This window comes from Flavisolibacter tropicus (assembly GCF_001644645.1).
In the GTDB taxonomy this organism is placed as follows: domain Bacteria; phylum Bacteroidota; class Bacteroidia; order Chitinophagales; family Chitinophagaceae; genus Flavisolibacter; species Flavisolibacter tropicus.
The window spans coordinates 1,960,830-2,076,172 of sequence record NZ_CP011390.1; the positions used below are offsets into that span (position 1 = coordinate 1,960,830).

The 115,343-nt window shown below is 40.9% G+C and carries 94 protein-coding genes (2 of these 94 cut by a window edge); 46 read left to right on the forward strand and 48 right to left on the reverse strand.

Features of this window, described 5'->3' with window-relative positions:
* Both mqnB and SY85_RS08265 read left to right on the forward strand, forming a co-directional pair.
* A protein-coding gene (gene mqnB, locus SY85_RS08260; protein ID WP_066403404.1) for a futalosine hydrolase crosses the window boundary here: on the forward strand, window positions 1–194 show its 3' portion. The gene continues 457 nt to the left of window position 1, outside the view; only the last 194 of its 651 coding nucleotides appear in the window; its start codon lies off the left edge, out of view; its stop codon occupies window positions 192–194.
* A gap of 118 nt (window positions 195–312) precedes the next feature.
* Window positions 313–1,011, forward strand: coding sequence for a 1,4-dihydroxy-6-naphthoate synthase (locus tag SY85_RS08265; RefSeq protein WP_236938273.1), 699 nt, complete (start codon window positions 313–315; stop codon window positions 1,009–1,011).
* A 170-nt stretch (window positions 1,012–1,181) separates the two neighbouring features.
* Here the strand turns inward: SY85_RS08265 and SY85_RS08270 are convergent, their stop codons facing one another.
* The 4 genes from SY85_RS08270 to SY85_RS08285 form a co-directional block, all read right to left on the reverse strand.
* Window positions 1,182–1,997, reverse strand: a complete 816-nt coding sequence (locus SY85_RS08270) for an aminotransferase class IV (protein WP_148661138.1) — start codon at window positions 1,995–1,997, stop codon at window positions 1,182–1,184.
* A gap of 63 nt (window positions 1,998–2,060) precedes the next feature.
* A complete protein-coding gene (locus tag SY85_RS08275; protein WP_066403410.1) occupies window positions 2,061–2,729 on the reverse strand; it encodes a response regulator transcription factor in 669 nt (222 codons plus the stop codon).
* Window positions 2,730–2,855: 126 nt separating this feature from the next.
* Window positions 2,856–3,614 (reverse strand): class I SAM-dependent methyltransferase, encoded by a 759-nt coding sequence (locus tag SY85_RS08280; protein ID WP_066403413.1) that lies wholly within the window; start codon window positions 3,612–3,614, stop codon window positions 2,856–2,858.
* A gap of 21 nt (window positions 3,615–3,635) precedes the next feature.
* Window positions 3,636–4,292: a response regulator transcription factor gene (locus tag SY85_RS08285; RefSeq protein ID WP_066403415.1), complete on the reverse strand. Its 657-nt coding sequence runs from the start codon at window positions 4,290–4,292 to the stop codon at window positions 3,636–3,638.
* Between the two features lie 656 nt (window positions 4,293–4,948).
* Here SY85_RS08285 and SY85_RS08290 point away from each other — a divergent pair.
* From SY85_RS08290 to SY85_RS08310, 5 genes are all read left to right on the forward strand, one after another.
* Window positions 4,949–5,626, forward strand: coding sequence for a hypothetical protein (locus tag SY85_RS08290; RefSeq protein ID WP_066403417.1), 678 nt, complete (start codon window positions 4,949–4,951; stop codon window positions 5,624–5,626).
* A 22-nt stretch (window positions 5,627–5,648) separates the two neighbouring features.
* Complete coding sequence (locus tag SY85_RS08295; protein WP_066403419.1) at window positions 5,649–6,482, forward strand: sensor histidine kinase; 834 nt, start codon at window positions 5,649–5,651, stop codon at window positions 6,480–6,482.
* 35 nt (window positions 6,483–6,517) lie between these two features.
* Window positions 6,518–7,168, forward strand: coding sequence for a response regulator transcription factor (locus SY85_RS08300; protein WP_066403421.1), 651 nt, complete (start codon window positions 6,518–6,520; stop codon window positions 7,166–7,168).
* 62 nt (window positions 7,169–7,230) lie between these two features.
* The gene (yihA, locus tag SY85_RS08305) at window positions 7,231–7,842 is read left to right on the forward strand and encodes a ribosome biogenesis GTP-binding protein YihA/YsxC (protein WP_066403423.1); all 612 of its coding nucleotides are present in this window, start codon (window positions 7,231–7,233) and stop codon (window positions 7,840–7,842) included.
* A 50-nt stretch (window positions 7,843–7,892) separates the two neighbouring features.
* Entirely contained in the window at window positions 7,893–8,072 is a 180-nt protein-coding gene (locus tag SY85_RS08310; RefSeq protein ID WP_066403431.1) for a hypothetical protein, read from the forward strand.
* A 3-nt stretch (window positions 8,073–8,075) separates the two neighbouring features.
* Here SY85_RS08310 and SY85_RS08315 read toward each other — a convergent pair whose 3' ends face one another.
* The 8 genes from SY85_RS08315 to SY85_RS08350 all read right to left on the reverse strand — a co-directional run bounded on the left by SY85_RS08315 (window position 8,076) and on the right by SY85_RS08350 (window position 15,140).
* Complete coding sequence (locus SY85_RS08315; RefSeq protein WP_066403437.1) at window positions 8,076–8,549, reverse strand: ribonuclease H-like YkuK family protein; 474 nt, start codon at window positions 8,547–8,549, stop codon at window positions 8,076–8,078.
* 66 nt (window positions 8,550–8,615) lie between these two features.
* Entirely contained in the window at window positions 8,616–10,220 is a 1,605-nt protein-coding gene (locus tag SY85_RS08320; RefSeq protein WP_066403439.1) for a T9SS type A sorting domain-containing protein, read from the reverse strand.
* 67 nt (window positions 10,221–10,287) lie between these two features.
* Window positions 10,288–10,752, reverse strand: a complete 465-nt coding sequence (locus SY85_RS08325; protein ID WP_148661139.1) for a hypothetical protein — start codon at window positions 10,750–10,752, stop codon at window positions 10,288–10,290.
* 189 nt (window positions 10,753–10,941) lie between these two features.
* A complete protein-coding gene (locus SY85_RS08330; RefSeq protein WP_066403443.1) occupies window positions 10,942–11,310 on the reverse strand; it encodes a CoA-binding protein in 369 nt (122 codons plus the stop codon).
* Between the two features lie 42 nt (window positions 11,311–11,352).
* Window positions 11,353–12,510 carry an NAD(P)/FAD-dependent oxidoreductase gene (locus SY85_RS08335; protein ID WP_066403447.1) on the reverse strand — a complete coding sequence of 386 codons (1,158 nt, stop codon included), beginning with the start codon at window positions 12,508–12,510 and terminating at the stop codon, window positions 11,353–11,355.
* On the reverse strand, window positions 12,510–13,208 hold the full coding sequence (locus SY85_RS08340) for a methyltransferase domain-containing protein (protein WP_066403449.1): 699 nt from the start codon (window positions 13,206–13,208) through the stop codon (window positions 12,510–12,512). The genes SY85_RS08335 and SY85_RS08340 overlap by 1 nt, the downstream gene beginning before the upstream one ends.
* Window positions 13,208–14,284, reverse strand: a complete 1,077-nt coding sequence (locus SY85_RS08345) for a type III polyketide synthase (protein ID WP_066403452.1) — start codon at window positions 14,282–14,284, stop codon at window positions 13,208–13,210. Before SY85_RS08345 ends, SY85_RS08340 begins: the two co-directional genes overlap by 1 nt.
* Window positions 14,277–15,140: a UbiA family prenyltransferase gene (locus SY85_RS08350; protein WP_066403454.1), complete on the reverse strand. Its 864-nt coding sequence runs from the start codon at window positions 15,138–15,140 to the stop codon at window positions 14,277–14,279. The genes SY85_RS08345 and SY85_RS08350 overlap by 8 nt, the downstream gene beginning before the upstream one ends.
* A gap of 516 nt (window positions 15,141–15,656) precedes the next feature.
* On the opposite strand from SY85_RS08350, the gene SY85_RS08360 reads away from it, so the two are divergent.
* Window positions 15,657–17,534 (forward strand): outer membrane protein assembly factor BamB family protein, encoded by a 1,878-nt coding sequence (locus SY85_RS08360; protein ID WP_066403458.1) that lies wholly within the window; start codon window positions 15,657–15,659, stop codon window positions 17,532–17,534.
* Here the strand turns inward: SY85_RS08360 and SY85_RS25785 are convergent.
* Window positions 17,503–17,670 (reverse strand): hypothetical protein, encoded by a 168-nt coding sequence (locus SY85_RS25785; RefSeq protein WP_193408751.1) that lies wholly within the window; start codon window positions 17,668–17,670, stop codon window positions 17,503–17,505. The genes SY85_RS08360 and SY85_RS25785 overlap by 32 nt on opposite strands.
* Window positions 17,671–17,933: 263 nt before the next feature.
* On the opposite strand from SY85_RS25785, the gene guaB reads away from it, so the two are divergent.
* Window positions 17,934–19,415: an IMP dehydrogenase gene (guaB, locus tag SY85_RS08365; RefSeq protein WP_066403459.1), complete on the forward strand. Its 1,482-nt coding sequence runs from the start codon at window positions 17,934–17,936 to the stop codon at window positions 19,413–19,415.
* A 147-nt stretch (window positions 19,416–19,562) separates the two neighbouring features.
* Here the strand turns inward: guaB and SY85_RS08370 are convergent, their stop codons facing one another.
* The gene (locus tag SY85_RS08370) at window positions 19,563–20,912 is read right to left on the reverse strand and encodes a DUF2339 domain-containing protein (protein ID WP_066403460.1); all 1,350 of its coding nucleotides are present in this window, start codon (window positions 20,910–20,912) and stop codon (window positions 19,563–19,565) included.
* 107 nt (window positions 20,913–21,019) lie between these two features.
* Between SY85_RS08370 and SY85_RS08375 the strand changes: the two genes are divergently transcribed.
* From SY85_RS08375 to SY85_RS08395, 5 genes are all read left to right on the forward strand, one after another.
* Complete coding sequence (locus SY85_RS08375; protein ID WP_066403462.1) at window positions 21,020–22,189, forward strand: Lnb N-terminal periplasmic domain-containing protein; 1,170 nt, start codon at window positions 21,020–21,022, stop codon at window positions 22,187–22,189.
* 3 nt (window positions 22,190–22,192) lie between these two features.
* Window positions 22,193–22,981, forward strand: coding sequence for an alpha/beta fold hydrolase (locus tag SY85_RS08380; RefSeq protein ID WP_066403463.1), 789 nt, complete (start codon window positions 22,193–22,195; stop codon window positions 22,979–22,981).
* An 8-nt stretch (window positions 22,982–22,989) separates the two neighbouring features.
* The gene (locus SY85_RS08385; RefSeq protein WP_066403466.1) at window positions 22,990–25,620 is read left to right on the forward strand and encodes a PKD domain-containing protein; all 2,631 of its coding nucleotides are present in this window, start codon (window positions 22,990–22,992) and stop codon (window positions 25,618–25,620) included.
* Window positions 25,621–25,658: 38 nt separating this feature from the next.
* Entirely contained in the window at window positions 25,659–26,417 is a 759-nt protein-coding gene (locus SY85_RS08390) for an SDR family NAD(P)-dependent oxidoreductase (RefSeq protein ID WP_066403469.1), read from the forward strand.
* 220 nt (window positions 26,418–26,637) lie between these two features.
* Entirely contained in the window at window positions 26,638–27,138 is a 501-nt protein-coding gene (locus SY85_RS08395; RefSeq protein WP_066403472.1) for a hypothetical protein, read from the forward strand.
* A 63-nt stretch (window positions 27,139–27,201) separates the two neighbouring features.
* Here the strand turns inward: SY85_RS08395 and SY85_RS08400 are convergent, their stop codons facing one another.
* The 5 genes from SY85_RS08400 to ruvA all read right to left on the reverse strand — a co-directional run bounded on the left by SY85_RS08400 (window position 27,202) and on the right by ruvA (window position 37,689).
* The gene (locus SY85_RS08400) at window positions 27,202–27,969 is read right to left on the reverse strand and encodes a sensor histidine kinase (RefSeq protein ID WP_066403474.1); all 768 of its coding nucleotides are present in this window, start codon (window positions 27,967–27,969) and stop codon (window positions 27,202–27,204) included.
* 108 nt (window positions 27,970–28,077) lie between these two features.
* Window positions 28,078–28,812 carry a hypothetical protein gene (locus SY85_RS08405; protein ID WP_066403480.1) on the reverse strand — a complete coding sequence of 245 codons (735 nt, stop codon included), beginning with the start codon at window positions 28,810–28,812 and terminating at the stop codon, window positions 28,078–28,080.
* A 107-nt stretch (window positions 28,813–28,919) separates the two neighbouring features.
* Window positions 28,920–29,600 carry a hypothetical protein gene (locus tag SY85_RS08410; RefSeq protein WP_066403482.1) on the reverse strand — a complete coding sequence of 227 codons (681 nt, stop codon included), beginning with the start codon at window positions 29,598–29,600 and terminating at the stop codon, window positions 28,920–28,922.
* 326 nt (window positions 29,601–29,926) lie between these two features.
* Window positions 29,927–37,084 (reverse strand): T9SS outer membrane translocon Sov/SprA, encoded by a 7,158-nt coding sequence (sov, locus tag SY85_RS08415; protein WP_066403484.1) that lies wholly within the window; start codon window positions 37,082–37,084, stop codon window positions 29,927–29,929.
* A 23-nt stretch (window positions 37,085–37,107) separates the two neighbouring features.
* Window positions 37,108–37,689 (reverse strand): Holliday junction branch migration protein RuvA, encoded by a 582-nt coding sequence (ruvA, locus tag SY85_RS08420; RefSeq protein ID WP_066403488.1) that lies wholly within the window; start codon window positions 37,687–37,689, stop codon window positions 37,108–37,110.
* Window positions 37,690–38,436: 747 nt separating this feature from the next.
* Here ruvA and SY85_RS08425 point away from each other — a divergent pair.
* The 4 genes from SY85_RS08425 to SY85_RS08440 all read left to right on the forward strand — a co-directional run bounded on the left by SY85_RS08425 (window position 38,437) and on the right by SY85_RS08440 (window position 41,359).
* Window positions 38,437–39,429, forward strand: coding sequence for a beta-ketoacyl-ACP synthase III (locus tag SY85_RS08425; RefSeq protein ID WP_066403490.1), 993 nt, complete (start codon window positions 38,437–38,439; stop codon window positions 39,427–39,429).
* Window positions 39,430–39,560: 131 nt separating this feature from the next.
* Complete coding sequence (locus SY85_RS08430) at window positions 39,561–40,280, forward strand: TIGR02117 family protein (RefSeq protein WP_066403493.1); 720 nt, start codon at window positions 39,561–39,563, stop codon at window positions 40,278–40,280.
* 3 nt (window positions 40,281–40,283) lie between these two features.
* Window positions 40,284–40,694: an inner membrane protein YiaA gene (gene yiaA, locus SY85_RS08435; protein ID WP_066403495.1), complete on the forward strand. Its 411-nt coding sequence runs from the start codon at window positions 40,284–40,286 to the stop codon at window positions 40,692–40,694.
* 215 nt (window positions 40,695–40,909) lie between these two features.
* Complete coding sequence (locus SY85_RS08440) at window positions 40,910–41,359, forward strand: GNAT family N-acetyltransferase (protein ID WP_066403497.1); 450 nt, start codon at window positions 40,910–40,912, stop codon at window positions 41,357–41,359.
* 120 nt (window positions 41,360–41,479) lie between these two features.
* Here the strand turns inward: SY85_RS08440 and SY85_RS08445 are convergent, their stop codons facing one another.
* The 5 genes from SY85_RS08445 to SY85_RS08465 form a co-directional block, all read right to left on the reverse strand.
* Window positions 41,480–43,438, reverse strand: a complete 1,959-nt coding sequence (locus tag SY85_RS08445; protein WP_066403499.1) for a protein-disulfide reductase DsbD family protein — start codon at window positions 43,436–43,438, stop codon at window positions 41,480–41,482.
* A 70-nt stretch (window positions 43,439–43,508) separates the two neighbouring features.
* Window positions 43,509–43,961: a protein-disulfide reductase DsbD domain-containing protein gene (locus SY85_RS08450; RefSeq protein ID WP_066403502.1), complete on the reverse strand. Its 453-nt coding sequence runs from the start codon at window positions 43,959–43,961 to the stop codon at window positions 43,509–43,511.
* Window positions 43,962–44,080: 119 nt separating this feature from the next.
* Complete coding sequence (gene purQ, locus SY85_RS08455) at window positions 44,081–44,767, reverse strand: phosphoribosylformylglycinamidine synthase subunit PurQ (RefSeq protein ID WP_066403505.1); 687 nt, start codon at window positions 44,765–44,767, stop codon at window positions 44,081–44,083.
* A gap of 48 nt (window positions 44,768–44,815) precedes the next feature.
* The gene (locus SY85_RS08460; RefSeq protein ID WP_158512952.1) at window positions 44,816–45,718 is read right to left on the reverse strand and encodes a hypothetical protein; all 903 of its coding nucleotides are present in this window, start codon (window positions 45,716–45,718) and stop codon (window positions 44,816–44,818) included.
* 93 nt (window positions 45,719–45,811) lie between these two features.
* Entirely contained in the window at window positions 45,812–47,335 is a 1,524-nt protein-coding gene (locus SY85_RS08465; protein WP_066403511.1) for a hypothetical protein, read from the reverse strand.
* A gap of 197 nt (window positions 47,336–47,532) precedes the next feature.
* Here SY85_RS08465 and SY85_RS08470 point away from each other — a divergent pair, with 197 nt between their 5' ends.
* From SY85_RS08470 to SY85_RS08485, 4 genes are all read left to right on the forward strand, one after another.
* Window positions 47,533–49,500, forward strand: coding sequence for a KUP/HAK/KT family potassium transporter (locus tag SY85_RS08470; protein ID WP_066403513.1), 1,968 nt, complete (start codon window positions 47,533–47,535; stop codon window positions 49,498–49,500).
* A 51-nt stretch (window positions 49,501–49,551) separates the two neighbouring features.
* Window positions 49,552–50,340: an alpha/beta hydrolase gene (locus tag SY85_RS08475; RefSeq protein WP_066403515.1), complete on the forward strand. Its 789-nt coding sequence runs from the start codon at window positions 49,552–49,554 to the stop codon at window positions 50,338–50,340.
* Window positions 50,341–50,596: 256 nt separating this feature from the next.
* On the forward strand, window positions 50,597–52,276 hold the full coding sequence (locus SY85_RS08480) for a tetratricopeptide repeat protein (RefSeq protein WP_066403517.1): 1,680 nt from the start codon (window positions 50,597–50,599) through the stop codon (window positions 52,274–52,276).
* Between the two features lie 127 nt (window positions 52,277–52,403).
* The gene (locus tag SY85_RS08485; protein ID WP_066403522.1) at window positions 52,404–52,763 is read left to right on the forward strand and encodes a hypothetical protein; all 360 of its coding nucleotides are present in this window, start codon (window positions 52,404–52,406) and stop codon (window positions 52,761–52,763) included.
* A gap of 117 nt (window positions 52,764–52,880) precedes the next feature.
* Here the strand turns inward: SY85_RS08485 and SY85_RS08490 are convergent, their stop codons facing one another.
* Together SY85_RS08490 and SY85_RS08495 are read right to left on the reverse strand one after the other, a co-directional pair.
* Window positions 52,881–53,927 (reverse strand): M61 family metallopeptidase, encoded by a 1,047-nt coding sequence (locus tag SY85_RS08490; RefSeq protein WP_066403523.1) that lies wholly within the window; start codon window positions 53,925–53,927, stop codon window positions 52,881–52,883.
* Complete coding sequence (locus SY85_RS08495) at window positions 53,924–54,529, reverse strand: M61 family metallopeptidase (RefSeq protein ID WP_066403524.1); 606 nt, start codon at window positions 54,527–54,529, stop codon at window positions 53,924–53,926. Before SY85_RS08495 ends, SY85_RS08490 begins: the two co-directional genes overlap by 4 nt.
* Before the next feature lie 260 nt (window positions 54,530–54,789).
* On the opposite strand from SY85_RS08495, the gene SY85_RS08500 reads away from it, so the two are divergent.
* From SY85_RS08500 to SY85_RS08510, 3 genes are all read left to right on the forward strand, one after another.
* Window positions 54,790–55,983: an acyltransferase family protein gene (locus SY85_RS08500; protein ID WP_066403526.1), complete on the forward strand. Its 1,194-nt coding sequence runs from the start codon at window positions 54,790–54,792 to the stop codon at window positions 55,981–55,983.
* A gap of 198 nt (window positions 55,984–56,181) precedes the next feature.
* Window positions 56,182–57,321, forward strand: a complete 1,140-nt coding sequence (locus tag SY85_RS08505) for an acyltransferase family protein (protein WP_066403529.1) — start codon at window positions 56,182–56,184, stop codon at window positions 57,319–57,321.
* 107 nt (window positions 57,322–57,428) lie between these two features.
* Entirely contained in the window at window positions 57,429–58,190 is a 762-nt protein-coding gene (locus tag SY85_RS08510; protein WP_066403531.1) for an oxygen-binding di-iron domain-containing protein, read from the forward strand.
* 12 nt (window positions 58,191–58,202) lie between these two features.
* Here SY85_RS08510 and SY85_RS08515 read toward each other — a convergent pair whose 3' ends face one another.
* The gene (locus tag SY85_RS08515) at window positions 58,203–58,730 is read right to left on the reverse strand and encodes a hypothetical protein (RefSeq protein WP_066403534.1); all 528 of its coding nucleotides are present in this window, start codon (window positions 58,728–58,730) and stop codon (window positions 58,203–58,205) included.
* Window positions 58,731–59,198: 468 nt separating this feature from the next.
* Here SY85_RS08515 and SY85_RS08520 point away from each other — a divergent pair, with 468 nt between their 5' ends.
* A complete protein-coding gene (locus SY85_RS08520) occupies window positions 59,199–60,350 on the forward strand; it encodes a hypothetical protein (protein ID WP_066403536.1) in 1,152 nt (383 codons plus the stop codon).
* A 287-nt stretch (window positions 60,351–60,637) separates the two neighbouring features.
* The gene (locus SY85_RS08530) at window positions 60,638–61,447 is read left to right on the forward strand and encodes an alpha/beta hydrolase (protein WP_066403541.1); all 810 of its coding nucleotides are present in this window, start codon (window positions 60,638–60,640) and stop codon (window positions 61,445–61,447) included.
* Here the strand turns inward: SY85_RS08530 and SY85_RS08535 are convergent.
* Window positions 61,437–62,360, reverse strand: coding sequence for a S66 peptidase family protein (locus SY85_RS08535; protein WP_066403543.1), 924 nt, complete (start codon window positions 62,358–62,360; stop codon window positions 61,437–61,439). The genes SY85_RS08530 and SY85_RS08535 overlap by 11 nt on opposite strands.
* Window positions 62,361–62,617: 257 nt before the next feature.
* On the opposite strand from SY85_RS08535, the gene metG reads away from it, so the two are divergent.
* From metG to SY85_RS08570, 7 genes are all read left to right on the forward strand, one after another.
* Window positions 62,618–64,828, forward strand: coding sequence for a methionine--tRNA ligase (gene metG / locus SY85_RS08540; protein WP_066403545.1), 2,211 nt, complete (start codon window positions 62,618–62,620; stop codon window positions 64,826–64,828).
* A gap of 179 nt (window positions 64,829–65,007) precedes the next feature.
* Window positions 65,008–65,433, forward strand: coding sequence for an OB-fold protein (locus tag SY85_RS08545; RefSeq protein WP_066403548.1), 426 nt, complete (start codon window positions 65,008–65,010; stop codon window positions 65,431–65,433).
* A gap of 21 nt (window positions 65,434–65,454) precedes the next feature.
* The gene (locus SY85_RS08550) at window positions 65,455–66,009 is read left to right on the forward strand and encodes a YceI family protein (protein ID WP_066403550.1); all 555 of its coding nucleotides are present in this window, start codon (window positions 65,455–65,457) and stop codon (window positions 66,007–66,009) included.
* A gap of 174 nt (window positions 66,010–66,183) precedes the next feature.
* The gene (locus SY85_RS08555) at window positions 66,184–68,565 is read left to right on the forward strand and encodes a 3-hydroxyacyl-CoA dehydrogenase/enoyl-CoA hydratase family protein (protein ID WP_066403552.1); all 2,382 of its coding nucleotides are present in this window, start codon (window positions 66,184–66,186) and stop codon (window positions 68,563–68,565) included.
* 190 nt (window positions 68,566–68,755) lie between these two features.
* The gene (locus SY85_RS08560) at window positions 68,756–69,424 is read left to right on the forward strand and encodes a M10 family metallopeptidase domain-containing protein (protein ID WP_066403554.1); all 669 of its coding nucleotides are present in this window, start codon (window positions 68,756–68,758) and stop codon (window positions 69,422–69,424) included.
* 61 nt (window positions 69,425–69,485) lie between these two features.
* On the forward strand, window positions 69,486–70,856 hold the full coding sequence (locus tag SY85_RS08565) for a M16 family metallopeptidase (RefSeq protein ID WP_066403557.1): 1,371 nt from the start codon (window positions 69,486–69,488) through the stop codon (window positions 70,854–70,856).
* 1 nt (window position 70,857) lies between these two features.
* Complete coding sequence (locus SY85_RS08570; RefSeq protein ID WP_066403558.1) at window positions 70,858–72,195, forward strand: M16 family metallopeptidase; 1,338 nt, start codon at window positions 70,858–70,860, stop codon at window positions 72,193–72,195.
* A 17-nt stretch (window positions 72,196–72,212) separates the two neighbouring features.
* Here SY85_RS08570 and SY85_RS08575 read toward each other — a convergent pair whose 3' ends face one another.
* The gene (locus SY85_RS08575) at window positions 72,213–73,148 is read right to left on the reverse strand and encodes a TIGR01777 family oxidoreductase (protein WP_066403560.1); all 936 of its coding nucleotides are present in this window, start codon (window positions 73,146–73,148) and stop codon (window positions 72,213–72,215) included.
* 241 nt (window positions 73,149–73,389) lie between these two features.
* On the opposite strand from SY85_RS08575, the gene SY85_RS08580 reads away from it, so the two are divergent.
* Complete coding sequence (locus tag SY85_RS08580; protein WP_066403562.1) at window positions 73,390–73,953, forward strand: LVIVD repeat-containing protein; 564 nt, start codon at window positions 73,390–73,392, stop codon at window positions 73,951–73,953.
* A 9-nt stretch (window positions 73,954–73,962) separates the two neighbouring features.
* The gene (locus SY85_RS08585) at window positions 73,963–74,709 is read left to right on the forward strand and encodes an LVIVD repeat-containing protein (RefSeq protein ID WP_066403565.1); all 747 of its coding nucleotides are present in this window, start codon (window positions 73,963–73,965) and stop codon (window positions 74,707–74,709) included.
* A gap of 192 nt (window positions 74,710–74,901) precedes the next feature.
* Here SY85_RS08585 and ftsZ read toward each other — a convergent pair whose 3' ends face one another.
* From ftsZ to mraZ, 13 genes are all read right to left on the reverse strand, one after another.
* Entirely contained in the window at window positions 74,902–76,773 is a 1,872-nt protein-coding gene (ftsZ, locus tag SY85_RS08590; RefSeq protein ID WP_066403567.1) for a cell division protein FtsZ, read from the reverse strand.
* Window positions 76,774–76,900: 127 nt separating this feature from the next.
* Window positions 76,901–78,271: a cell division protein FtsA gene (gene ftsA, locus SY85_RS08595; protein ID WP_066403574.1), complete on the reverse strand. Its 1,371-nt coding sequence runs from the start codon at window positions 78,269–78,271 to the stop codon at window positions 76,901–76,903.
* A 111-nt stretch (window positions 78,272–78,382) separates the two neighbouring features.
* Window positions 78,383–79,477 carry a cell division protein FtsQ/DivIB gene (locus SY85_RS08600; protein ID WP_066403575.1) on the reverse strand — a complete coding sequence of 365 codons (1,095 nt, stop codon included), beginning with the start codon at window positions 79,475–79,477 and terminating at the stop codon, window positions 78,383–78,385.
* Window positions 79,477–80,919: a UDP-N-acetylmuramate--L-alanine ligase gene (gene murC / locus SY85_RS08605; RefSeq protein WP_066403576.1), complete on the reverse strand. Its 1,443-nt coding sequence runs from the start codon at window positions 80,917–80,919 to the stop codon at window positions 79,477–79,479. The genes SY85_RS08600 and murC overlap by 1 nt, the downstream gene beginning before the upstream one ends.
* A 13-nt stretch (window positions 80,920–80,932) precedes the next feature.
* Window positions 80,933–82,024 carry an undecaprenyldiphospho-muramoylpentapeptide beta-N-acetylglucosaminyltransferase gene (gene murG / locus SY85_RS08610; protein ID WP_066403577.1) on the reverse strand — a complete coding sequence of 364 codons (1,092 nt, stop codon included), beginning with the start codon at window positions 82,022–82,024 and terminating at the stop codon, window positions 80,933–80,935.
* 10 nt (window positions 82,025–82,034) lie between these two features.
* Entirely contained in the window at window positions 82,035–83,348 is a 1,314-nt protein-coding gene (locus SY85_RS08615) for an FtsW/RodA/SpoVE family cell cycle protein (protein ID WP_193408752.1), read from the reverse strand.
* A 51-nt stretch (window positions 83,349–83,399) separates the two neighbouring features.
* Window positions 83,400–84,737: a UDP-N-acetylmuramoyl-L-alanine--D-glutamate ligase gene (gene murD / locus SY85_RS08620; protein ID WP_066403578.1), complete on the reverse strand. Its 1,338-nt coding sequence runs from the start codon at window positions 84,735–84,737 to the stop codon at window positions 83,400–83,402.
* A gap of 73 nt (window positions 84,738–84,810) precedes the next feature.
* Complete coding sequence (mraY, locus tag SY85_RS08625) at window positions 84,811–86,088, reverse strand: phospho-N-acetylmuramoyl-pentapeptide-transferase (RefSeq protein WP_066403579.1); 1,278 nt, start codon at window positions 86,086–86,088, stop codon at window positions 84,811–84,813.
* 92 nt (window positions 86,089–86,180) lie between these two features.
* On the reverse strand, window positions 86,181–87,647 hold the full coding sequence (locus SY85_RS08630; RefSeq protein ID WP_066403580.1) for a UDP-N-acetylmuramoyl-L-alanyl-D-glutamate--2,6-diaminopimelate ligase: 1,467 nt from the start codon (window positions 87,645–87,647) through the stop codon (window positions 86,181–86,183).
* Complete coding sequence (locus SY85_RS08635; RefSeq protein ID WP_226999047.1) at window positions 87,647–89,683, reverse strand: penicillin-binding protein; 2,037 nt, start codon at window positions 89,681–89,683, stop codon at window positions 87,647–87,649. Before SY85_RS08635 ends, SY85_RS08630 begins: the two co-directional genes overlap by 1 nt.
* 90 nt (window positions 89,684–89,773) lie before the next feature.
* The gene (locus SY85_RS08640) at window positions 89,774–90,106 is read right to left on the reverse strand and encodes an FtsL-like putative cell division protein (protein WP_066403584.1); all 333 of its coding nucleotides are present in this window, start codon (window positions 90,104–90,106) and stop codon (window positions 89,774–89,776) included.
* An 81-nt stretch (window positions 90,107–90,187) separates the two neighbouring features.
* Window positions 90,188–91,141, reverse strand: a complete 954-nt coding sequence (gene rsmH / locus SY85_RS08645; RefSeq protein WP_066403586.1) for a 16S rRNA (cytosine(1402)-N(4))-methyltransferase RsmH — start codon at window positions 91,139–91,141, stop codon at window positions 90,188–90,190.
* Window positions 91,142–91,143: 2 nt separating this feature from the next.
* Window positions 91,144–91,608, reverse strand: coding sequence for a division/cell wall cluster transcriptional repressor MraZ (mraZ, locus tag SY85_RS08650; protein ID WP_066403588.1), 465 nt, complete (start codon window positions 91,606–91,608; stop codon window positions 91,144–91,146).
* A gap of 200 nt (window positions 91,609–91,808) precedes the next feature.
* Here mraZ and SY85_RS08655 point away from each other — a divergent pair, with 200 nt between their 5' ends.
* Window positions 91,809–93,116 carry an S-adenosylmethionine:tRNA ribosyltransferase-isomerase gene (locus SY85_RS08655; protein ID WP_226999048.1) on the forward strand — a complete coding sequence of 436 codons (1,308 nt, stop codon included), beginning with the start codon at window positions 91,809–91,811 and terminating at the stop codon, window positions 93,114–93,116.
* 142 nt (window positions 93,117–93,258) lie between these two features.
* Here SY85_RS08655 and SY85_RS08660 read toward each other — a convergent pair whose 3' ends face one another.
* Window positions 93,259–94,590, reverse strand: a complete 1,332-nt coding sequence (locus tag SY85_RS08660) for a sensor histidine kinase (protein WP_066403593.1) — start codon at window positions 94,588–94,590, stop codon at window positions 93,259–93,261.
* A gap of 124 nt (window positions 94,591–94,714) precedes the next feature.
* Between SY85_RS08660 and SY85_RS08665 the strand changes: the two genes are divergently transcribed.
* Window positions 94,715–95,266: a YqgE/AlgH family protein gene (locus SY85_RS08665; RefSeq protein WP_066403595.1), complete on the forward strand. Its 552-nt coding sequence runs from the start codon at window positions 94,715–94,717 to the stop codon at window positions 95,264–95,266.
* A gap of 112 nt (window positions 95,267–95,378) precedes the next feature.
* Here SY85_RS08665 and atpC read toward each other — a convergent pair whose 3' ends face one another.
* Both atpC and atpD read right to left on the reverse strand, forming a co-directional pair.
* Window positions 95,379–95,636 (reverse strand): ATP synthase F1 subunit epsilon, encoded by a 258-nt coding sequence (atpC, locus tag SY85_RS08670; RefSeq protein WP_066403598.1) that lies wholly within the window; start codon window positions 95,634–95,636, stop codon window positions 95,379–95,381.
* Window positions 95,637–95,698: 62 nt separating this feature from the next.
* A complete protein-coding gene (gene atpD, locus SY85_RS08675) occupies window positions 95,699–97,198 on the reverse strand; it encodes a F0F1 ATP synthase subunit beta (RefSeq protein ID WP_066403600.1) in 1,500 nt (499 codons plus the stop codon).
* Between the two features lie 863 nt (window positions 97,199–98,061).
* Here atpD and SY85_RS08685 point away from each other — a divergent pair.
* The 4 genes from SY85_RS08685 (at window position 98,062) to SY85_RS08700 (ending at window position 106,193) form a co-directional block, all read left to right on the forward strand.
* Complete coding sequence (locus SY85_RS08685; RefSeq protein WP_066403604.1) at window positions 98,062–99,933, forward strand: tetratricopeptide repeat-containing sensor histidine kinase; 1,872 nt, start codon at window positions 98,062–98,064, stop codon at window positions 99,931–99,933.
* 203 nt (window positions 99,934–100,136) lie between these two features.
* Entirely contained in the window at window positions 100,137–102,005 is a 1,869-nt protein-coding gene (locus SY85_RS08690) for a tetratricopeptide repeat-containing sensor histidine kinase (RefSeq protein WP_082886338.1), read from the forward strand.
* A 209-nt stretch (window positions 102,006–102,214) separates the two neighbouring features.
* Window positions 102,215–104,092 carry a tetratricopeptide repeat-containing sensor histidine kinase gene (locus SY85_RS08695; RefSeq protein WP_066403607.1) on the forward strand — a complete coding sequence of 626 codons (1,878 nt, stop codon included), beginning with the start codon at window positions 102,215–102,217 and terminating at the stop codon, window positions 104,090–104,092.
* Window positions 104,093–104,330: 238 nt separating this feature from the next.
* On the forward strand, window positions 104,331–106,193 hold the full coding sequence (locus SY85_RS08700; RefSeq protein WP_158512953.1) for a tetratricopeptide repeat-containing sensor histidine kinase: 1,863 nt from the start codon (window positions 104,331–104,333) through the stop codon (window positions 106,191–106,193).
* 109 nt (window positions 106,194–106,302) lie between these two features.
* On the opposite strand, the gene uvsE is transcribed toward SY85_RS08700, so the two are convergent.
* Window positions 106,303–107,190: a UV DNA damage repair endonuclease UvsE gene (gene uvsE, locus SY85_RS08705; protein ID WP_066403614.1), complete on the reverse strand. Its 888-nt coding sequence runs from the start codon at window positions 107,188–107,190 to the stop codon at window positions 106,303–106,305.
* 46 nt (window positions 107,191–107,236) lie between these two features.
* Window positions 107,237–107,785, reverse strand: coding sequence for a DUF4385 domain-containing protein (locus SY85_RS08710; protein WP_226999049.1), 549 nt, complete (start codon window positions 107,783–107,785; stop codon window positions 107,237–107,239).
* A gap of 145 nt (window positions 107,786–107,930) precedes the next feature.
* Here SY85_RS08710 and SY85_RS08715 point away from each other — a divergent pair, with 145 nt between their 5' ends.
* The 3 genes from SY85_RS08715 to SY85_RS08725 all read left to right on the forward strand — a co-directional run bounded on the left by SY85_RS08715 (window position 107,931) and on the right by SY85_RS08725 (window position 113,057).
* Window positions 107,931–109,607, forward strand: coding sequence for a L,D-transpeptidase family protein (locus tag SY85_RS08715; protein ID WP_082886339.1), 1,677 nt, complete (start codon window positions 107,931–107,933; stop codon window positions 109,605–109,607).
* A gap of 181 nt (window positions 109,608–109,788) precedes the next feature.
* The gene (locus tag SY85_RS08720) at window positions 109,789–110,961 is read left to right on the forward strand and encodes a hypothetical protein (RefSeq protein ID WP_066403620.1); all 1,173 of its coding nucleotides are present in this window, start codon (window positions 109,789–109,791) and stop codon (window positions 110,959–110,961) included.
* Window positions 110,962–111,179: 218 nt separating this feature from the next.
* Window positions 111,180–113,057: a gamma-glutamyltransferase family protein gene (locus tag SY85_RS08725; RefSeq protein WP_066403625.1), complete on the forward strand. Its 1,878-nt coding sequence runs from the start codon at window positions 111,180–111,182 to the stop codon at window positions 113,055–113,057.
* Window positions 113,058–113,691: 634 nt separating this feature from the next.
* Here SY85_RS08725 and SY85_RS08730 read toward each other — a convergent pair.
* Window positions 113,692–114,264, reverse strand: a complete 573-nt coding sequence (locus SY85_RS08730) for a Holliday junction resolvase-like protein (RefSeq protein ID WP_082886340.1) — start codon at window positions 114,262–114,264, stop codon at window positions 113,692–113,694.
* A 194-nt stretch (window positions 114,265–114,458) separates the two neighbouring features.
* On the opposite strand from SY85_RS08730, the gene SY85_RS08735 reads away from it, so the two are divergent.
* On the forward strand, window positions 114,459–115,343 hold the beginning of the coding sequence (locus SY85_RS08735; RefSeq protein WP_066403627.1) for a DNA polymerase III subunit gamma/tau. It continues 936 nt past the right edge of the window; 885 of the gene's 1,821 nt are visible here — the first part of the coding sequence; it begins with the start codon at window positions 114,459–114,461; its stop codon lies beyond the right edge, outside the window.

The window sequence follows — 115,343 nt, forward strand, 5'->3', positions numbered from 1 at the left end:
GCGCTCAAGTAGAAAGTATGGAGGGTGCCGCCCTTCATTTTGTAGCTTTGCAGGAAGGGATTCCCTTTTTACAGCTTCGCTCTATATCTAATTATATAGGAGAACGAAACAAGCAGGCCTGGAAACTGCAGGAGGCTATTGACACATTGAATATAAAACTACAAGAGCTAATCATTAAACAGATAGGATCATGAAACTGACACTTGGTTTTTCACCTTGCCCCAATGACACATTTATTTTTGACGCATTAGTTAATAAAAGATCGACACGCAAGGATTTGACTTTGATGTGGTGCTGGAAGACGTACAAACCTTGAACAATTGGGCGAATGAAGGCCGCCTGGATATATCTAAACTAAGCTTCCCGGCTTTTTTCAATAACGCAGAACAATATGCTTGCTTATCTGCAGGGTCAGCATTAGGTAAAGGCGTAGGACCGCTGCTGATTGCAAAAACGATGGTCAGTGTTCCCGATGTGGCGCATTGTAAAATTGCCATTCCAGGAGAAAACACTACGGCCAATTTCTTGTTGAACTTTGCTTTCCCAACAGCGCAGAACCGAATACCTATGCTTTTCTCTTCAATAGAGGATGCTGTTCTGAAAGGAGAAGTGGACCTTGGCGTCATCATTCATGAAAACCGGTTTACCTACCACCAAAAGGGCTTGGTAAAAGTGCTTGACTTGGGGGAGTATTGGGAAACCAAAACAGAAAAAGCCATTCCATTGGGCTGTATTGCTATAAAGCGATCACTTTCACAAGACGTCATTCAAAAGGTAGACGCTCTTATTAAAGCAAGTCTGCAATATTCATATACACACTACCCTACCCTTAGTCCTTATATAACGGAACATGCCCAGGAAATGGACGAAGCGGTAATGCGCCAACATATAGAATTGTATGTGAATGAATTCTCGCTAGAGTTGGGTGAAACTGGCAAGGAAGCCATTGAGCAGTTTTACCAGCTTTATCAGCAGCAGAAAGGGACTAAATCCATTGATTTATTTGCCTAGCATACTGGTCAAAGCCTGTTTGTAAAATTGTATTAAGCGAGGTAAGGCCTCCTTGTGATTAATAGGCTTTAGATATGCCCTTATAAATGACTGCGTCACAGGCGCAGTCTACTATCCTCTACCAGGTATTGTGCTCGCAATTTCACCTCGTCACGCTTAAAGTAACAATATCAGCACCAATGAGGCGCCAAAACGGTATCAAAGATTTGTTTAGTACACTGGGAATCAAATACTTTATCGCGATATTTTCCTACCCAACGGATACCTTGAATAGCATTGGTCAAAAAGCATTCATCCGCTTTTAGTAACATATTCTCAGGAAGTTCACCCTGCCCCACTTTCCATCCTTTTTCTTTTAATTCTTGTAAAAGGAAACGTCGCATAACGCCGTTTATACATCCCTGGTCTAAAGCTGGAGTAAACAATTCGCCGTCTTTTATAATAAAAACATTAGCCTTTGAGGCATCGGAAATATGATTATAAGTATTCAATACCAGGCTTTCCTGAAGTCCTTTTTCTTCGGCATATCTACCAGCCATAACATAGGGTAAATAATTGGCTGTTTTTAGGTTAGCCCATACATCACAAGCCTTACGTGCATAAGGATAAGTATCAATGACAAGGCCTTTTTCGTTCCACTGCATCACACGTTGATCCATTGGAATAGCCTCAATTGTATAACCGGTTGTATTTTCCTCATCCCGATAAACAGCCAACCGAACACGCGCCAGGTCTATGCAACCATTTTCAGTACAAAGCGCTAATATGCTTTGCTCCAATTCGTTTGGAGTGAAAGACTGATGTATTTGAAGCAGTTTTATACTTGTAAGTAAGCGGTCAAAGTGAAAAGTTTTTAATAATAATCGGCCACGGTAAACTTTCATCGTTTCAAAAATACCTTCTCCCCATTTATAACTACGGTTGCTTACAAATAAGACTGGTTGATTATCTGGAAAGAAGACACCATTATGACAAACAAAAGGCATGAGCACAAAATAAAAAATGCCCGGCAAACACCGGGCAATATATTTAAAAGTAAAAACTTGCCTCTACTCTTGTGTAATGATTCCAGCTTTTACAGCATACATTACAAGGCCAGCCATTGATTTAGCACCTGTTTTTGATTTCAGCTTGTCCCGAATAGCTTCTACCGTTCGGGGACTAATATCTACCAAGTCAGCAATCTCTCTTGTACTTTTCTCCTCACACATATACCGAAGTATCTTTTTTTCTTTATCAGTCAACACTACTTCGTTTACGACTTGCTCTGGCTCTCGTTTTGTGCGGAGACCTGTAAGCATTGCTTTATTGGTAAGGTCATTAAAAAAGAACTCGTCTTCATAACAGGTCTTTATCGCCTGATAAATAACCTCTGCGTCCGACTCCTTAGTTAAGTAAGAATTAGCCCCTATCTCCATCATCTTCGTAATCATTGAGTGATCGTTATGCATAGATAGCATGATCACTTTTACATCTGGATGTAGTTTTTTGATTTCGGGGAGTGTAGATAGCCCGTCCATGATAGGCATTTGTATGTCTAGTAGGATAACATCGGGCTTTATATGTTTTAGTAAATTCAGAAGCTGCATTCCATTTTCAGCCTCTGCCACTATATGAATGTCCTTTCGGGCAGATAAAGAAGTTCTAACCCCGGTACGGAATAAGTGATGATCGTCGGCAATGGCTACTTTAATAACGCCAACCTCGGTAGTTCTCATAAAAGCATTTTAATTCAGTGTATCCAACTGCAATGTTAGTGAATGTCCTTGTATTAGAAAAAGTACAAAGATGAATTCACTCTCGGTAAAATACGGTTATATTTATTGTTATACAAATCAAGGGAGTTACTTCTTATAAGCGGTTATATATGCCCGGGTGTCGCCCATTTTGAAAGGCTTTTTCCGGGGCGTGCTATAAATACCGTCAATAAGTAATCCAGCACCACTTAGCAATTCTCCTAATTCAGGCAACGTAAAAATGTAATCAACACCCTTAAAAGATTCTGCGCGGCCGTCTGGAGTTACTATTGTATGCTCTGATTCTATGCGAGAAGGGTTAAACAAGTAACGGCAATCATGCAGGTACTTATACTCGCCTGCATAAAACCATTCTTTTTCTTTAAAATGACGGATAGCAATTTCACCCAACATCCAGGTGTTAATGATAAAACACCCACCAGAACGCAAATGCGCCGATATATTGGCAAGTATTTGCTGTGCTTCCTCCTTGCTAAAAAATGAAAAGCTATTGCCCATGCAAATAGCAGCATCATATGATTCTGACAATTGCATATTCATGAGACTATTCAACTGTGTCTTTACTGAAAAGTTCTCAGCTATTGCTTTCTCTTGAATTTCTTGAATATAATCGGAAAGGTTATCAACGGAGGTAACGGTATGACCTCTTTTAGCCAGCTCCAATGTATGCCTACCATATCCACACATAAGATCTAATACGGCAGCACCAGGCTGTAACATAGCCGCTTGTTCAATAAAATCGGCTTCAGCTTCGGTTAGTCCATCCGGTACTAACCGGCGCCATACATCTTTATATATACCGAAAAAAAAGGTATCGTTAATGTTGTCTGAAATTGAGGAGCTCATTTAGCGAAGGTAGTCAGGTTTCTATTCTAGAAGTTTATTACGCATTGCATACATTACTAAACCCGCTATTGTTTTGGCGCCCACTTTCTCTTTCATTTTCTGGCGGATTGTTTCTATGGTACGGGGACTTAAGAATACAACCTTTGAAATTTCTTCTGTAGTCTTGTCTTCAGCAATGCACTTCAGTATGCGTATTTCTTTCTCAGAGAACTTTACAGGATTAGGATAGAATTGACGTACTGTTTTACGATGCTGGAGCTTTAACAAAACGGCTTTATTGACAAGATCGTTGAAATAAAAGTCGTCATTCATGCACGTTAGAATAGCCTGGTAGATTTCATCAGGATCAGTTGTCTTCGTCAAATAAGCGTTGGCTCCCAACTCCATCATTTTAGTGATCATTTCCTGATCATCGTACATAGTAAGAACAATGATCTTTATCTCCTCATACTCTTTACGAATTAAACTAATGGCATTGATACCATCTAATTCTGGCATGCGGATGTCCATCAGCAATACATCTGGTTCTTTGATCTTCAGCTTATGAATCAGGTCTTTGCCATCTTCAGCCTCCCATAATATCTTAAGATACTCCCGATCTTTTAGAGCCATACGGATACCATCTCTAAAGATTTTGTGATCATCGGCAATTGCCACCTTGATTTGTTGTGCAGTCATTTTGTAAATGCAGTTTAATCGATTGAGTACGAATCCACTATGTAAGTAACAAAACTAATAGATTTTGATATGAATCATAATTAATCCAAATTAACTTCTTATTTAATGGCTATACTTCCTTGATACTATTCGTAAAAATACGAACTAACACTTAGCTATTTTACGATAAACCCCAAACACAAGTAGTAAGAAAAAACACTACACTTCTTATAATCAGCCGCAGATTTTAGCTTTAAGTACTGGTTCTACTCATTTTGGCCAACAAAAGCTACGTTTTTAGCTAACGCTAAAAGTATTGTTGAAAGAAAGAAGTAGATAAAACCCCTTTGCCGAAAATTAGCCATAGTATTTTTACTATGCACACATCGGATATTTACCTAATTTCAACTAGTGCCATTACGAGCTTTTTTACTTTAAAAGTCAGCACAGACAAGCATTTGAGGTAAAAAGCACAATCTCCTATCCCAAATACCCTATTGAAAACGGTCATGAGAGCCCTCATTTTTACACCCTAAACCGAAAAAACAAGCAAATTATGACACCGAAAGTATACAGACTAGCTCCTCCGCCCGATACTGATGTTATTTTAGGAAACTGGTGGGAAGATTAATAATCCTTATTACTAAATAATTATAAAGGTTTTCTATATTTGGCTAATGGCCAAAACTATAGAGAACCTTTTTTATTGGCTTTCTTTTGCGACAGACGCCCTTTTAATATTCTGGATACTGTTAACTTACAGTCAGAGTAAACGCCTTGGCCCTACATGGCTGTTACTAATTTATACAATAGTAAACCTCGCTATTAACGCTTCGGTTGAATTCTTGCCCCCTAAATCAGTATATCCTATTTATGCAAGTTTTACCTTAATAGAGTACTTGCTATTTTCCATATTTATTATAAGTTTTACAAAAAACACACTTTTTAGAAAAGTTGCCATTGCACTTAGTACACTATTTAGCTTGGCGTTACCTATCTATTATATAACTACAGGTCAACATTTTCTCGACTCAGTTCCAATTGGCATAGAAACGATACTAATCATACTTTTCTCCTTTTATTATTTTTATGAACAGATGAACGATATAGAAAATCATTACATCTACAATCGCTATCACTTTTGGATTGTTACAGGAATGATTATATATCTATCAGGATCATTTTTCATCTACATCTTTGCCAACCATGTTGAAAGGGTATTATTATATAAATATTGGTTTTTAACCTATATTTTCTATGTAATTAAAAATATTCTCTTTATAATAGGTGTCACAATCTATGGTAATCAATCCAAGCAAAAGACCTTTAAAAACCTTAAACCTTATTTAAACTAACTGCATTCCGTAACCCGACGTTATGTTTTTACTTCAAGCTACTAAAACAACCGACTCTTCCCTTATCCTTTTATTGGGCACAATCGGCATGTTAATACTTGTTATTGGCTTGGTAGTTTTCATAATCCTTCACCAACGCAAGGTTAGCCGATACCAACTTCAATTGCAACGACTGGAACAAGAACAACAAAAAGTTTTAATTAATGCTTCTGTGCGCCTGCAAGAAGAAGAACGCCAACGCATAGCTGCAGATTTACACGACGACGCAGGCCCCTTACTGGCAACAGCTCGTTTATATTTAAGCGAAAATCTGGTTAACCAGGATAAAGCCACACAGTTACAATCCATTTTTCAAGCCCGTCAGATTTTAGACGATACCATCCAACTAGTACGGAATATTAGCCATAGCCTTATGCCGCCAACGTTGAAAAACTTTGGACTGGAATCAGCAATAAACGACCTGACTCAAAAAATAAGCGGAGCTGGAAGTATTAACGCTAGTAGCAGATTTCACGAGTATAAGGAGCGCCTAAAACCTGAAAAAGAGTTATTGGTATTCCGGATCATTCAAGAATTAGTCAACAATATCTTGAAACATAGCAATAGCAGCTTTATTCATATAACACAAAATCGCCAAAATAACCACTTTGTATTACGTGTTCATCATGATGGGCGGGGCATAATACAATCAGACTTTGAAAAACTAAACAAGAGCAATATAGGGCTGGGATTAAAAAATATAAGCAGCCGCTTACGTGTAGCACATGGTAAAATTTACTTTGAAAAGGACGCTTCACAAACGTATTACAAGGTAACAATTGAAATACCTTTAGATGATCCCTTTGAGTCTAATTGATAATCAGTAATTTAACGCCTTTTAGTGCGCATTTTATGAAAACAATTAAAGTGGCGATTGCCGATGATCATAAGATTTTCCGCAAAGGGGTAATTCTCTCCTTACGGCCGTTTACCAATATAAAGTTTGTTCAGGAAGCTGGTAATGGCGAGGAACTACTTGAACAATTGCCCTCCACTGAACCCGATGTTGTTCTCATGGACCTACGGATGCCGTTGAAAGATGGTATCGAAACTACTAAAGTATTAAGCAAGCAATACCCCAATATCCATGTTATCGTTTTAAGCATGTATGAGGACGAACGGTTTGTTTATCATATGATGGAAAATGGCGCACATGGCTATTTACTCAAAAACGCGGAGCCACAGGAAATACGAAAAGCTATAATGGATGTTCATGAAAAGGGATATTACCTGAACAATTTTGTAAATCGTATTTTATTAAAGCGGTCTCACTCCCGCCAAAAAACCGTCCCTTCTATTCTTAATGAGATCACACTAACAGACAAGGAAAAAGAGGTACTTCAGCTAATCTGCATGGAGTTTACAGCCCAGGAAATTGCTCAAAAGATGGAAATCAGCCCGCGGACCGTAGAAGCTATTAAGGACCGCTTGATGGAACGTTTTGGCAGTAAGAACACAGCCGGATTAGTATTTTTTGCTGTTAAAAACAACTTGGTTGATTAATTTCTAAGCGTATATCGCCCTAAATTCTCCTTTTGGCATAAACATTTCCTTTCTTTGCAGCAATGGATATCATAGACGCTTCTTACTTGATCAGTAGTCCTTCTGTAGATAAATGCCCAAAACCTGATAAGCCGGAGTATGCGTTTATTGGTCGTAGCAATGTGGGCAAAAGTTCTCTTATAAATGCCCTGACAAGTAAAAAAGAACTGGCTAAGGTATCTTCATCTCCCGGTAAAACACAGCTTATCAATCACTTTGTTGTTACAGCAGGCAATGACCGAAAGGAATGGTACTTAGTAGACTTGCCGGGTTACGGTTATGCTAAGCGTTCAATGTCGCAGCGTAAGACGTGGGAAAAGATGATTGAAAATTACATCCGCCAACGCGAGAACCTTATAACGCTTTTCGTTTTAATTGATAGCCGACATGAACCACAGGCCCTTGATTTAAAGTTTGTCAATCAATTGGGCGAATGGGGCATACCCTTTACACTAATATTTACAAAGGCCGACAAAACGACTCAGCGTGAAACAGCTGCCAATGTAAAGCGATTTTTAGAAGCATTGAAAGAAACCTGGGAAGAGCTACCTGCGCATTTTGTAACATCGGCAGTAAAACACACGGGTATCCGGCAAATCCTATCTTATATAAACGAATTAAACGTTACTAACTAAGTGTTTACTTTATTCTTAATAAAGCACTATCTTGTCATCCCGTAACCTGTATGACTAAATCTCAATTAGAAAAATATATTGCAGCGTTTTTGTTTATAGCCGTAGTGATTGCATTTTCTTATGCCGAAAAAGAAAGCAAGAAGATCCAGGTATTATATACTGCAACTAAACTCCATAACAACACGCCGTTGGCAATAAAGCCCAATGCTGTTTCACAAACTATTAAATAAGCTTTAGCTAACTATCTTATTGGCACAACTGCTACTGGCAAATGCTTCTGGCTTTGCCTTGAAAGCAAAACCCATCCCTAAGATATATCCCATTGCTTCCCGCAAGGCATCATTGCTCTTAAAGTTTGGGTTCGTATTTATATCGGCATGCACCTCCATATCTATATTATAAATAGTAAAGAGATTACATAGCTCATAGGCTATTTCAATACTCTTGGCCACCTCTACAAGCATCCGTTCTTTAATAGAGTATTGCTGGTAAGTACGTTCATTATGAATGAACATAAAGCCTCCATGACCCTCCCTGAGAAAAACAATAACAGTAGCAAATTCCGTTTCTTGTCCCTTAACCTGGGAGTCTGTACCAATACAAACCTTAAGGTGATAACCCGCAGCTGTTTCTCGGGTTATAACTTGTTCAACAGCGTCATAAATAGGTAGGTGTATAGTTTCCCCGTTGAATTTTCTCCAGCGCATAAAAAAGGGTTTTCCTAATTTACTGAAAAACCCTTAATGCACCAAAGCTTATAAACGACGCTACTATTAACGTTTTATGAATTTTTCAACGGCAGAAGCGCTTCCATTTGTAAAACGAATCAAATAGCCACCCATGCTTAAAGTCGGTATCCCAATGGTTGTTCGTCCTTCTTTCCCTTTTCCCTGTAAGAGTACTTTTCCATTAAAGTCTGTGATCAAATACTCGAAACGGGTAGGGCTATTCACCTGTAAATCGCTACCAGACACCCATGTACTCAACAATCGGGGCATTTCGGTTGCATCAGTATAATGCAGGGTGATGATATTGGAAAACGACTGCTTTCCATTGTCAAAATGAATATTTAATCGGTATTGAATAGCCCCTGTAGCGGTTGGAGTATATTGATAGGCTCTATCGTTTACTCCTAAGCTAGCCAACGTTTGGAAAATATGCCCATTTAAAGAATATTCCAATTGCTGACTTTCAATAGCCTCATCAGCATCTATTATCCAACTCAAATTGTGTTTATTTTTCTGGGAAATGCCTTTTAATTCCAATTTCCGCAAGGGCAAAGGGGTTACATCAATCAAATTGCCTTGTAATGAATAAGAACCCAAGCTACCATATTCACTTGTATTTGCATTTCCGGTACCATCAATTCTTAGGTAGTAAGTGCCTTCACTCAACAAAGTATCAACGATTGAATTAAGCAGTGTAGATGGGTTATATGAATTCAAAAGATTCTGTGAACCATCTAGCAAGTCCACTTGCATATCTAAGTTAGAACCAGAATTCTGACTAGCTACGTGATAAGGCGTGGCATTTAATCGGAAAATCGACTTTTTACTCATTTTAAATTTGAATACATCGACATCGTCAGATTTACCTATAATGCCATCAAGAATAAATTGATTATTAGTAAACGTAGTATAGGTAGCGTCTACAAATGTATTGGAATGATCATCAGTCCGGTAACCAAAACCATTTTTAGCACTGGCAATAGTCTCCAGATCATTTTGAACAGTAGAGCAGGAAGTAGGCGTAGGCCCTAGATTCCATACGGTGAAATTCTGGTAATACCCTACGCCCATGATAGGCGCCCAGCCTGTTTCTCCTTCCCCTATTCCTGCATTATATTCTGCAGTTCGTGCGCAACTGGCGTTATAGCTTGATTGATGACGCAGCCCCAGTGTATGTCCTGCTTCATGAGAAGCAGCCTCAGCTACTGCTTTTGCATTATATCCAAGTAATGCCGTAAAAATGAAGCTAGGCGTATTATCTCCCCAGGTAAAAGAGTTTACAAATGAAACCCCGCCTGCGCCATTGCCATACCATTCATTAGAAGTAGTAATAATTACCCGCATGCGCTTTGCTTGCGGCGCCTGCCAATATCGGGTAGAATCTGTTGTTATATTGATATTAAAGGGCCGAAAATCTTCAGCCACACGGTTAAATACTTCAGTAACCTGGCTAGTATTCAAACCTGCAGTACCACAAACAATAGGACCAGTTGAATTCCAGTAGGTGCCATTTATAGTTTGTCCATCAAAATCCAGGAAGATAACTGCTTGCGCGGCAGGATAACTATTATACACAGGCAGTTGAGCTGATGCAATAAAGCCAAACACTGCAAAGAAAACCAATAGCACGGATTGGTAAACACTTTTCATAAGGAGGAACGCCTAAAGGCTGTTTTAAAAGGATTGGATTAAGAAGGGTACGAACTAAAAACGGGCACTATTCACTTAGAAGATCATATAACTTTGTCTTTGACAAGACATAAAGACCATTTTCTATTTGCAATTCAAAAGCATCGCCATGCTTAAAACTCACAATACGTCCTTGATAGGAAAAGCCCCCATTCTCATTGTGCATACGCGTCAATGTAAAGGTGGCACCTAAACGGTTGGTAGATTTTATAACGATGCTCTTTAAGTTAGGATCAGTATTATCAGACTTTGATACTACTTTCCCTTGAAAACGCAGAGTCTTAGTTAATGGAATGGAAATCGAATGTTCTTCAGGGCTATCTAACAATTCATCTACTACATTAATATCAAAAGGAAGTTTTGATGGTAAATCATCAAATAACGCCGGCTTATTATAATCCGGCTCTCTGAGCGGAAACTTGTTTTGAGCCGCAGCGCTCAATGCAAATGCATGAAGGAGCATGCAGAGCGTGCCAATCTTAATGGTTCTCATAGTATTGGTTTTCAAAGTCAGGATAAAAACGTTCGTGACTCCTTTCAGAGCCAAGGTTTTCATTTAAGGCACGAGAACACAAATGTTTTAAAAAACTTTGTAATATGGAAAGGGTTTCTGTATAAACTGAGGAAATTAAGTATAAACTCTCACAATCTAACGATAACACTACATAGTAAAACTACGTAGCTAATAATTACCAATACTTAGCATCACTAACGTACAGCCTATAACCGGTTCTATACCGTTCTCTTTAGCCTTTGTAATCAGTTGTTCATTTTCCGTACCGGGATTAAAAATGATCCGTTTGGGCTTTAAGTCCAATATATAATCAATATACTCTCGCTGATTCATTGGGTTCAAATACAGCGTTACAGTATCTACACCGGTAACCGGCAAATGGTCTTTTTCAATTTGAACATCCCCTACCTTACCAAGTTTCTTTCCAATAGCCACAACGGGGTGACCATGGGAGGCCAGCTTATTAATAGCCAAATAGCTATAGCGGGCAGGATTATCAGACGCACCTAATACCAATGTTTTCTTTGCCTGTGCCATGTGCTAATTCTAGTTTGTGCTTAAAAATACAAAGGGCGTGCCTTAAAACGGCTGACCATGCGTTTTTCGAATGACAGGGCGGGCTAGCAAAGGGAACAAGCGGAAGAGTCCAACAAAAAAATTGCTGAGTATGGGTTTGCCAAAAAAGCGCTGCAATCCTCTTCCCATTTGCATACGGCCACCAAATGCTTTTAGCCACTGTTCCTTATACAACGAAACCAACTGATCAAAGCCTATCACCCCCTTTAAATACTGCTCTACAAATAGAGCAAGCATTTTGCTACTGTGCAGTGCCATACTCATCCCATTGCCGCAAAGTGGTGTTATCATCCCTGCCGCATCGCCAAGCATCAGCACCCCATTTTCCACCCAAGTTTTTCGGCTAAAGCTGATCTGCGCAATGGTTACTGGAAAATCATTCTCATGGGTACTCTGCTTTAATACAGACGCCAAAACGGGGTTTTTGCTCAATACGTTTTGTTCCAACTCGCGGATCTGACCGCCAGCCTTTTTCAACATAGCTGCAGTGGTTAAATAACACAGGCAATATTTTCCGTTTTCAATCTCAGACACGCCGCAATACCCATTTTCAAAATTATGCAAGCCTATTATTGAAGGCTGCTTGATACCTGCTACATGATATTTCACGGCAATGTAGTTATTCAACCTTCGTTCCTTACTATTGATAAAGGATCGCTTCCACTTCACATCCAGGTTGCTTCGCTTGCCATATGCTCCTAAACAAAGGCGCGCTTCTATTTCACTACGAGTTGAAGAGCCATCTGAATAATGAACGTGATATTGGTTGTTATCCAATACCACATCTTCTACTTTTGAACCTTCCTTTATAACAACCCCTTCCCTTTTGGCAATCTTATATAATTCATAATCCAGAGTATAGCGACTAATACCAAAACCACCCAATAGCAGTTTTGTTTTAAAGGCCGTGCCGTTAGGAGCTGTTAATAAAAGACTGTCAATGATAGGCAACCGCATTTCTGACAAAGGCACCCCTAATGCTTCTAAGAAAGGCCAGGCTTCTTTACTAACATACTCACCACACACCTTATGAAAGGGATAAACTTCTTTTTCAAACAATATGACCCGAAAGCCTTTTCGTACTAACTGAATTGCTAGCGAAAGCCCAGCCAGCCCGCCTCCAATAATTACTACATCATATTGTTGTACTTGCTTTTGCATTAAATGCTACAAATTATTAACCACCGGAATGCCCACTCCCATCGACATAAAACATTATGCAGCCCTGCTTTCTTCAAAAGCCGTCTCCACTCCTCTTTATGAAAACCGCGCATTACAGAAATGGGCGCATCATTTTTAACAAGGTAACTTTTTGAAAAGAGCTGTGTTAATAGTTTAATGGAATAGTAAGCTACCGGGTGGCGCTGCAGATCATTTATAAAAAATCCTTTTTGACTATTCGCATTCATCCACTTTAATTGATCTACCAACTCATCATCTTTAAAATGGTGTGAAAACAAAGAAGAGAAAATAATGTCAGGTTTCTGATCAAACTGCACATCTCTGTAATCCGACACTAAGAATTGAATGCCTTGATTAGCTACATTTTGCTTTGCATATTCAACACACTCCTTATTAATATCTATACCGGCAAGAGTTACGTCAATATGATTTTTGGCTGCCCACTTTTTAATTACACGCAAATTATCACCACCTCCACAACCAATTTCCACGATATTCCAGTTTTGCTTTGTATGATTTGCAACTAGTAGTTGCACCCCCTTAAGCGTAATGCGATGCCCTCCCAACAAATGATTAATGGTATCCAGCTCAGCCATATTCTGCCGGATAGCTTCAAATGGAATAGCATTGCCATCCAATAATTCTTGTTGGTATGATCGGTATTTAAATGAAGGCATTAATAATGGGCCGTAAAAGTTTCTACTGTTAAGCCAGGACCAAGAGCCACACCTACCATTTTCCGTATTGCATTTTTATCAGCCAGCATTCTCTTTAACACAAACAAGATAGTGGCAGAAGATAAATTGCCGTGCTGTTTCAAAACATCATATGAGTGTAGCAGTGCTGGTGGATTAATTCCAGTGCTTTTTTGCATGGCTTCTAAAATTCGTTTTCCGCCAGGATGCAGGCACCAATGGGAAACATCGTTTCGTGAAGCCCCATCTAATACTTTATCCATCACCTCAGAAAAATCTTCTTCAATCAGATCAGGCACATAACTGGTTAAGGTCATCAGGAATCCAGTAGAAGATATCTCCCAGGCCATGTCCCGCTTGCCTTTCACTATCACCTCACTATGAAAAGAATCAATTGTTAAGCCTTCTAATGGCACGTCATCGCTTACCACAAGAGCAGCAGCACTGCCATCGCCAAAAAGCATGGAGGAAATAATATTATCGAGTGTAGCCTCCCGTTGAAAATGTAGTGTACATAGCTCAGTGCAAACAATTAGCACTTTAGCATTACGCTCCGCTTTACATAAGGCATCTGCCAACCGCAAAGCATGAATAGCCGCATAGCATCCCATAAAGTTGACGGATGTACGGAAGATGCTTTTACCCAAATCCATCATATCCATCACTTGCAGATCCAGCCCGGGTGCACTCATGCCCGTACAGCTTACTGTTATAAAATGAGTAACCTCATGGTCATGTAGCACATTGTGCAGGCAATCGCGTATGGCATCTACAGAAAGCAATGGTGCTTGTTTATGATAAATAGCCATCCGCTGTTCCAAAGTAGGGAACGGCTCCAGTCCCTCGCTTTGCGGATAAAACTTCCATTCAGACAAAGGACGCCCGTAATCTGATACTACGGAAAAACGCTTCTCTATCCCACTTTGATTATACAGGTACCGCATCTTACGACGATCAGCTTCAGTAGGTGCATAAACCATTTGCATAAACTGTAAAATATCTGCTTGTTTGTGGCAAAAAGCTGGCACCGCCGTTCCTATAGAAACTATCTTACTCAAAATGGTTCAGTATTATAAGGGTTAAGAAATAGCCGGTGGTTCCTAAAGTAGAAATGACATTCATCCGCAGGCTGTTCTTAAAATTAGCCTCTTTTTCATCTTTCCAGACCTTCCTAAACCAATGTAGAAAAAATCCGACCACAGGCATCGTAAATAACAGGAACAAGTAAAAAAGCTTCAACTTATTTTGCTCTTTAAAAAATACGAATAGAGCAAAAGCGGCGCCCCCAAACAAAAGGGCACTGAACAGAAATGTACCGCGTTTACCTAGCAAATAACTGATAGTGATAACCCCATCCTTCTTATCATCTTCATGTTGATAAATCTGCGTTAGTGGATATAAAGCCCCAATTAGCAAACTGGCAATCAAACACGGAAGCAAAAGATGAAAAGTGGCTGTATTCGAATCAATTGATTTATAGGTACTATAAAAAATAACGGCCCCCTGAAATATAAAAACGGTAAGGAAGCCAATAAAAGGATATTGTTTCAATCGAATGCCCCGATAGCTATAGGCGCGTGATGCCAGTATATAAAGCACTACCCCTACCCCCAAAACCGAGCTCACATAAAAGGAAAGCATCAACGCCACTAAATCCATGACAATACTAACCAGGAAGAGCTCCTTTGTTGGTTGCAGAGGTTTAGATAAACCACCTATTGGCGACTCATCCCTATCCATATAAGAATTATAGCCATTACTGGATGGATAAACCAGGAAGTGGAGAATAATGAAAATAACCAGAGCTTTACCCCATGACACATCAGGTACCTGGCTTATAGCAAAAAGATAAACCGGCAACAGGAACAGTGAGAAATGGAACCGCAATAGTTGAAGGGTGGAGCGTTGAAACATAATTGCCAACGATGATCTTCTATAAATATAGGTGGAATTATAGGTAATTAGTAAGTAAAGACGGGAACTGATAATTCATTTACACTCCCTGCCTGTTCAATGCTCTTCAAGAACCTTTGATGCCTCTCACTCTCCGCAGCCTGGAAGGGTATTTAATAACCCTAAATTTTACACTATATCTTTATATATACAATGGATGGCACAAAATAAGGGTGTGCGCCAGCAGCTAACCACTTGTACTCTTTTATGTTGCTGAAAGCAGACGTTAGAGGCTGCTCTATCTCTCCCTTACCTTTTGCTGCACCTATCGTCGTGACCGCTTCGGGACTTCTTCGAAGCGTCCCGAAGAAGTCTAGAAGAAGCCTCGAAGAAAGTACGAAGGTGGGCGCAACAAATCCCCCACAAAACGTAAAAAAGAGTGAAGAAAGGAGAAAGAAACCAGAAGCGGCTAATCTTTAATACAGAACTAATGGCTGCTTGCACTTCCTTTAATATGAGAATCAGTAATTTAGGACCATGAAAACAACCGTCTCCTTACTATCATTTTTGTTACTCCTAGCTAATGTAGTAACGGCTCAATCTACACCTTTTCGTTTTGCCTTTATTTCTGATACCCATATTGGCTCACCCAATGGCGGCGCGGAAGAAGATCTACGCCGAACGGTAAAGGCTATTAATGATAGAAATGATGTTGATTTTGTCGTTCTTACTGGCGACATCACAGAACTGGGAACCAATAAGCAGCTGGCATTGGCTAAAGCAATTCTGGATAGCCTGAAACTGAAATACTATATCATCCCGGGCAACCATGATACCGGCTGGAGTGAATCTGGTGGCTTAGGCTTTACCAGAACCTTTGGCGACGACAAATTTCATTTCGTTCATAATGGTATTCACTTTATTGGCTGCGCTTCTGGTCCTTATGTACGCATGAGCGATGGCCATATACCTCGCCACAACATGAACTGGCTGACAAAAGAAATCAATAAGATCGGAAAAGATGAACCCATCGTTTTCCTGAATCACTATCCTTTGGATAATGGGCTGGACAACTGGTATGAAGTGATCAACCTACTGAAAACAAAAAATACAGTGCTGGCCTTATGTGGTCATGGACATAATAACCGCCCGGTAAACGCGGAAGCTATTCCTGCAGTAATGGGTCGCTCTAACCTGAGAGCCAAGCAAGATGAAGGCGGCTATAACCTGGTAGATGTTACTAAAGATTCTTTCCTGTTTACAGAGCAGAAGCCATTATCCAGAATAGAAAAAAAATGGAAAGCGGTAGCTTTTGCCAGACAAGATTATAAAAGCAATACTTCTTTTCCTCGCCCGGATTTTTCTATCAATGAAAAATATGCAAACGTAAAGCCTACGTGGACATTCTCTTCTGACGCCAATGTAATTTCTACACCGGCTGTATCCAATGGCCTGGTTGTATTTGGCAATCAAAATGGTGAAATGCAAGCTCTACAACTGGCTTCAGGTAAAAAAGCCTGGGCGTATAAAACAGCTGGTCCTATCTTTTCTTCTCCTGCTATCAGCAATGACCGAATTGTTTTTGGCTCTGCTGATGGTTCTGTTTATTGCCTGACTACAAAAGGTAAGCTGGCTTGGAAAGTTTCAACTAAAGCAGCCGTTCTGGGTTCGCCTTTCATTGAAAATGGCACTGTGTATATTGGTGGTAGCGATAGTTGTTTCCAGGCTATTGACTTAGCTACAGGAAAAGAAAAATGGCGCTTTCATGGTCTTACCGCAGCAGTTACCAGTCAGCCAGTTGTTTATAATAACACACTGTTCTTTGGTGCGTGGGATACACATTTGTATGCCTTGAACAAAACAAATGGACAGTTATTGTGGAAATGGAATAATGGATCGCCTGTTCCCAACTATTCACCAGCAGCTTGTATTCCGGTTATTAAAGACGACGTAGTATATGTAGTGGCCCCCGATCGCTGCTTATCTGCTATTGATGTGCAGTCGGGTAATACCTTATGGCGCACCAAGGAAGCTACCGTTCGGGAATCGCTTGGCTTATCTACCGATGGCAAACTGATCTATGGAAAAACCATGCAGGACACTATTGTAGCGTTTACTACAAATAAAGAAAAGCCGCAGCTGGCTTGGGCATTTAATGCTGGCTTTGGTTATGAGCATACACCCTCTATGTTAATTGAAAAAGATGGGATTGTATTCTTTGGCACCCGTAGTGGAGTAGTTTATGCCATTAACCCTTCAAATCAAACGATCAATTGGGCTTATAAAATCGATAACTCCATGGTAAACACAGTGAATGTGTTGAACGGAAAACAAGTGATTGCGTCTACCATGGATGGGAAAGTAGTATTGTTGGAAGCAAAAACTAACGACGCATACGGGTTAACAACCAAATAATGAGTCCTACAACCAGCACTACAACAAAAATACCCACGGCCATACCGGCCCGGAAAATATCGCCAATCACTTCACAAGAAGAGAGCGAAATAGCCACTGCTATAAGCCAAACTCCAATGTACTTAAACTGTTTCATTTCCTGTCTTTTGTAGTTAGTACTACAAAAGACAGGCCGATTGGGAGGAGGGCTTTGCGCAGGGCTTATTCGTGAGACGTGAAACGTCAAATGTGAAAGGATTCCTAAGATCAATCTTACTTTACATGAACAAAAGCACTCCTTAAGGGAGTGCTTTTGTTTTTATTGCCATATTTCCAATCTATCAGCTCATTAACTATGTTTTCCTCCTAATCCCTAAAATCTACCCAAATCGTGGTTCTGACATTTCCCTATCTTTGCACATGGCTGCAAACAACAACAACTTCTCCAGGAATTTCATTGAGGGCTTAACGTTTGACGACGTATTGCTGGTTCCAGCTTACTCAGAAGTCCTTCCCCGTGATGTAAATATTAAGACACAATTAACCAAGGACATTACCTTGAACATACCCATGCTGTCAGCAGCAATGGATACAGTTACCGAGGCATCTCTGGCTATAGCACTAGCACGGGAGGGAGGTATTGGCATTCTGCATAAAAACATGAGTATTGAAAAGCAGGCCGATCAGGTGCGCAAGGTAAAGCGTAGTGAAAGCGGAATGATCATTGACCCGATAACGCTTACCCACGATGCTACAATTGGCGACGCTCAGCGCCTGATGCGTGAAAACAGAATTGGTGGTATTCCCATTGTAGACAACAACGGTCATTTAGCCGGTATCCTAACCAATAGAGATTTGCGTTTTGAAGAAGATTTCCAACGAAAAGTGAGTGAAGTAATGACCAAAGAGGGTCTTATCACCGCACCAGATGGAACGGATCTGAAAAAAGCAGAAACCATTTTCCGTCAGAACCGTATTGAAAAGCTTCCTGTAGTTGATAAAAATGGTAAGCTCATCGGTTTAATTACATACCGTGATATTTTACAAGTAACCTCTTACCCCAATGCTGTAAAAGATAATTTTGGCCGTTTGTTAGTAGGTGCTGCAATAGGTGTTACCCGCGACATATTGGACCGCGTATCTGTATTACAGCAGGTTGGTGTAGATGTGGTTTGTTTGGATAGCGCACATGGACATACAAAAGGTATTATTGATGCGCTGAAGAGCGTTAAGAAGAATTTCAAAAACCTGAACGTTATAGCAGGCAATATTGCCACAGCTGCAGGAGCAGAAGCGCTGGCAGAAGCAGGTGCCGATGCAGTGAAAGTTGGTATTGGCCCAGGCTCTATTTGTACAACCCGTATTGTAGCAGGAGCTGGTGTACCACAATTAACAGCAATCATGCAAGCTCGTGAAGGATTGAAAAATAAAAATGTTCCATTAATCGCCGATGGTGGTATCCGCTATACTGGCGATATGGTAAAAGCCTTGGCAGCTGGTGCTGACTGCGTAATGATGGGTAGCATCTTTGCCGGTACAGAAGAAAGCCCTGGTGAAACCATCATTTACGAAGGTCGTAAGTTCAAGGAATACCGTGGTATGGGTTCATTAGGAGCGATGGCAACAGGTAGCAGCGATCGCTATTTCCAGGATCCAGAAGCCGATGTAAAGAAATATGTACCAGAAGGTATTGAAGGCCGTGTAGCTTATAAAGGTCAATTAAAAGAGATCGTTTACCAGTATGTTGGCGGCTTAAGAGCCGGTATGGGATACTGCGGTGCAAATACAATTACTGAATTGAAGAACAGCACGTTTGTAAAAATCACGAATGCAGGCATGCGCGAAAGCCATGCTCACGACGTAGAGATTACTCGTGAAGCGCCGAATTATAGTAGGAAGTAATTTACATGTCGACAGGTTATTAAGTTGACAGGTTGACCTAATAAAAAAGAAACACCCTCAATTGAGGGTGTTTCTTTTTTATATAACTCATTTTATCCTTATCATACTTCCTTGTCAACTTTTCAACCTGTAAACTTATCAACTTTATTACTGAGCCCCATCATTATCCACAAACAGCTTTTGCTTGAACTTTTGATAGAAGAAAGAAATGATCAACAGCAAAGCGCCTAATGTTAAATAGGCTATTACTTTTTGAACTGTTGAAAAGCGGGAACTATCTAAAGCAATCAACTTTAGAAGTGTTAATCCCATCAACCCAATACCTCCTAAACGCAGCACTACCATTTTCTGCCAAGCCCCCCATACAAATAATAATACAGCCATTAACAACCAGATAAATGTGACCGATACCCCATCCCACTCCATGGCTACAAATAATATGATCAGAACAAAGGAAGCAACAAGATGAGCATGATTTAAAAGCTCCTCGTTTTTGAATTGCAAATGATAAATCCAGGCTTGCACACCTAGAAACAAACCAAAGCAACCTGTAACAACTGCCAGTGGCTGATCCTCCATAGTGCTAGCCAGTACAAAAATAGCTCCCAGGTAAAGTGCAATGTTATTTACTAACTGCCGGTAAGACTCTTCGCGCGTAAGTGGTTCCTCGCTTTGTATACGTCGGAGTAAAATACTAACGGTGAACAATGCAAAAAACACAGTGCCGAAAACTACGCCTATCCATGTTTGTGAAGAATTAAAGCGCATCATGCTCCACCCAATAAACAACATCCAAGTTAGTGTAAGTGCTATGCGGCCCACCGTTTTCCACAACTTTTTGTAACTCAGGTAAAGTACACCTATATCTATAATAAGGATATATAGAAAGAACAGGTCTGCCCTGTCGGCGTTGCGGCTAATCAAAAAAGGGATACCATATGCACCAACCATACCCAACAAGGCAATTTCCTGGCGGTTATAAGAACTAGCTTGTATAACCGTAAACGCTGTAAAGGCAGCCATTATTAAAAAAGCAGCTGTGTTTGGTAACATCTGGTAGTAGACTGCGGCTGCATAGGTTGTAAAATAAACCGAAGCCATGGCGCCACTAAAAAGGATAGCACTGAATAGCAGGTAGTCCTTTTTTAGCTTTAGAGATAATATAAATAGCAGTATACCAGCCCCATACGCTAAGGCTATGCGTGTGAGAGGAGAAATCAACTCTTGATCAATAGCGTATTTAACACCAATAGATAGTCCGATCACTAATACAACAATACCCACAAGATGGATCAACCGTAGGCCAATGAAGTTTTCCCATACTAACCTAGGCGTCCTATTGCGTGTTTGGTTTTGTATGGTTGGTATTTTATAGGAGGGATCTAACCGTTGTAATTGACGTTGCAGTTCTTGTATTTTATGATATTGCTCTACAACCTGATGTTGCAAATCAGCCAGTTCTGCTTTGATCGTTTCAATAGAGTGCTTGTCGTCCATGCATACACTTTGAAGCAAAGTAAGCAGATTAACCGATTGTTTTTAACATTTAACACAGCCCAGCACTACCCATTTTAACTATCTTTCCGCTGAAAAGAGACTTTACGTTGAGACGCATATTTACCCTGCTTATTTCTGTACTTATTAGCTTCACTGGATTTTCTCAAACTGACTCATGCCATTTACGCATTAGCCTGCTTACCTGTAGTCCAGGTGATGAGCTCTACTCTACTTTTGGCCACAGTGCCATGAGAGTACAGGATATATATACAGGTGCTGATCTCATTTATAATTATGGCACCTTTGAATTTGGTCCTGACTTTTATACAAAATTCATACAGGGTAAACTGTTATATTTCTTATCTATTCAGGACTATTCGGATTTCGTAGCCTCCTATGCCTGGGAGAAGAGAGGCATACAAGAACAGGTGTTACAACTCTCCTGCGCTGAAAGTCAACAGTTAGCAGAAGCTTTACAAGTAAACTCTTTGGAGGCTAACCGTTACTACCGGTACGACTTCTTATTTGATAACTGTACCACTCGCTTACGGGATATTGTGGCTAAAAACAGCGGTCAGCCCGTTATCTATGATACAGTCATTCCTCAAAAAGCTCCCACTTTCCGCAATCTTATACATAGTTATTTAAATGCCGGGGAACAATACTGGAGCAAACTAGGAATTGATATCTTATTAGGTAGAGACTTGGACAAGCCCGTTACTAACCAGCAGGCCATGTTCCTACCAGATTATTTGATGAAAGGGTTTGACAGTGCTACTTCCAGTGGGCGACTATTAGCTGCACCAAGACAGATTCTCCTACCCCGGCCTGTTTTAGCAAAACAAAATTCGCCCTTTACACCAATGGTTGTTTTTAGCAGCCTGTTAGCAATAATCATTGTTTTATCCTTTATTCCAAAGGAAGGTGTACAAAAGCTATTGTCTGTATTTGACTTTTTGTTTTTCTTTAGCCTTGGATTAACGGGCCTACTGTTATTGTTTATGTGGTTTGGCACCAATCATACGGTTTGCCAGGATAATTATAACTTGATGTGGGCTTTACCAACGCATACTATTGCCGCATTCTTTTTATGGAAAAAGGCAAAATGGGTACAGTATTATTTGTTGGCTACAATCATCGTACAGTCACTTTTACTTTTAGGCTGGATATTCTTACCCCAACAACTAAATATTTCACTCATACCTATCGTTTTATTGATTTTGTTACGCTCCTGGCTGCTTATTCAAAAACCATTTGACAAAACTCAAATAGCATAACGCATGATCTATCAGCAAAAGCGACTGCATTATGAGGTAATCGGCAAGGGACCGGCGGTACTACTAGTGCATGGATTTGGAGAAGACAGTTCGGTGTGGCGAAATCAGAGAGATGCATTACCTGGGTTTCAACTGATTTTACCCGATCTGCCAGGAAGTGGTTCTTCTGAAATGATAGATGATATGAGTATGGAGGGCTTAGCAGACAGCCTGCTGGCCATATTAGATCAGGAACAAATAGACCAGTGTATACTGATTGGGCATAGTATGGGTGGTTATGTGTCCTTGGCCTTTGCTGAAAAATATGCTGATCGGTTAAACGGACTGGGATTGTTTCATTCTACAGCATTTGCAGATTCAGAGGCCAAGATTGAAACAAGGAGAAAAGGGATTCAATTTATTCAGGAGTATGGAGCCTTTGCTTTTTTAAAAACCAGCACTCCTAACCTGTTTAGTCCTATGACAAAAGCGAACCAGAATCACTTGGTGGAAGAGCAGGTACAACGATCCGCTTCATTTACAGATGCAGCACTCATCAGTTATTATGAGTCTATGATCAAGCGTCCGGACCGAACTGCCCTATTGAAATTAATGACATTGCCTGTATTGTTTATTATGGGAAAGCATGATACAGCTGTACCGTTACAAGACAGCTTACAACAATGTCATTTGCCAGCCTTATCCTATGTGCACATTCTGAAAGAATCTGGACATATGGGCATGCTTGAGCAGGTTACAGAAAGTAACAAGTATTTACTTGACTATATATTGGATACATCCAAAATAAGCTAACATCCAGCATGCGCAAAGCATTTTTTATACTAATCCTGCTCTGCTCTTCAAGCATGGCATTTGCCGACCATTTAAAGGGTGGGTTCTTTACGTATCAATATCTTGGTCCCGGTGCATCTGCCGGAGGCAGCCGCTTTAGTATCACACTAACCTTATATATGGATTGTAATGCCAGAGATGGCGGACAAGGCAGCCAGGTTGACCCCACCTTAAACTTTAGCTTTTTTGATGCTACTAGTTATGCATTGATCAAAACAATTAATGTTCCAGTAAGTAATAAAGGCAATCTGATAAGAGGCACTGATGACCAATGTATTTCCGGCAATCAAGCAGGTTGCTATTACAAGGTTATTACCTACGTACTTGGAGAAATTGATCTTCCTGCCAGAGCTGGAGGTTACACGGTTTCTTATCAGCGTTGTTGCCGGATTAGTGGAGTAGATAATATTATCAGCTCTAATACGGTTGGAAACACTTATTCTATTACAATCCCAAGTACGGCGGCTTTAGTCAGCACTAATAGCAGTGCTACCTTTCAGGTAAATGACACAGCCGTTGTTTGTGCCAACACCCCATTCACCATTCCCTTTTCAGCAATGGATCCTGATGGTGACCAGCTACGTTATGAATTTTGTAGCGCCAATAGCGGAGGTAGTACCTCTGTACCTGCTCCTGATCCTGCAGCCCCACCACCCTATAGTGATGTAAATTATTCAAGTGGCTTTAGTGGTAGCCAGCCCATGGGGCCTGATGTTACAATTGATCCAGTAACAGGCGTTATTACTGGTATTGCGCCAAGCATCAGAAACTCAGGAGAATTCGTAGTAACCGTTTGCGTAACAGAACTTAGAAATGGCGTACCGGTAGGAAAAACGCGTAAAGAGCTACACGTGAAAGTTGGAAACTGTAATTCAACTAAGCCTACACTGGAAAAAGAATATGTCAATTGCGATAACCCTACGCTGACTTTTGAGAACAAAACACCTAGCAGTGAGATCAAAACTTATGATTGGGATTTTGGAGTTGATGGTATTACAACAGACGTTTCCAACCAGACAAAACCAACCTATACCTATCCTACCCCAGGAACATATACCGTTACGGTGGTAACGAATAAAGGCCAACTTTGCTCTGAAACGACTACAGCACAGGTAAAAGTTTACCCTGGCTTTTCTGCCGACTTTAAAGTAGACGGTATTTGTATTCAAAAGCCAACCCAATTTACAGATCAAACAGTAGCACAGCATGGTGTAGTGAATAAATGGTCATGGGATTTTGGAGAAACAACTTCACAAACAGATATTTCAACAGCACCAAGCCCTTCTTACCAATATCCATTAGCTGGAATTAAATCTGTTCGGCTAATTGCAGGCAGTAGTGTTGGTTGCTTGGATACAGCCATAAAACAAATTGAAATATTTGAAAAGCCACCTTTACGAGTGCTTACTAAGGACACATTAATGTGTAAAGGCGATACTACGCAACTAGGCGCATTCGGAAATGGAAACTTTACGTGGACACCTCTTTCAAACATACAAAACGCCAGTACGGCCACCCCTTCCGTATGGCCAATAACAACAACAACCTATCAAGTAGAGTTGAACGACAATGGCTGTATCAATACGGACTCTATAAGAGTAAGAGTGGTCAACTTCGTAACGCTGCAAGCCATGAACGATACCACTATTTGTCTGAAAGATTCTGTGCAACTTAATGCCAATACGAATGGCTTACGTATGCTATGGACACCTTCCGGCGAGATAGATGATCCAACCATAGTAAATCCAAAAGCTAAACCAACGTCATCAAGTACTACTTATACTATTACTGCGCGTATAGGTCGCTGTGTAGATACTGATGATGTGATCGTAAAAACAGTTCCTTATCCTTTAGTAGATGCAGGTGAAGATGCAACCATCTGCTACGACACACCTATTCAACTATCTGGCACAACAAATGGTGCACAGTATAGTTGGTCGCCGGCTAATGCGCTCTCTAACCCTACAGTTTTAAACCCTATAGCACGACCACTTAGTTCTATAGAATATGTGCTAACTGCACAGAACCCAACGAGTGGCTGCCCTAAACCTAACTACGACACCGTATTAATTAATGTATTGCCTCAGATCATTCCCAGCGCAGGAAACGATACAGCTGTTGTAGTTGGCCAATCATTACAACTTTTGGCTAGCGGCGGAGAATCCTATGTTTGGTCGCCTGCTACCAATCTCAGCAGTACTACCATTCCCAATCCGGTTGGTGTATATGACGGCAGCTTTGAAAGCATTCGCTATAAAGTGATTGCACGTGTTGGGCCATGCGAAGATTCGGCCTATGTAAGGGTTCGCATTTTTAAAACACCTCCACAAATTTTTGTACCTACAGCCTTCACTCCAAATAATGACGGCAAAAACGATGTTATTAGACCCGTTGCTGTCGGTATGACCCAAATGGAATACTTCCGCATTTTCAATCGCTGGGGCCAGTTGGTATACAGCTCGTCCGTTCCTAATGAAGGATGGGATGGTAAGCTTAATGGCAAAGAACAAGGATCAGGTGTTTATGTCTGGATGGTGAAAGGAGTTGACTTTGCAGGCAAAGAATTTTTCGCCAAGGGCACTGTTACACTTATACGATAGTCCGCCGAATTCAATCAGGTGTTATCTTCGGCCCTTATATGAAAAAGATAGTCTTTATAACTGGTGCCACTTCAGGATTTGGAGAAGCTTGTGCTCACACATTTGCAGCCAATGGATATAACCTTATCTTAAATGGCAGACGCGAGGAACGTTTAAAGACATTACAACAAACGCTTCAACAACAATATAATACACAAAGCTATCTTTTACCATTTGATGTTCAGCAACAATCCTCCGTCTTTGAAAGTATAAATCAATTGCCCGATGAATGGAGGGCTATTGATATTTTGATCAATAATGCAGGTCTTGCTTTAGGTCGCGACCTATTTCAAGATGCGTCACTTGACGACTGGAACCAAATGATAGATACCAATGTTAAGGGGGTGCTTTATGTGTCAAAGGCTGTTCTTCCTTTTATGATCAATAACAAAAAAGGACATATCATTAATGTAGGATCTATTGCGGGTAAAGAAGTATATGAAAGAGGAAATGTGTATTGTGCCAGCAAACATGCTGTAGATGCTATCAGTAAGGCTATGCGTATTGACCTGCTCCAACACGGCATAAAGGTTACGGCCATACACCCAGGCGCTGCTGAAACAGAATTCTCTATTGTGCGCTTTAAAGGCAACGAGGATACAGCAAAAACTGTTTATCAGGGCTACCAACCGTTAAGCGCTCAGGATGTAGCTGACATAATCTATTATACAGCCTCTCTTCCTCCACATGTTTGTATTAACGATTTGGTAGTTACATGCACTCAACAGGCCAACTCATATCATTTTAACAAGAAATAAGACACAAGTTTGCACAACTTCACAACCGATCCAAAGGAAAGGCATGTTTTGTGCTGCTTACAGTGTTTTCTAGCTTGGCTTTCTTTTGGAGCAAAGTTTATTTAGTAGATATACTAGGGGCTTTTACGTACAGTAAAAAATATGTGTATCATACACATACTCAGCATCTTAATTAACTACTATTTTTATTAAACGTCACCAATTCCTATTTGAAAACCTCATGAGAAAGTTATCTTTCCTTCTAGCCTGTATTATCGGAATAAGTGTTTCTGGTTTCTCCCAAGATATTATTCGTCAAAAAGTTTGTAATGACCCTGGAATAAAGCATCAGGCTGATAGTCTGAAACAATTATATGCAAAAGATGGCTTTGTTGTTTTGAAAGAAGCTTCTATTACCATGGAAAGCGAATATGAGATGCCAGTAGTTGTTCCATTGCAAGAGGGCACATGGTATCAATTCGTATTTATTGGAGATCCTACTTCCCGTTTATACGAAGTGCGGATGTATGACTGGAGTGAAAAACAAGTTATCTACCAGAAAAAGATGTGGGGCGATGTTGACGGCAATATCATTTCGTATTCTTATATCCCTCGCGTAACAGAATACCACATGATGAAGCCTGTACAAGTAAACAAGAAGAAGAAAAAAGAACTTTGTGGATATGTTATGTTGCTAAAGAAAACCAAGCAAGATCAATCAGCTCCATCCCCAACTAAATAAGATAAAACCCGCAAATGCGGGTTTTATCTTAGGTATCAGTTTCTTTTATTTACATGCCATACGTTATTCAATAACATCACCTTCCGCTAAAGGAATTTGAATCATGTAAAGCGTACCTTTCTCAGTTTCACTTAAAACGTCAACAGTACCGCTCAATAACAATATCCGGTTTGCCAGATTATGAAGACCTATTCCTTTTTGACGTTCTAATTCTTTTCTATAATTGAACCCTACCCCATTATCTTGAGTGGTTAATAAAATACGTTTGTCATCATGCCTGATGTTGATTAGAAGTGTAGTAGCTCTGGCATGTTTAATGGTATTGTAAACAATTTCCTGAACAATACGGTATAGGTTAATGGTTTTGTACTCGCTTAATTCAGGTAGATCATCTGCCTCTAAAATAATTTGTATGGCGGGTTGTTCTTTTTGAACAGTATGAACAAACTCTCGCAGTGCAGCAACTAACCATTTTTGTTGGATGGTGCCTGGCAAAAAATCAGTTGCAATTGTCCTGATCTTGGTAATTATATCATCAATAAAAACTTTGAACTGTTCCTGGCGGAGACGGTCATCAGGTCGTTGTAATTGAAAGGTGCTAATCCCCATTCGTATTGCAGAAAGCGTTGCTCCAAAATCTTCATGCAATTGATATGTTATACGTGCACGATCTTTTTCTTGAGCGGTTACTTCGGCCAATAAATTAAGACGGTTATATTCTGCTTTTTTACGTTGTTGTGCTTTACTCAACAATACAATAAACGAAATCAATACCGTTCCCAAAATCACCGTAATCCCTATAAAAACGGCATAAAATTGTAGCTGTTGCATGCAAGTTCGTTATTCTCCTCAGGACTTTAAAAGTACTATTTCTACCTTAAACTCAGCATAAAGTTAGGCTACAATAATAAAGTAAAACTGTGTTGTATACAGAAAAAATTAAGGTTGCGCACTAACATCTTTAGCTGGATTTGAAGGTAGCCTCTGCCACCAATTTTCATCCGCTCCAAAAAGCTCAAAGGGAGGACGAGCTGATTTACCTATCCGGTAAATCCCTATAGCTAATAGTAAATTTTTAATAATATAATTGATGTTATGGATATTCCACAGTGCTTGAGCAGTAGCGGGCTCTAGCTCTGTGAAAATATGATTTACAATAGCAAACAATCCTATACTGTAAATAAAATAGCTTACAAACGCAATGTTGATCCAAAACTTACCATCACGTAAAACTGAGTAGTCGTGACCTACTTCCTTCAGCGAGTGAAAGAAATAAGCGATACAATAAGCGATAACAATAACACTTTCAATAACTAATGGATAATCCTGGATAGTGTGAATGCTTTCTAGCCAGTAACAGTTAGCAATAAAGAAAGCCACGAATAATAAGACAGTTCCATAGATCAGTTTCTTCAAATGCGGCAGTAATAATGCATAAACGATACTTATTCCTGTGAACTCAAACAAAGTATACACATTTAGGCATAACAAAGATGTTTCACTACCCATTTGAATATAATACTCGGTTAAGCCACTAGTTAGAATACTTGTACAAAGCAGCACAAATAAAGCAATAATGAACTTTTCTTTTTTCCTTATCGCTTGCAGGCACAAAAGAAAAGGAATAAAGACAGTAAGTGTTGATATATAGGAAAGCAATTCTGCGAAACTCATGTGTAAGGGTTAGATACTGTAAGCAAATCTGGTATCGAGCAATCATAGAAACCGCGAATTACATTTTGCTTTTGCAATGCGCGGTTTCTAATTATCGGATCGAATAATTATAATAGATCTGAAGGGCAGAATGGCGGACAAGATCTTGTTCTATCGCCATATTCTACAGGTTCATCAATTGCGGCATCACTAAACATCATTTGTTGTACGCCTTCATCACTTAAGCCCAACTCAACCCGAACTGTTTCAGTATTATTCTCCAGTAAACGATTGATGGCTACACTACCCCAGAAATGCCCCCAAATGCTGCCGGGATGCTGTTGTTTAAAGTCTAGTCTCCAATTCTTGGCTACCTCCCAAGTTACCGTTCCATTACTTGTCGCAACAGAAGCAGCGGTAATAACATTTCCTTTATTATCAACGGCAACAGGCACAACGTGCACACTGCCATTAGCGTCATTACCGAAATAAAAACAAATCCCCGCTACTTTATTGTTAGCAATTAATGAGCTCAATGCTTGTGCAGGCAAATAAAATGCCCGGGTAGAATTAACGGAAGGTGCTTTTTTGGCTAATGTTAGAGCCCGGTTACGCTTCCAGCGATTGGCAGTAGCACTATCAACAGGCCCTCCAACTTCTTTATTAAAAAAAGAATTTGCTTCTGTAATACTTGTTTGCTCTTTTAAAAGAGAAGCTTCTTTCTTTTTCTGACAAGCCAGATTCACTGAAAAAATTGATAATGCACAAAACAAATTAAAATAAAAGCCAGTCGTAGATCTAAACCTCATAAGGGAACGAATTATTGGGACTAATTTAGACTGAAGTCTAAAACTACACACGCGTACTTTTACCCGACTTTGAAGTGAAATTTCCCATCCTGCTGAACTAAGATCATCAAGTAAGAAAAAACACGTAATAAATATTTAGCTTAAATATCTAAGGCTTTCCAGTACTTCCTAACAGACCATGTTAAAAAAGTAGCAACTTTTGCTTTTTCCTTATCAAATTAGAAGCCTGTGTACTAGGGCTGGGGGATTAAATAGACCTCTTATACATAAAAAAAGCGGCCTGAAATCATAATGAGACTTCAGGCCGCTTAAACTAGAATAAGAATTTATTGTGTTAAGGCTACCCGCACTTGTAAACCACCCCTGGTAGTTGTTACTGGTGCCGTAGTGGCAATCTTTGGTATCACCTTATTTTGCTCAAAGTAGAATTTAATATTCACCTTATTGTTTACCACATAATCGATCGTTGGTGACAGCCGCACTACCTTTTGCCCGGCGGTTCCAAAAGCTATATTCTGATCTAATCGGCTGTTGGCCGTCGCATCATCTCGCAGGCTAAAGTCAAAACGGAAGGTGACATCATTTTCAAGTTTCTTACCATTCTTACCAATTTTTACATTTTGCAGGAATGGCACACCGCGCTTGCGCCAATTCATACTGAAACCATATTCCGTAGAACGATTCTCTGCCAGTTGGTAATCAACCAGGCTTAAACTTAGCTGACGACTCTTCTTATATTCTACCCTGGCAGACAATTGATTTACTAGCGTAACATCCACTTCTATTAATGGGCTGAATTGTTCACTTACAGTTACGTTAGGCACTAAGAAGTAAGGTACATAGTTTCCTGTTTGTGTATCACGGAAGTAGGGATACCCAGCATGGAATGGATCTTGAAACAACAAGGCTGTATTAAAGCTATTCATGCTTAAAGTACTACTGTAGCCATGGCGTAAGGTTACGTTGGAAAACACCTTTTCCAATCCACTTATCCGCGACAAACCGTTGTAGGTAATATTCCAATTGGGTCGCGGCAGCAGCCCACCAAATGGATTTGATTTCACATTTGGCTTGGAATTCTTCATCAATCGCACTTTAGTAGGATCCTGATCAGTATAGGCCGCTAAAAACGCTGGGATCAATACATCCTGCGCATATCGGCCGTAACCTTCATAATAACCGTCTGGGTTCTGTGAAGCACCTTGAGCATAAATATTAGCATCCTTTAACCTATTCGATAAAATCAATCTGTTTGCCTCAAACTGTTTAAAGGTTTCAGATACCTCATTGGGATCAAACTTTGTAAACAATGTTTGATAAGCGATATAGCTAATACTAAAGCTTCCTAATGCATATGGATTGTAACGCTTCAATCCACTGTTCATACCAGTATCCTTATACAATTCAGAATACTGCAAATCAAAAGTCTTATCAAAGTTTACATCAATATTAAAATCTCTAAACGGTGTGATCTGGGCTGTAATATTCAGCTTCTGATTGTAACGCTGCTGGATCAATTGGTTAAATAACGAATCCCTCGTTAATAATCCCAAAGCCCCCAAGTGGTTGATATCGCTGGTGTCAGGCTGGTAACCAAATGCATACTTCCAACCTGGTGATGGATTTCTAAAGTTAATACCTACGGCTTGGACACTATCCAGGTAACCTGGCAACAAAGTACCCATGTCCTGTGTATACTGCACTCCTATCCGCTTTAAGCTGGTAACCAGTTGCATTAAAGCTTTTGGCACTTTGCCAATTTCAGGTAAAGCATTAGGATCTTTTACTTTTGCTTTTTTACCAGCACTATCTTTTGGTGCCTGAGAAGCTGGAGCTGCCGGATTCTCATTATAAACACCTCTAAGGAAACGTGACTTTGTATACAGCTGATCGAAGTTGAACTCACCAGTCACATTACGAACTTGTCCATTTACAATGGTGTTTCCTAAACTTCTTGTCAGCAAAGATGCCGCTACCCAATCATACTTACCCGTAACACTAGCACGGATCGTTGTCCAATCTACTATTGGAAGTTTATTGGTTGGCAATGTATATGATAATGTTGCATCGTGATGGTACCTGGTAGCACGACCTCCTCTTAAGAAGTTATTCTTAACCGTATCCTTTTTCTCTTTCGTATCGATGTAACCATATGGTTCATCAACACGTGCATTGTTTACGGCATTAAAGTCCAAAGTCAATGACCGTGTTAAATCCCAACGTAGAGTATAATAGCGATCAAAGTAGAAGAACTTATTGAATGTTTCTGGCAGCTTAAACTTCACATCCATCACATTGCGGTTCCGCAAAGAACCAAACTGGCGGAACACATCGGCCTTAAAGGAGAAGGATGGTTTGTAATTAAAGTTGAAATCTCTCACCAGCGCCAGCCATGGTGAGTTAGATTTAATCAACCGTTTCAGGGGTTCAATGAAATGTTGCTGTGGCGCATACGTATAACCTAAGGCAGCCCTTGTACGGCGTATATCTTCACTTTCAATGATTGGGTTGCTGTGCTCCTGGTGTGTAAAGGAGTAGTTTAGGTCAATGTTTGAAATATCCCATGGCTGCACCGGCTTGCCATTGGTCTTATTCTTCTTAACATTGGTAAAGTTGACAGTCTTTATTGTCTGCTGGTCAACAGCTGCGGATTGAATAGAATCCCGCTCCTTACCCGATACCTCACTCAACTTATCCTTCAATTTGATATCCAGATCATATGGATCGTATTCCGGTGTACTACTGGTTCTGCTAATTCCTGCATAAACAGGAATCTGAATGGCGGCTTTCTTTGGAACCAGTTTACCTAAGTCCAGATTACTGCTTACGTCAAACTGATAGAAGTCATCACGACTCCGCTCGTTTACACGTTGCTCCAAAGTACCAAAGCCACTACTACGCACATTGCCTGCAACACTAATATTACCCAAATCTGCCAGGCGCAAGTCTACGCGGCCTACACCAGCCCATCCACCATGTTCGTCTAAGCGCGACAAACGCAATTCATTAAACCACACTTCTGCACTAGTAGAGCCGGTCGTTGAATTTTGTATACCCAGCATCATTCCTCTTACCTCACCCAGGTTAGGATTACCAATAATGGCAAACGTGCGTCCATTTAATTGTTCTGAATAATAAAGTGATGGAGAAACGCCATTCCGGTTTCTACGTAACTTTAATGAAGTAAGCTCGTTTAGGTCAAAATCAAGGTTATTGCTGGCTGGCCAGATCTCATCTGGATTGGAGGTTCCCCATTTTGTTACGTCCAATGGTATCCTTACCTCATAGTAGTTACCAGCGAAATCATTACCTATACGAATTACAGCATTCAGATCACCTTTGCTCACATCGGTAGAACTGCGTACTGCTTCAGCATGCACAAACATCGATAGGCGTCCGTATTGACGTAAGTCTAAGTTCATGGTCTTAAACACACCACGTGCCTGCCCACCGGCTAAGTCTGTAATCTTTAAACTAAGCGATTGTTCGTTTTGTAATAATTGTACATTATTATTACTCAATTGCTGCTGACGCTCAATGCCTGGTGGTTGACGGTAAGGAATAGGCATACGTGAGTCATTCTCTTCAATATTTACCGCCAGCACTTCAAGCTGTGTAGGGTCATTTGCCGGCAAAGGTTTATAGTTGCCAGAAGTATCGGCTTCATAGTTAAACTTCCGCCATTGGTTGCGTATCAACTCCAACTTAGCAAAGCGAAGAACAGCTGTGTCTTCAAAATCAGTAAGGAACATCCGGATAAAGCGGATAGATTTAAAATCAGGGATGTTACCCACTTTAGCCTGGAAGTCTTTTATAGGTATACGAAACAGATACCATTTTTCTTTTCGTGTACTTCCATCTGCCAATACGGGTGTTACCTCACGCACATCGGTTATGTAATTAGATCCTGCTGTCATCCTTGGCGTCAGCTCTACACGATACTGGAAGTATTCCTCAATCTCGTTCATCGTGTTATCACGATTAAATTCTTCCTGGTCTGGGTATAAAGTAAAAGCACTGGTAAACTGATCGCTTGTATTAGCTATCGGGGAGTTGCCATGAGGGTTATTAATATCTTTATAACGCTCCAATATGCCAGCTTTCTTCTGATCATAAAAAGCATCACGATACCCCTTAAAGTTATCAGCAGACGGGTCTGTTTCCGCCTTTGTTGCAACTGGAGCTGTTGGCCCAAAATTGCTTTTCAGTTGATCAATATAAGGTTTGAACTTGGTCTTTTCATCCGCATCGGTTAACCCATCAAAACCTACATCCTGTAAAGGTCTATCGTTAGGATCATTGCTGAACGCATTGGTTACCTGTATTGGATTGCGTGGTACTTTACCCCAAACAGTTTCATCGGTCAATGCATTTGGCGTGGTGGGTGTAGGCAATCCATTCTCGTATCCTCTTTTACCATCGCGTAACACATCTTCTGAAATATTACCTAAGTCAAAATAGAGCTCGCCACCTTTACTTAAAGGCTTATTAACAAAAGGATCTTGCAGCCAGAATTCGATGAACTCAACATTACCAGTTTCAAAATCTGTTTGATCAATATTACGCATTACACCACCCCAGGCTTTCTTTGGCTGCACAAAACGACCATTGGCATCAATAGCTCCGGGTTGGGCCTGGAAATTATAAGGCCCTTTCTCTCTTGGATAAAAAGCCATATCAAATGTGGTTAGAATGCTCTGTCCTACATCTGTTGTACGTTGAGGAAATAACTCATTTTGAAATACCTGGCGGGTTTCAGGCTTTGACAATTCTGCCAGATCACCATGCAATGGGTTATTATTATTACGAGGCTCCTGTAAGGTAGGCTCAATATTATACCAGGCTAGCTTTGCCCTATTGTAACCATATTCCAGGTTGTTACTTAGTTCTGCTTCTGGGAATAAGATATTACCATTTTTATCTGGCGACTGTTGTGGCGCAGATGCCAGCGCCCAACTGTTTATAGGAAAACGCAAGTCTAATCCACTACGTGTACCTTCAAAATCATCTACATAAATAACACCTTCATTACCTTTTCCAATTTGAGGGGAGTGACCGGGCTGCAACATAGCTGCTTCACCATAGGCGGTAACGGAAGAAACTGCTTTGGTAGAATAAAATGGTAATTTATCTAACCACTTAGACAGGCGCGGCACATCTTTTCTATAGTCAAAATCCATCCCATACATGGTATTCCGTATCGGATCCTCGCCATATGCCTGCTTGGTAAAGAAGGGACGCTCACCCAGGCGCACGATGGTACCACCAACCGTCAAATTCTTATTGGCCAGGTAATCCAATCGCAAGCCCATATAGTTCTTTTGCTGTAACCCAAAGGATGCACTGTTTTCATACTGCACCTGTACGGGTACGCCAGAATTAATAATGGCTGAATTAATCACTTTTAAGGTACCAAGGTCATAGTTGATCTCATAGTCAACATTCTCCTGCAGCACCTGTCCACCGGCTGTAACAGTTACAGAACCCCGTGGAATATTAAAACCTAATTGGTAATCTGAATTGTTAGCCGATTTAGAACGTCCTACTAATTCAAAGCGATTCAGGTTGGCAAAGGTCTGTGCTATTGCTTTGATTGTATCGTAAAGCGGATAGTACAGATACTTTTGGCGAGCAGCATCATTTTCATAAATATATTCCAGGTCACGGCCAAAGGGTTCCAGTACCGGGAAAATGATCCGGCTTTGTGAAGGAATAACTGTAAACCCATCAACATAGTCAAACACACCATCGGGCTGCGGGTCATTCTGATTATTCAGGCGATCCAGGTTTACCAGATTCAAAATAGGCACACCACGGTATTCTTGCTTTAAGCTATCAAATGGCAAATAGCGCTTCTTACCCAAACTAGGTTCCTCGTACACTACATCCAGCTTAAAGTCCTCACGTTGCAACTGACCAAAGCCAACGCTGTACACGTTTTTCATCATCAGGTCCCAAATAGGAAGACCAGGGCGTTGAGATGTAGCTTTTAATAATTTTAAAAACAGCACTTTTTGAGTGTTACCACTGCTGTCGGGTGGTACATCCTGTGAAAAATCACCCACCTGGTAGATCTGACCATTATAGGTATACTGGAAAGCTACCCCCAGCACTTCATCAGGATTAAGCGCTTGGTTCAGTGACAGAAAACCAATACGCTCATTAAAATAATAATCCGTAGGCTGAAGCTTACGGGCAAATGTTTTTTCGAAATCCTGCACTGGCCTCAGCCCCATGGTGGTCAGTACATTTTGTATTTCTGATGAATTCCGGCCATTGGGCTGTTTTAAAATGGCGGTGTAAAGGTCATTGGAATTATTAGAAGGTAGCGATCCCGGCCTGCCGTTCCATGGACCATAGGTTGAATCTTCTCCTAAGTCCATCAGGGCAACAATGTCCCGGGTGTCAGTTGTTGCACCGGTACGATTGGTTACCCACACTTCCATACGAAGTATCTGGATGTTAGAACGCACCAGTGGCAGGTCTTTCATCGCCTTATTATAATTACGGCGGAAGTATTGACCTAATAAGAAGTGACGGTTCTCCTCGTATTCATCAGCCTTTATACTAAAGGATTGTGCGGCGGCACCACCTGTTAAACCCAACGATTGACGCTGAGAGCGCTGATTGGCCAACACACCTGTAACATACATTTTACCAAACTGCAATTGGGTCTTTACCCCAAACAACGATTGCGCACCAGGAATCAAGGTACCCTTTGATTGAAAACTAATATTACCTGCCTGGAATACCTTCAATACCTCATCTTCCTTACCCTGGTAATCCAGTTTCAGTTGGTTTTCAAAATCAAAGTTGGCCAGTGTATTATAGTTGATCGGCAGTTTGATCTTATCACCAATATTGGCATCTACCTGCAGCTGGGCGTTCATATTAAAATCGAAGCCCCCTGTTTTACGCGCCCGCTCTGGAAGGGTTGGGTTCTTTATATTTTGGCCCTGGTAGCCGGCAGCAATGTCTACATATCCCGACGGCTTTATGTCAATCTTGCCATTTCCCGTAATGCGGTTCATCCAGTCTTTGTTGAAACCAAAGTTGGGTTTTGCTGTACGGCGGTTCAGGTCAAACATTGTATTAGCCCGCTGACGGAAATAATCCGATTCATCCTTCCTACCCTGCAAGCGAATGAATTCATCCATAGAAAAGGTCATGGGAGTACGGTAATACTTATTGCCGACCTTTTCAATAACATAGTACTGCTTGGTTACCGGATCATATTCTACATTGCGCTTAATGAAGGAGGTATCTTTTAGATCAAAGCTATTTTGACGGGGATAGGTATAGGGGTCTCCTCTGCGATCTTGAAGTGGGTATTTAGTTGTATCTGAAGTATTTATAGGAAACTTTCCTTCACCCGCAAAGCGTGCATGCGCACTTGCTCCGCAGATAAAAGCAGATAATATGATAGCAGCTACCCGCTTCCGCAAGCTCTTGGAAGAATGGAAATTCAATGCGATCTTCTCCACAATTAGTAAATGAATGACGTTTTCTAAAGGGTTTGCAATGCTTTTTTGATCACTGCCTCTACACCGAGTTCCGGATTTTGGTCCAAAACCTTCTGAATCGCACTATCAGCCGCTTGCCGGTTTATTCCTAGTGCTATCAATGCATTTAACGCATCAGTACCAATGGTATTGCCTTTCCAAGGGGAAATATTTGCGTCGAGAGATTGTTTAGTCAGTTTATCCCTGAGTTCCAACACGATGCGTTCAGCTGTTTTTTTACCTATACCTTTTATAGCTTCCAGCATTTTAGCATTGCCTTGAACAATGGCGCGACTTAGTTCATCGGGTTTCATATAAGAAAGCATAACGCGGGCTGTGGAGGCACCCACGCCAGAAACTCCAAGTAACATCAAGAACATCTCCTTTTCTGCTACATCAAAAAAGCCGTAAAGAATATGGGCATCTTCGCGGACAATAAGGTGAGTAAGTAAGGTACCATTTTCCAAATCCTGGATTTTGGAATAGGTATTCAGACTAATATTGATTTCATAGCCAACGCCGGCTACGTCTACATGTACAGTTGCGGGTGATTTATGGGCAAAATGGCCTCTAACAAAAGCGATCATACGACGAAAATAAGCGAATAAAAACACTGTTCACAGCCTATAAATTCTTATACCACCTTAAAAGTTGGGCTTGTGAAATGTCAAATTAGAGGCGTTAAAGAAAGCTGCAAGCTACTAGCTGCACGCTTCAAGCGGCCCCTCCCGGCCTCCCAAAAGGGGATAAGTACCTCGCAAATAACCATAAGATGGAACAGCAATAAAATTGAAAAGAACTCCTTTAAGGAGAATGCTTTTGTGTTTTATGGTCTACGCCTTCGTAAGTTATCGATGACTACTTATTAAAGATTATAGCAATATCAGGCTGGGTCCTTATCGGGTTTTCTTCGATCTTGCTTCGATTCTTCTTCGATATTCGTTCGATACATAGAATCGAACAACTATCGAATCAGATAGGAACAAAATAGGATGTACCCCATCTCTTGGGCCTTGTTTTTTTGATTATTCCCTCCGCTACTCTCCTCCTTGAACATGGAATGTTGATTATTGAGCATTCAACATTTCCTCTCTGCCCCTCCAAATTCCAAAACCCTAATTCCCAATTCCTCCCATCATCCTTCATTATTCCTTGTTCCTTGTTCAATATTCTTCACCTTTCCTCCTTACCCTCTTTTCAACTCTTAGCGCTCTGCCATTACCCTTTAAATAAGAGAAATAACCTAAATCTGGCACCCTTTTGCCGACAATTCTCGTTAAACTCTGGACTGTGTACTATCTTAGCCCTCCTTTTTAAACTTCAGAATTGTAGCGATGACTTCAAAGATTACTGCAGCCATTACCGCCGTTGGTGGTTATGTGCCAGAAACAAAATTGACAAATGCCGACTTAGAAAAAATGGTAGACACCAACGATGAATGGATCCGGACACGCACCGGGGTATCCGAACGTCGTATTTTGAAAGGTGAAGGATTGGGATCTTCTGATTTGGCTGTACCAGCCATTAAACAGCTTTTAGAAAAAAGAGGGATCAGCGCTGAAGAAATTGAGTGTATCATTTGTTGCACGGTAACACCCGATATGGTGTTCCCGGCCACAGCTAATATCATTTCCGATAAACTAGGTGCTAAACATGCATTTGGCTTTGACTTGGGTGCTGCCTGCTCTGGTTTCCTATATGGCTTAACTATGGGCGCTTCCCTGATCGAGAGCCGCCGTTATAAAAAAGTAGTGGTAGTAGGTGTAGATAAAATGAGCGCTATAATTGATTATAGCGATCGTACTACCTGTATTCTATTTGGCGATGGCGCTGGAGCCGTATTACTGGAGCCTAATACAGAAGGCTTTGGCGTATTGGATTCTATTTTGAAAAGCGATGGTAGCGGCCGTCAGTTCCTGCATATGAAAGCAGGTGGTTCGGTTCGTCCGGCTACAGCTGAAACCGTTGCCAATAAAGAGCACTTTGTGTTCCAGGATGGTCAGCCAGTATTCAAAGCAGCCGTTAAGGGCATGGCCGATGTAAGCGCTGAATTGTTAGATCGTAACAACCTAACCGGTAATGACATTGCTTGGTTGGTGCCTCACCAAGCTAACAAACGTATCATTGATGCTACTGCCGACCGTATGGGTCTTTCTCATGATAAGGTGATGTTGAACATTCATAAATATGGTAATACCACAGCGGCTACTATTCCGCTTTGTTTGTGGGAATGGCGCCATGAATTAAACAAAGGCGACAACATTGTGTTAGCTGCCTTTGGTGGTGGTTTTACCTGGGGTGCTACCCTGGTAAAATGGGCGTATTAATTAGCCTGATTACAAGATACTTTCAAAGAGCCCTGTCTTTTGACAGGGCTTTTCCATTGACATTAATTAATATATGATTTTCAAGCCTGCCCTTTCACTTATCTTCACCCCCTTTCTATTAGAATCCGACTATGATCAACCAAACTAAACTGCTTATTGCCAAAAGACTGCTTCGTTTTTTAAAGTATATTGGTATCGCTGTTCTGTCCTTTGTCACATTTGTCCTTCTTTATTTACTAGCAGCCTATGTTTTATCAAGAATAAGTACAGAAAAGGAAGCTTCCTCTTCAAATGATGTGTCCATTTATATTCTTTCCAATGGTGTGCATACAGACCTGGTAATGCCTTTGAAAACAGAGATTGTGGATTGGAGTAAAGAAATTCAGTTTGCACATACTACTGGCAAGGATACCGTCATGCAGTTTGTAGCATTGGGTTGGGGCGATAAAGGCTTTTACCTGGAAACGCCTACATGGGCCGACTTGAAGTTTAGCACGGCGTTCAAAGCTGCTTTTGCCTTAAGCACTTCTGCCCTACATGCTACCTTTTATAAATCAATGAAAGAGGGAAAGGAATGTGTAAAGATTCCCATCTCCAAAGACCAATATACTCGCTTGGTAGCTTATATCCAGAACAGTTTTGACAAAGATGCCAATGGGCATTACATAAATATTCCAACCAAGGCTGTATATGGAGCCAACGATGCTTTTTATGAAGCCAAGGGCAGTTATAGTTTATTTCAAACGTGTAATACCTGGGCTAATAAAGGATTGAAAAGTTGTGGTCAGAAAGCTGCTTTATGGACACCATTTGATACAGGTATATTTTATCATTATAACCAAAACAAATAGTTTATGACTCAAAAACCATCTGCTGCCTTTATTGGTGCTTCATGGGTAGCACTAGGTGCAGGCATGCTTGGCTACCTTGTTGGCCTTTGGCGTGCTGAGATGCAACTCAATGAAAAAGGCTATTACTTTACCATTCTCATGTTTGGCCTCTTTGCCGTTGTTTCACTTCAAAAAACAGTACGTGACCGATTAGATGGTATTCCAGTTACGGATATCTATTATGGTCTTAGCTGGTTTTCTACTCTCCTTTCTATTATTTTATTGGTAATAGGATTATGGAATGCCACTATACTGCCTAGTGAGAAGGGCTTCTACGCCTTTGCCTTCTTGTTGGCATTATTTGGAGCTATCACCGTTCAAAAGAATACAAGAGACAGCCTGGGTAGTGTTAAAAAAGAGCAGCCCACAACCTAATCCTTCTTGCTAGGGTTCATAAATTTTCATATAAAACAGCAGTGTCATTTCCTTTAGGAAGACACTGCTGTTTTATTTATTATAAATGCTTCGATCTACTTAAAGGTGCTTGCTATTGTAAAGGAAAATCCAATCAAAAGCGTATGCCCTTGCTTTGGCGTTTTATAAACAATAATTGAAGTAGCAGCATAATGAATTTGTTACTATTTTAAATCATGACTTACCGAGAAGCCCACTTAGAAGATATTGAACAATTATCTGTCATTCGATTGGCTGTTAAAGAAAACAGGTTATCCAATCCTGCCTTAATTACGTACCATGATTATGAAACCTTCCTAACCATACGAGGCAAGGGATGGGTATGTGAAATCAATGGACAATTAGTGGGGTTTGCTATCGTCGACTTAAACGACCATAATGTATGGGCCTTATTTATGGATCCTGCGTTTGAAGGCCAAGGCATTGGAAGGCGGCTGCATCAGCTAATGCTAGACTGGTACTTTAAACAAACCGAACATACGCTTTGGTTAAGCACTGATCCTCAGTCAAGAGCAGCTGCTTTTTATAGAAAGGCTGGTTGGACAGAGGCTGGTCCTTATGGGAAAGGAGAATTAAAGTTTGAAATGACCCACTCAAATTGGCTAAATACACAACTATCCAAATAATAGTATACTGGTATACAAAAGATGTCAAGCAACTGATCGTATACATTTTAAACATATACAGCTACAAACAACAAGTCCCAGTCATATGACTGGGACTTGTTGTTTAATTACTTAGTAAATCTATCGTTTACTAACACCACTATTTGCCTTTTTATACGCCTCAAGGCCTTTTTCTAACCACTCGCGGAACGCACTTGGACTAGGTGTATACGCCTTGGTTTTGGTTAAGGCTTTTTCATCCGGACTAATGATCGCATATTGCGGTTGAGAAACAGCGTTGAAGTTTTCCGATTGGAAAGTGGCCCACTTATCACCAACGGTAATGATAGGCTTCTTATCGCCACTTTTAGTTGTGTATTCAATTTGCTGGGCCGCAGGTAATTTCTGGCGCTCATCTACATAGAGTGAAACTACCACAAACTCATTTTTCATTAATTGTTCCACCTCTGGATCAATCCATACATTTTCCTCCATACGGCGGCAGTTTACACATGCCCAACCGGTGAAGTCGATCAATACCGGCTTACCTTGTTTACGCGCTAATTCCAACGCACCTTCATAATCATTATGAATAGGCTTAATAGCAATCTTACGTTCATATAGGCTATACGATAAAGGCGGAGGGAATCCACTAATCAGGCTAAGGTTTGCCGCCTTTGTATTAGTAACACCAGGGATCAAATAGAGTGTAGCGGCACCAAACAGCACTACAAACGCCCAACGCGTCTTTGTCATTTTAGGCTTACTGTCATGGGCAAACCGGATAATACCTAATAGATATAAAACAATAGCGATTCCAATACCAATCCAAATGGCGATGAAAACCTCTCGCTTCAGCAGCCCCCATTGCTTTACCAGGTCAGCATTTGACAAGAACTTAATAGCCATAGCCAACTCCAGGAAACCTAACACCACTTTTACACTGGTAAGCCATCCACCTGATTTAGGCAATGATTGTAACCAATGCGGGAATAGGGCGAACAATGCAAACGGTAGTGCTAGGCCTAGTCCAAATCCCGACATACCGGCTGTTAATTGCCATGCACCACCATTATTTGTTAAGGCGCCAGCTAACAAAGAGCCTAAAATAGGACCTGTACAAGAGAAAGAAACAATGGCCAGCGTCAACGCCATAAAGAAGATACCGGCAAAATCGCCAATGCCTGATTTCTCGTCCACCTTATTAGCAAAAGAACTAGGCAGGCCAATTTCATAGAACCCAAAGAACGATAAGGCAAAAACGATGAAGACCACAAAAAAGGTCAGGTTTAACCATACGTTCGTAGAGATATTATTCAGAATCTCAGGATCGGTTGTATCCAATAAGTGGAAAGGAGTGCTAAGGAAAGCGTAGATCGCAAAAATGCATAAACCGTATCCCAAGGCATTACGAATCCCCTTTTTACGTGTGCCCGAGCGCTTGGTAAAGAATGAAACAGTCAATGGAATTAACGGAAACACACAGGGTGTAACCAGGGCAATGAGTCCACCAACAAAGCCTAATAGGAAGATGGCCCATAAACTTTTATCTGCCGCTTCATCATCGCCATAAGGGGTAACAGGATTTTTAATATCAATGGTATTGATCTTTATACGCGTACTGGCACTGACACCACCTTCCAACGGAACAGAAAAAGAGAAAGGGGTAGCAGGGTAAAACTCATCGTTTTTACCATAGGTATAAGACAAGACACCCTGTAAGGTAGCTGGCACATCGCCTGTTATATGCACTCGCTGTGTCCAGGCAGTAGCACCTTCATATACTTTTACTTGTGTGCCTTCAAAAATGATACTCTTCTCTGTTTTAACAGCACCAGAATCTTTAAATGCTCCAGTAGATTGGATAGCAGAGTCTGAGAATTGAAGTTCTGTAGTAGCCACTTCACTTAATACCTGGTTGGGCGCATACAGCTGCCAACCATTTGGACCATTGGTAACAAACTTTAGCTCGTACTCTTTATCACTGATCTTTTTACTAGTTACCTGCCACTGCACAGCAGCACTATCCTGACTAAAAGCATTCAGACCAACCGATAGTAGTATTCCAAGGGCTAAGAAGAAACGTAAAAGAGGGCGCATAAACAGTATTTGAAAAAACAAACGGATTCCCTCAAGAATCCGTTTGCAAAAGAAATGAAAAAAGTATCGTCTATTTTAAAGCAATTGTGAAATTCGTTGTCTTGGGAGGTAAACATTTCTGATCATCACAGGTTTGAAACTCCAACTTCCCGGTTACAGCTGTCTTAGCGTTACCTTTCAGCTTCACCACTTGTACAAAATTTACTTTATTACTGTATTGGTTAGCAGAAACATCCAGCTTGTCATCGCGGTATCTTTCCAGCTTACCTACTTCTTTTACTTTACCATCAAACACCAATAAAGGATTATTATTAAATGCAAAGCTGGTAGGCTGAGCAATAGCATCATCCGGTTGTGTTTGCGAATAAAGGTGCCAACCAGATTGTATAGTGGCGGTCATATGGATCTCATAAACCTTATCGCTGATCTTTTTGCTTGTAAATGCCCAGCTAACGGGATTTTGCGCAAAGGCTGCTATACTACCTACAAAGAACAAAGCCAGAACAAAAGCAAGCTTCTTCATACAAATGGATTTAGAAAGCAAATTTCCTTGTTTAATTATTGCCGAGATGTTAAAAGATGAGTGAGCAGTAATGAGTGATGAGGAAAACTTACTCATTACTCATCATTCATTATTCATACTTACACTGCTGCAACCGCTTCTTCCAGCACTAACTGGAATAACAGTTTGAACACCTTGCGGCCGTCAGTATTGCCCAGCACAGAAGAGCAAGCTCTTTCTGGGTGCGGCATCATACCAAATACGTTACGGCCTTCATTGCAAATACCTGCAATATTGCGGGTAGAGCCATTATGATTGCTTTCAGGAGTAACATTACCTTCAGCATCGCAGTAATGTAATAATACCTGCCCATTAGCTTCCAGCTTATTCAAGGTAGCATCATCTGCATAATAGCGGCCCTCTCCATGTGCAATAGGAATATTATAAACGTTCTCATCGGCATCTTTAACAAACACATTCTTGCAGATGTACTTTTGGTTGTTATTCCGTAGCAACACACCTGGAAGCAGATGAGATTCACATAAAATCTGGAAACCGTTACAAACGCCTAATACTTTACCACCACGCTTAGCAAAATCGATTACGCTTTGCATGATAGGGCTAAAGCGGGCAATGGCACCTGTACGCAGGTAGTCGCCATAAGAAAAACCACCAGGTAGTACAATACAATCCTCCGTAGTAAACTGCGACAGATCGCTATCCTTATGCCACAGCATTACACATTCCTGCTTTAGGTCATGCACTAAGGCATCATACATATCTCTATCGCAATTGGAACCGGGGAAAACAACAACACCGAATTTCATAATGGAAAATTGAAATGCAAAGATACTTTGCTAAAAACTGTTTTTATCTTAAAAAACCCACGTTTTAGTCACAAATTGTTGAGCCAGTACAAAAGCCAGCATTAAATAGAAAATAACAACCGGCAACCAACGCTTGTTTGGATAATAATAAGCACAGGCATGAAACGCCGCAAAAGGTGCAGCCGTTACTATCCAGGAAGTATAGGTAAATGTATTATTGGTAAAAGGGATCAAAATGGCCAGTAACAAGTACAACAATACAATACTCCAGGTTTTACGGGCCTGGATCAGCATTTTCCGTAAATAGGTTTGGATATAGAATCCGCCCATTAAGAAAGGAATTCCTAAGAGCAAGGTGCTTCCTACCTGCCAGATAGAGTTTTTTAGAGTAGGTACATTGAAGGTTATTCTTGGAAACAATTGCTGTAAAGAAAGGCGGTCGTTCAAAAACAAATAAACCCCATAGAAATAAAACGGTGTGGCTATACCAAATAACAATAAAATGATTTCATTCAACCGGAAGGGCCGTAATATCATCAACCCAATTAAAACAGATACAGCAAACAGAAATGAGGGAAAAAAGAAAAAGGAAGCAATACCCAACAATAGGCCAATATTAAAGATCCGTCCATTGGCTCCCTGTAAGTTATAAAGCTCAAAAAGCTTTATAAAGGCCCATATGATAAAGGTATTGGCAACTAAAGCCGCAGATAAATAACTCCATTCTGGCAATAAGGATGTTACCAACAAATAAGCCATGCCGGGTAAAAACGTAGGCTTGGCAATCATCCGGAACTCATTAACCATAGTGGTGACCTGAAGCGCCTGAATGTAGAGTAGCAGAAAAGCCACCAATGAGCTTACTATCGGCACCAGCCCTTGCAGTGACATCGATACCCACTGATACATTTTTCCATCCAAAGGGGTGGATACAGCTGCCCTAGGTGCCAAAAAGAGGGGTAACTTGATCAATAGCCCAAAAATGAACAACAGGGCAATGTTTCCTGGGGCTTTTTGTTTAAATATGCCAATCACAGCGCAATGCTAAGAAGAATAGTCAATTTTAGCAAAGCAAATGTAATTTCTATAATAACAAGGAACGATCATCTGCCGTGCGCTTACCTGTTTACCAAACTTGGGAAGGAACTCATAACCGCGATCCAAGTTCTTTAAGGTTGGGTTACGGCTGATCTGGCCATCTGCAGACAGCATGTAGTCATTTAAGAGCTGCTGGCGCTTTTCTTCCTGGTTAAATACAAAATGGAGCTGACCACCTGTATTCATTATTTGATAGGAGATATTATCACCAGACTCATCATCAAACTGCTCCTTGTGAATAACATTACTCCATTGTAGTTTACCTGTATTATCAAAGGACAAAATAGTCAGATTATCGGCATGGTGGCGGGTATTCTGGTTATTCATGCGGTTCCGCCAGTACCAGCTATTATACATAGGCGAATAGTAGGTATAATAGTCCATACGGCTGACATAAGGTGAGCCATATAAGTAATCCCAACGGTTCCAGCTGCCGAAACGGGAGGTAGTATAATAGGCCTCACTGCCGATGATAAAGCCACCATCTCTTTTGACAATAATATTTCTAATAAAATAGTCGTCAAAAGCAGATTTGGTATTTGACTCTCCGCGAGCTTCTTTGCGTAGCTCCTCTCCCAGTACTACTGTATTAACCATAGAAGGCTGTTTAGTAGCTTTATCCCACACATAAAAATAGAAACCTTCTACATTACCGCGCTTCTGCTTATAATAGAATGAAGTAAGGAAGTAACGCTTGTTAACATTATCAATCTTTATATGCGGCTCATCCAGAAAAATCTTATCCAGCGTCAAGTCCATAAGGCTGAAGGTGTCTGCCTGGGCTTGCTTCCAAATCAATTGAGCGCTGGTAATATTATCACTATTGTTCCGTGTAAACTTTGTAAACACAAAGTCACCATCGTTATCTACACTAAACTCATCTAGGTAATCGTGATCCTCATCCATAGGAATGGTCAAGGAAGATCGTTTTTGTAAAGCCAGTTTATTATCAAATAATAAAGTAGTGACCTGATAGCGTTGCTTATTGCGGGAATTGATCTTAAAGATCATGATCTGGTTCCTATCCTCACTATTTACAGCCGAATAGATCTTGTTGCTATTGGAAAGTCCAATGTGGGTCGTATCCAATTGCATCACTTCACCAACGGCTTTACCCATACCATCTATTCTAGCGGCATTACAATACACAACATTCTTTTTCTGGTATTGGTAAATCATGTAGGCCTGGTCCTGGAAAGAGAAGAAGTCGACATTGATAAGGCGGTCATCGGGCATGAACTTATGCTCCTCTTTCGTCAACTGTTTCATCTCATTATCATAGGCTGAGATAAAGCTTTTGCCGCGAAGTTCTTTATAGACAAGGAAGTTGCCACCTACTTTTCCAATGATTTCAAAGTCCATACGGCGGGTTTCATCATCATCGGGTTGAGAGTACACAATTTTCTGGGCCGATACGGGAAGGGTAGAGAAAACAAATGGCGCAAATAGCAAAGTCAAAAGAAACTTCATGATTGCTGTATGATTTAGCTGCTTAAAATTAATGTAACCTATTGATTAAGACGGTTAAAATTCCACTTAGCTGCATTAACGTCCAAACTAACGGTATAAAGTATCCACACCATAGCGAATTTGCTGTTTTGACCTTATTTTTAACATCGCGTTTACCTTAACAATACGTAAGAGTAAGGCTTTAAATAAGATTTACGGTGAAAGTTTCTTTAAACAGAGTTAGTACAGCCGGGTTATTGATTGCATTGGGGATTATTTATGGCGACATTGGCACTTCTCCTCTCTATGTTTATAATGCGATAATAAATGGCCGTACCATTGATGAGCATTTGATCATTGGTAGCCTTTCTTGTATCATTTGGACCCTAACCCTTCAAACCACAATTAAGTATGTATTACTGGTCCTAAGGGCCGACAACCGGGGGGAAGGAGGCATTTTTGCCTTATATGCATTGGTCCGACGGCATCGAAAATGGCTTGTTCTACCTGCCATGATTGGTGGTGCAGCCTTGTTATCCGATGGTATTATCACCCCTCCTATCTCTATCACCTCTGCAGTAGAAGGTCTGCAAAAGCTGCCTGCTTTTAGTAATATAGATGAAAACATCGTCTACATTGTACTTGTCATACTGGGCCTTTTCTTCTTTATGCAACAGTTCGGAACTGCCTCCATTGGTAAGTTCTTTGGACCCGTGATGCTGGTTTGGTTTACGATGCTTGCCGTTTTAGGAGCAACCCATATGGCCGACGATTGGAGTATCCTTCGCGCATTTAGTCCTCATTATGCCTTTCACTTTATCAAATCGTACCCCAATTCCTTATGGTTGTTAGGTGCCGTTTTCTTATGTACTACCGGCGCGGAAGCTCTCTACAGTGATTTAGGCCACTGTGGCAAGGGAAACATCCGGATCTCCTGGATCTTTGTAAAGATTTGTTTGCTTATACATTACCTGGGCCAAGGCGCTTCTTTGCTAGGGCATCACTACGGACTGACGGTAACCCGTGAAGTAAAAGAAACCATGGGCATTAATGCCTTTTATGATCTTATGCCCCAGTGGTTTATTATTCCGGGAGTAATTATAGCTACCAGTGCGGCTATTATTGCCAGCCAGGCTATGATCACCGGGTCATTTACCCTAATAAGTGAAGCTATGCGGCTGAATCTTTGGCCGAAGTTAAAGATTCGCTACCCCTCTGAGGAGAAAGGCCAACTCTTTATTCCTTCGCTGAACTTAATGATGTTTGTCGGCTGCGTGATCGTAGTACTCTACTTCCGCACATCTGAACGAATGGAGGCCGCGTATGGTTTGGCCATTATTACTACGATGATGATGACCACCATCCTCTTTTCCAACTTCATGGTTTCCCGCCGCATTAAGCCAGCCTATATTTGGCTGTTCCTGGCCGTCTATATCACCATAGAGTCGCTATTTATGTTTGCTTTACTGCAAAAGTTTACCCATGGTGGCTATATCACCGTTATGATTGGCGGCCTTATGTTTATGGTAATGTATGTTTGGTATAAGGCGCGTAAGATCAAAAACCGTTATGTAGAGTTTGTACGACTGGATCACTATATACCTAAAATACAGGAACTCAGTAACGACCGCTCCATAGTCAAGTATGCCACCCACTTAGTATACCTGACCAGTGCCGACAACCCCAAGGAAATTGAACATAAGATCATCTACTCCATTCTTAACAAAAAGCCTAAACGCGCCGATATCTATTGGTTTATACACGTGGATACGCTGGACGATCCGTACACCATGGAGTACAAAGTAGACCATATTATCCCTAACGATATCATACGTGTAGAGTTCCGCTTGGGCTTTAGAGTGGAACCACGCATTAACCTGATGTTCCGTAAAGTAGTAGAAGACCTGGTTAAAAACCGAGAGGTAAATATTACCAGCCGCTACGAAAGCCTTGAACGCAGTAATGTAGTTGGCGACTTCCAGTTTATAGTAATGGAAAAATATCTCAGCCAGGATAACGAACTGCCTATTTTGGAACGCATGATGATGAAGTTCCATTTCTGGCTAAAAGAAATAAGCCTTTCAGAGGAACGAGGCTTTGGACTTGACCCCAGTAATGTGGTTATTGAAAAATTCCCATTGATTGTAGCCCCGGTTTCCAACTTGCGCTTGAAACGAGTAGATTAAACGATTAGCAAACTGTTTTGTAGTTTTCCGTTGAAATAACTACAAAATAGTTTGCCCTCTGTTATCTACTATACCCTTGGCAGCATTGCGCTGATTTCCCTACTGACCTACCTTTTGCAGGAGCGCTTCATCTTTCGTCCGGAAAAGCTCCACCCCAACTTCCAGTTTAAGTATGATGTTCCGTTTAAGGAGATCAATTTTGATACTGACCCTGGTGTACGCATCAATGGACTTCACTTCTTTCGAGAGAAACCCAAAGGCCTAATTCTCTATTTCCACGGCAATACCCGTAGCATTAAAGGCTGGGCCAAGTATGCCCGCGACTTTTATCGCTATGACTATGACGTGGTATTGGTAGACTACCGTGGGTTTGGCAAAAGCACGGGCAAACGTAACGAGCAAGAGATGTTAGAAGATATGCAGTATGTGTACGAGAGCTTAGCCAAGGAATACGGAGAACAGCATCTTATAGTTTATGGCCGCAGCTTAGGTAGTGGCTTTGCTGCCAAGGTAGCTTCAGACAACAAGCCACGCTATCTTATTCTGGATGCACCTTATTATAATTTTCGCCAGGTAGTAGAGCGCTTTCTTCCCTTCATCCCGCTTAATTATGTATTACGCTATCACTTGCGTATTGATAAATGGATAAAGAGAGTAAACTGCCATGTGTATATTCTTCATGGCACAAAGGATTGGCTGATCCCTATCCGCCATAGCGAAGACCTGCAACGTCTGATGCCTCGCCGCATTACACTAATCCGCATTCATGGTGGCGGGCATAACAACCTTCCAAAGTTTCCAGAATACCACAATTTCATCAGGGATATTTTGAAGGAATGAGGAGGGTGAGTAGTGAATGGTGAGTGGTGAGTATTCGTGAGACGTTAAAGGTAAGGCTACGAGCTATGAGCCATGAGCCGAGAGAAATAATACAGGAGAAACGAACTTCGATCTAGATAACACGAGAATGTTATTCTACCGCCCACCTTGCAGAGCGATAAGGACAAACGTATCTTAGCCTTACTTCCAATCCTGGCAAACAACTCCACAACCCTTATAAAAACAGAACATGCTTTAATACGAATGCTGTTTTGTGATGATAAAAATAGGGAGACCCATACATCTTGTTTTATTTACACTCATAACTCTTACAGGTTTTTCATGCAGTGAAAAGAAACAAAGTCTATTACAAGCCGATATTAATGAACTGAACCTGAAAAGAGGTGCTTTAATTTCCTGTGGACCTAAAGACAAGCAATTTGGAACCGTTCAATTTGATATCTCCTGCAGTAGGAAAGTAAAAGATGAATTTAATCTTGCTCTATCGCTTTTGCATTCATTTGAATACGATGAAGCTGAAAAAGCGTTTACTAAAATAGTTGACGTGCAACCTGAATGCGCTATGTCGTACTGGGGTATAGCCATGTCTAACTTTCATCCTTTATGGACACCACCGTCTGTGGCTGAGCTTAAGAAAGGCGCTAAAGCTATTGACATAGCGCAGGCCCTAACAGAAAAAACAGAAAGAGAAACAGATTATATCAATGCTATTGCTTCATTCTACGATCATTGGGAAAATATAGATCACCGCACCCGATGCCAAAGTTTTGAGAGGGCAATGGAAAAATTACAGGCCAAATACCCTAATGACAAAGAAGCTTCAATTTTCTATGCACTGGCATTAGACGCAGCAGCAGACCCAGCCGATAAGACGTATAAAAAACAAAAGAAGGCTGGCTCCATTTTAAGCAGCATCTATCCGAACGAGCCTAATCACCCTGGAATCATTCATTATTTGATACATACTTATGACTATCCGGAATTAGCCTATTTGGCTCTGCCAGCCGCCAGAAAGTATGCCAGTGTAGCACCGTCTTCAGCACATGCCCTGCATATGCCTTCACACATCTTTACCCGATTAGGACTTTGGGATGAATGCATCGCATCGAATCAAGCCTCAATAGCCGCCGCCCAATGCTATGCAAAATCAGCTGGGATGAATGGACACTGGGATGAAGAATTACATGGTCTGGATTATCTTGAATATGCATATCTGCAAAAGAAAGAGAACGACCTTGCAAAAAGACAATGGGACTATCTGAATACTATTACCAAAGTCTTTCCTGACAACTTCAAAGTAGCCTATGCTTTTGCTGCTGTCCCATCGCGTTATGTACTTGAAAACAAATTATGGATAGAGGCGGCAACACTGAAAATACATCCGGTTGATTTCCCTTGGCAAGATTATCCCTGGCAGAAAGCTATTCTCCATTTTACACGATTACTAGGAAATGTTCATTTAGGAAAGCTTGACTCCGCCAATACTGAATTAAAATCGCTTTATCAACTTCACAGTGACCTGTTAGCGCAAAAAGATGCCTATAAAGCCAATCAAGTACAAATACAAATAACCATTGCTGAAGCCTGGATAAAACTACAGGAAGCAAATATCAAAGAAGCTATACGACTAATGAGTCTTGCAGCCAATATGGAAGACAGCACTGAAAAGCACCCGGTTACTCCTGGCGAAGTACTTCCAGCCAGAGAATTATTAGGAGACATGTGGCTACAACTTAACAAACCACAAAAAGCATTGGAAGCCTATGAAGCCGACTTACAGAAACACCCTAATCGGTATAATGGGCTGTATGGCGCGTATTTGTCAGCCACAAAAACAGGGGATCAGCAGAAGGCTAACTACTATTACCAACAATTAGCTCAAGTGGCAGACCTTACCAAACCTGTCAGACTAGAACAAACCACAATGAGATATTAACTTAACGGCCAGCCATCCATAAATAAAAATCTCTTACACGCTTTTACCGTTTCATACACTATCTCACTTTACAATTCCAACTACCCAGTATTTTAGCCAGCATAATCAAAATGATAATCCAGCTACAATGAAAGCCTCAATCCTTACATGCCTACTGATCTTCACAACCATTATAACACAAGCCCAAAAGCCAAGAGATGGCTCCTATACCTTCGCCATAGCATTCGCTGAATGGGGTGGCAAGTCGCAGGGAAATACCTGTACGGTTATTGTTAAGGGTAGCCAGGTTAAAGTGATCAACAACGGTACGGGAACACTGAAACAATTTAAAGGTGAAGTAATGGATGAAGGCATACTGATGATACATCGTACGGGAAGATGGATCATTGGACACGATGCTAAAGACAAATATGCCAAACAGATCGGTGGCTGTAGTGATGGCCCCGCAGAGATCGACTTTAAAAACAAAAGGTTTTGGATCTGCTAGATAGAGGGCAGTTGACAGTTAACAGTTGGCCGTTGACAGTACGCCACTGTCCTCTATCAACTATCCTCCGTCATCAAATTATTCGTACTGGATATTTTAATTTGGCAGTTGCAACCTTTATTTCAATTGCGGCACCATAATCCGGCGACTAGGCAAATATTTAAACTTCAGCGTTTCCTCTCCTCTTTTCACTGTGATTGAGGCATAAGAAGTTGGTTTAAAATCAGATTTAAAGCCTACCATTACATCACCTACTTGCAGCCCTACTTTTTGAGCATCGCCCCCTTCCGTAAAACTGGTTAACCGTGCATTCATACCAATTCCACCTTTATCAGTTGTAAATCCCAGGTCATATACTTCAGTAGGACCAAGCACCACTTTATCGGTTACCTTTTCCCAATCGGCCATAGCGATAAAGGATCCTTGTGTAATGAAGCGCTCCACAATGGGTGCATAGTCTTGTCCGCTAGTTTCCTTCAACAGCTGCAAAAAGCGATCTACAGAAAAGGGTTTATTGTACAATCGGGCTTCAGCCAGCATGTGTTGAACTACCTGCTTTAAAGAGGAAGTCCCCCTGGAATACTTCTTTATGGATTCATTTAAGTAAGCAGCAAACACTAACCCTCTTTGATAAGGCAGAATTTTTATGGCTGGTGAAGACCAATAGTCATTCTGCAATTTCTCATTGGGCCACTGGTGCGTACTATCGCTATAATATACTGAGAAGACATTGTTGATGCGTTTTTTGAATGCTTCCTGGTCAAACAGGCCACCATCTAACATGGCCACATGTGCAAAATAATCGGTAAAGCCTTCATGAAACCATTTATAAGCATTTTCAGGTTCTGCCTGTTTTAAAATATGCCCAAACCAATGATGCATCAATTCATGATTGTATAAGAAGGTAAGATCATCAAGCCCAAGAGCCTTGGTATTAGTACCTGCTGTAACAAATGTGTTGGAAAATCCTCTACCGTCCACTTCACGCTCGTTCTCATTTTCATATTTCAAGGGCAGCAAACCCACTGTATAAAATTTTACATTATAGTCGTTCCAGAAAGCACGTTGAGCCCTTACGGTCTTTCTTACCAAATCAAATACCTGATCATCGCTAAAACTCCACTGCCCGCGCACGCCCAGGTAAAGCGGCTTTCCATTGATCAATTCTTTATGAATACGAAATCGCCTCCCATGTACACGGCATCATAAAAGTCGCCTAGTGACGCCTGAAAGGTTTGAGTGGAGCCATTGCCGCTATGGCTGCTTAAATAGGTCCAAGTTGATGGAAAGCCTTGCCATTTCAAAGAAATACTATACTTAGCTGCAGAGCTATCCTCCGGAACAATCCAAAATGAACTTCCAAGCACATAAAAGTATTTATTGGTCAACATTTGCGCATACACCTCATTCAAAGTAGGCAAGCTATCTTTCAATGCATTTTCTACTATATACTTTACCGTTAGTATGGCATTAGGTTTGTGTTCTATCTGGTAAGAACTGGAATCTTCGGCCATGAGATGATGCTTTTGACCATTAACCACATCAATAACTTTGATGTGATCTTGTGGGCGATAGAGTCCTATCTCAAATGGTAGGCTTAGGCGAGTTTTACCAGTAGCATTTCCTTTCATCGTCATTTCTATCAGAAAGGCATCATAGCTTCCTTTCTTTAGCGGCGATATGGTATAAGCTACTGTTTTTGCTGGCATTGCTACCGATAGATAACTTATCAACAGGAAATATATAGAGGTAAAAAGCGCTTTCATTTCTATTTGATTAAATGCCTGAACTTGCTTTTAACAAGGATTCAAACAGCTAAATAAAGTCAAAGAATTGTGGCCTACCAGTCGTTTATTACCAATCCGCAAAACTCTGGCATGAACTGTACTTAGTACTTATTGAGAACCCTTTAGTTTGGCATTAAAAAATGGTTAGAATGTAAAGCAGAATATCTTTAAAATAACGACTCAATTGCTTGGATTTCAGGAAGTTTTTTGCTTTCTTACAAACACCCTTATCACTACTCATGAAATACATTAGACAGTTGGATAGTATCCGTGCAGTTGGGGCGCTACTTGTAGTCATTTGGCATTGGGTTCCCCAGGAGAGTATTCTTTTTCTATACCCTATGGGGTCATTTGCAGTAAACTGTTTCTTTGTTCTAAGCGGCTTTCTAATTACCTCTATTCTGCTAAACAATCGAAAGGAAGCAGAAACCCAAAGTTTCCCCAAAAACACAGTATTACTAAACTTTTATGTAAGACGAGGGTTACGCATTTTCCCCATTTACTTTTTACTGATACTGTTGATGGCACTCATACATCACAGATTGCATTTTTCCCTAAATGACCTGATAGCAAGCATTACGTATACCACCAATTTCTATTTTTTTGCTATTAAAGACTGGCCACTCGTCATTCCGCACTTTTGGTCATTAGCGGTAGAAGAACAATTTTACCTGGTATGGCCCTTATTAATGTTATTCCTGCCCAAACGCTATCTGCTTCATTGCATAGGACTTTTTATTCTGATAGGTTTTATTAGCCAAACTTATATAACCGATCGCGAGTTTGGTTATCTCTTACCCAATGCCTGTATAGATGCCTTTGCTCTTGGAGGTTTTTTGGCCTGGGTAGCAGCTTACAAACCGGCTACCTTACCCAAATTTTATCGCCTTATCTGCGTACTCGCCCTGATAAGCGTAGGAATTATCGCGCTTGATGTAATTGACCCATTTTCCATTAAACAAATACGAACAGCGCACAGCATTTTGTGTGTATGGGTTATTGCTCATATATTAATGTATAGCGAAAAGAAATCGTGGCTTGTTTCTTTTACAAATAATAAGCTGCTAATGACCATTGGAAAAGTTAGCTATGGGATATACTTATACCATGTACTCTACTACGAACTCGTTTTTTATCCCATGCGTGACCACTTACCTTTTTTTAAAGACCTTGATCCTTTTTACCAAGGTTGGCTTTTTTTAGTGCCTAATCTTTTTGGTCTTTATTTTATTTGCTGGCTTTCGTGGAAATATATTGAACGCCCCATTTTAGGTTTAAGACATCAGTTCAGTTATCAAAAGCCAATAGAGAATCTTACAGAACCACCAATAACAATCTCCCAGCCAGAAAAGCTGAGTCGCCTCACGATCATTCAACAGTTTTCCAATAAGTTTAAAAAAGCTATACCGAAGACTGGAAGCATTGACCAATAGCTGGCTGCCAATTAGCTACTACAACATTCCGAAATAACCATACGCAAACAAAGCGTGAACTTGCTAATGATACACCTGTGAACGCAGTTATTACAACCAGCTCATCAATAAAATATTCGAGGCAGGAGTTGCCTTATAATCATACAAGAGCTTGTATTTCAGCGATATTTTTTATTTCTTACAAGTAACGCTAACCGGATGAGATACATCAAACCACTTGATGGCCTACGTGCCATAGCGGCGCTATTTGTTATTATCTGGCACTGGATACCGCAAGACAGCTTTATAAATCAGTTCCCCAACGGATATTTTGGAGTCAATATTTTCTTTGTTTTAAGCGGATTCTTAATCACCCATATTTTGCTCATTCATCGAGTAGATGCAGAGGCGTTTGGAATGGCACGAAAAAATCTACTCCAGCACTTTTACATCCGTAGAGCACTACGCATCTTTCCCATTTTCTACCTAACTCTTTCGTTAATGGTTGTATTACGCCATCAAGCAGATCTAAAGCTAACGATGAGTGAACTGATTGCCAGTGCTACATATACCTACAACTTCTTTCTTTTCTCTGTTAAATCGTGGGATTTAGCCAGTATTCATTTTTGGTCGTTAGCCGTAGAAGAGCAGTTTTACCTGGTATGGCCCCTATTAATGCTTTACTTACCAAAGCGTTATTTACTTTTTTGCATGCTTCTTTTTATTCTTATAGGAGTTAGCAGCCAATTATTGCTTAGCGATACAAATTTTGGCCCCATACTACCGCATACTTGTTTTGATTGTCTAGGCATTGGCGGCTTGCTGGCCTGGGTGGCTATTAACAAGCCGTCTTTCCTGCAAAAGTTTTACCACTTAACTGTTGCAATGGCAATTGTAGGAGTTGTATTGGTTGTATGTAAACAGGCAGCAATACTATCATTAAAACAAGACCGCTTTGCTCACGCTATGATTGGTGTATGGCTAATAACACATGTATGGGCTCATCAGCAAAAACCTACCACACTCACTTCCTTACTAAGCACAAAAGTTCTGGTGAATCTTGGAAAGGTTAGCTATGGCATTTATCTCTATCACATTTTATTTGAAAAACTAGTTCGGCCGCTATGGATAGCATATGTATATCCGCATTTTCAAACTATACAACCGATCTACTTAGATTGGGCTTTTTTAGTTGTAAACGTCCCTATACTTTATGGAATATGCTGGCTATCCTGGCAGTATATAGAACACCCCATCTTACAATTAAAAGATAAGGTCAGTTATCAAAAACCAGTAACACAAAACAGGCACCCAACAATAGTTCAAATTGGAAAGCCAGAACCAATTCAGCATAATTAAATCCTTTTCCATTATGCTTAGAAAAGCCATTGAGAAAAAGTAAATTAGTTGAACGTATACTCCCCCCTTGACAAACTAAGTTTTACACCTCCACAAAAATTTAGTTTATGTACAAGATCAATGAAATTGCACCCGATGTATATCGTATTTCCGTATTTGTCCCTGAAATACAATTGCAGTTCAACCACTTTTTGATTAACGATGATGAGCCCTTACTTTATCATGCAGGACTAAGACGAATGTTTCCTATTTTATATGAAGCCGTACAAACCTTAATAGATCCCCGGCTATTACGATGGATAGGCTTTAGCCATTTTGAGGTAGATGAATGCGGCGCGCTGAACGAATGGCTGCAGGTGGCGCCCAATGCACAGGCCGTATGCAGTGAAATAGGCGCTATTGTAAACATGTCGGATTTTGCCTTGCGCCCGGCACAATCCCTAAAAACCGATGACACTTTTCAAACCGGCAAATACAAATACCGCTTTATTCAAACCCCTCACCTGCCCCATGGCTGGGATGCGAGTGTATTGTTTGAAGAAACCAATAAAACATTATTATGCTCCGATCTCTTTCACCAGAATGGTGATGTAGTAGCCCTAACGGATAAGGACATACTAGAACCCCACCGGTCGGCGCTACTCTATTATGAAGCTGGGCCTTTAATGGATTACACACCTTATAATCATAAGACCAAACAATTGCTTTACCACTTAGCCAATTTGCAACCCAGAACACTGGCCACTATGCATGGCTCATCGTTCTTTGGCGATTGCGGTAAAGCATTGATAGAATTAGATACAGTAATGATGGAAGTATGGGGTGAAAAGCTGGCTATTGACAATAAGGCAAATTCAGTTCACTTGTAAATAAATGCAGCTTTAACCACTAGCTACACTGGCAACTGCCGCATGACGATAAAGCTGTTCATTCATGCCTGATAGTTGCTGCAATAATTTTTCCTTTTGGTAATCATATACCAACGGTAAGCGGCTAGGACTACTATAACGTTGCTCAGGCTCCATGCGCATATAGCGGCAGGTACATGCCTCTATGATCACCTTGGAAGATTTACCTGGCGTAGCCAACCCGCATGCTAAAAGCAATTCGTGTCGCACGGCTTCTTTGCTTTCACCAACCATCAGTCCTCTATGTGCCCAGCCCGTAAGTGTGCCTATAAAGCCTCGCTTCTTTAATTCTTGAGGCAACAAGTGATACACTTCTGCAGCCAGCTTACTGGCCTCTCCAAACTCCACCGCCCGTTTTCTACTGCCTTCGAAAGCCTTGTCCTCATAAAAGCGTTTTTTATCCAGCGTACCCTTGGTGCGTATGCAATAGACATCCCGCCACTGGTAGTAGAGCAGGTTGCCCTGCCGGCCTATATAGTATTGATTCGTTTGTTTTGCCATACGATAGGAAGCGGTTTAACACTAAAATATTTAGCAAATTTACCATTCTAACCACCCTTTTCCAAGTCTTCCGCCTCCTTTAGTTATACACATGTAATAAAAGCAAACTATAAACTTTGAGCTGCCGGCTATAAGAAAGAATACCGTGGTCTCGGCAGCACATACTAGCCTTTTTCTACGCTAAAAGGTAAGCCCACTTTCTGCCCCAGGATTGCCAGTGTTCTGTCCAACTCCGTATCCTTACGGGGTTGATCAGAATTGCACCCTGGTGCGGGTAGATTTATCATCTCTTATTATCAATAATAATGAATGCCAGTTCGTAGAAGGAAGTTGGTTTTATAGCCTTCAACTTTAGACCAAAAGCTAGCACTGCTCCTTAACAAAACACATTGTTAATACCACTCCAAATAACCATTTATTAGTAACTTCTATTTGTGCATTTACGTTATTTTATACAAAGCCTGGACCATGACTAAATTTTACTCTTTTATACTTTTTTTAGCAGTAGCTGTCACAGCCTGCAAAACCCCTTCAAAAGCCTACGACAAAGGCGACTATAAAGAGGCGATTGAATTGGCAGTAAAACGCCTGCAGAAAGATCCTTCTGACGGTGAAACAAAAGCCCTTGTACAAAACGCATACAAGCGTGCCGTAGACGAGCGTGAGGATAATATTCGCATGCTGTCTAAGAATACAGCAGAGAGCCGCTACGAACAGATTTATTTTGAGTATCGCCAGCTGCAAAGTTTATATACGCTTATTCGTCAACAACCTGCACTTTCCAACGTGGTAAAGCCTACCGATTATTCTGACTATATAACTACTTACCAGAACAAGGCTGCAGAAGTGTATGATGAAAAAGGTGAGGATGTAATAGAGCAAGGCAATAAGCGCTCTTACCAGCAGGCGTATAGCTATTTTCAAAAGGCCTTGCAGTTCAAGCCCAATGATGCAACGCTAAAGCAAAAAGCACAAGAGTCGTACGACATGGCTATTACTAAAATAGTGGTGTTACCTATGACTGATCAATATGCTGGTGGCTATCGCTACAACACCGATTATCGTTTCCGCAATTTTGAAGATGACCTGATTCGCAACCTGCGCTACTCCGCCAACAACGTCTTTGTAAAATTTTATACTGAATGGGATGCCCGCAGTCAGAAAATAGAACCGGACGAGGTGTTGGAAATGCGTATGGGCCGAATGATCATTGGTCAACCCTATGAGCAGTACTCAACACGCAACGTATCGAAAGAAGTGGTGATTAAAGAAACAATTTACAAACCTGATTCTGTGGTTAAGCAATACGGTAAGGTAACTGCTCAAATAACTACCACTCGCCGCACCATGGTATCAGAGGGTGATATGTATGTAACATCTCGTGATAAACAGGGTCGCATTCTATGGAACGACATCTTCCGAGGAGAGCACCGCTGGCAGGTGGAGTTTTCTACCTACCGCGGCGATGAAAGAGCGCTGAGCGAAAGCGATAAAGCCCAGCTGAACAGTCGTAACGACTTATACAACACGCCACGTGAAGAGGAAATTATGGAGCAGATTCTACGCGATATATCTTACGACATGCAGTACCGGGTGAAGAATTATTATGCGAGGTATTAGTAGGGAGAAGCTGCAAGCTTTACGCTACACGCTGCACGCGGTAAACAACCCATTGTGAGACGTAAAACGTCAAACGTGAAAGGCCCCTCCCCGAAGGGGAGGAGACCCAATGCACAGAGCCCCGCTTTGCAACGAGGTATTTCTTTACCTATTCATTCAACTAATTGAAAAGCACTCCACCAAGGAAGTGCTTTTGTTTTATAAAGAGGTTTCTCCTGGCTTACAGCGTGCAGCGTACAGCGTGCAGCTTTTCTCTCCTATCGACTTTTCCTACATTTACAACAAGCATGCAGGATAAAGCGAAAAGAAGAATCAAGCGTACACTGATTGGCTTAGTGACCTTTTATATTACCAGTGGTGTAGTATTGTACCTAATTCAGGACCTGCTGTTCTTTCATCCTAAAAAACTACCCGCTGATTACCAATATCAGTTTACTGATCCATTTACGGAGCTAAATATTACTGTTGATGACCGCAACCTGAATGTGGTGCAGTTCAAGGCACAGACGTCCAATCGAAAAGGCATTGTACTTTATTTCCATGGCAATATGCGCAATATAGAACGCTATGCGGACCAGGCGCCCCTGTTTACCAAAAGCGGTTATGAGGTGTGGATAGTAGACTATCCCGGCTTTGGTAAGAGTACTGGCAAGCGTACAGAGCAAGCAATGTATAGCGATGCACAGCTACTCTACCGTATGGCAGCAAAAGAAGTGGCAGACAGTAGCATTATAATCTATGGGCGATCTATTGGAACTGGCGTGGCTGCTTACTTAGCTGCCCATGTGCCTTGCCAGCAATTGATACTGGAAACGCCCTACTATAGCATTGAGGCCATGGCTAAACATTATGCGCCTATATTCCCGGTAAAGTCGCTCATGAACTACCGCTTCCCTGTATACGAGTATTTACAAAAAGTAACAGCCCCTGTTACCATCCTGCATGGAACGCAGGATGAGATCATACCTTATGGGCAGGCACAACAATTAGCTGCCATTAAAGGCGTACAACTGATCACCATTCCCAGGGGAAAGCACAATAATTTATCGGGCTATGCGCAGTTTCAGCGGGTATTAGCCGGCCTACTTACTCATTAGTTTCTTTTTCTGTTAACCGCACACCATCTCCTGCTACTTTAAGTGTATACTCCACTCCTACTTTTAGTGCGTAATTCTCTTTATCGTGGCTTATCGGGAAGCCAAAGCAAATTGGGTATTTGTAGTCTTTAAGATGTTCTTGTAAGATCTCGTAAACGCTTTTGCCAAAGGGCCGGTCCGTGTCTTTACTATCCGTAAAGCCACCGATGATCAAGCCAGCCAACTTGTCTAGCTTGCCGCTACGCTTTAATTGAATAAACATCCGGTCAATGTTGTACAGGTATTCACCCACATCTTCCAAAAAGAGTATCTTGTTCTTGGCTTTAATATCTGATTGGGTACCCACCATATGTGCCAGCATGGCCAGGTTACCACCCACCAGTATACCTTCGGCCTCACCCTGCTGATTAAAATCGTGCGCTGCACATTCATAAGATGCTAACTGCCCCGCCAATGCTGCCTTCAGGGATTGCACATAGGGGTTATTGTATTCGCCTTCGTTAAAAGCCGCCGCCATGGGTGCATGTAACGTTGGAATTTTATAGTTGGTGTATATATGTGAATGAAAGACCGTGATATCGCTAAACCCGATAAGCCATTTGGGGTGTTTGCGAAACTTCTTAAAGCTCAATTGATCAATGATACGGCTTACCCCGTAGCCACCCCTGGCACACAGAATGGCCTTTACCTGGGGATCGTCCATCATCTGCTGCACATCGCGCAAGCGCTGCTCATCTGTTCCGGAAAAATAGTTTTCAGACTGGCTGTAGGCTGTATCGCCTAGCTTTACCTGGTAGCCCCATTCGCCTAAAATATCAATGCAGGTTTGCATTTTTTCAAAAGGCATAAAGCCTGCCGGTGCTACTAAACCAATCGTGTCGCCTCTTTTTAAATAGGGTGGAAGTTTTACCATTCTTAAGAATTATTGTCACAATTTATCACTTCCTATGGCATTTCAAAAGCAGTTGGCCAGTTTGCGGTATTTTTGTGACCGCGGTGGGGAAGGATTTGTTTTGGATTAGCAGGATTAGTGAACGATGATTTAGATGGATCTACTAGATCAAAAAGATACTTAGAACTGATTATTCCATTTAGGCATGTAAAGTAATGAAGGCTTTGCACGTTTCACCTTTCACAACCCTATTCGCAGGTTAAAACATAAAGATTAGCATGACAACACAAGAGACGACTATACCCGGCTCCCCATCAGAAACGGGAGGTAACCAACCGAAGCGTTATTTAATTACATCTGCCCTTCCGTATGCCAACGGGCAAAAACACATTGGTCACCTGGCCGGTGCGTATATACCTGCCGATATATATGTACGTTACCTACGTGCGCAAAAAAGAGATGTAGTTTTTGTTTGTGGTAGTGATGAGCATGGAACAGCCATTCCTATCCAGGCCATGAAAGAAGGTACTACACCACAGGCCATTATAGACAAGTACCATGTGATCATGAAGGAGAACTTTGATGACCTGTCTATTTCATTTGATATCTATGATCGCACTTCTAACCCTATACATCATGAAACAGCGCAGGAGTTCTTTACCTACCTGAACGATCGTGGTGAGCTGGAAATCAAAGAATCGGAGCAGTATTTTGATGAAGAGGCACAGACGTTCCTGGCCGACCGCTATATCAAAGGAACTTGTCCAAACTGTGGATCTGACCGTGCCTTTGGCGATCAGTGTGAAACCTGTGGTACGTCGTTAAGTCCAGATGAACTGATCAACCCAGTGAGTACCCTTAGCGGTAAACCACCGGTAAAAAAAGCCACCAAGCACTGGTACCTTCCACTAAACAAGCATGAAGACTGGCTGCGCAACTGGATATTAAATGAGCATCAGAACGACTGGAAGGCTAATGTGTTGGGACAATGCAAAAGCTGGATAGATGCTGGCTTGCAGCCCCGAGCTGTTACACGCGACCTGGATTGGGGTGTAAAAGTGCCGCTACCTGATGCAGAAGGCAAGGTATTGTATGTGTGGTTTGATGCGCCTATTGGGTACATTTCTGCCACCAAGCAATGGGCTATCAATAATGATAAAGACTGGAAACCTTACTGGCTGGATAAAGACACCAAACTGGTGCACTTTATTGGCAAGGACAATATTGTGTTCCACTGTATCATCTTCCCGGTAATGCTAAAGCTGCATGACTTTATTGTGCCGGCCAACGTTCCCGCCAATGAGTTCATGAACCTGGAAGGTGATAAAATGAGCACCAGCCGTAATTGGAAGCTGGATATGCAGGATTACATCGACGACTTTATTAAGAAGGAAAACGGTGGTCCGCAAATGGCTGATGCACTGCGTTATTACTTAGCTACTATCCTTCCAGAAACAAAGGATAGCGAGTTTACGTGGAAAGGATTCCAGGATGCGGTAAACAGTGAGCTGGTAGCCATATTTGCCAACTACTTTAATCGCACGTTTGTGCTAATGCATAAACTAACCGGCGGGAAAGTACCTAAGTTTCATAACGATATTGCTGATGCGAAAGACCAGGATTTGATGGAAGAAATTCGCAAGGCAAAGACCACAGTAGAGAACTTACTGGAGGAATATAAATTCCGTGATGCCTTGTTTGAAGTGATTGACCTGGCCAGAAAAGGCAACAAATACATGCAGGAAAAAGAGCCTTGGATCAAGGCTAAGCAAACAACTGCTGATGGCGTGATAGTGCCTGAAATGCAGGCGCAGATTGACAACTGCATGCACATTTGCCTACAGTTGTGTGCTAACCTGGCTATCCTGATCAACCCCTTCCTTCCTAACACGGCTAAGAAAATGTGTCATTTGATGAAGGTGGTAGATAAGATGCTCGATTGGGAAAATGCAGGTTCATTGAAATTGTTAAGTGTTGGATACTCACTACGTGCTCCTGAATTATTGTTCCGCAAGATTGAGGATGCAGAAGTGCAGTACCAGGTTGATAAATTAAAAGCAGGATTAGAAAAAGCAAAAATGGAGAATAGTCAGAGTAGTCCACAGTCGACGATCGACAGTCAACAGCCGGCAGAAGCAAATCAGAAATCAGAAATCATCAAATCAGAAATTCAATATGATGATTTTGATAAGTTGGATCTGCGGATAGGAACAGTTATCAGCGCTGAAAAAGTAGCAAAGGCCGATAAGTTATTGAAGCTGCAGGTTGACCTGGGTTTTGAGCAGCGCACCATTGTTTCAGGTATTGCGCAACACTTTACACCGGAATCACTGGTTAACAAACAGGTGATAGTAGTGGCTAACCTGGCACCACGCAAAATGCGCGGCATTGAAAGCCAGGGAATGATCTTAACAGCCGAACAGCCGGATGGCAAATTGATACTGGTAAATCCAGATGCAGCCACTATTAATGGTTCTAATGTGCGCTAGTCAATTATGCTGATAGCCTATTAGGTATACAGCAGTATGTATTATATCATCTAGCAAATAAATAAAGCGCCTGACTTTAAAATGGTCAGGCGCTTTTGTTTTACTTATGCGTAAGTGGTTGTTAGTATGTGAGTTCTTTTTATTTTACATGCTCTTTACTACTTATTTAAATATTATTTATGAAACGTACTCTAGTTTTTCTTTTCATAATTGTCTTACTTGCAGTAGCTGTTTGGCAAGGATACCGGTATTTCTATAGTGCCCCCAAAGATTTACGTACAGCAAAGGCTGCTGCTACTCTTTCAACTACCCAGTTAATTCAGGCGTTTGAAAGTGATAGTGCTAAAGCAAACCAGATGTACTTAGGAAAGATCATTGCAGTGGAAGGGGCCATAAAATCGGTAGATGAAGAAGAAGGAGTTACGATAGTATTAGGAGAGCCAGCGTCCATGTCGTCTGTACGTTGCAGCATGGACACCAGCCATAGAAAGGAATGGGGATCATTAGAAAAAGGCAGAAAGGTGATTATTAAAGGAAATTGTACTGGGTTTAACAGTGATGAACTATTAGGATCAGACGTTATTTTAAACCGTTGCGTATTTTAACCAATTGAGTATTGTAATCAAATGAAGCATTTTCTTGTTTTATTATTGAGTGTGGCCAGTGCCAGCCTAACTGTCAATGCACAGTCGAAGTTCTTTACAAAGAATGGCAAGATCTTATTCTTTTCAAAAGCGCCCCTGGAAGATATTGAGGCCAAAAACAAATCGGCGGTGTGCCTGCTGGACACACAATCCGGAACATTACAGTTCTCTCTTTTAATGAAAGGCTTTGAGTTTGAAAATGAATTAATGCAAGAGCATTTTAATGAGGATTACGTAGAGAGCCATCTCTTTCCTAAAGCAGAATTTAAAGGCCAGGTTGTTAATAATGCATCCATTAACTACAAGAAAGGTGGCGTATATCCAGCAAAGGTAAAAGGTAAGCTGACCATACATGGTGAAACGAAAGATGTAGAAACCACGGGAACTATTGTTGTAAATGGTGACAATCTTCAGATAGCGTCTAACTTTCCGATACTCTTATCAGACTACAAAATTAAAATCCCTTCATTGGTAAAAGATAAAGTGTCCAATAGTATAAAGATTACCGTAGAAAGTAAATTGGATCCTTTTCAATAAGATAAACTCTTTGAAAACAATATCTATTAAAAGCTGGCTTTATGCCAGCTTTTTCATTTATACTCAATTAAATGAAGGGTAAAAATGAATAAGAAATAATCATCATTCACCCTTGTTCTTTTCTGGCATATTTTCTTACCTTCATACAAATAGTTGTTTAACTAACTAATTTATATGAGTAAGCGAATCATCAAAAAAATAGCTGTCCTAGGCAGTGGTGTTATGGGCTCTCGTATTGCTTGTCATTTTGCAGGCATTGGTGTTCAAGTTCTATTACTGGATATTGTACCCAAGGATGCGGAAACTTCAGACAACAAAGCGGCACGCAATAAACTGGTAAACGATGCATTACAAGCTGCCATTAAAAGCAACCCCTCGCCCGTTTATACTAAAGATGTAGTAAAGCGTATTACTACTGGCAATTTTGATGATAACCTGAAAGAAATTGGCACCTGTGATTGGGTAATAGAAGTAGTGGTAGAACGCCTGGATATTAAACGTTCTCTTTATGAGCGCGTGGAGCAGTTCCGTAAACCAGGTACACTAATCACTTCTAATACATCGGGTATTCCTATTGGTATGCTTAGCGAAGGAAGAAGTGATGATTTCAAAAAGCACTTCTGCGGCACTCACTTTTTTAATCCGCCCCGTTACTTACGCCTACTGGAAATAATCCCTACAAAAGATACTGATCCGGCTATAGTAGACTTCTTAATGCACTACGGCGACCTATACCTGGGCAAAACAACAGTATTAGCCAAGGATACACCAGCATTTATAGCTAACCGTATAGGCGTGTACGGTATGATGGCCATCTTTGGCTTGATTGATAAAATGGGAATGACCATTGACGATATAGATGCGTTGACCGGTCCATTGATTGGCCGCCCCAAATCAGCAACCTTCCGCACCGCCGATGTAGTAGGTATTGACACCTTGGTAAAAGTGGCCAAAGGAGTTTATGACAATTGCCCGCAAGATGAAGCACGCGAAACCTTTCAGATACCTGAATGGCTAAACAAAGTAGTAGCCAATAATTGGCTGGGTGATAAAACAGGTCAGGGCTTCTTTTCAAAAAGAAAAAGTGCTACTGGAGAAAAAGAGATCTACACACTGGATCTAAAGACCTTAGAGTACGGTCCACGGGCAAAGCCAAAGTTTGCCTCAGTAGATGCAACTAAGCCAGTTGACGATCTTAAGCAACGTCTTAAAATGTTAGTGGCAGCACCTGATAAAGCTGGCGAGTTTTTACGACACTTCCATTATGGTCTGTTCTCTTATATCTCACACCGTATTCCTGAAATCAGTGATGAAGTGTATCGTATAGACGATGCCATGATGGCGGGCTTTGGCTGGGAAATAGGCGCTTTTGAAAGCTGGGATGTATTGGGCGTAGAGAAAACAGTGCAGGCCATGCAAGCTGCTGGTTATTCCGTAGCGCCTTGGGTAGAAGAAATGCTGGCAAGTGGCAATAAATCATTCTATAAAGTAGAAGGTGGTCAAACCCTGTGTTACGATCCACAAACAAAAACCTATAAGCCAGTTCCTGGTGGTAAAGACTTTATTATTCTTAGCAACTTTAAGGATAAGATCGTATGGAAGAATGCTGCTTGTAATGTATACGATATAGGCGACGAAGTGTTAGGCATTCAATGGAATACGAAAATGAATTCCATTGGCGGTGATGTATTAAGTGGTATCAATAAGGCCATTGAACTGGCTGAAAAAGACTACAAGGGTCTGGTAATAGCTAATGAAGGGCCCAACTTTAGTGCTGGTGCCAATGTAGGCATGATCTTCATGCTGGCTATTGAACAGGAGTATGATGAATTAGACTTTGCCATTCGCTTATTTCAAAATACCATGATGCGCGTGCGTTACTCATCTGTTCCGGTAGTGGTAGCACCCCATGGCCTGGCATTGGGGGGAGCATGCGAAATGAGTCTTCATGCTGATAAATGCTGTCCTTCTGCAGAAACCTATACAGGACTAGTAGAATTGGGTGTAGGACTTATACCAGGCGGTGGCGGTACAAAAGAGTTTGTTGTACGTGCCTCTGATGACATGCATGAAGATGAACCAGAGACCATTACATTAAAGAATCGCTTCCTTACTATTGCGACAGCCAAGGTTGCCACCTCGGCACAGGAAGCATTTGGTTTAGGCATTTATCGGAAAGGCCTAGACGAAGTGGTAATGAATCAGAATCGTCGCGTATCAGAAGCCAAGAAATCAGTGCTGGAGCTATCTGACAGTGGTTATGTAATGCCGCTACAACGGAAAGATGTAAAAGTATTAGGCCGTTCTGCATTAGGAGCCCTATATGCTGGTATACATGGCATGCATCAGGCAGGTTATGCTACTGATCATGATACGGTAGTAGCTAAAAAACTGGCCTATGTAATGTGTGGTGGTGATCTAAGTGAACCAACATTTGTTAGCGAACAATACTTACTGGATTTAGAGCGGGAAGCCTTCCTTTCTTTATGTGGTGAAAGAAAGAGTTTAGAGCGTATTCAAAGTGTTTTAAAATCTGGAAAGCCTGTAAGGAATTAAACCTTCTCGCTAAAATAAAAAAGCACCCAATAACGGGTGCTTTTTTATTGGGTGAACTTTTCCATTTTAAGTTAGATAAGCACTCCACACAATTTTGTATCTTTTATGAAGCTATCTGGCTAGCTATTAAGGAATATTGGCACGATAGTCTAATGATACACTTAACCATCTATCAACGAAACAAATAAGTATGGGAGAAGCAGAAATACTTACGGGACAAAATACCATTACGATTCACTCTCATATTATTACGTATGGTACGGCGGCAACTCCTGAACTAACAGAAAGCATACGCGAAGAGATTGAATCCATGTGGAATGAGCCGAAAGGGCTTGTATTACTAAATGGCGACACCTATCATTTACAATTCCGAACAACTGCAGCATTCCAACCTGAGATATCTGAGTTGGATGTATTGCAAAACCTTGACCCTAGAAACAATTATTTCCGGATAGAGCCTTTCGCATTGGGCAACATTTCCTTTGTAGATGGTATTGGCTGCAATACCGGCTATTTTTTGCTGGAGAATCTGTACAAAGGTTCTACTACTGCCGCCCACGAATACGGTCACACAATAGGTTTAGATCACCCAACGGATTTAGATATACGTGGAAAAGGCGTGCCTGGCATCATGTACCCTAGGGGGACCTTGGTAGATCCTATGTATCAATATGATCCTGCTAAGCCTGCAGGCGTTACAGGAGGCACGATGCACCCCATGTATCGGAAAGTATTACAACAGGACATTCAGCTACTTCACCTTAATAGACTACGCTTCACCGAGAATAAAGCCATTGTTGGTGATTTTTCCAATGTTTACCATTGGAGTCATCAGAATACCACCCATGGAAATGTTTGAAAAGCACTACCACTGGATGTCAAAAAGCATTAACTTTTAAGCATATTAAACCATACTATTTATGCATAAAAAGTGGGTTCTTCCGCTGCTTGCCATTCTGTCTTTGGCTGCTGCAGCGCAGCCGCGTTTACCTAAAAACTATTATTGGCAACGATTAAACAACGGTCTTGAAGTAGTAGTTATTGAAAACAGCCGTGTGCCACTAGCAACGATTGAGATTGCTGTCAAAAACGGGGCTTATACAGAAGGCCCGGAGTATAGTGGGTTATCACACCTTTTTGAACACATGTTCTTCAAGGCCAATAAAGACTATCCGGATCAAACGAAATTCATACAACGTACAGAAGAACTGGGCGCTATCTGGAATGGCACTACAGGAACGGAAAGAGTAAATTATTATTTCACTTTTGATAAAGACAGCTTACTCGCCGGTTTAAAGTTTATGAATGCTGCCATGCGTTTTCCTATCTACAGAAAAGAAGATATGGAAAAGGAACGGCCTGTAGTAGATGGAGAATTCCAGCGTAATGAAAGTGATCCTTTTTTCCAGCTATGGATTACATCACAAAAGAAATTATGGGGTGATCTATATACCCGTAAAGTAGCCATTGGTGATCACGACATCATTAATACGGCTACCCCAGATAAGATGATGATCATCAAAGACAAGTACTACTACCCTAACAACTCCATCCTGGTTATAGCTGGTGATGTAAAGAAAGAGAATGCCTTCCAATTTGCAAATCAGGTATTCGGTGATTGGGAAAGAAGCAGTTTTGACCCGCATGAGAAATATCCTGTTCCTGACTTTGCTCCTTTAAAGAAAACAGACTATTTCATTCAAGAGTCTTCAATAGCACAAACGCCTTACATCATGCTGAACTGGCATGGCCCTGACTTCAGAAATGACTCTGCAGGAACGTTAGCAGCGGATTTATTTTCAACAGCATTGGGCCTAAATTCTTCAAAGTGGCAACAAGCATTGATCGATAAAGGCTTGGCTACCTATGCAAATATTGGTTATCAGACCAATAAATATGTAGGACCCATACAGATCATTATTGTTCCTAATCCGGAAAAAGTGAAAGAGTGCTATTCTGAAATGATGAAACAGATTGAACAATTCTCCGACCCCAACTACATCACAGATGCAGAACTGCAAACAGCAAAAGAAGTGTTAGTACGCAACGAGATAAGAAGTACGGAAAAACCATCTGGACTAGCCTCACAACTAACTTTTTGGTGGGCCAGCACATCTCTGAATTATTATACTGATTACATCTACAACCTTATAAAGGTTAGCAAAAAAGATATGGCCGACTATGTAAACAAATACATCAAAGGGAAGCCATACGTTGCCGGCATGATCATTAATGCAGAGATGAACAAACAGTTAAAACCAGCTGAATACTTCAAATCAAACGACAATTAAAATGAAAAAACTAACTCAACATATTGCTTTATTTTTTCTGGCTGCTATACCCATACTTACCAACGCACAAATGGGACAAGCTTATGATATGACCATTAATGGCGTAAAAGTGATTGTGCAGCCTAGTGGTAACGAAATTGTAGAAGTGCTTACCATTCTAAAAGGAGGCGTGCAAAACTATCCCGCCGAGAAAAGCGGAATAGAAAATATGGCTATTACGGCGTTAACGGAATGTGGTACCTTAAAAGATGATAAAAACTCATTTAAAAATAAGTTAGACAAAGTAAGTGCGCAGATAGGTGGTTACAGCGGAATGGATTATGCTAGTTTCCGAATGAATTGCATCAAATCAGATTTTGACAAGGTATGGCCACTATATACCGATGCATTAACGATTCCCAAATTTGACGCAAAGGAATTTACCAGGATCAAGCAAGATGCTATCACCAATTTAAAACAACAGGAATCCGATCCTGATGCAGCTATAGACCGTATGGCACGGCAGGTGGCATTTGCCGGGAAAAATTATGCGAAAGAACCTTCAGGAACAATAGCGAGTATCAGCAAGTTGACAGCGGAAGAAACACAACGTTACTATAAATCCATTCTAAACCGCGGCAGGATGACGATCATTATTGTTGCTGACTTAGATAAAGAAACAATAGAAAACAATGTGAAACGTCTTTTATCAACCATCCCGGCAGGCACACCATTTAACCCAAAGAAAGAAAGCTTTACTACCGCGGCCAACAATTTCAAGCCACAGGATAAAGAGTTGGCTACTAACTATATTCAAGGAATTACCAGCGCACCAACGCCTGGAACACCGGATTATAATGCCTTTGTGCTAGCCATGCGTATTTTCTCCACCCGCCACTTTGTAGAAATCAGAAGTAACAATGGATTATCGTATGCTCCGGGCGCTTGGTTTAGCGGAGGCCTCACACCTTATGCAAACCTATATGTAACCACTACAGACCCTAATAAATATATAATTACAGCCAGGCAATTAATAGACAAAGTGAAGAAAGAAGGCTTTACTGAAGAAGAACTAAAGAATCAAAAAACAGGTTATATCACTAATGTTTATTATCGTCAAGAAACCAATAACGCGCAAGCTGCAGCGTTGGCTTCTAATGAAGTAGTACATGGCAATTGGCGTCGTGCTAATACGGTGAAAAACGATATGGAAAAAGTAACAGTAGCAGACCTAAACCGCGTATTCAATAAATACATTAGTAATATAAGCTGGGTATACCAGGGAGATGCTAAAAAAGTAGACCCAAAACTTTATACACAAAAAGAGACTCCCAAGCAAACAGACATAAAAACATTTTAGAAAAAAAGGCCCCGTGACTACGGGGCTTTTTTATTTAAGTTTTCCAGAGCTTGCTCTATAGTAGGAAAAGAGAAGAAGAAACCTGTATCCTGCACTTTTACTGAACTAACAGTAGCACTCTTTAATACTTCTATGCTCATCTCCCCCAGCATAGCTTTTAATACAAAGGCTGGCACAGGTACCGCAATAGAAAACCCACCCTTTACTTTAGCCATTTGCTTTATTAGATGACCATTGCTCACAGGGTTAGGCGCAACAGCATTGTACACCCCATTAAGAGATTCATTTTCTACAGCGTTTATGAAGAGCCGAACCAAATCGTCAATATGAATCCAGCTAATAATTTGCTTTCCAGAGCCTAATATTGATGCCAGACCAAATTGTAAAGGCTTGTGGAACTCCGCATAAGCCCCACCCTCTCTACTCAACACGATACCGATGCGAAAAGTAACCAGGCGTTTTCCTAGCGCTACAACAGGCTTAATAGCCGCCTCCCATTTTTGACTAGTACTTCCAAGAAAAGTGTTATCGGCAGGATCTGATTCAACAAATGGCTTTGGGTTTGGTAACACAGGATCTGGCCCATACCATCCAATGGCAGAAGCGCTGATCACGGCTTTAACTTTATTGGGCGTTTCGCGTAAAGCTTTTACCAATAGCTCCCCGGTCTTAACACGGCTATCTACTATTTCCTGCTTACGTTTATCTGTCCAGCGCCCCTGGGCTATATTAGTACCTGCTAAATGAACGATAAAATCGGCGTCTTTTATAGCTTGCTCATCAATATGCTGCTTGTTTACATTCCAAGTGGCATGGCTGATTTTAGAGGCAGCTCCATTATTATTTGATGCTTTTCTTGATAAAATAATAACATCATGATGCTTATCGATTAATGCTTTTGCCAAAGCACTGCCTATCATGCCGCTTCCTCCTGTAATTAAAACTGTAGCCATAGTATTTAAACAAGCAAAGTTGGCAAATGTTCTCAATGGCAAAAAGTTCTGCTATATTATAACAAGAACATTATCAGGCAATTTCGAATAAGTCAATTTAATATATATCACGATACGCAGCACTACTCATGGTTAACGGGTCCATACTAGGAAATCGCTCTACTATTTGTCGGCTGTCTAATTCATTTAGATAATTGCAGATGTTTTGCGATTCTTTACAATGTATCAAACCACTGCATATATGATAAGAAACATTTTGCTTGCGCTCTTATTAGCCTCCTTCCTTTCTGCTTGTTGGAAGTTTGGGCGACGTCCGGAACCCCGGGAATCTGTTATGGGTTACAGACCGGTTTACAGCAACGACCTTTCCTTATTAAATGTAACTGCGGAAGCACCCAAGCCAGTTACTAAAGCGGGTAAAATTTATGTTTTAGGGGATTTTATTTTTCAAAACGAGTTAGGGGAAGGCATCCATGTTTTGGATAAAACGGACCCTAATAAGGTAAAGAACATTGGCTTTATTAAAATCCTAGGTAATACTGAAATGTCAATAAAAGGAACGTTTCTGTATGCCAACAGTTATTTTGACTTGGTTGTTGTTGACATTTCTAACTGGGAAAATCCAACTGAGGTTAAAAGGGTAAAAAATGCCTTTTTTGGCGCTACGATGCGGAACTACCAATCCGCGATCCCCGTTCCGGAAAAAAACGCTTATGCAGTATGTGTAAATCCAACATTAGGTATTCAAACCGGCTGGAAGAAAGACACTGTGCATTTTTCTGATTGTTATTTTTTTAACCCTTAAGCAACTTCTATGTCTACTATAAGATTCTTTTCTCTTTTTACACTAATAGCCTTCACCTTTTATTCCTGCACCAAAGAGAGCAATACCGGTGCTGATACAGCATCTATAGGAAAAGGGGGCTCGCTGGCTCGCTTTACTATTGTTGGCAATTATTTATACATTGCAGATCAATATACCCTTGAAGTTTACGACATAAGTAGCCCTAAGGAAACAGCAAAAAAGAGCAGCGTGCCAGTTGGCTTTAATGTAGAGACCATCTTTCCTTACAAAGACAAATTATTCATTGGTTCCAGCCAAGGAATGTATATCTATTCCCTACAAACTCCAGAACAGCCACAAAAATTGGGAGAAGCACGTCACGTACGAAGCTGTGATCCTGTAGTAGCTAATGATTCGATTGCCTATGTTACATTGCGTGGAGGCACTCCTTGCGGGGCTGCAACAGATGGTTTGTATACTTATAATGTTTCTACGATTACTGCTCCTGTGCAGAGAAGTCTTTTGCCATTATCCACACCTTATGGATTAGGATTAAAAGATTCGGTTGTGTTTGTTTGTAGAGGTAGTAATGGCCTAACTGCTGTTAATGCAAAAAAGGCAGAAAGCCCTAAAGAAATGTACACTTTAAAAGATGGCAATTACCAAGATGTGATTCCTTATGACAACCTACTCATTTGTTATGTGAGTACGGGAATCATACTTTATGATATCAGCAACCTTAATCAATTGATAAAGCTGGGCACCTATGCCTATTGACAAAACATTGTCATAATTTGAAAAAACGTCCTGCTTAAACAGGACGTTTTTTCATTTAGATACATTATAATTAGCAATATAGCCAAACAAAAACCCCCATCGCGAAAGATGGGGGGAACAACTAAAAACACGAGCCATTACCGGCTGTTTCATTGAAACAGAGATACATGCTGCTAATCAGCAGCTAAACTATTAATCTGGCTTTTTGCCATCTAAGAAACTATTGATCGTACTAATATGCACGTTATTACTTTCTCCTTTTACAGAATAATTGCTGTAAAAGTTCTCAACACTTGCCGAGCTATTGTGCAATTCCATATTGCGGCGGATATAAGCCGGTACAGTTTCCAACTCATTGTTAGGATCAGCTGCATTAATGTTGAACGACAGATTGCGCAATTTCTGTAACCGTTCAGCAGCTTTACGTTTTTCTTCCTCGGCTACGTCCTGCGGAGCAGGTGCCTCAGCTGGAGGATTTGTAGACACATGAGATGAATAAGACGTTGGTATCTCCGCCGCTGGAATTTCATTCCTGATCACCAATTGCATATCAACTGAATCATCTTCTGTTGAAGTAATCTTTGGAGTAGGAATGGGTTGTTCTACAGGCTTAAAAGCTGATTTGTCAGTTTTATGCTCTGTATAGATATTGGATGGTCTGGCCAGATATCCCCCAGACGCTGCAGACGCCTGAGACATCGTTGAATTATTTTGTGCTTGACCTATATTGCCTAATATATTATTTCGAAGCTGTTCAAACTTATCATTCAGCTGTTGCTTTTTCATCTCAAGTTCCTTCCTTTCAATGTCAAACGCATTTTCTTCTTTTATCTTCAACTGAAGATGAGTAGGTTCTTCAACTGGTGCAGCGGGCTGTTCTTCTACTATAGAAGGATTTAAGAAGAAAATATCAGATTCAGCATCCTGCAACTGCGGCATTGGAGTTTCATCAACCAAAGTAGGAGCAAAAGGATCAGCTTGAACTTCTGGTTGTTTTGCTTTTGGCTTAGGAGCCTCACCACCCAGCGTCATTACGATCTTATCCTCTTTCACAACAGCCTCTGTCGCTGATTGCTTTTTAGGAGCAGTAAACGGATCTTTATGCTCAAAGCCAGTAGCAATCAGGGTAATACCTATTTTAGAACCTAAAGAGTTATCATAACCCAAACCTAAGATCACGTCTGTGCTCTCACCGGCTTGACTTAATAAATAATTCTGGATAATATCTACTTCGTCCATAGTGAACTCATGCTCACCCTCCGCTGAATTAATATTAATAAGAATCCATTTTGCACCGCGGATGTCATTATCGTTCAACAATGGAGAGTTCAATGCATCTTCAATTGCAACCTGTGCACGGTTTTCACCTTCAGCCGCAGCGTTACCCAAGATAGCCACACCACCGTTGCGCATTACAGTACACACATCAGCAAAGTCGACGTTGATTTGACCAGTGCTGTTGATTACATCTGTAATACATTTCGCTGCTGTTGCCAAAACGTTATCAGCTCTTTCAAATGCTTCACGCATTTTAAGGTTACCGAATTGATGACGCAGTTTATCGTTTGATATAACAAGCAATGTATCAACATACTGCTTTAAATTTTTGATACCTTCCTCGGCTTGTATCTGACGCTTTTTGCCTTCATAAGAGAAAGGCGTCGTAACAATACCTACTGTAAGTATTCCCAGATCTTTACAGATCTTGGAAATAATAGGCGCACCACCGGTACCGGTACCACCTCCCATTCCTGCTGTCACAAACGCCATTTTGGTATTTACCTCCAAAATACGTTTGATCTCTTCCAGGCTTTCTTCTGTAGCCTGGCGACCAATTTCAGGATTAGCACCAGCACCCAGACCTTGAGTCAGATGCGGTCCTAGTTGTACTTTATTTGGCACATTGCTTAATGCAATAGCCTGTGCGTCAGTATTACAAATAATGAAGTTTACGCCCTCAATATTTTGACTATACATGTGATTAACGGCATTGCTTCCGCCGCCGCCAATACCAATTACTTTTATTATCGATGATTTTTCTTTTGGCAAATCAAAATGAATCATAGTTGGTCTTTTTGTGCCATACGGTCCCCACCGTATAGCTGTTGAAAATTTTAGATGGATGATGGATGGTTAGCAAATGGACAAGTGATGAATCATAAGGTTAATTACGGATACATCATTCACCACATTATAGATGGTGATCTTCTTCTTCCTTGAAAATATCAATCAAACTGTTCTTAAACTTACCCCAGAAAGATGACATTCCCTTTCTTTCAATGCCGCCACCAGACACTACGTGAATAGGGCTAGATTCCACTTCAACCAATACTTCGCTTTTTAGCGTTTCAGGCACCTCTACGCGCTTGAACTCACTTTCAAACTGTTTGCGATTGTGTTCAAAATCATCATACCCTTTCAAGATCAAGCCTAAGCAGGTAGAATAAGTAGGCTTGGCTAGTTCTTCAATATGCCCAGCTGCTAAATGCTCCGTAGGCAAGCCAATGCGAGCATTTAAGCCGGTAACATATTCTGTCAATTGAATTAAGTGCTTCAATTGAGAACCACCGCCAGTTAGGATGATTCCACCATTCAACATTCTATTATCTAATCCAACCTGTTTTAAATGATAAGTAACAAAATCCATGATCTCGCTCATGCGCGCCTGGATAATGTTTGCCAAATTCTTAACACTAATTTCTTTTGCAGGCATACCTCTTAAACCAGGAATTGTGATATAGGCGTTGGCTTTAGCTTCGTTTGCTAATGCACTACCAAACTGAACTTTCATTTGCTCAGCCTGAGTTTTCAATACACCCAATCCTGTTTTAATATCATTAGTAATATTCTCTCCAGCAAAAGGAATAACAGCTGTATGTTTCAAAATACCTTCATAGAATACAGCCAAGTCTGTAGTACCGCCACCGATATCAACAATAGCAACGCCTGCTTCTAAATCCTCTTGAGCCATTACCGCAGCAGAAGAAGCCAAAGGTTGCAACACCAAATCCTTTGTGATCAATCCAGAACGCTCTACGGAGCGATTGATGTTTCGGATGGCATTTTTATCACCTGTAATGATGTGAAAGTTGGCGCCCACCTTAACACCACCGTACCCAATCGGATCAGCGATATTCTGGAAGTTGTCAACTGTAAATTCCTGAGGAATGACATCAATAATTTGATCACCGGCAGGAATGTAGGTTTTGTATTGATCAGCGATCAACTGGTCAATCTCTTTTTGAGAAATTTCGTTTTCTGTTTCCTGGCGTACAATGTCGCCACGTGTTTGCAGACTCTTAATGTGATGCCCAGCAATACCTACGTATACTTCATTAATTTCCAAGTTTGGATTTGAAGCATAGCAGTTATCCAAGGCTTGCTGAATTGCCTTGATCGTTTCATCGATGTTTAACACTTGCCCGTGTTTAACACCGTTAGAGTTGGCACGGCCAAAACCTAAAATCTCCAGTTTACCGTACTCATTCTTCCGTCCGGCAATTACTGCGATTTTAGTTGTTCCAATGTCAAGCCCCACAATAATTGGTTGCTCGTTGTTCATGTTCTATGTTGTTTTTAGTTGTTTGTCGTTGTTGAATAGAATGCATTAGACAGCAATGCCCATTACAAGCCATTCAAATGATTTGAGTTCGTCCAGTCTTCCAACTAACCTCTACCCCTTTTTACTCTTTGGCATAACCGCTTTTGGTTGTTGAACAGGCTTACTCTCTTTTGGTTTATTTAGTGTATTGGATGTTTGCGGCTTTGTATTACTGAAAGTTTGTCTTTCAGCAGGACCGCTACTTGGTGGTTTTCTTTCAGGTATTGGATTTGTCAAAACAGAGTCTAGCTTACGAAAAGCTGAATCTTTCTCATTTACAAACTGTGTAACCTTTTCACTAAACAGGCTATCATTTTGAGCCTGAGCTTTCGTTTTTTCAATGAGGGCTTCAATATTCTTCTGTAATTGAACTGAATCTATTGCCGCAGTTGGATTTGTTTTTACCCCAACCACTTGATCTGCATATTGTATATCAACTACTTTATAAACATCAAATCCAGTTTTTCTTAGTACTTGCTGATAAAACAGCAACAGATTATGCAACCTTTGCTCCAAGTTCTCTACTCCTCCTAGCTTAATAATATGGTTTCCGACTGCTGGAATCAATTCAATTCCTCTATTTTCATTTATGTCAATCTGAGCAATCTGCGCTTTCCAAAATTCATTTTCATTTACAAATGCCAGTAACGTAGCCAAATCTTTAACTAAAACACTATCCTTAGAAGCCCACTTTTTAGCCGCTGTAAAATTGGTTACTACTGGCAAGCGGATACTCACTTTATTCAATAAGGGCATTTTTACACCCGTGCTATCCAGATAAAAAGAGCTTCCGTCTGTAGTAAATACTCTAGCCATTGGTTCACGCTCCGTTACAATCACATGCAATACATCCCGACTATCAAAATACAATTGGGCTTCTTTAATCCAGGCATTTTGCTTTAAAGCCATTTCAAGCTTAGACAAATTGGTATTAGAAATTGCTTTCCCAACCAAAGAACCTCCTGAACTTTCTTTTAGCCGACTTAAAATATCGGCTTTCTCAATAAAATATTTCTCACCACTTCCTTTTACACTTACCACTACTTCTTTGCACTCATGATCTCCTTTATTATTATTTGCTGCAGCCAAAAGAGCAATCATACCACCTCCAGCCAGTAGGAAAACTACCAGTATGACTATTTTTTGTATGACTTTCTTCTTTTGCATTAAGCGTTCGCAAATATTTGTTTTAAAGGTGCCACTAGTTGATCTATATCACCTGCGCCGGCCACCACTATTACTTCACCAAATTCTTTATCAATTTCATTTGCATAACGACGAGCCCAATCAAGCAGTTCTTCTTTGCTTAACAATTGCTTATCTTCACCCTGTATATTTTTTAGGATAATCTCACTGGTTACACCTTCCATCGGCAATTCACGGGCAGGATAAATGGGCAGCAAAATTATGCGATCTGCGATATCTAAAGAAGAAGAAAATTCATTTGCGAAATCTTTTGTTCGACTAAACAAGTGTGGCTGAAAAATCACCGTAATCTTTCGCTGGGGAAAAAGATTTCTAGTGCTACGCAACAAAGCCCTTAACTCCTCTGGATGGTGAGCATAGTCATCAATCAATATAGGATATACATAGCCGCCTTTTTCTTTTGGCTCCCAAGGAAGTACGTATTCAAAACGTCTTTTTACACCTCTGAAGGAAGCAATAGCTGCTTTAATTTTTTCTTCATCAATCTCCAACTTATAAGCTACAGCAATTGCAGCCACAGCATTTTCTACATTATGCATGCCCCCCATATTCAAACGGAAACCGGAAATCATGCCGCCGGGTAATTGTACATTAAAGTCATACCCACCCTCCTGTATTTTGATATCGAGGGTATAAACAGATGCTGCATCATTTGTTGTACTATAAGTCCATTTGTTGTCAGCTTTAATGTCTTTAGCTTTTGTTAAACCAAACTTACTAATCAGCAAACCTCCTGGTTTCACTTTACTTCCAAATTCAACAAAGGCCTGCTGCATGGTAGCCTCATCGCCATAAATATCCAAATGGTCAGCATCCATAGCTGTGATAATCGCGACATCTGGACTTAGCTTTAAAAAGCTTCTATCATATTCATCCGCTTCGATCACGCTTACATTGTTAGGATCGCTCCAAAAGTTGGTATTATAGTTAGTTGAAATACCACCTAAAAACGCGTTACAACCATATCCACTATCGCGTAGGATGTGGGCGACCATGGTACTTACTGTTGTTTTACCATGCGTACCTGCCACACATATATTGAATGTATCGGCACTAATAGCACCTAATACATCACTCCGCTTAACTACTTTATAATTATTTTCCTGGTAATAAACCAACTCAGCATGCTGCTTTGGAACCGCAGGCGTATAGACTACTAAGTCAACATCCTTAGGAATATTATTAACATCCTCTGTATAATGAACGGGTATACCTTCTTCAACCAGCTTCTTTGTTAATTCTGTTTCGGTTTTATCATAACCGCTTACCATTACACCTTTAGCAATAAAGTAACGCGCTAAAGCACTCATGCCTATGCCACCAATTCCGATAAAGTACACACTATGGATGTCTTTAAGCGAAGACAAAGCAGTAGCTGTTGCTTGATGTTGGTTGTTACTCATAATACAGTTGTTCCTAAATACTCTTTAAAATTTCATCAGCAATACGTTGATCTGCGTCTACTATTGCTAACTTTTCAATATTTCCTTTCAATTGCTGTTGCTGAGTCCTATTGTCGGCCAAAGCGAATATGGCATCTACCATTTTTTCCTTTGCCTCACTATCCTTTACCATCAATGCCGCATTTTTATCGACCAGTTTTTTAGCATTCACCGTTTGGTGGTCCTCGGCGGCAAATGGATAGGGAACAAAAACAGATGGCTTTTTCACAACACACAATTCAGCAACTGCCATAGCACCAGAACGAGACACCACTATATCAGCTGCGGCATATGCCATTTCCATTTGTGTAATAAAATCGTTCACCCAAATACCAGCTTTTCCTGAAGCTTGCTTTTTCCAACGATCCATTTCCGTTTTGCCGGTTTGCCAGATTAGCTGCATATCTTTCTTTACAAAATCAGACAACCGTTCTTCCAAAGCTTCATTAATGGAGCGTGCTCCTAGACTTCCACCTACTGCCAACACCGTTAGCTTTCCTTCAGACAATCCAAAAAAACGAAGCGCTTCTGCCTTAGGCACATCTTCTGCCTTAACAATTGATGGTCTTACAGGATTACCTGTAATTACTACCCGATTAGCAGGAAAAAACTTTTCCATACCATCGATCGCCACAAAGGCCTTTGTTACATTTTTACCCAATAAGATATTTGACTTACCGGCAAACGAATTGCTTTCGTGAATAAAAGTGGGAATTCCCTTTGCCTGTGCATAGCGCAAAACAGGAAAAGATGAGTAACCACCTACACCAACTACCGCATCCGGTTTGAAGTCATTAATTATACTTCTTACCTGGAAAAAGCTTTTGGCGAGTTTAAAAGGCAAGCCAATATTCTTGATCAAAGAACTTCTATTGAAACCGGCAATATCCAAACCCTTAATATCATATCCAGCTTGTGGCACTTTTTCCATTTCCATCTTTCCATTTGCACCTACAAACAAGATCTGATGCGCAGCATCCTGTTGCTTTAGCGCATTGGCTATAGCAATTGCAGGAAAGATATGCCCTCCTGTTCCACCGCCTGCTATGATAATACGTTTCGCCATTCTTTCTTAATTATACAACTAGTGCCTCCTCAGCATCTTCTACATCAACCTCTTGTTCTTCATTAGCCTTTTGAGCAGCTGCATTTTCCTGTCTTTCCTTTTTACCTTCTAACTGTTCCACATTTCGTGCTACGCTAAGGATAATACCGATAGACAAACAGGTAAATAAGAAACTACTACCTCCCATACTAACCAGAGGAAGTGTTACCCCGGTAATTGGAAATAAATTCACGTTTACCATCATATTTGTCAAGGCCTGCAATACTAATGTAAAGCTTAACCCTAGTGCGAGAAAAGCACCAAACGCATATGGACAGCGTTTGTACAATCTAATACTTCTATAAAGGAAAACGAGATATATAAATATGATTAAAGCTCCACCAACCAATCCATATTCCTCAATAATTGTTGAATAAATTGAGTCAGAGTATGGGTGAGGTGTAAAATTTCTTTGTGTGCTATTTCCTGGTCCCATTCCCAAAAAGCCACCATTGGCAATAGCGATCTTCATTTGATTCACGTGGTAAGTACTTTGCAGATCATCATCTTTAGTACCATACACAAACCCTTCCACTCTACTTATCCAAGTATCAACACGAGCTGTTAGTTTTGACGATTTTTCTTTTTTCACTACTGCATCTTCATCAACCGACTTATGCTTAATTACAGCCGCTAATATTAATGCTGACACTGGAATTAATGCGGCCCCAATAACCAGCAGCAAATGTTTACCATTTACACGACCGATAAACAACAACAGCATGCAACTAACACCTAGCAATAACGCTGTAGATAAATTGGCTGGGGCAATTAACAAGCAAGTAACTGCTACTGGAATTATTACTGGCAAAAAGCCTTTTTTAAAATCCTTGATGTGATTCTGACGGCGGCTTAACATCCGAGCCAAAAACATAAATAACGCCAACTTTGCCAAGTCGGACGTTTGCATAGTCATATTAACTATTGGCAAACGAATCCAGCGGCTACCCTCATTTAATGTTACACCAAAAAACAGTGTATATATTAATAAAGGAATAGAGAACAGGAATAACACCTTTGCCACTTTTGCGTAAATAGTATAATTTACTCTGTGTGCAAAGTAAATAACACAAAGTCCTACGGCAATAAATGCTGTTTGTTTGAAAAGGTATACTTCGGTATTCCCTTTATACATTTTATACGCCAACGAACCCGTAGCACTATATACTACCAAAAGAGAAATCACTACCAGCAGGAACACGGCAGCCCAGATCACTTTGTCACCCTTTGTTTTGTGACGCAACCCTTTAATATGGTTTTGTATGTTTAGTGGTTCGGACAACATTTTTCTCTTATAGTTAGTTTAACCCCAATTTCATTTAGCACCGAAAGTTGATTATAAGCTCATTACAGCTTCTTTGAACTGCTTTCCACGATCTTCATAGTTTTTAAAAAGATCGAAAGAAGCACATGCAGGACTTAACAAAACTGCATCTCCTACTGTTGACAATTCATAAGCAGTTTGTACGGCATTTTGAGCACTTGCCGTATCAATCACTTTTACTACTCCATCAAAAGCTGCATGAATCTTTTGATTATCCAAACCCATGCATACAATCGCTTTCACTTTCTCTTCCACCAGCTCCTTGATCAGAGAATAATCATTTCCTTTATCAACACCACCCAATATCAACACTGTAGGTTTTGTCATACTTTCCAATGCATACCAAGTAGAATTCACATTAGTAGCTTTGCTATCATTAACAAACTCAACACCTCTAACCATAGCAACGCTTTCCATACGATGTTCCAGACTCTGGAAAGTTTGTACGGCCTCGCGGATCTGATTTTTCCGGATATCCATAGTGGCTCCGGCTACACATGCTGCCATAGTGTTGTATTGATTATGTTTACCTTTTAGTGCAAAATCGTATACACTCATAGATTGCTGTTCGCCATTAACGTTTACGTTCAATTCATCGTTCTGGATGTATCCGCCTTCTTTTACTACTTGCTTCATACTAATCGGTGTTTGAATGGAGTTTATTATATAATGTGAAAAACTTTCTGTAATTATTTTATCATCTAGATTATAGATGAAATAGTCTTCTGAAGTTTGGTTCATCGCAATTCGAAACTTAGCCGCGATATAGTTTTCAAACTTGTAATCATATCTGTCCAAGTGATCCTCTGTTATATTTAGTAAAACAGCGACATCTGGGCGAAATGTTACAATATCATCCAACTGAAACGAACTGATTTCCGCTACATACAAAGGCTTCGGATCTTCGGCAATCTGCTTGGCAAATGAATACCCTATATTGCCCACCAATGCGCATTCCAAACCTGCTTCTTTACATATATGATATGTTAGTGCTGTAGTTGTAGACTTACCATTGCTCCCTGTAATAGCAATAATCTTACTATCACCTTTGTATCGATAAGCCAATTCTATTTCAGATACAACCTGTATACCATTAGCTCTTATCTTTTTCACCCACTCATTCTTTTCAGGAATGCCTGGGCTCTTAACTACTTCGTCAGCATTTAAAATAAAAGTCGCATCCACTTCCTTTTCAGCAAATGGAATTTGCGCTGCTTCTAATTCATTGCGATAACCTACTTTCAAAGAACCTTCGTCAAACAAAAAGACGTCATAGCCCTTTTGCTTTGCGAGTAATGCTGCACCTACGCCGCTTTCTCCTCCTCCTAATATGACTAAACGTTTACTCATGGTTTCAGATACAGAAAAAATGGTTTTCCACAGTACGTCTTGGTTGAATTGGTTGGTCTTTCAATAAATGCTTTTATCTCAACTTCAAGGTTACAATGGAGAATACCACACATAAAATGGTAACTATCCAGAACCGTGTAACAATCTTTGATTCATGATACCCTAACTTCTGATAATGGTGATGTAAAGGACTCATCAGGAAGATTCGCTTTCCTTCACCATACTTCTTTTTGGTGTATTTGAAATAACCAACCTGCAACATCACACTCAAATTCTCAACAAGGAATACACCACAGAAAATAGGAATCAATAACTCTTTATGAACAATGATGGCTAATGCTGCGATTACGCCACCCAACATTAAACTTCCGGTATCGCCCATGAATACCTGTGCCGGATATGAGTTATACCATAAAAACCCAATACAAGCCCCAATCATTGCACCAATGAATATGGCCAACTCAGCCAAATTGGGTATATACATTACATTGAGGTAGTCGGCCAAAATGAAATTACCGCTTGCATAGGCAAAGATTCCTAAGCACACTCCTATGAGTGCCGATGTACCAGTGGTCAAACCATCCAAGCCATCTGTAATATTTGAACCATTAGATACCGCAGTGATAATAAATATTACAATAAGAATATAGAGCACCCAAGAGTATGCACGCAACGACTCAGGCAGCAGCTTTGAGTAATTGAACTCATGATTCTTTACAAAAGGAATCGTTGTGATAGGATCTTTTGCTTCTACAAAGTATTTAGTACGATTATTTACTTCACGGGCAATAACTGTAGTGTCGCCTGCTTTAGGAACACCCTGGTATTCTCTCCAGGTTTTAACACTCGGGCTGAAGTATAAAGTTGCTCCTACAATAATGCCAAGCATCACTTGACCAAAGATCTTAGCCTTTCCAGCCAAGCCATCATCATCGCCTTTTTTATAAGCCACACCTTTTTCCTGAGCCCTACGCTTTGCTCTGATCTTTAAGTAATCGTCTAAGAAGCCAATGGCCCCTAACCACACCGTACTTAAGATCATTAAACGGATATATACTTTTTCCAAGTTGGCTAACAACAATGTTGGAATCAAGATCGCCAGGATAATGATCAAGCCACCCATTGTAGGGGTACCTTTTTTAGTATGTTCTCCAGCAAGGCCCAAATCGCGAACACTTTCCCCAATCTGCTTTCTCTTCAAAAAATTAATGATACGTTTCCCAACCAGTGTTGAAACAATCAGCGATAGAATAACCGCTAGTAACACCCGGAAGGTGATGAACTGAAATAATGAGCTACCCGGGAAACGGATGCCTTCAGTTCTAAACCATTCAAATAAGTGATATAACATGTTATTCTATTTTCGGTTCGTGATATTAGATTTTCGGGTGTTTTTCATTTCACGTTTCGTTTTCTCTTTTATTACATGTACTCGTAATCTTATTACTTTCTTAATAGTTCATACATCTCTTGTAAAACTTCTTTATCATCAAAGTGATGCTTAACGCCTTTGATCTCCTGGTACTTCTCATGCCCTTTACCTGCGATCAAGACAATATCCTCTGGCCCTGCCATACTTACTGCAGTCTTTATTGCCTGCTTTCTATCAGGTATAGAAATGAATTTTCTTTTTGCCGCTGTATTCAGCCCTTCTTCCATATCGGCCAGAATCTGTAATGGATCCTCACTCCTGGGATTGTCGGAAGTAAAAATTACTTTATCGCTGTTTTCACAAGCTACCTCTCCCATCACCGGGCGCTTAGTGCGATCCCGATCGCCACCACAGCCCACTACTGTAATCACTTGCTCGTGGCCCTTGCGTAATTTTTTGATCGTGCTTAAAACATTTATAAGTGCATCAGGTGTATGTGCATAATCTACAATTCCCAACACTCTATCATTTTGCGAAACGATATAATCAAACCGACCTTCTGCGCCTGTAATATTGCTCAAATACTGAAGCGTCTGCTGCTTATCTTCTCCCAAGCTTACAGCTGCACCGTATACAGCCAACAAGTTATAAGCATTGAATTCACCAATCAGACGGAAATGCACCTCCTGATCATTTATTGTCATCACCAATCCGGTCAGGCTATTTTCCAGGATCTTGCCTTTAAAATCAGCAACAGTCTTTAAACTGTAGGTCATTTTTTTAGCAGCTGTATTCTGCAACATTACCATTCCGCGCTTATCATCAGCATTAGTAATAGCAAACGCATTGGCAGGCAATTGATCAAAGAAGCCCTTCTTTGCCTTGATGTATTCATCAAAGGTTTTATGATAATCCAAATGGTCGTGTGTAATGTTACTAAACAAGCCACCAACAAATGTCAACCCCGCTATACGGTTCTGATGTACGGCATGTGAGCTAACCTCCATAAATGCATACTTACAACCAGTATCTGCCATTTGACGCAACAAAGCATTTAAACTAACAGCATCAGGGGTGGTGTGTGTAGAAGGGATAACATTACCAGAAATAACATTTTCGACAGTGCTTACCAATCCGCAATCGTAACCCAACGCAGTAAACAATTTATATAGGAGTGTGGCAATGGTTGTTTTACCATTTGTACCGGTTACTCCTACTAATTGCAATTGCTCTGAAGGGCGGCCATAGAAGTTATGTGCGACTTGCCCAGCTGCCTCAGCGCTATCCGCCACTTGTATATAAGTAACCTTGTCAGAAAGCGGCTCTGTCCATTCTTCAGCAATGACAGCTACGGCACCTTGTTCAATTGCTTTTTGAATAAACTGATGACCGTCAGACAAAGTACCTCTAACAGCTATAAACAAGCTACCCACACCAACCTTGCGGCTATCAATCTGCACATTGTCAATAGCAATACCAGTATCACCGTTTATTGCTGTTATGCGCACTCCATATAATATATCTGAAAGCTTGCTCATTAGTTTAATAAAAGAGTTATTCGTTCATTACGTCTAATTGGCGTACCAGCAGCCAGGCTTTGCATCACCACTTTTCCACGACCACTAACTGAAACTTTTACATCCATATTTTCCAGTAAATACACGGCATCTTTCACATTCATGCCTTGTACATCTGGGATCACCTTTTTTGCAACAGTGTTAGCACGCACTAGAACCTGATTGTTTACCGTAGTTAGTTTAGCCCAAGTAGCTGAAGCACTGCCATCATTGTTTTTAACACCAATTGTTTGCAACACTTCCTGGATATCTTTTTTGTATCCAGCATACATATGCGCAGTGCTATCTACAACTAAACTGATAGCATTTGTACGCTTTTGTTTTACATACATAGCAAACAATTTAGTGGCTACCTCTTTAAATACAGGAGCTGCTAATTGACCACCATAGTGCATGGCTGCATGGGGATGTGTACGTATTAAAACCACTATTGTATATTCTGGCTTATCGGCTGGAAAGTAACCAGCAAAAGATGCCTGGTATACACCATCATCATATTTAATATCACCAGCAGCCACGTGCGCTGTTCCTGTCTTACCAGCAACAGGGAAAGGACAATCAGCAAACACCCCCTTGGCAGTGCCTTCTGTAACTACGGATTCCATTGCCTGGCGAGCCGCTTTAATCGTTGCCGGTTTTGCTATTGCTTCTTCCAAAACTGTAGGCTCAAATTCCTCAACAGTAACACCATTACTTTTAATGCTATTTACTAAGTAAGGCTGTACCATCTTTCCGCCATTAGCGACAGCATTATATAACATAGCTGTATGTAATGGACTTACCTCGAGAGCATAACCAAAGCTTGCTGTAATCATAGCGTGTAAGCCTTCGCGATTGCGTTTCAACTTGGGTAATACAGGTGGTTCTTCACCTACTAATCCCAACCCTGTCATTTTATCGAGGTGAAACTTGTGCAAGTAGGACTTGAACTTATCAGGCTCTTGTGCAAACGCCTTATAGGCCAACTTACCCATTGCCACATTGGAGCTATGAGCAAAACACTCTCGAACTGTCATTACAGGCCTAGGAGAGCGCTCCGCATCTGTAACCATACGAACACCTACATATTGCTGGCCAGCAGAACCCACTTCAACTAAGTCATTAACCTTACTGCTACCTTCGTCCAATACAGCCATTAATGTTGCCAACTTAATAGTAGAACCAGGCTCTGTGGTACGCAAGGCGTAATTCAGCGCCTCATCGTAATTGCCATTTTTTCCTCTACCCAAGTTTGCAATTGCTTTGATCTTACCTGTTGCAGTTTCCATTACAATGCAGGTTCCATACTCAGCTTCACTTTGCACCATCATTTTCATTAATGCATTGTTAGCTATGTCCTGCATATTAATATCCAGCGTGGTCATGATGTCTTTTCCATTTTCAGGATCTATTTCATAACCATCTACCGGAACATATGCGCTACCACCTACAAAACGCACCAGGCGCTTACCCGTAGTACCTTTCAATAAACTATCATAGGTTCTTTCCAAACCTACATTCTGAGCATTCTCACGCGCTAAACCAATGGTACGGCGAGCTAGCATACCAAAAGGATTCAATCGCTTTGTCTTTACTTCAACGATTACGCCGCTTTTGTTGCGCCCTTGTCTAACTAAAGGAAATTCACGGAAGGATTTGTATTGATCGAAAGTGAGGCCTTTCTTTAAATTATAGTAGCGATCTTTTTCATTATACGCTAACTGAAGCTCCTTTTTATATTCTTTTGCGGATTTATCTTCAAAGAAGTTCGCCAGTACTAAAGAGAAAGAATCAATATTTTCTTTAAAGCGCTTACCACCTTTATCACGCAAACCTTCGGCACCGAAGTCCATGTATATATCGAAAAAAGGAATAGAGGTACTAAGCATTTGTCCATCTTCACTATAAATAGTACCACGCTCAGCATCCAGCTCAATAAACTTTTGGTGCAAACTGTCGCTCAAACTCCGCCAGTATTCGCCCTGAGCTTGTTGAATATAAAGAACACGTCCTAACACAACAAAGCTTAACAGGATTACTCCTATAAAGCTTAAGTAAACTCTCCACAATATGTCCTTTTTAATTTCCACGCTGCTTACTGTACCTGTTTATTGTTTTGAACTATCAATCAAGATTATTGGCGCGGTGTTCAACTCCTTCAACCCCAAAGGCTCCACAGCCTTCACCAATTCACTTTGCTTACTTCTGAACAACACATCACCCTTAACTGTTTTGTATTCGTATTGCAACTCTTTCAATTGCTTTGTTGTTTTAGCAATATCACGGTTGATACGATCTGCATAGTGTCCATTATAGATATACACCACTGCCAACAATGCCAGGAAAAGGAAAAAAGGCACCTGGTTCACTATCGACTGATAGTTTAACAATCGTTTCCATTGAAACCGTACTTCTTTTTCTTGTTTTGTTTCCTGGTCCATCCCTGAGATGATTGTTTGTTTAAACGTGAAACGTGAGCCGTGAAACGTGAGAAGGAATTTCCTTATCTCATTTTAGACTTTTCACGATTCACTTACTTTCTCTGCCACTCTCAGCTTTGCGCTTCGTGAGCGGCTGTTTCGTTTTACCTCTTCAGCTGAAGCCTCTATTGGCTTCTTGGTCAGTTGTTTCAAAGGATTGGATCGCTTCTTTATTTCAAATGGATTTTCATCCGCTTCTTCAAATGTTCCTTGTTTAAAAAACACCTTTACGATTCGATCTTCTAAAGAGTGAAAAGTGATGATTGCCGCTCTTCCTCCTTCCTTTAAAACACGAGGTGTATTTTCTAATAACTCTTTCAACGCTCCTAGTTCATCATTTACTTCTATTCGTAATGCCTGAAAAACCTGGGCAAAATATTTATTAGGATTACCCTTTACTATTCCGCTTACAGCATTCTTCAAAGCATCAATTGTATCGATCGAAGTAATGCGACGTGCTTCAACCAGTGTTCTAGCTAACGTCTTGGCATTGGTCACTTCACCATAGCGTTCAAATAACTTGTGCAATTGTTGCTCGCCATATGTATTGATAATGTGAAAAGCGGTTGTTGTTTGCCGCTGATCCATTCGCATATCCAGTGCCGCATCAAAGCGAGTCGAAAAACCACGACTTGCTTCATCGAACTGATGGCTACTTACTCCCAAATCGGCCAAAATCCCATCTACTTCATTAATGCCATTCAATCGCAGGAATCGTTGCAGGTGTCGAAAGTTGTGAGGAATAAAGGTTACCCGATTATCATCAGGCAAGTTTTTCCGAGCATCTTCATCTTGATCAAAAGCAACAAGCCTTCCCTTTTCACTAAGCCTTTCCAAAATGGCCCGACTATGACCACCACCTCCAAATGTGCAATCGACATAGGTGCCATCGGGGTTAATATCCAACCACTCTATCACCTCATTCAAGAGAACAGGTACATGATAGGTTTCTGCATCTGTGCTCGACTGAGGATTATGCTTTTCTTTTTGTGCCATCTCTACGCCTCCTTATTGCTGTTTACCATAACCGATTGCGCTAAGGCACTAAAGTCTTCTGGTGAAACTGAATCAAAGAACTTCTGGTATTTTTCTCTATCCCAAATCTCAATTTTATTTACTGCCGCCACCAACACAATATCTTTTCCTAAACCTGCGTAATCTTTCAAATTTTGAGGTATCAATATTCTTCCTGCAGAATCCGGTTCCACTTCGATAGCTCCATTCAAAAAATAGCGTCGAAACTCACGCACTTTTGGATCAAAGTCATTTAATGTGCTGATCTGATCGTAAAGCGGCTTCCAACTTTGCATTGGATACAGACTCAAGCATTTTTCAAACCCTCTGTTCACCACAAAACGAGTAATTTCGCTTTCTGGAATTTGGCGCTTAAAGCCTGCTGGTAATAGAAAACGCCCCTTAACATCAAGGGTCGCCTCATATTCACCTAGAAAGCTTATCGCCATGAACTAAAATTTGATTTTTTAATACTCGAGTGACACAAAATAACACTTTTTACCACTTTTCACTACCATTTTGCAGTGGCTTAATTTATCCACACATTTGAGTAGCGCAGAAGCATTTATTTCACTACGTTTCACGGGATTAAAGCAACTCAGCACGCGAAACACCTGTGGATGACGTGTGGATAAATAGTGTACAACCTGTGAATATCTCTAAAAGCCTTACTAAAGCAGCAGTTTGCCGCATGATTACCAATCCTTCTACCGTTTACATTAGCGAGTATGATTATGAGTTACCCGCTAATCAGATTGCCGAATTTCCACTAGCTCAACGTGACAGCTCACGCTTATTGGTTTATGAACAAGGCCAGATAAAAGATGATTGTTTTACCTCTCTTCCCTCCTATTTACCCAATGCCTCTACTCTTGTGTTAAATAACACAAGAGTTATTGAAGCACGCTTGTTTTTCAAAAAGGACACAGGAGCTATCATTGAGATCTTTTGCTTGGGGCCGCATACACCAGCTTCAATGGAGCAGGCACTTAGCTCACATCATGAAACATTATGGTATTGCCTAATTGGAGGTGCCTCCAAGTGGAAGCATGGACAAATATTACATAAGGAAGTAACCATAAATGGAGTAAGTGTTATACTAAATGCCCGTTTTGTGGGAAAAAGTGGAGATCAGTTCATTATTGCCTTTACATGGGACACGAATCACAGCTTTTCAGAAGTTTTACATGTAGCAGGATCAATACCTTTACCACCTTATATTAAGCGCAAAGCTGAAAATGAAGACTCGGAACGGTACCAGACAGTTTTTGCCAAGCATGAAGGCTCTGTAGCAGCTCCAACGGCAGCCCTGCATTTTACAGAAAGTGTTTTTGATGAACTTAAGGCAAAAGACATTTTCCCCCACTATATCACACTTCATGTAGGCGCCGGCACTTTTAAACCTGTAAAAACGGAGACGATTGAAGGTCATAATATGCATGCAGAGAAGTTTTCAGTATCTGCCACATTATTGAAAAAGTTGATAAGTGCAAAAACGATTGTAGCCGTGGGAACCACTTCTTTACGGACTCTGGAGAGCCTACATTGGTTTGGCATTAAAGTAAAACAAGGCCAATTTGATTTTACACTACATCAATGGGAAGCTTATGAATTACCTGATGCTTCCATTTCCTATAATGAAAGCTTGCAGATACTTTTAGATTACTTACGTGAAAACAAACTAGAAGAGCTTCATTGCGAGACCAGTCTTCTTATTATGCCTGGCTATGAATTTAAATCGGCCAAGGCATTGGTTACAAATTTTCATCAACCCAAATCAACTCTTCTTTTATTAGTAGCGGCCTTTATTGGTATAGAATGGAAAAAACTATATGAACATGCACTACAGAACAATTATCGCTTTTTAAGTTATGGTGATAGCAGTTTGTTGTGGAGAGAAACGCCCCCCTCCAACTCCCCCGAAGGGGAAGGATCACATGGCACAAGGCCAGCTTAGTTACGATATTTTACTATTGTAAACATTTAATAAATCAAAAGCACCCCATATAAAGGAGTGCTTTTCTTATGTAGTACTGTTTTGTTCTTCTGGTTTTGTGCTGTGGCGAAGTCCACCCTTCGGGAGGATTTAGGAGGGCCGTCTACACTTTCTTCAAGTTAAACTCAATCGTAAAGACGCTTCCCTTTCCTAGCGTGCTTTCGGCTTTGATGTTACCATCATGAGCATCAACAACTGACTTTACGTAGCTGAGGCCTAAACCGAAACCTTTTACATTATGGATATTTCCTGTGTGAGCGCGGTAGAAGCGTTCAAAAATGCGTTTCACTGTTTCGCGATTCATACCAATACCATTATCCTCAATACGGATGAAAAACTTCTTTTCGGTAGAGGATGTAAAAATGCAAATCTTCGGTGGCACATTGTCCTTTGCATATTTAACCGCATTATCCATCAGGTTATTGATCAAGTTGGAAATATGCACTTCATCTGCTTCAATCAGATCGTTAGTAGCATTTAACTTCATCTCCATTGTTCCACCCTTTTCCTGCAATCGCAACATGAAGTTGTCGGCCACATCTGTAACAATTTGATGCACATGCAGTGGCTTTAAGTTCAGCTGTATCTCCTGTTTTTCTAACAATGCAGCCCTTAAGATGGTTTCAACCTGTCGGTTCATCCGTTGATTCTCTTCCTTAATGATCTCGCTGAAGTAGCTCATCTTCTTAGGATCCTGCTGCACCTTTTCATTTCGCAGCGCATCAACAGCCAACGAAATAGTAGCAATTGGCGTTTTGAACTCATGCGTCATATTGTTGATGAAATCGTTCTTTATCTCGCTGAGCTTCTTTTGACGTAACATAGTACGCACTGTTAAGAAGAAGGCGGTAAAGATGATTAACGTAAACAAAATAGAACTGGCAATACGAGGCCGCATGTCCTTATGAACAACATCATTAATGTTTGGAATAACTATGATCAGGAACTCATTTGCTGATAAGTTTTCAGCAGCTGTTCCACTGGCAGGCACTAAAGGATAGAGGTAAGGATAATTTGTATTATCACTATACCACTCTTCAAAGTTTGCGGACCGCCTCTCGTTTTGCAGAACACCATTTCGCAACGTAGCAATGGCAAACTCAAATGGGATATCCTCCATTTTGCGCATATCAAACGCTTTACGGATCATATCATATATCTCCTGGCTAGTGTAGAGTTGCGCTATAGAATAGGGCTTGGAGTAATCTGATAAAAAATCATCAAGCGTTGAAAACGGACTCTTTTGCTTTGGCGCTGCCGGGATATTAGAATTGGCTAACTCCTGACCTACAAAGGCAGCCACATTATTCACTTCTTCTTTTACATGTTCCTCACGTAAAAGCAACATTTTCTGAAGCCAGTCTACCTGAATCCAGATACTACCGATCAATGACAGGGCAATCAGTACGACGATTATGGGGAAGATTCGTTTCACAGCTTACAAAATGCAGAAAAAATTCCGTTCAGCAAAAATATTGAGCCAGAAGGCTCATAACATGGCATGAGTTTATTATACCTATTTTTTAACATCGATTGTTCACTTAGCAGTACATTTAATTATGATTGATCCCGCAGCTGGTGTTTTATTGATAGCAGACCCTTTTCTGAAAGACCCGAATTTCATGCGAACCGTAGTGTTCCTTACTGAACATAGAGATGATGGTACTATTGGCTTTGTGGTAAACCGTCAATACGAGAATACATTAGATGAATTATTACCAGAAATAGGTGGGCATAAACTCCCCGTTTATTATGGTGGGCCTGTACAAATGAATACTATTCATTTTTTGCATCGCTATCCTGAAGAAATACCGGGCGGCATTGAAATAATGGACGGTGTTTACTGGGGCGGTGATTTTGAAAGTGTTATTGAATTGATCAATAGCGGTGACGTTGACCCAAACAGGATTCGTTTTTATATTGGCTACTCAGGCTGGAGTGCCGGCCAACTTAATACTGAAATGGAAGAAAAGACATGGCTAACCGTAGAAGCTACCGCCGACCTGCTTTTCCATGAAAACGCAGAAGAAATATGGAAAGACTCGCTAAAACACCTAGGCGGCGAGTATGAAATGATGATCAATTTCCCTATTGATCCGCAGCTGAATTAGTTAGGTCTTATGCTTGAAAGAAAAGTTAAACGTTAGAAGTGAAATTATATCTTATAAAATAAAAAAAGCTGTTGCCTTTTGGACAACAGCTTTTCAATATACTTAACTACGTTTATTCATTAGTGGTAGCACCTTCTACTAACACAGTCACTTTATTATTCAGCACTTCAACAAAACCACCTTGAATATCAAAATAGGCAGAATGATTTTGTTTGTCGCGCAACACCTTTACACGGCCGGCTTTTAAAGCACTAACCAATGGAGCGTGTTTATCCAATACTTCAAAAGAACCGCTGATGCCTGGCATTTGCACGCCATACACTTCGCCACTGAATAATTTACGTTCTGGAGTTAATATTTCTAAAGTCATGAATTCAATTTGAAATTTGAGATTTGAAATTTCAAATTTGAAACCTCAAATCAACAACTTAATTATCCCTGAGCTTGTGCTAACAGTTTCTTACCTTTTTCGATAGCATCGTCGATAGTACCTACCAGGTTGAAGGCTGCTTCAGGATACTCATCTACTTCACCATCCATGATCATGTTGAAACCACGGATTGTTTCTTCAATTGGTACCAGTACACCTTTCAGACCTGTAAACGCTTCCGCTACGTGGAAAGGCTGTGACAAGAAGCGTTGTACCTTACGAGCACGAGATACGGTTTGTTTATCTTCATCACTTAATTCATCCAGACCAAGGATAGCGATGATATCTTGCAATTCTTTATAACGCTGCAGGATCATTTTTACACGCTGAGCGGTATTGTAGTGCGCCTCACCAACTACCTGAGGCATCAAGATACGAGAAGTAGAATCCAGAGGATCTACCGCAGGATAGATACCTAAGTCAGCGATTTTACGAGACAATACGGTAGTAGCATCCAAGTGAGCGAAGGTGGTAGCAGGAGCTGGATCGGTCAAGTCATCCGCAGGTACGTATACCGCTTGTACAGAGGTAATAGAACCATTTTTAGTAGAAGTGATACGCTCTTGCATCAGACCCATCTCTGTAGCCAATGTAGGCTGGTAACCTACCGCTGAAGGCATACGACCTAACAAGGCAGACACCTCAGAACCGGCCTGAGTGAAACGGAAGATATTGTCTACGAAGAACAGGATATCACGACCTTTACCAGTACCATCTCCATCACGGAAGTATTCAGCGATTGTCAGACCAGAAAGGGCCACACGAGCACGGGCACCTGGGGGTTCGTTCATCTGCCCGAACACGAAGGTAGCTTTAGAATCGGCCAGCTCCGTTTGGTTAACCTTGCTCAGATCCCATCCGCCTTCTTCCATGCTGTGTTTGAAAGCGTCACCATATTTCATGATGCCTGCTTCAATCATTTCACGCATCAGGTCATTACCTTCACGTGTACGCTCACCTACACCGGCAAATACGGATAGACCAGAGTAAGCTTTTGCGATATTGTTGATCAATTCCTGAATCAATACGGTTTTACCTACACCCGCACCACCGAACAGACCGATTTTACCACCTTTTGCATAAGGCTCGATCAGGTCGATTACTTTAATACCTGTAAACAAGACTTCGCTTGCAGTAGACAGGTTTTCAAACATAGGCGGTTTAGCGTGAATAGGACGGCCATTTACTTTTGACACTGGCGGTAAACCATCGATAGGATCACCGGTTACGTTGAATAGGCGGCCTTTGATAGCATCGCTTGCAGGCATGGTAATAGGTGCGCCTGTATCCACAACATCTAAACCACGTACCAGGCCCTCTGTACCGTCCATAGCGATGGTACGTACAGAATCCTCACCCAAGTGAGTTTGTACTTCCAGCACCAGCTTCTCACCATTTGGGCGGTTTATTTCTAATGCATTAAAAATTTCAGGTAGGCTGCCCTGGAACTGAACGTCCACAACGGCGCCGATAATTTGTTTTACCTTACCAACTTTTGCCATAAATAGCGTTTAAAAGAAGAGTTTTAGGGTGAAAAAGAGGCGTTTTCAACACACCCCTTATTTTCAGGCTGCAAATGTAAGGGAAGATGGCCAATTTTCTGCTTTCTGAGCGAATAATGAATTCTTAAATGGGCAAAAAATGAGGAAAAACATGTGAACGAAGGGAAAGCTGCAAACTTTACGCTTCACGCTTCAAGTAGCGCGGAGAACGGGTTGCGCACAGAGCTATGGAGAAAAGGAGGAAGGGAACAAGGAACAAGGAATAATGAAGGAAGAAGGGAGGAAATGTTCAATGCTCAAGAATCAACGTTCAAGGTACAAGGAAGGATGAGTGAGGAATAAGAAGTAATGAGTGAGGAGGGTTCTGTATTTTTAGAATTCCCCATTTTCACCTGATTATCAGGCAATTATACAAAGTACTTCCTTAATTATTAATGAATGTTAGCTGAGTTAGTATAGGCTCTGATATGAATGATTAGTGAATGTGGAAGGCAGGTAGAGGGCTTTATCTGTGCAGTTGGTACGGACTTACCTACAGAAGAGGTACAGAAGAGGTACAGACTAGGTACAGGAGAGGTACAAGAGACCTAGCAACCTAGAGAGGAGTAACCAGTTAGAAAGGATTAGGGACTAATGACTCAAAAAAGACTGAAACGGGGAATTACCACCTTACTATTTTACCAGCCGTATTCAAAGCTCCTACTCTTCCTACTATATATAATTATACTTTGTTAGCAATACATCACACTTCGTATATATTTGAAAAATAATCAAGAGGAATAGTTGTTGTTGCTTTTGAATCTCCCTTTTCCTAACGAGCCTGCCTTTTGTTTCAAATACCAGCTTATCCACCAGCCATTATCATGAACAAATCAATTAGGAAGATTATTCTGTTATTTGCTTTTAGTCTTACTATCCCTATTACTTGGCTAGCGGCGCAAGGCAGACCGGAGGCTATTAGAGAGATTGATTCCTTAAATAAGCAGGCAGAAACCATACTTGATAAAAAGCCTGGCGAGGCCAAACAACTTGCAACAATAGCCTTAACGCGTTCCGTTGAAGCCGGGTACGAATTGGGTGAAGCCAGCGCCCGCTCGCACCTTGGTGCTGTTCATCTTACAGAAGGCAATAATGCGAAAGCCATTGAAGCCTGCCTAGAGGCACTAAAAATATTTGACAAGAAAGAACAATATCAAAATACGACAGGTTATGCATTAACCTATATCCGATTAGCTTCTGCCTTTTACTTAGAAAAGGACTATGTGCGAGGGATCGCCTATTCGCGGACGGCTATAGCGGTTTCTCAGAAACTTCAGGACCACCAGTTATTGGCAGTATCTTATAGAGGCTTAGGTAATAACTTCAACTGGCTTCAGCAAGCAGATAGTGCACTTTATTATTATACAAAAGCAAAGGACCAATTTAAGGCCATCAACTCACTGGTAGGTCTATCTACCATAGAAAACAATATTGGCATCGTTTATTTTTATAAAGGTGATTACCTAACAGCTATCAACCACTACGCTGAAGCGTTAACCCTTACGGAAAAAAACATCGATATTTTTTCTTACAACAAAGGCCTTTATAATATAGCAGAGGGCTATTACATGCTAAAGTCTTATGCGAAGGCGATAAACTACTTAGACAGCGCAGAGACGTTTGCAAAGAAGTTTAATGCATTGGGAGACATATTGAACGCTTATGCCCTTAAGGCTAAAACCTACCAGGCCATGGGGAACCTGGATAGTTCTGCCTCCTATTATGAGAAAACCATTGGACTGAAGGATTCTCTGTACAACGATACCTACCGGAAGGAACTAGCGTCTTTGCAAACACAATCGAATGTGTATAAGACAGAGACAGAGAACAAGCTGCTGGTGCAGGATAAACACATTGCTGTCCTATACCGTAACCTGGCAATAGCAGGCATTATCGTTTTAATAGCGATACTGGCCTTCTTCTTATTAAATCAACGCATACGAATACACCGCCGGGTAAAAAACAAACTTGAGGAGGAAGTGGCATTACGCACGCAAGAGATCTTTCGCCAGAAAGAAACCATCTTTCACACCAACCTGAAGCTGAAGCTGGCACTCAATGGTGCCAAGTTCAATTCGCACTTTATTTATAATGTACTGCATTCCATACAGCAAGTCGTGCTTCAGCAAAAGCCACAAGAGGCCCATGAATATTTAAGTAAGCTATCCAGGCTTATGCAGTATGTATTGAAAAAATCGCCTTTGGATACGGTTTCGTTGGAAGAGGAAGTAGAAATGCTGACCTATTACATTCAACTGGAACAATTACGCTTAAACCATCAATTTACCTATAACATTACTGTAGATGGCAACGAGCAAACCCCAGTTCCTGCCGTATTACTTCAGCCTTATATAGAGGATGCGATTGAAAACAGAATTGCTCCAGCCACTGTAGACAATCTTCATTTAACCCTGCATATAAGCATTGCCAATGATGAGTTTTCTGTAGTAATTACGGACAATGGCCTTAAAAGAGGAAAAGAAAAACGATCCAAGCACCAAGTGCAAGGCTTTAAGACCGGCCAGGAGCGCTTGGATCTGCTAACCCACTTAACCCATAAGAATCACTCCGTAATTACAGAAGATCAAGCAGCTACCGGGGGCAATGAATCAAAAACCAAAGTAACCTTGCAAATACCATTAAACAGTGCTCCTACTGCTACTAACCCCGAATTTGATGGTGGAAATGAAGCTTAATAAAGCGGTAGCTCTTTTTACATTCATAACTAACTATTGGAGGTAAAGTAGCCCCCTGATATTATAGATAACCTTACTTTGATAACATTCTTAATACAACGCAATATATTTGAATAAGGAATCAGGGGCCTTTGTGTGAGTACTGAATTCAGTCCATTGTGGCGATTGCTTGTTAATTGACCACCTTTCATCCTGTTTCGCTTATGAGTTCGTTAAATCGAAAAGTCTGTTTACTACTTTTTCTTTTGCATACCGCTGCAACATCCTGGTTATGTGCGCAGAGCAGGCAAACAGAAGCCGAGGTTGATACATTAAATGCCTTATTCAACCAGACCTATACGGTAGACCTGAGTAAAGCAGAACAACAGGTTAGTAAAGCATTAGATCTATCCATTCAATCGGGCTATGCATGGGGAGAAGCCAATTCCCGCTCTAATTATTGTGCCTACTATCTAAAAAAAGATGACTTCACTAAAGCAATAGAATCAGGCCTAGCCGCTATAAAGATCTACGACAAAGAGGAGAAATATAAAAACACCTTTGAGTATGGCAATACTTTTATAAGACTGTCCAAGTCTTTTTACATGGTAAATGATGACAGTCGCACAAAAGCTTATTGCTACCAGGCTATTGCAATAGCAGAGCGAATCAACGATCAACACTTACTGGCCTTAGGGTATGAGCATTTAGGCAATATTTACTCCATTGCCCTGCAAGTAGACAGTGCCTTATATTATTATAACAGGGCAAAAAAAGACTTCATTAAAACCAACTACATTTCTGGGCTTGCCAACCTGGCCACCAACACAGGCGCTATGTATTCGGACAAGGGAGATCACCAGGAAGCCATTAAATACTTTAAAGAAGCGCTTACTGTTTATCAAAACAACAATCTGAATGCGGCTTTAACAACGGGCCATTACAATATGGGCTTTACCTATCATTTACTCAAATCTTACGATAAAGCCTTACAACATACAGACAGTGCGGAATATTATGCCAAGGCGTTTAAAAGAGCTAACAGCTTACTTAAAGCTTATATGCTTAAAGCACAGATCTATGGGGCTATGGGTAACGTAGATAGCAGTGGCAGCTATTATGAAAAAACCATTGCGCTTAAAGATTCCATTCAGAATGACAACTATAAAAAGGAACTAGCCAGCTTACAAACCCAATCGGACGTTTATAAAAAAGAAACCGAAAACCAGCTATTAATCAAGGACAAACGGATAGCTGTATTATATCGTAACCTGGCCATTGCAGGGATTGCTGGACTTGTCATTATTCTTGGATTCTTATTACTCAACCAACGCCTTCGTATACAGCGCCGTGTTAAAAACAGACTGGAAGAGGAAGTAGCCCTGCGAACTCAAGAGATCTTCCGACAAAAAGAAACCATCTTCCATACTAACCTCCGTTTAAAACTGGCACTTAATGGCGCCAAGTTTGACTCGCAGTTTGTATTCAATGCCCTTAACACATTACAAAAGGTGGTACTTCAGCAAAGGCCACAAGACGTACAAGAGCATTTAGCACGTCTTGCACAACTTATGCAGTATGTGTTAGAGAAATCGCCATTAAACCAGGTAACATTAGCTGAAGCAATAAAAATGCTAGAGTATTTTCTAGAATTAGAACAACTACGATTAGATAACCGGTTTACGTATAACATAAACATACAAGCGGATACACAACTTCCTATCCCCGCCTTATTAATACAGCCCTATGTAGAAGATGTTATCATAAACAGTATAGAACCATCGCAAGAAAATGGCCTCTATTTAAATATAAAACTAGCGATTGCGGGAGATACGCTGACCATTACTATTGAAGACAATGGCGTAAAAAGAGGAAAAGACAAATCGCTTAAGCAGCATATGCAAGGCTTTAAAGTGGGCCAAGAGCGACTAGACCTTCTTACCCAATTGACACATAAGAACCATTTGGTTATTATAGAAGACCTGCCAGCAGGCGCAGGAAGCCACACCGGCACCAAAGTGACATTACAAATACCAATGGAAAATCAGCCTATTGAAGCAAAGCTGGAATTAAAAGACGAAGAAGAAGTTTAAGATAAAATTATCCAGTATGCCAACTAGCCGCTTTACAGACCCGATGCTCAGGCCAAATATCAACTTGCTACTACTACTAGCCAATTGTAAAAAGCCTCCACGACTTATCTTTGAAGATCAACCGCTTTAATTACAATTTACCTGTAACAACACCCTGAACCAAACACGGCTCTGCTCCTTTTATTGAACACGATCACCAATGTACAAACATGAAGAACCTAACGCGAAAAGCGACCATACTATTACTGCTTGTTTTCACCACATTCTCAACCCTTGTAATTGCTCAAAGCCAGCAGCAGGTGCAAGCACGGGTAGACTCATTGAATAAAAAATTTAAAGAGACCTACTATAGCGACCCGGCATTAGCCACCAAACTTTTAAATGAGGCAATGGAACTTTCCATTAAAAATGGATATACGTTTGGCGAAGCATGCGCCCACTCAAACCTTGGTACAAACTATTTCAAAGAAGGCAACAATACCAAAGCCATTGAGGAATGTATTACAGCCTTAAGCTTGTTTGATAAAGATGAAGCGTATAAGAACACTGCTGATTATGGGATGGTGTTTGTAAGACTAGCCGCTGCGCTGAATGTAGAAAATGACTCTAAACGCAGTAAGGCCTATTCACAAAAAGCGGTTGCTATTGCCAACAAACTCAATGACCGTGAGTTTTTAGCGATAGCTCAGGAAACGCTCGGCAACAGTTATTACTCAGGTGGGCAATCCGATAGTGCATTGCATTATTTTACGATCGCCAAGACCAATTTTACAGAGACAGGTTCTTTTTCTAAGATCGCTAACCTGGAAAACAATATTGGTCTCATCTATGCAGATAAAGGTGACTACAAACAAACCCTGGCTCATTTTGAAAGAGCATTAAGCATTTACCGAGAGCATAACAGACATATTTCTTATGTAACGGCCTTTAACAACATCGCTGAAATTCACTACAGACTAAAAGCTTACAATAAAGCATTGGATGCGGCAGACAGTGCCACGTATTATGCCAAGAAATATAATACGCAGGGCTCCTTTATAGACCTTTACAATCTGAAAGCACAGATCTATGGAGCGATGGGCAATGTAGATAGCAGTGCTGTCTACTTTGAAAAGACCATTGCACAGAAAGACTCTCTTTACAATGACACGTATAAAAAAGAGCTAGCCTCTTTACAAACGCAATCGGATGTATACAAGACTGAAACAGAAAACAAACTACTAACGAAAGATAAACGCATTGCTGTATTGTACCGCAACCTAGCCATAGCCGGCATTGTTGTATTAGCCGTTATACTGGCCTTCCTTTTATTAAATCAGCGCTTGCGCATACAACGCCGCGTGAAGCATCAATTAGAAGAAGAAGTAGCCTTGCGTACGCAAGAGATCTTTCGACAAAAAGAAACTATTTTCCAAACCAACCTGCGCTTAAAGCTTGCTCTTAACGGCGCGAAGTTTGACTCTCACTTTGCCGTACATACGCTAAACACGATTCAACAAGTGATACTTCAGCAAAAGTCAGATGCTGCTCAACATCATTTGGCCAAGCTCTCTCACCTGATGCAGTATGTATTAGAGAAATCGCCACTGGAGCGTGTACCCCTGCATGAAGAGTTGCAAATGATAGAACATTACATTCAACTGGAGCAGTTACGCCAGCAACATCATTTCAGCTACGGTATAACGATAAAGGCCAATGAACAAACTATGATTCCAGCATTACTCTTACAGCCCTATGTAGAAAATGCTATAAGGCATAGGCTAGCTTCCAGTACAAAGGAAGACTTGCATCTACACCTGCAAGTAGAAACTGATGGCAACGACCTTACCGTAAGCATTACTGATAACGGCAGTAAGCGAATGAATGGAAAAGAGACCAAAAAACAATTTGAAGAAAATGCCATAGGACAAGAACGACTGGACCTGCTGACGCATTTAACCCATAAGAATCATTTAGTAACAATAGATGATCTTACAACAAATGATGGCAGTAGCGCCGGCACCAAAATAGTACTACATATTCCCATGCAAGCAAATTCCATTTCGCCTGATCTAACGCAAGGGGATCAGCCAATTGAATACGCTTAGCATTTATTGAGAAGATACAAGCGTTAGTGTAAGCAGCCTTGTTTCCATTCCAGGAATGCATCACCTAAACGGAGGCCTATATGACTCTTTACTAGCTAGTACAGACGCAGAAATAGAAAACTGGCACAAAGACTATATTTGACATAGAAATCAGACATGAAGGCTTTCGAGAAGAATCACCTGATTTAAATCAAATTAAGTGCATAGTACATTACCGGGTACTTTATTATAGATGTTTATGAGAATCCAAATCAGAAAAACCGCATTACTGCTGTTTTTATTTTACTTTATTGGACAGGGCTTGAATGCCCAGGTTAAGGAGCCGGAACAAGCACAGGTAGACTCATTAAACACCTTATTTGTAAAGGTGGAAGAAAAGGATCTCTACAAAGCCGAAGCGCTGGCTAATGATGCATTAAAAATTGCCGAAGAAGCCGACTATACAAAAGGGATTGCAGATGCCAAATCAAATTTGGGAACTGTATCTGTGCGTCAAGGTAATTTTAAGCAAGCCATTGACCACTATTTTTTTGCGTTAAAACTCTATGATCAATTAGGTATTCTACCCAAGGCAAAAGACTATGTAGCTGTTATAGTAAGGCTGGCTGGGGCTTTTTGCCTGGAAGAAGACTTTGACCGTGCATTGACCTATTCTCAAAAAGCTATATTACTATCAGAAAAGAATAACTACCATGAACTTTCAGGAATAGCGTATCGCGTAAAAGGGGAAACGTTTAGAGGATTGGGCAAGCTTGATAGTTCATCGTATTATTTTGAATCGGCACTGGCCGCCTTTTCAAAGTCAAAGAACCTTACGCATATGGGGTCTGTTTATACAGACATTGGGATCAACTATTATTATGTAAAAGATTATAAACAGGCGTTTCTCTATACACAAAAAGCATTTGAATTAATCCAGCAAACGAATAACAAACCCGAATACGCTGTATTACTTCATAACATGGGTGAGTTCAGTTATTTAATGAAGTCGTACCAGCAGGCGTTATTTTACCTGGATAGTGCTCAATATTATGGCGAATATTTTCACGCATCCGGAAACTTGATGGACACCTATAAAGTAAAAGCTGAAGTGTATAAAGCATTAGGCATTACTGATTCTGTAGCCCATTATTATGAAAAGACATTGCAGGTAAAAGACTCCTTGTACAATGACACGTATAAAAAAGAGCTGGCTACGTTGCAAACTCAGTCTGACGTTTACAAGAAGGAAACCGAGAACAAACTTCTGTCAAAAGACAAGCGTATTGCCGAGCTCTACCGCAACCTAGCGATTGCAGGGATCATTGGGTTGATCATTGTATTAGGCTTTCTTTTGTTAACTCAACGCTTGCGCATACACCGCCGGGTGAAAGACAAACTGGAAGAGGAAGTAGTATTAAGAACCAAGGAAATTTTCAGGCAGAAGGAAACCATCTTTCATACGAACCTGAGATTAAAACTGGCACTTAACGGTGCTAAATTTGACTCACAGTTTGTACATAATGCCCTAAGTACCATTCAACAGCTAGTATTAGAGCAGAAAACGCAAGAAGCACAGAATCACCTGGTTCAGCTTTCTCAGCTTATTCAGTACGTTTTAGAAAAATCGCCACTAGAAAGAGTGCCTTTGAAAGAAGAACTGCAGATGGTGGAAAGCTATATTCAGCTGGAACGCTTGCGCTTAAATAACTGCTTTGACTATAGCATTACATCACACGCAGCTGAACAAACGAAAATACCAGCATTATTGCTACAACCCTTTGTAGAAAATGCGATCTCAACTGCTATTGCCTCTACAGCTGATGGTCAACAGCAATTACTACTTCAAATAGAAGCGAGTAATGACACCCTAAATGTTGTAATAATCGACTCTGGTAAAAACAGGAAAAAAGAACGCCGAAACAAATACAATCCGCTAGGTAACCAACTTGGTCAGGAACGACTAGACTTACTCACTCATTTAACTCATAAAAACCATTTGGCTATAGTGGAAGATTTGGAAAGTGAAAATGGGAGCAATGGGACTAAAGTTACCTTACAAATACCCTTAAGCGGTCAGCCTATTTCTTCGGTAGAAGAATTTGTCAATGAGAATTCCTGAAGCGCTTACTAAACAAGCAAGAATATTTTATTGGCTGCTCCGTACTATGAAATAGGAATAGTAGGTAGCAGCCAATTTGTTTAAAAACACTTTCGCAGCAAAGACCGTATTAGATATCACCAAACTGTTCCCGGTATTTCAATAACGCTTGCTCTTTCTTCTTTGCTTCCAGTACAATATCTACTTCTTTGCCATAGGTATTGATTGGTTCATAGATATAATCTGCATGGGCTTCCCGTTTTGCAGAAGGCTCTTCATTCTCACGCCGGGAGCTAGAATAGTGAAACACTGGGCGGGTTTCTCCCCAGGTCTGATAAGCCATGTAAAAAGCTTCTTCTTCAGATTGTAAGCCCGGATGCAACTTATGATGGAAGTAATCAAAAACAATTGGGATACCGATGGACTCATATAAAGGATGCAGCTCGGCAACTGTATATAATCCTTGCTTATCGTCGTTCTCCACTGTAAGCCGTCTTTGCAAATTGCTGGAGAGGGACTTAAAGTTTTGAGCAAATCGTTTAAGTGTTTCACCTTTATCTCCATAGGTGCCGCCTACATGAATATTGATCTTGTTCCAATGTGAAGGTTCTAATTCCATTAGATCGAATAACTGAGAATGTACTTCCAGCTCTTTGATAGTATTGGCCAAGGTCGCATCAGAGCCTGCCAGTTTATTAAATGGACCAGGATGAGTGCTAACGCGAATAGGCAACTGACCGCATTGTTTTAAAATCCCTTGAATCTCTTTGAAGTCGGGCATATCAGCCAACTGATATTCTGAGGCCCAAGGAAATAGCTCTGATGTAATGCGAAAGACACGAATGCCTTGAGCGATATTCCACTTTAGTATATCCTGCAGTGCCTGTACATTTTGTAACGCTAATTGAGAAGCATATTGGATGCCTTTTTCTCCAAAAGTACGTTTGATCATCCCCCTGTTGGTGGTGATACCTTTTTCTGCCAGTGTCATATTGATACATGCATAACCGAGATTCATATAGTTAAGTCCCTTCTTTTCTTAATGATTTAAAAACATACAACTCCTACGATTCACATCGTTTTTTATGGGCTTGCATAAGTTGCTGGTATAGACCATCGTTCTTAGCCTCTTGCCATTTAGTATAAAATATGGCGGCGCTTTCAGCCTTTATAGGATCTACCTCCTTAGGTAGAATAGCTCTGCCATGTGCCCCACTTTGTCCTTTTTTATTGGTTGGGACAGGTCCTTCATATTTTTTGCCGGATTTATGATTAGCATATCGTCGGCTACGGGTGTAACCCATTTGTAAAAATTTACGAGCCATATCCATACCTACAAAGTCCTGCTGTTCTTTATAATCTAAAAACAATTTAAAGATCTGATTGGCTGAAGCCTGTGCTATTGCGGGTGTTTTAAACCGCCAATGTGGTAAAATTTCACTCTTGTAAGGTTCAACCAGCAGTACACCCTGCTCTCCTTTTCCCACCTGATATAATTCAGGATGCTCTCGAAAATTGATACTCTTAAAATCCAGATCATAATTAAATACAGCCATCAAACAAATCTTAACAAACCAATGTCCAATTTGTTGAAAAACCCCTGCCAATTTCATGGCCCTCGTTTAAAAGTTCCTCCTGTACATTGCCCCAGAAGCACCTTTCTTTCCCCAGTTTTTCCTAAGGTTTTGCAAAAACAACCGGAGCTACCTACTAAAAAAGAACCTAAAGCACAGGCACATCTTTTGTAAAATGAAGAGTATGAAACTTCAATTATTTTATCTCCTTACTTTTTTCAGTTTCCTGGTGTCCTGTAATACACCTGCGGGTAACGAACACAGTGAGAGTGCCCAGGAAGAAGCTAAAAAAAATGTTAGCTCACGCGACAGAAGTATCACTCCGGCTAATTCCTACTCCTCGCTGTTTATGGACAGTATAGCTGTAGAAAATTACATAGCGCAACAAAAAGCACCAGATTCTATTAGCCGCCGTATACGTAGTTTTTATAATGCCCGAAACTATCAATATGCCTGGTTTGATAATGATGGCCTAACCGAGCAAGCACGTGGCTTTTGGAGCCTTATTGACTATCATACTACTTACTCGCACGACTCGACCCTGAATAATAAGGCCTTACAAAAGAAAATGGATAACCTGATTGCAGATGAGGCGTTTCGGGTAAATGCTTCCGACAAGTCAACTCTAAATACTGAACTACAACTAACCCAACATTTTATCCGGTTTATGATGAGCGAGTATCCGGAGGGTTATGTAAAACGAAAAGAGATGGAGCGGTTTGTACCTTTTAAAAAACAAGACGCGCTACACCTAGCAGACTCCCTTATTAAAAAGAAACACAAAGACGATAAGTATTTTGAACACCTCAATGAATCGTATGGCAAACTAAAAGATCAACTAGCCAATTATTATACTTTGGCTACTAAAGGCGGCTGGCAGCCTGTGACATTGAGCGGGAAAAGTATTAAAAAAGGGACTAGCTCACCAACAATTGTACAAATCAAACAGACGCTGCATATGCTGGGCGATTTGCCAGTTATAGATACGACGCCTGTGTTTAATGACACTCTGGAAATGGCCGTTAAATCGTTCCAGGAACGTCATGGTTACAAACCGGATGGCGTAATTGGTGGCTCCTTTATAAAAGAATTGAATGTGCCGGTACAACAACGTATTCAACAGCTTTTGATCAATATGGACCGGATGCGATGGTTACCTAATACGCCAAAGTCAGACAATCTCATCGTAGTGAATATTCCAGAGTATATGCTGCACATGTATGAAGGCAAGCAGAAGGCATGGGATATGGTGGTTGTGGTTGGAAAATCTGGTCATAACACGATGATGTTTAATGGTGATCTGAACCAGATTGTTTTCAGTCCTTATTGGAATGTACCGCCCAGCATTGTTCAAAAAGAGGTACTGCCTGCCATGGAGCGCGATCCCAATTACCTGGCCAGTCAAAACATGGAAATTATTGGTGATGATGGCGGCATTCCGAGCATCCGCCAATTGCCAGGAACCGGCAATGCCTTAGGAAAGGTCAAGTTCCTGTTCCCCAACAGCTTCAACATTTACTTCCACGATACGCCATCTAAAAGCCTCTTTGAAAGAGACCAACGGGCCTTTAGTCATGGCTGTATACGCCTGAGCGATCCGTTTAAAATGGCGCAATACTTATTACGTAATGAGCCAGAATGGACACCTGAAAGAATTCAGGAAGCAATGGATGCAGGTGTTGAGAAGTATGTAAAACTGAAGCATCCGGTTCCAGTTATTATCACGTATTATACGGCCTGGGTAGATGATGCTGGTAGACTAAACTTCCGGAATGACATTTACAAACACGATGAGATGCTAGCCAAGAAAATGTTTACGCAAACTGCTTTTGCTAACAATGAAGCAGTAGCCAAGAAATAAGCTTTTCCGTATTTATTATAAAAATAGCCTGTCATGTTACAATATGGCAGGCACTTTTTTTAAACAGCCCTTCCTTTGTTATCGGTAAATGTTACCACATCATATTAAGCCCTTGTTCCTATTGATCTAGAGCAATAAACGAACTTGTCATGATTTTTCTATTTTAATGTAGGTTTGCTACATGACTGGCTTTCGACTGATAGAAGTGACCACGCCACAACTTGCAAACGACTTTCTGCAAGCCAATGTGCAGATCAATAAAAATAACCCTAACTACATCCGCCCTTTGGACAAGGATATCAATGATGTATTTGATAAAGAAAAAAATAAAGCATTTCGTTTTGGTACAGTTATCCGCTGGGTGCTGAAAAATGAAAAGGACGAGTTAATTGGTCGAATTGCGGCCTTTACCAATAAAAAATACAGAAACAAAGGAGATGATGGACCTGTGGGCGGTGTAGGCTTCTTTGATTGTATCAACAACCAGAATGCCGCTGACATGCTGTTTGACGTAGCCAAGCATTGGTTGTTGAAGCATGGCGTGGAAGCCATGGATGGTCCAATCAATTTTGGAGAACGTGACCGCTGGTGGGGCCTAGTAGTAAAAGGCTTTCAGTCGCCGCTTTATTGCATGAACTACAACCTGCCTTATTACCAGGAGTTGTTTGAAACGTATGGCTTTCAGCCTTTTTTCAACCAGATCTGCTTTGGGAAAAGTCCCAAACAAAAACTTAACGACAAGTTACTCGAACGTCATGCTCATTTTGAAAAAGATCCTGCCTACTCGGTTCGCAATTTGAAGAAAGGCCAGCTAGAGAAATATGCAGGTGATTTCGCCACCGTGTACAATGCTGCATGGGCAGGTCATGGTGGACTAAAAGAAATGAAGAAAGAGCAGGTGATACAAATGTTCAAAAAGATGAAACCCATTATGGATGAACGCATCTTATGGTTTGCCTATGAGAACGAAAAACCCATTGGCATCTTCATCAACCTTCCCGACTTGAACCAATGGTTTAAATACCTCAACGGCCAATTCGGCTTGCTGGATAAACTCAAATTCTTGTGGGTAAAGAAAACTAAACCTTGCACCAAGTTTACCGGATTGGTCTTTGGCATAATACCTGAGTTTCAAGGAAAAGGGATTGACGCCTTTATCATTGGGGAAGCCTATAAAACAGTTGTTAAGTTGGACTACACTGAATATGAAATGCAGTGGATTGGAGACTTTAACCCCAAGATGATCAACGTAGCCCTAGGCATGGGGAATGTGCATGAAAGCCGAAAGCTAACCACCTACCGTTATTTATTTGACAGAACCAAAGAATTTAAACGGCACCCCATATTAGCCTAAAACAATACTCTTTTAAACCACTGCCACAAGCAGTGGTTTTTTTTATGTTCTATACTACCCTAGATATTTCTTGCGGGCAGTTGCCTGTGACTCAGGTCTCCTACTTTCTCCTTTAAACAACTATCGACAGAGAGTCCCTTTTCACATTTCACGTTTCACGTTTGACGATTGATGCTTTAACTTTTAATCTACTTAACTTTAAAACCAAACACACTACTATGAAACGAGTACTAACGGTGTGGCTTGCGGCCTTATCGCTGCACACGTTTGCTCAGCAAACGCAAAAGCCACCTCTTCATGGAAAAAACTGGATGGCTATAACAGGTAAACCACTGGCTGCAACAGCAGGCTCTATGATTTTTCAAAAAGGGGGAAATGCTGTTGATGCTGCCTGCGCTATGCTTGCTTCTACCTGCACCATGTGGGATGTATTGAGTTGGGGAGGCGAAACACAGGCTTTAATATATAACCCAAAAACAAAAAAGGTAATAGCCATAAATGCAATGGGTGTAGCTCCTACAGGTGCCACACCGGAGTTCTTTAAAAGCAAGGGCTATAACTTTCCGCCAGAATATGGTCCACTAGCAGCCACTACGCCGGGCACTGTGGGCGGCTTACTCTATATGCTATCTAATTATGGCACTATGAGCCTGGAACAAGTACTGGCACCTGCCATGCAATTAGCGGCAGGCTATCCCATGGAAGCGCAAACGGCCAATAGCATTGAGCGCAATAAGGAGCGCATTAAACAATGGCCTTATAGTAAAAAAGTGTTCCTGACCCATGCCGGCGAGAAGCGTGAAGCACCAGAAGCCGGGGAGATCTTCGTACAAAAAGACCTGTTGCAAACGCTGACCAAAATGATAGAAACCGAACGGGCAGCCCTTAAAAAAGGGAAGAGTCGCAAAGAGGCGATCATGGCTGCTTATGATCGTTTTTACAAAGGGGATATTGCCCAAGAGTTTGTGCGCGGCTGCCAAGAGCAAGGCGGTTTGATCACCATTCAAGACCTGGCTAATTGGAAGCCAATTGAAGAAGAACCGCTTAAAACAAACTATAAAGGCATAGATGTATATAAGCTACAGCAATGGACCCAAGGTCCATCTCTATTACAAGCATTAAACATCCTGGAGAACTTTGATCTGAAAAGCATGGGCTATAACAGTACAAAGTATATTCATACTGTGTATCAGGCTATGAGTCTTTCCTTTGCGGATCGTGATTTCTATTATGGAGATCCTTATTTCTCTCCACAAGAACCCATCAAAGGGTTGTTGAGTAAGGAATATGCAAAACAACGGGCAGCTCTTATTCAATACGACAAGAACAATCCAAACATTGGTCCTGGTGACCCTTATCCATTTGAGGGTAAAACCAATCCTTACCTGAATTTATTAAAGAGCAGAGGTTATGAGTTAGATACCACTAAGCGCAACTTCGCCCCTACACATGATGTACGCAACAGCTTATCGATGGCTGACTACCAGGAGCGATTATGGTTGGGAACTACCAGCGTTGAAGCGGCAGATAAAGATGGTTGGGTAGTATCTATTACTCCAAGCGGCGGTTGGATACCGGCTACTATTGCTGGCAACACAGGTGTAGGCATGAGCCAACGTATGCAAAGCTTTGTGCTGGATTCCGCACTCAATCCGTTTAACGTTGTAGCTCCCGGTAAGCGCCCCCGTGTAACGTTAACTCCTTCTATGGCCTTAAAAGACGGCAAACCTTATTTATCGTTTGCGGTACAGGGCGGCGACACGCAAGATCAAAACCTACTGCAGTTCTTCCTGAATATGGTGGAGTTTGGCATGACCGTACAGCAAGCTACTGAGGCGGCTAACATTAATACCAATCAATTGTGGTTATCGCTAGGCGGCTCTAAAACAGACGACCGCAAACCCAAACCCGGGCAGATATTATTGCACGATAGCACACCAGAGGCTGTACGTAATGATTTGAAAAAGATGGGTTATACCCTAAGCTTTGATGATCGGACCTCAGGCCCGATCAATGCCATTTTCTTTGACTGGAAACATGGTTCTTTTTGGGGAGGCTCCAGTAATCATGGAGAGGATTATGGAATAGCATGGTAAGCCCCGCACGCCCCGGTTCCTAAAGAGGAGGCCTGCGCGGCAGAAGCCAGCCCATCGTGAAACGGGAAACGTCAAACGTGAAATAATTCTAAGATCAAACATCCTTTATAAAAGAAAAGCACTCCAAGTTAGGAGTGCTTTTCTTTTGGTGTAAACCCAAATGCTTCACACTATATAATCCCATTAATTCTTTCATCAACCAGCCTTCCTCTTCTACTACTCCGCTGTCCCTTAATAGCTCCCCCTCTATTCCTTCACTATTACTCCTCTACTACTTCATGGTTACTCCGTATCAGAGCCTACCTAACTCCGTATGAAAGCCTACCTAACTCCGTATCAACTCCCTACCTTACCCGTTAGCCCTACCACCTCCGTACCCTGGCTCGTATCCTGCCATCCGATACCGCTATAAGCCCTAATAAATAGTAAAGAAAAGCGTAATAAGAAGGATGAAATGTCCTCAACTGAAGGCTCTAAAGATACAAAAAGCAGCCCAGCAATTTACCTGCTTCCTTTCTCTAATCATCAATAATTAATATTGGTTATTGATCGTTGAGCATTGAACATTTCCTCCGCTTCTTCCTTCATCATTCCTTGTTCCTTGTTCATTATTCTCCTTGTCTCCATCGCCTCTCTAAACTCTTAGTTCTTTCCACTCAACGCGTTTATTCAAAATGGCATACTTGATGGCTCGCTGTTTGGGAGACAATGTAGAAGTAGCTGTTTTTACTTCAATGAAGTGAATGGAAATGTTTTCTGGTGTTGTTTCCATGCCATCAAATACAATCAGGTCTATGGGACTGCCAATAAAGCGGGCTTCTTTAGGGTTGTAAGGAAAAACACCACTGAAATATGGCACCATATGTTCGGTGACTTTACCGATGGTAACCGCCTGGCTTTTCTTGATGGCATCCTGGCGGATGACCATTTCATATTCCATCTTCCACTGCTCAAAATAGGCTTCGGCTACTACCTTTTGCTCGCTATGAATGCGATCCTGCTCGGTTTGCAATAAAGTGGTTTTGTATTCCTCAAACTTTTGGGCTGCCAATTGGTGCACTTGCAGTTCTAAGTCGATCAGGGTGTTTTTGTGCTGCGCCAGCGTTAACTCCACATCCCGCTTTTGCCGGTACTGTATAAAAAGCAGCATTAAGATCACTGCTATTAAAATAACGATTACACCCACTAAAATGCCCATCCCAATCATAACCTTAAAGTTCCAACAAGAAAGCGGATTACCGTAATTTTGCTAATATATTTAGGATTCTTTTTTCAAAGAAGAGTGCTATTTTGGCGTAAAGGAGAATGCCTCAATGTTAATTATTCAGCATTGGGGAAAACCTTGAAAAATCCTTTTATCTGTGATAAAAATCTGCGATACCTTAGCAGGCTAGTTACACCATGGAAAAATTCATTGTTTCAGCCAGAAAATACCGTCCCCAGACCTTTGATACAGTTGTAGGACAGGAGCATATTACCACCACTTTAAAGAATGCGATCAAGACAGGTCATTTGGCTCACGCCTTCCTGTTTTGCGGTCCCAGAGGGGTGGGTAAAACCACTTGCGCCCGTATTCTGGCTAAAACCATTAACTGTGAGAATTCTTCTCCTGACGGTGAGGCATGTAATGAATGTCATTCCTGTAAGTCGTTCAACGAAGGCACTTCCATGAACATCCATGAATTGGATGCCGCCTCCAACAATTCTGTAGATGATATTCGCGCCCTGGTAGATCAGGTACGCTTTGCACCACAAGCGGGTAAATACAAAGTATATATCATAGATGAGGTACACATGTTGTCCTCCTCGGCTTTCAACGCTTTCCTGAAAACCTTGGAAGAACCACCTTCTTATGCTAAGTTCATCCTGGCTACCACTGAAAAGCACAAGATCTTACCAACCATCCTTAGCCGTTGTCAGATCTTTGACTTCAAACGTATAACCCTGCAGGATACAGTTGACCACCTGGCTGGAATTGCTAATAAGGAAGGTATTAAGGCTGATGAAGCGGCCCTGCAACTGATCTCTCAAAAGAGTGAGGGTTGTATGCGCGATGCCTTGAGTATCCTTGATAAGATCGTTTCTTTCACCAGTGGTGAAGTAAACTACGAGAATACCATTGAGCACCTCAATATACTGGACGCCGATTATTACTTTAAGCTCATGGACTGCATGATCAACCAGGATCTGGCAGGCGCTATGCTGCTTTTTGACGATATTAATAAGAAAGGTTTTGAAGGTGATATGGTGCTGAACGGCTTCGCCGAATTTATACGCAACTTGCTG

Coding starts and splice junctions, on each gene's coding strand:
- SY85_RS08630 (WP_066403580.1), bottom strand. CDS start 87,647: ATGAGCAAGCTTTCAGATATATTATATGGAGTGCGCATAACAGCAATA.
- SY85_RS08560 (WP_066403554.1), top strand. CDS start 68,756: ATGGGAGAAGCAGAAATACTTACGGGACAAAATACCATTACGATTCAC.
- SY85_RS08580 (WP_066403562.1), top strand. CDS start 73,390: ATGATAAGAAACATTTTGCTTGCGCTCTTATTAGCCTCCTTCCTTTCT.
- SY85_RS08370 (WP_066403460.1), bottom strand. CDS start 20,912: ATGGACGACAAGCACTCTATTGAAACGATCAAAGCAGAACTGGCTGAT.
- mraZ (WP_066403588.1), bottom strand. CDS start 91,608: ATGGCGATAAGCTTTCTAGGTGAATATGAGGCGACCCTTGATGTTAAG.
- SY85_RS08535 (WP_066403543.1), bottom strand. CDS start 62,360: ATGGTAAAACTTCCACCCTATTTAAAAAGAGGCGACACGATTGGTTTA.
- SY85_RS08685 (WP_066403604.1), top strand. CDS start 98,062: ATGAACAAATCAATTAGGAAGATTATTCTGTTATTTGCTTTTAGTCTT.
- yiaA (WP_066403495.1), top strand. CDS start 40,284: ATGACTCAAAAACCATCTGCTGCCTTTATTGGTGCTTCATGGGTAGCA.
- SY85_RS08340 (WP_066403449.1), bottom strand. CDS start 13,208: ATGCCTTCATTTAAATACCGATCATACCAACAAGAATTATTGGATGGC.
- SY85_RS08295 (WP_066403419.1), top strand. CDS start 5,649: ATGTTTTTACTTCAAGCTACTAAAACAACCGACTCTTCCCTTATCCTT.
- SY85_RS08310 (WP_066403431.1), top strand. CDS start 7,893: ATGACTAAATCTCAATTAGAAAAATATATTGCAGCGTTTTTGTTTATA.
- SY85_RS08530 (WP_066403541.1), top strand. CDS start 60,638: ATGCAGGATAAAGCGAAAAGAAGAATCAAGCGTACACTGATTGGCTTA.
- metG (WP_066403545.1), top strand. CDS start 62,618: ATGACAACACAAGAGACGACTATACCCGGCTCCCCATCAGAAACGGGA.
- yihA (WP_066403423.1), top strand. CDS start 7,231: ATGGATATCATAGACGCTTCTTACTTGATCAGTAGTCCTTCTGTAGAT.
- SY85_RS08495 (WP_066403524.1), bottom strand. CDS start 54,529: ATGAAAGCGCTTTTTACCTCTATATATTTCCTGTTGATAAGTTATCTA.
- SY85_RS08440 (WP_066403497.1), top strand. CDS start 40,910: ATGACTTACCGAGAAGCCCACTTAGAAGATATTGAACAATTATCTGTC.
- mraY (WP_066403579.1), bottom strand. CDS start 86,088: ATGTTATATCACTTATTTGAATGGTTTAGAACTGAAGGCATCCGTTTC.
- murD (WP_066403578.1), bottom strand. CDS start 84,737: ATGAGTAAACGTTTAGTCATATTAGGAGGAGGAGAAAGCGGCGTAGGT.
- ftsA (WP_066403574.1), bottom strand. CDS start 78,271: ATGAACAACGAGCAACCAATTATTGTGGGGCTTGACATTGGAACAACT.
- SY85_RS08505 (WP_066403529.1), top strand. CDS start 56,182: ATGAGATACATCAAACCACTTGATGGCCTACGTGCCATAGCGGCGCTA.
- SY85_RS08320 (WP_066403439.1), bottom strand. CDS start 10,220: ATGAAAAGTGTTTACCAATCCGTGCTATTGGTTTTCTTTGCAGTGTTT.
- SY85_RS08600 (WP_066403575.1), bottom strand. CDS start 79,477: ATGCAAAAGAAGAAAGTCATACAAAAAATAGTCATACTGGTAGTTTTC.
- SY85_RS08445 (WP_066403499.1), bottom strand. CDS start 43,438: ATGCGCCCTCTTTTACGTTTCTTCTTAGCCCTTGGAATACTACTATCG.
- SY85_RS08280 (WP_066403413.1), bottom strand. CDS start 3,614: ATGAGCTCCTCAATTTCAGACAACATTAACGATACCTTTTTTTTCGGT.
- SY85_RS08385 (WP_066403466.1), top strand. CDS start 22,990: ATGCGCAAAGCATTTTTTATACTAATCCTGCTCTGCTCTTCAAGCATG.
- ruvA (WP_066403488.1), bottom strand. CDS start 37,689: ATGATCGCTTTTGTTAGAGGCCATTTTGCCCATAAATCACCCGCAACT.
- SY85_RS08290 (WP_066403417.1), top strand. CDS start 4,949: ATGGCCAAAACTATAGAGAACCTTTTTTATTGGCTTTCTTTTGCGACA.
- SY85_RS08485 (WP_066403522.1), top strand. CDS start 52,404: ATGAAAGCCTCAATCCTTACATGCCTACTGATCTTCACAACCATTATA.
- SY85_RS08500 (WP_066403526.1), top strand. CDS start 54,790: ATGAAATACATTAGACAGTTGGATAGTATCCGTGCAGTTGGGGCGCTA.
- SY85_RS08720 (WP_066403620.1), top strand. CDS start 109,789: ATGACTGGCTTTCGACTGATAGAAGTGACCACGCCACAACTTGCAAAC.
- SY85_RS08425 (WP_066403490.1), top strand. CDS start 38,437: ATGACTTCAAAGATTACTGCAGCCATTACCGCCGTTGGTGGTTATGTG.
- SY85_RS08300 (WP_066403421.1), top strand. CDS start 6,518: ATGAAAACAATTAAAGTGGCGATTGCCGATGATCATAAGATTTTCCGC.
- SY85_RS08450 (WP_066403502.1), bottom strand. CDS start 43,961: ATGAAGAAGCTTGCTTTTGTTCTGGCTTTGTTCTTTGTAGGTAGTATA.
- purQ (WP_066403505.1), bottom strand. CDS start 44,767: ATGAAATTCGGTGTTGTTGTTTTCCCCGGTTCCAATTGCGATAGAGAT.
- SY85_RS08710 (WP_226999049.1), bottom strand. CDS start 107,785: ATGAAATTGGCAGGGGTTTTTCAACAAATTGGACATTGGTTTGTTAAG.
- SY85_RS08700 (WP_158512953.1), top strand. CDS start 104,331: ATGAGAATCCAAATCAGAAAAACCGCATTACTGCTGTTTTTATTTTAC.
- SY85_RS08380 (WP_066403463.1), top strand. CDS start 22,193: ATGATCTATCAGCAAAAGCGACTGCATTATGAGGTAATCGGCAAGGGA.
- SY85_RS08615 (WP_193408752.1), bottom strand. CDS start 83,348: ATGTTGTCCGAACCACTAAACATACAAAACCATATTAAAGGGTTGCGT.
- SY85_RS08545 (WP_066403548.1), top strand. CDS start 65,008: ATGAAACGTACTCTAGTTTTTCTTTTCATAATTGTCTTACTTGCAGTA.
- SY85_RS08400 (WP_066403474.1), bottom strand. CDS start 27,969: ATGCAACAGCTACAATTTTATGCCGTTTTTATAGGGATTACGGTGATT.
- SY85_RS08410 (WP_066403482.1), bottom strand. CDS start 29,600: ATGAGGTTTAGATCTACGACTGGCTTTTATTTTAATTTGTTTTGTGCA.
- atpD (WP_066403600.1), bottom strand. CDS start 97,198: ATGGCAAAAGTTGGTAAGGTAAAACAAATTATCGGCGCCGTTGTGGAC.
- SY85_RS25785 (WP_193408751.1), bottom strand. CDS start 17,670: ATGAAACAGTTTAAGTACATTGGAGTTTGGCTTATAGCAGTGGCTATT.
- atpC (WP_066403598.1), bottom strand. CDS start 95,636: ATGACTTTAGAAATATTAACTCCAGAACGTAAATTATTCAGTGGCGAA.
- SY85_RS08350 (WP_066403454.1), bottom strand. CDS start 15,140: ATGTTTCAACGCTCCACCCTTCAACTATTGCGGTTCCATTTCTCACTG.
- SY85_RS08405 (WP_066403480.1), bottom strand. CDS start 28,812: ATGAGTTTCGCAGAATTGCTTTCCTATATATCAACACTTACTGTCTTT.
- SY85_RS08585 (WP_066403565.1), top strand. CDS start 73,963: ATGTCTACTATAAGATTCTTTTCTCTTTTTACACTAATAGCCTTCACC.
- SY85_RS08285 (WP_066403415.1), bottom strand. CDS start 4,292: ATGACTGCACAACAAATCAAGGTGGCAATTGCCGATGATCACAAAATC.
- SY85_RS08270 (WP_148661138.1), bottom strand. CDS start 1,997: ATGCCTTTTGTTTGTCATAATGGTGTCTTCTTTCCAGATAATCAACCA.
- SY85_RS08430 (WP_066403493.1), top strand. CDS start 39,561: ATGATCAACCAAACTAAACTGCTTATTGCCAAAAGACTGCTTCGTTTT.
- SY85_RS08555 (WP_066403552.1), top strand. CDS start 66,184: ATGAGTAAGCGAATCATCAAAAAAATAGCTGTCCTAGGCAGTGGTGTT.
- SY85_RS08715 (WP_082886339.1), top strand. CDS start 107,931: ATGAAACTTCAATTATTTTATCTCCTTACTTTTTTCAGTTTCCTGGTG.
- SY85_RS08330 (WP_066403443.1), bottom strand. CDS start 11,310: ATGGCACAGGCAAAGAAAACATTGGTATTAGGTGCGTCTGATAATCCT.
- SY85_RS08575 (WP_066403560.1), bottom strand. CDS start 73,148: ATGGCTACAGTTTTAATTACAGGAGGAAGCGGCATGATAGGCAGTGCT.
- SY85_RS08565 (WP_066403557.1), top strand. CDS start 69,486: ATGCATAAAAAGTGGGTTCTTCCGCTGCTTGCCATTCTGTCTTTGGCT.
- guaB (WP_066403459.1), top strand. CDS start 17,934: ATGGCTGCAAACAACAACAACTTCTCCAGGAATTTCATTGAGGGCTTA.
- SY85_RS08395 (WP_066403472.1), top strand. CDS start 26,638: ATGAGAAAGTTATCTTTCCTTCTAGCCTGTATTATCGGAATAAGTGTT.
- SY85_RS08550 (WP_066403550.1), top strand. CDS start 65,455: ATGAAGCATTTTCTTGTTTTATTATTGAGTGTGGCCAGTGCCAGCCTA.
- SY85_RS08275 (WP_066403410.1), bottom strand. CDS start 2,729: ATGAGAACTACCGAGGTTGGCGTTATTAAAGTAGCCATTGCCGACGAT.
- SY85_RS08335 (WP_066403447.1), bottom strand. CDS start 12,510: ATGCAAAAGCAAGTACAACAATATGATGTAGTAATTATTGGAGGCGGG.
- SY85_RS08325 (WP_148661139.1), bottom strand. CDS start 10,752: ATGAGAACCATTAAGATTGGCACGCTCTGCATGCTCCTTCATGCATTT.
- SY85_RS08665 (WP_066403595.1), top strand. CDS start 94,715: ATGATTGATCCCGCAGCTGGTGTTTTATTGATAGCAGACCCTTTTCTG.
- SY85_RS08360 (WP_066403458.1), top strand. CDS start 15,657: ATGAAAACAACCGTCTCCTTACTATCATTTTTGTTACTCCTAGCTAAT.
- SY85_RS08465 (WP_066403511.1), bottom strand. CDS start 47,335: ATGAAGTTTCTTTTGACTTTGCTATTTGCGCCATTTGTTTTCTCTACC.
- SY85_RS08725 (WP_066403625.1), top strand. CDS start 111,180: ATGAAACGAGTACTAACGGTGTGGCTTGCGGCCTTATCGCTGCACACG.
- murC (WP_066403576.1), bottom strand. CDS start 80,919: ATGAGTAACAACCAACATCAAGCAACAGCTACTGCTTTGTCTTCGCTT.
- SY85_RS08695 (WP_066403607.1), top strand. CDS start 102,215: ATGAAGAACCTAACGCGAAAAGCGACCATACTATTACTGCTTGTTTTC.
- SY85_RS08690 (WP_082886338.1), top strand. CDS start 100,137: ATGAGTTCGTTAAATCGAAAAGTCTGTTTACTACTTTTTCTTTTGCAT.
- ftsZ (WP_066403567.1), bottom strand. CDS start 76,773: ATGATTCATTTTGATTTGCCAAAAGAAAAATCATCGATAATAAAAGTA.
- murG (WP_066403577.1), bottom strand. CDS start 82,024: ATGGCGAAACGTATTATCATAGCAGGCGGTGGAACAGGAGGGCATATC.
- SY85_RS08570 (WP_066403558.1), top strand. CDS start 70,858: ATGAAAAAACTAACTCAACATATTGCTTTATTTTTTCTGGCTGCTATA.
- SY85_RS08315 (WP_066403437.1), bottom strand. CDS start 8,549: ATGCGCTGGAGAAAATTCAACGGGGAAACTATACACCTACCTATTTAT.
- SY85_RS08515 (WP_066403534.1), bottom strand. CDS start 58,730: ATGGCAAAACAAACGAATCAATACTATATAGGCCGGCAGGGCAACCTG.
- SY85_RS08510 (WP_066403531.1), top strand. CDS start 57,429: ATGTACAAGATCAATGAAATTGCACCCGATGTATATCGTATTTCCGTA.
- rsmH (WP_066403586.1), bottom strand. CDS start 91,141: ATGGCACAAAAAGAAAAGCATAATCCTCAGTCGAGCACAGATGCAGAA.
- SY85_RS08640 (WP_066403584.1), bottom strand. CDS start 90,106: ATGGACCAGGAAACAAAACAAGAAAAAGAAGTACGGTTTCAATGGAAA.
- SY85_RS08520 (WP_066403536.1), top strand. CDS start 59,199: ATGACTAAATTTTACTCTTTTATACTTTTTTTAGCAGTAGCTGTCACA.
- SY85_RS08390 (WP_066403469.1), top strand. CDS start 25,659: ATGAAAAAGATAGTCTTTATAACTGGTGCCACTTCAGGATTTGGAGAA.
- uvsE (WP_066403614.1), bottom strand. CDS start 107,190: ATGAATCTCGGTTATGCATGTATCAATATGACACTGGCAGAAAAAGGT.
- SY85_RS08480 (WP_066403517.1), top strand. CDS start 50,597: ATGATAAAAATAGGGAGACCCATACATCTTGTTTTATTTACACTCATA.
- SY85_RS08730 (WP_082886340.1), bottom strand. CDS start 114,264: ATGATTGGGATGGGCATTTTAGTGGGTGTAATCGTTATTTTAATAGCA.